The 115343-nt window shown below is 72.7% G+C and carries 92 protein-coding genes, 5 tRNA genes and 15 pseudogenes (1 of these 112 running past the window's edge); 40 read left to right on the forward strand and 72 right to left on the reverse strand.

Annotated features, from left to right (window positions below; all coding sequences use genetic code 11):
• Window positions 1-555: 555 nt before the first annotated feature.
• The 4 genes and pseudogenes from QUE40_RS19880 to ygfZ form a co-directional block, all read right to left on the reverse strand.
• Window positions 556-855: pseudogene (locus QUE40_RS19880) on the reverse strand (PRC-barrel domain-containing protein); the annotation flags it as partial.
• Window positions 856-946: 91 nt separating this feature from the next.
• Window positions 947-1660 (reverse strand): hypothetical protein, encoded by a 714-nt coding sequence (locus QUE40_RS15190; protein WP_289231476.1) that lies wholly within the window; start codon window positions 1658-1660, stop codon window positions 947-949.
• Between the two features lie 43 nt (window positions 1661-1703).
• Complete coding sequence (locus QUE40_RS15195) at window positions 1704-2060, reverse strand: helix-turn-helix domain-containing protein (protein WP_142006696.1); 357 nt, start codon at window positions 2058-2060, stop codon at window positions 1704-1706.
• Window positions 2061-2154: 94 nt separating this feature from the next.
• A pseudogene (gene ygfZ, locus QUE40_RS15200) lies at window positions 2155-3203 on the reverse strand (CAF17-like 4Fe-4S cluster assembly/insertion protein YgfZ).
• 244 nt (window positions 3204-3447) lie between these two features.
• Between ygfZ and QUE40_RS15205 the strand changes: the two are divergent.
• Both QUE40_RS15205 and QUE40_RS15210 read left to right on the forward strand, forming a co-directional pair.
• Entirely contained in the window at window positions 3448-3624 is a 177-nt protein-coding gene (locus QUE40_RS15205; RefSeq protein ID WP_289231477.1) for a hypothetical protein, read from the forward strand.
• 2 nt (window positions 3625-3626) lie between these two features.
• Window positions 3627-4543, forward strand: a pseudogene (locus tag QUE40_RS15210) (LCP family protein).
• Here the strand turns inward: QUE40_RS15210 and QUE40_RS19450 are convergent.
• Window positions 4527-5504 carry a YbaK/EbsC family protein gene (locus tag QUE40_RS19450; protein WP_338070568.1) on the reverse strand — a complete coding sequence of 326 codons (978 nt, stop codon included), beginning with the start codon at window positions 5502-5504 and terminating at the stop codon, window positions 4527-4529. The pseudogene QUE40_RS15210 and the gene QUE40_RS19450 sit on opposite strands and share 17 nt — an antisense overlap.
• Before the next feature lie 135 nt (window positions 5505-5639).
• Between QUE40_RS19450 and QUE40_RS15225 the strand changes: the two genes are divergently transcribed.
• On the forward strand, window positions 5640-6056 hold the full coding sequence (locus tag QUE40_RS15225; RefSeq protein WP_350226993.1) for a heme-binding beta-barrel domain-containing protein: 417 nt from the start codon (window positions 5640-5642) through the stop codon (window positions 6054-6056).
• A gap of 119 nt (window positions 6057-6175) precedes the next feature.
• Here QUE40_RS15225 and QUE40_RS15230 read toward each other — a convergent pair whose 3' ends face one another.
• Both QUE40_RS15230 and QUE40_RS15235 read right to left on the reverse strand, forming a co-directional pair.
• Complete coding sequence (locus QUE40_RS15230; protein ID WP_289231478.1) at window positions 6176-6937, reverse strand: hypothetical protein; 762 nt, start codon at window positions 6935-6937, stop codon at window positions 6176-6178.
• A complete protein-coding gene (locus QUE40_RS15235; RefSeq protein WP_289231479.1) occupies window positions 6930-7238 on the reverse strand; it encodes a ubiquitin family protein in 309 nt (102 codons plus the stop codon). Before QUE40_RS15235 ends, QUE40_RS15230 begins: the two co-directional genes overlap by 8 nt.
• A gap of 97 nt (window positions 7239-7335) precedes the next feature.
• On the opposite strand from QUE40_RS15235, the gene QUE40_RS15240 reads away from it, so the two are divergent.
• The 5 genes and pseudogenes from QUE40_RS15240 (at window position 7336) to QUE40_RS15260 (ending at window position 12238) form a co-directional block, all read left to right on the forward strand.
• Entirely contained in the window at window positions 7336-8067 is a 732-nt protein-coding gene (locus QUE40_RS15240; protein ID WP_142006704.1) for a response regulator transcription factor, read from the forward strand.
• 183 nt (window positions 8068-8250) lie between these two features.
• Window positions 8251-8628, forward strand: a complete 378-nt coding sequence (locus QUE40_RS15245; protein WP_289233134.1) for a GNAT family N-acetyltransferase — start codon at window positions 8251-8253, stop codon at window positions 8626-8628.
• Window positions 8520-9005, forward strand: coding sequence for a mycothiol synthase (mshD, locus tag QUE40_RS15250; RefSeq protein ID WP_289233103.1), 486 nt, complete (start codon window positions 8520-8522; stop codon window positions 9003-9005). Before QUE40_RS15245 ends, mshD begins: the two co-directional genes overlap by 109 nt.
• 4 nt (window positions 9006-9009) lie before the next feature.
• Window positions 9010-11306 (forward strand): annotated as a pseudogene (locus QUE40_RS15255) (RNA degradosome polyphosphate kinase).
• Window positions 11303-12238, forward strand: a complete 936-nt coding sequence (locus QUE40_RS15260; RefSeq protein WP_289231480.1) for an NUDIX hydrolase — start codon at window positions 11303-11305, stop codon at window positions 12236-12238. Before QUE40_RS15255 ends, QUE40_RS15260 begins: the two are co-directional and overlap by 4 nt.
• A gap of 3 nt (window positions 12239-12241) precedes the next feature.
• Here QUE40_RS15260 and QUE40_RS15265 read toward each other — a convergent pair whose 3' ends face one another.
• The 10 genes from QUE40_RS15265 to QUE40_RS15310 all read right to left on the reverse strand — a co-directional run bounded on the left by QUE40_RS15265 (window position 12242) and on the right by QUE40_RS15310 (window position 24764).
• A complete protein-coding gene (locus tag QUE40_RS15265; RefSeq protein ID WP_211344602.1) occupies window positions 12242-12502 on the reverse strand; it encodes a hypothetical protein in 261 nt (86 codons plus the stop codon).
• Window positions 12503-12581: 79 nt separating this feature from the next.
• Window positions 12582-12758 (reverse strand): hypothetical protein, encoded by a 177-nt coding sequence (locus QUE40_RS15270; RefSeq protein WP_170206879.1) that lies wholly within the window; start codon window positions 12756-12758, stop codon window positions 12582-12584.
• Between the two features lie 49 nt (window positions 12759-12807).
• Complete coding sequence (pstB, locus tag QUE40_RS15275; RefSeq protein ID WP_142006711.1) at window positions 12808-13584, reverse strand: phosphate ABC transporter ATP-binding protein PstB; 777 nt, start codon at window positions 13582-13584, stop codon at window positions 12808-12810.
• Between the two features lie 46 nt (window positions 13585-13630).
• Window positions 13631-14569: a phosphate ABC transporter permease PstA gene (pstA, locus tag QUE40_RS15280; protein WP_289231481.1), complete on the reverse strand. Its 939-nt coding sequence runs from the start codon at window positions 14567-14569 to the stop codon at window positions 13631-13633.
• 58 nt (window positions 14570-14627) lie between these two features.
• Entirely contained in the window at window positions 14628-15578 is a 951-nt protein-coding gene (gene pstC / locus QUE40_RS15285; RefSeq protein ID WP_350226994.1) for a phosphate ABC transporter permease subunit PstC, read from the reverse strand.
• Between the two features lie 80 nt (window positions 15579-15658).
• Window positions 15659-16801 carry a phosphate ABC transporter substrate-binding protein PstS gene (gene pstS / locus QUE40_RS15290; RefSeq protein WP_289231482.1) on the reverse strand — a complete coding sequence of 381 codons (1143 nt, stop codon included), beginning with the start codon at window positions 16799-16801 and terminating at the stop codon, window positions 15659-15661.
• Window positions 16802-17206: 405 nt separating this feature from the next.
• Window positions 17207-17842, reverse strand: coding sequence for a hypothetical protein (locus tag QUE40_RS15295; RefSeq protein ID WP_142006719.1), 636 nt, complete (start codon window positions 17840-17842; stop codon window positions 17207-17209).
• A complete protein-coding gene (treZ, locus tag QUE40_RS15300) occupies window positions 17835-19607 on the reverse strand; it encodes a malto-oligosyltrehalose trehalohydrolase (protein ID WP_289231483.1) in 1773 nt (590 codons plus the stop codon). The genes QUE40_RS15295 and treZ overlap by 8 nt, the downstream gene beginning before the upstream one ends.
• Window positions 19604-22198, reverse strand: coding sequence for a malto-oligosyltrehalose synthase (gene treY / locus QUE40_RS15305; RefSeq protein WP_289231484.1), 2595 nt, complete (start codon window positions 22196-22198; stop codon window positions 19604-19606). Before treY ends, treZ begins: the two co-directional genes overlap by 4 nt.
• A 4-nt stretch (window positions 22199-22202) precedes the next feature.
• Window positions 22203-24764, reverse strand: coding sequence for a DEAD/DEAH box helicase (locus QUE40_RS15310; RefSeq protein ID WP_142006723.1), 2562 nt, complete (start codon window positions 24762-24764; stop codon window positions 22203-22205).
• Between the two features lie 161 nt (window positions 24765-24925).
• Between QUE40_RS15310 and QUE40_RS15315 the strand changes: the two genes are divergently transcribed.
• The 4 genes from QUE40_RS15315 (at window position 24926) to QUE40_RS15330 (ending at window position 27982) form a co-directional block, all read left to right on the forward strand.
• Window positions 24926-24999, forward strand: a tRNA-Lys gene (locus QUE40_RS15315).
• Between the two features lie 244 nt (window positions 25000-25243).
• Window positions 25244-25591: a hypothetical protein gene (locus QUE40_RS15320; RefSeq protein WP_289231485.1), complete on the forward strand. Its 348-nt coding sequence runs from the start codon at window positions 25244-25246 to the stop codon at window positions 25589-25591.
• Complete coding sequence (locus QUE40_RS15325) at window positions 25582-26250, forward strand: ABC transporter ATP-binding protein (RefSeq protein ID WP_289233104.1); 669 nt, start codon at window positions 25582-25584, stop codon at window positions 26248-26250. Before QUE40_RS15320 ends, QUE40_RS15325 begins: the two co-directional genes overlap by 10 nt.
• A 331-nt stretch (window positions 26251-26581) precedes the next feature.
• Window positions 26582-27982 carry a hypothetical protein gene (locus QUE40_RS15330; protein ID WP_289231486.1) on the forward strand — a complete coding sequence of 467 codons (1401 nt, stop codon included), beginning with the start codon at window positions 26582-26584 and terminating at the stop codon, window positions 27980-27982.
• A 449-nt stretch (window positions 27983-28431) separates the two neighbouring features.
• Here the strand turns inward: QUE40_RS15330 and QUE40_RS15335 are convergent.
• The 7 genes and pseudogenes from QUE40_RS15335 to QUE40_RS15365 all read right to left on the reverse strand — a co-directional run.
• Window positions 28432-28836: pseudogene (locus QUE40_RS15335) on the reverse strand (family 20 glycosylhydrolase); the annotation flags it as partial.
• 11 nt (window positions 28837-28847) lie between these two features.
• Window positions 28848-29282, reverse strand: coding sequence for a glycoside hydrolase family 20 zincin-like fold domain-containing protein (locus tag QUE40_RS15340; RefSeq protein WP_289231487.1), 435 nt, complete (start codon window positions 29280-29282; stop codon window positions 28848-28850).
• 88 nt (window positions 29283-29370) lie between these two features.
• The gene (locus QUE40_RS15345; RefSeq protein ID WP_289231488.1) at window positions 29371-30036 is read right to left on the reverse strand and encodes an SPFH domain-containing protein; all 666 of its coding nucleotides are present in this window, start codon (window positions 30034-30036) and stop codon (window positions 29371-29373) included.
• A gap of 742 nt (window positions 30037-30778) precedes the next feature.
• Window positions 30779-31078, reverse strand: coding sequence for a TOBE domain-containing protein (locus QUE40_RS15350; protein ID WP_289231489.1), 300 nt, complete (start codon window positions 31076-31078; stop codon window positions 30779-30781).
• On the reverse strand, window positions 31075-31827 hold the full coding sequence (locus tag QUE40_RS15355; protein WP_289231490.1) for an ABC transporter ATP-binding protein: 753 nt from the start codon (window positions 31825-31827) through the stop codon (window positions 31075-31077). Before QUE40_RS15355 ends, QUE40_RS15350 begins: the two co-directional genes overlap by 4 nt.
• A gap of 1 nt (window position 31828) precedes the next feature.
• A complete protein-coding gene (locus QUE40_RS15360; RefSeq protein WP_289231491.1) occupies window positions 31829-33379 on the reverse strand; it encodes an ABC transporter permease in 1551 nt (516 codons plus the stop codon).
• A complete protein-coding gene (locus tag QUE40_RS15365) occupies window positions 33363-37013 on the reverse strand; it encodes an extracellular solute-binding protein (protein ID WP_289231492.1) in 3651 nt (1216 codons plus the stop codon). Before QUE40_RS15365 ends, QUE40_RS15360 begins: the two co-directional genes overlap by 17 nt.
• Window positions 37014-37041: 28 nt before the next feature.
• Here QUE40_RS15365 and QUE40_RS15370 point away from each other — a divergent pair, with 28 nt between their 5' ends.
• On the forward strand, window positions 37042-37641 hold the full coding sequence (locus QUE40_RS15370) for a 4'-phosphopantetheinyl transferase family protein (RefSeq protein WP_289231493.1): 600 nt from the start codon (window positions 37042-37044) through the stop codon (window positions 37639-37641).
• Here the strand turns inward: QUE40_RS15370 and QUE40_RS15375 are convergent.
• The 5 genes from QUE40_RS15375 to QUE40_RS15395 form a co-directional block, all read right to left on the reverse strand.
• Window positions 37610-38779, reverse strand: a complete 1170-nt coding sequence (locus tag QUE40_RS15375; RefSeq protein WP_289231494.1) for a WD40 repeat domain-containing protein — start codon at window positions 38777-38779, stop codon at window positions 37610-37612. The genes QUE40_RS15370 and QUE40_RS15375 overlap by 32 nt on opposite strands.
• A 167-nt stretch (window positions 38780-38946) precedes the next feature.
• Window positions 38947-39333 (reverse strand): fluoride efflux transporter CrcB, encoded by a 387-nt coding sequence (gene crcB, locus QUE40_RS15380; RefSeq protein WP_289231495.1) that lies wholly within the window; start codon window positions 39331-39333, stop codon window positions 38947-38949.
• Complete coding sequence (locus QUE40_RS15385; RefSeq protein ID WP_433997013.1) at window positions 39326-39781, reverse strand: fluoride efflux transporter FluC; 456 nt, start codon at window positions 39779-39781, stop codon at window positions 39326-39328. The genes crcB and QUE40_RS15385 overlap by 8 nt, the downstream gene beginning before the upstream one ends.
• A 45-nt stretch (window positions 39782-39826) precedes the next feature.
• Window positions 39827-41626: an ABC transporter ATP-binding protein gene (locus QUE40_RS15390; protein ID WP_289231497.1), complete on the reverse strand. Its 1800-nt coding sequence runs from the start codon at window positions 41624-41626 to the stop codon at window positions 39827-39829.
• Entirely contained in the window at window positions 41623-43416 is a 1794-nt protein-coding gene (locus QUE40_RS15395) for an ABC transporter ATP-binding protein (RefSeq protein WP_289231498.1), read from the reverse strand. Before QUE40_RS15395 ends, QUE40_RS15390 begins: the two co-directional genes overlap by 4 nt.
• A gap of 75 nt (window positions 43417-43491) precedes the next feature.
• Here QUE40_RS15395 and QUE40_RS15400 point away from each other — a divergent pair, with 75 nt between their 5' ends.
• Window positions 43492-44127 (forward strand): hypothetical protein, encoded by a 636-nt coding sequence (locus QUE40_RS15400; RefSeq protein ID WP_289231499.1) that lies wholly within the window; start codon window positions 43492-43494, stop codon window positions 44125-44127.
• Between the two features lie 3 nt (window positions 44128-44130).
• Here QUE40_RS15400 and QUE40_RS15405 read toward each other — a convergent pair whose 3' ends face one another.
• Together QUE40_RS15405 and QUE40_RS15410 are read right to left on the reverse strand one after the other, a co-directional pair.
• Complete coding sequence (locus QUE40_RS15405; protein ID WP_289231500.1) at window positions 44131-45924, reverse strand: alpha-amylase family glycosyl hydrolase; 1794 nt, start codon at window positions 45922-45924, stop codon at window positions 44131-44133.
• A 21-nt stretch (window positions 45925-45945) separates the two neighbouring features.
• On the reverse strand, window positions 45946-47157 hold the full coding sequence (locus tag QUE40_RS15410; RefSeq protein WP_289231501.1) for a polysaccharide deacetylase family protein: 1212 nt from the start codon (window positions 47155-47157) through the stop codon (window positions 45946-45948).
• Between the two features lie 472 nt (window positions 47158-47629).
• On the opposite strand from QUE40_RS15410, the gene QUE40_RS15415 reads away from it, so the two are divergent.
• Both QUE40_RS15415 and QUE40_RS15420 read left to right on the forward strand, forming a co-directional pair.
• The gene (locus tag QUE40_RS15415) at window positions 47630-49423 is read left to right on the forward strand and encodes an SPFH domain-containing protein (RefSeq protein ID WP_289231502.1); all 1794 of its coding nucleotides are present in this window, start codon (window positions 47630-47632) and stop codon (window positions 49421-49423) included.
• Window positions 49341-50723 (forward strand): SPFH domain-containing protein, encoded by a 1383-nt coding sequence (locus tag QUE40_RS15420; protein ID WP_289231503.1) that lies wholly within the window; start codon window positions 49341-49343, stop codon window positions 50721-50723. Before QUE40_RS15415 ends, QUE40_RS15420 begins: the two co-directional genes overlap by 83 nt.
• A 96-nt stretch (window positions 50724-50819) precedes the next feature.
• On the opposite strand, the gene QUE40_RS15425 is transcribed toward QUE40_RS15420, so the two are convergent.
• The gene (locus QUE40_RS15425; protein ID WP_289231504.1) at window positions 50820-52277 is read right to left on the reverse strand and encodes an LVIVD repeat-containing protein; all 1458 of its coding nucleotides are present in this window, start codon (window positions 52275-52277) and stop codon (window positions 50820-50822) included.
• Between the two features lie 162 nt (window positions 52278-52439).
• Here QUE40_RS15425 and QUE40_RS15430 point away from each other — a divergent pair, with 162 nt between their 5' ends.
• The 3 genes from QUE40_RS15430 (at window position 52440) to QUE40_RS15440 (ending at window position 55201) form a co-directional block, all read left to right on the forward strand.
• Window positions 52440-53120, forward strand: coding sequence for a DUF305 domain-containing protein (locus tag QUE40_RS15430; protein WP_289231505.1), 681 nt, complete (start codon window positions 52440-52442; stop codon window positions 53118-53120).
• A gap of 131 nt (window positions 53121-53251) precedes the next feature.
• On the forward strand, window positions 53252-54469 hold the full coding sequence (locus tag QUE40_RS15435) for an MFS transporter (protein ID WP_289231506.1): 1218 nt from the start codon (window positions 53252-53254) through the stop codon (window positions 54467-54469).
• 240 nt (window positions 54470-54709) lie between these two features.
• Window positions 54710-55201, forward strand: a complete 492-nt coding sequence (locus QUE40_RS15440) for a hypothetical protein (RefSeq protein WP_289231507.1) — start codon at window positions 54710-54712, stop codon at window positions 55199-55201.
• Window positions 55202-55206: 5 nt separating this feature from the next.
• Here QUE40_RS15440 and QUE40_RS15445 read toward each other — a convergent pair whose 3' ends face one another.
• Window positions 55207-55683, reverse strand: coding sequence for a hypothetical protein (locus tag QUE40_RS15445; RefSeq protein ID WP_142006759.1), 477 nt, complete (start codon window positions 55681-55683; stop codon window positions 55207-55209).
• Window positions 55684-55719: 36 nt separating this feature from the next.
• Between QUE40_RS15445 and QUE40_RS15450 the strand changes: the two are divergent.
• The 6 genes and pseudogenes from QUE40_RS15450 to QUE40_RS15475 all read left to right on the forward strand — a co-directional run bounded on the left by QUE40_RS15450 (window position 55720) and on the right by QUE40_RS15475 (window position 58302).
• Window positions 55720-56735, forward strand: a pseudogene (locus QUE40_RS15450) (PHP domain-containing protein).
• A gap of 106 nt (window positions 56736-56841) precedes the next feature.
• Window positions 56842-56914: transfer RNA gene (locus QUE40_RS15455), tRNA-Glu, on the forward strand.
• 24 nt (window positions 56915-56938) lie between these two features.
• Window positions 56939-57015 (forward strand) — tRNA-Asp (locus tag QUE40_RS15460).
• Window positions 57016-57024: 9 nt separating this feature from the next.
• Window positions 57025-57100: transfer RNA gene (locus QUE40_RS15465), tRNA-Phe, on the forward strand.
• 93 nt (window positions 57101-57193) lie between these two features.
• On the forward strand, window positions 57194-57847 hold the full coding sequence (locus tag QUE40_RS15470; protein ID WP_289231508.1) for a copper resistance CopC family protein: 654 nt from the start codon (window positions 57194-57196) through the stop codon (window positions 57845-57847).
• Between the two features lie 248 nt (window positions 57848-58095).
• On the forward strand, window positions 58096-58302 hold the full coding sequence (locus QUE40_RS15475) for a DUF3073 domain-containing protein (RefSeq protein ID WP_142007609.1): 207 nt from the start codon (window positions 58096-58098) through the stop codon (window positions 58300-58302).
• A 21-nt stretch (window positions 58303-58323) separates the two neighbouring features.
• Here the strand turns inward: QUE40_RS15475 and purM are convergent, their stop codons facing one another.
• The 3 genes and pseudogenes from purM to QUE40_RS15495 all read right to left on the reverse strand — a co-directional run bounded on the left by purM (window position 58324) and on the right by QUE40_RS15495 (window position 61462).
• Window positions 58324-59439: a phosphoribosylformylglycinamidine cyclo-ligase gene (gene purM / locus QUE40_RS15480; protein WP_289231509.1), complete on the reverse strand. Its 1116-nt coding sequence runs from the start codon at window positions 59437-59439 to the stop codon at window positions 58324-58326.
• A 23-nt stretch (window positions 59440-59462) separates the two neighbouring features.
• Window positions 59463-61021: pseudogene (purF, locus tag QUE40_RS15490) on the reverse strand (amidophosphoribosyltransferase).
• Window positions 61022-61210: 189 nt separating this feature from the next.
• Entirely contained in the window at window positions 61211-61462 is a 252-nt protein-coding gene (locus QUE40_RS15495; RefSeq protein WP_142006764.1) for a hypothetical protein, read from the reverse strand.
• A gap of 2055 nt (window positions 61463-63517) precedes the next feature.
• On the opposite strand from QUE40_RS15495, the gene QUE40_RS15500 reads away from it, so the two are divergent.
• Complete coding sequence (locus QUE40_RS15500; RefSeq protein ID WP_289231510.1) at window positions 63518-63805, forward strand: sunset domain-containing protein; 288 nt, start codon at window positions 63518-63520, stop codon at window positions 63803-63805.
• 172 nt (window positions 63806-63977) lie between these two features.
• On the opposite strand, the gene QUE40_RS15505 is transcribed toward QUE40_RS15500, so the two are convergent.
• Both QUE40_RS15505 and QUE40_RS15510 read right to left on the reverse strand, forming a co-directional pair.
• Entirely contained in the window at window positions 63978-64844 is an 867-nt protein-coding gene (locus QUE40_RS15505; RefSeq protein WP_289231511.1) for an LLM class flavin-dependent oxidoreductase, read from the reverse strand.
• Window positions 64845-64854: 10 nt separating this feature from the next.
• Window positions 64855-65238 (reverse strand): sterol carrier family protein, encoded by a 384-nt coding sequence (locus tag QUE40_RS15510; RefSeq protein WP_289231512.1) that lies wholly within the window; start codon window positions 65236-65238, stop codon window positions 64855-64857.
• 103 nt (window positions 65239-65341) lie between these two features.
• Between QUE40_RS15510 and QUE40_RS15515 the strand changes: the two genes are divergently transcribed.
• Window positions 65342-66148: a spermidine synthase gene (locus tag QUE40_RS15515; RefSeq protein WP_289231513.1), complete on the forward strand. Its 807-nt coding sequence runs from the start codon at window positions 65342-65344 to the stop codon at window positions 66146-66148.
• Here the strand turns inward: QUE40_RS15515 and QUE40_RS15520 are convergent.
• Complete coding sequence (locus QUE40_RS15520) at window positions 66107-66655, reverse strand: histidine phosphatase family protein (protein WP_289231514.1); 549 nt, start codon at window positions 66653-66655, stop codon at window positions 66107-66109. The two genes, QUE40_RS15515 and QUE40_RS15520, sit on opposite strands and share 42 nt — an antisense overlap.
• Window positions 66656-66702: 47 nt before the next feature.
• Between QUE40_RS15520 and QUE40_RS15525 the strand changes: the two genes are divergently transcribed.
• Window positions 66703-67125, forward strand: coding sequence for a PPOX class F420-dependent oxidoreductase (locus QUE40_RS15525; RefSeq protein ID WP_289231515.1), 423 nt, complete (start codon window positions 66703-66705; stop codon window positions 67123-67125).
• Here the strand turns inward: QUE40_RS15525 and QUE40_RS15530 are convergent.
• Window positions 67122-67313, reverse strand: coding sequence for a hypothetical protein (locus tag QUE40_RS15530; RefSeq protein WP_289231516.1), 192 nt, complete (start codon window positions 67311-67313; stop codon window positions 67122-67124). The genes QUE40_RS15525 and QUE40_RS15530 overlap by 4 nt on opposite strands.
• A gap of 287 nt (window positions 67314-67600) precedes the next feature.
• Between QUE40_RS15530 and purL the strand changes: the two are divergent.
• Window positions 67601-71547: pseudogene (purL, locus tag QUE40_RS15535) on the forward strand (phosphoribosylformylglycinamidine synthase).
• A gap of 29 nt (window positions 71548-71576) precedes the next feature.
• On the opposite strand, the gene QUE40_RS15540 reads toward purL, so the two are convergent.
• Entirely contained in the window at window positions 71577-72698 is a 1122-nt protein-coding gene (locus QUE40_RS15540; RefSeq protein WP_289231517.1) for a carbohydrate kinase family protein, read from the reverse strand.
• An 84-nt stretch (window positions 72699-72782) separates the two neighbouring features.
• Between QUE40_RS15540 and QUE40_RS15545 the strand changes: the two genes are divergently transcribed.
• Complete coding sequence (locus QUE40_RS15545) at window positions 72783-74108, forward strand: family 4 glycosyl hydrolase (protein ID WP_289231518.1); 1326 nt, start codon at window positions 72783-72785, stop codon at window positions 74106-74108.
• 23 nt (window positions 74109-74131) lie between these two features.
• Here QUE40_RS15545 and QUE40_RS15550 read toward each other — a convergent pair whose 3' ends face one another.
• From QUE40_RS15550 to purD, 3 genes and pseudogenes are all read right to left on the reverse strand, one after another.
• Window positions 74132-74347 (reverse strand): hypothetical protein, encoded by a 216-nt coding sequence (locus tag QUE40_RS15550; RefSeq protein WP_289231519.1) that lies wholly within the window; start codon window positions 74345-74347, stop codon window positions 74132-74134.
• A gap of 118 nt (window positions 74348-74465) precedes the next feature.
• Window positions 74466-75373, reverse strand: a pseudogene (locus QUE40_RS15555) (phosphoribosylaminoimidazolesuccinocarboxamide synthase).
• A pseudogene (purD, locus tag QUE40_RS15560) lies at window positions 75370-76664 on the reverse strand (phosphoribosylamine--glycine ligase). The pseudogenes QUE40_RS15555 and purD overlap by 4 nt, the downstream one beginning before the upstream one ends.
• A 782-nt stretch (window positions 76665-77446) precedes the next feature.
• Between purD and QUE40_RS15565 the strand changes: the two are divergent.
• The 3 genes from QUE40_RS15565 (at window position 77447) to QUE40_RS15575 (ending at window position 81232) form a co-directional block, all read left to right on the forward strand.
• The gene (locus tag QUE40_RS15565; RefSeq protein WP_289231520.1) at window positions 77447-78499 is read left to right on the forward strand and encodes a helix-turn-helix transcriptional regulator; all 1053 of its coding nucleotides are present in this window, start codon (window positions 77447-77449) and stop codon (window positions 78497-78499) included.
• A gap of 175 nt (window positions 78500-78674) precedes the next feature.
• Window positions 78675-80909, forward strand: coding sequence for a HelD family protein (locus tag QUE40_RS15570; RefSeq protein WP_289231521.1), 2235 nt, complete (start codon window positions 78675-78677; stop codon window positions 80907-80909).
• Entirely contained in the window at window positions 80906-81232 is a 327-nt protein-coding gene (locus QUE40_RS15575; protein ID WP_289231522.1) for a chorismate mutase, read from the forward strand. The genes QUE40_RS15570 and QUE40_RS15575 overlap by 4 nt, the downstream gene beginning before the upstream one ends.
• 123 nt (window positions 81233-81355) lie before the next feature.
• On the opposite strand, the gene QUE40_RS15580 is transcribed toward QUE40_RS15575, so the two are convergent.
• The 12 genes and pseudogenes from QUE40_RS15580 to QUE40_RS15635 all read right to left on the reverse strand — a co-directional run bounded on the left by QUE40_RS15580 (window position 81356) and on the right by QUE40_RS15635 (window position 92982).
• Window positions 81356-83092: a selenocysteine-specific translation elongation factor gene (locus QUE40_RS15580; RefSeq protein ID WP_289231523.1), complete on the reverse strand. Its 1737-nt coding sequence runs from the start codon at window positions 83090-83092 to the stop codon at window positions 81356-81358.
• Entirely contained in the window at window positions 83092-84480 is a 1389-nt protein-coding gene (gene selA, locus QUE40_RS15585) for an L-seryl-tRNA(Sec) selenium transferase (protein ID WP_289231524.1), read from the reverse strand. The genes QUE40_RS15580 and selA overlap by 1 nt, the downstream gene beginning before the upstream one ends.
• A gap of 59 nt (window positions 84481-84539) precedes the next feature.
• Window positions 84540-84634, reverse strand: a tRNA-Sec gene (locus QUE40_RS15590).
• 80 nt (window positions 84635-84714) lie between these two features.
• Window positions 84715-85706: pseudogene (selD, locus tag QUE40_RS15595) on the reverse strand (selenide, water dikinase SelD).
• 10 nt (window positions 85707-85716) lie between these two features.
• Window positions 85717-87486, reverse strand: coding sequence for a lysine--tRNA ligase (locus QUE40_RS15600; protein WP_289231525.1), 1770 nt, complete (start codon window positions 87484-87486; stop codon window positions 85717-85719).
• 100 nt (window positions 87487-87586) lie between these two features.
• Window positions 87587-88852, reverse strand: coding sequence for a choice-of-anchor P family protein (locus QUE40_RS15605; protein WP_289231526.1), 1266 nt, complete (start codon window positions 88850-88852; stop codon window positions 87587-87589).
• 204 nt (window positions 88853-89056) lie between these two features.
• Window positions 89057-89227, reverse strand: coding sequence for a hypothetical protein (locus QUE40_RS15610; RefSeq protein ID WP_170206883.1), 171 nt, complete (start codon window positions 89225-89227; stop codon window positions 89057-89059).
• A 113-nt stretch (window positions 89228-89340) separates the two neighbouring features.
• Complete coding sequence (locus tag QUE40_RS15615) at window positions 89341-89769, reverse strand: DUF3592 domain-containing protein (protein ID WP_289231527.1); 429 nt, start codon at window positions 89767-89769, stop codon at window positions 89341-89343.
• Window positions 89766-90209, reverse strand: a complete 444-nt coding sequence (locus QUE40_RS15620; RefSeq protein ID WP_289231528.1) for a DUF3592 domain-containing protein — start codon at window positions 90207-90209, stop codon at window positions 89766-89768. The genes QUE40_RS15615 and QUE40_RS15620 overlap by 4 nt, the downstream gene beginning before the upstream one ends.
• A 15-nt stretch (window positions 90210-90224) precedes the next feature.
• Window positions 90225-91526 (reverse strand): adenylosuccinate synthase, encoded by a 1302-nt coding sequence (locus tag QUE40_RS15625; protein ID WP_142006798.1) that lies wholly within the window; start codon window positions 91524-91526, stop codon window positions 90225-90227.
• 44 nt (window positions 91527-91570) lie between these two features.
• Window positions 91571-92536 (reverse strand): helix-turn-helix domain-containing protein, encoded by a 966-nt coding sequence (locus QUE40_RS15630; RefSeq protein WP_142006800.1) that lies wholly within the window; start codon window positions 92534-92536, stop codon window positions 91571-91573.
• Between the two features lie 38 nt (window positions 92537-92574).
• A complete protein-coding gene (locus QUE40_RS15635) occupies window positions 92575-92982 on the reverse strand; it encodes a DUF3151 domain-containing protein (RefSeq protein ID WP_289231529.1) in 408 nt (135 codons plus the stop codon).
• Between the two features lie 165 nt (window positions 92983-93147).
• On the opposite strand from QUE40_RS15635, the gene QUE40_RS15640 reads away from it, so the two are divergent.
• The 5 genes from QUE40_RS15640 (at window position 93148) to QUE40_RS15660 (ending at window position 97701) form a co-directional block, all read left to right on the forward strand.
• Complete coding sequence (locus QUE40_RS15640) at window positions 93148-94545, forward strand: ABC transporter substrate-binding protein (protein WP_142006804.1); 1398 nt, start codon at window positions 93148-93150, stop codon at window positions 94543-94545.
• Window positions 94542-95498, forward strand: a complete 957-nt coding sequence (locus QUE40_RS15645; protein WP_211344606.1) for a carbohydrate ABC transporter permease — start codon at window positions 94542-94544, stop codon at window positions 95496-95498. The genes QUE40_RS15640 and QUE40_RS15645 overlap by 4 nt, the downstream gene beginning before the upstream one ends.
• 11 nt (window positions 95499-95509) lie before the next feature.
• On the forward strand, window positions 95510-96337 hold the full coding sequence (locus tag QUE40_RS15650) for a carbohydrate ABC transporter permease (RefSeq protein WP_142006806.1): 828 nt from the start codon (window positions 95510-95512) through the stop codon (window positions 96335-96337).
• Between the two features lie 64 nt (window positions 96338-96401).
• A complete protein-coding gene (locus QUE40_RS15655; protein ID WP_289231530.1) occupies window positions 96402-96902 on the forward strand; it encodes a glycoside hydrolase family 32 protein in 501 nt (166 codons plus the stop codon).
• Entirely contained in the window at window positions 96871-97701 is an 831-nt protein-coding gene (locus tag QUE40_RS15660; protein WP_289231531.1) for a glycoside hydrolase family protein, read from the forward strand. Before QUE40_RS15655 ends, QUE40_RS15660 begins: the two co-directional genes overlap by 32 nt.
• On the opposite strand, the pseudogene QUE40_RS15665 reads toward QUE40_RS15660, so the two are convergent.
• The 13 genes and pseudogenes from QUE40_RS15665 to QUE40_RS15720 form a co-directional block, all read right to left on the reverse strand.
• Window positions 97625-97993: pseudogene (locus QUE40_RS15665) on the reverse strand (substrate-binding domain-containing protein); the annotation flags it as partial. The gene QUE40_RS15660 and the pseudogene QUE40_RS15665 overlap by 77 nt on opposite strands.
• 29 nt (window positions 97994-98022) lie before the next feature.
• Window positions 98023-98643: pseudogene (locus QUE40_RS19455) on the reverse strand (LacI family DNA-binding transcriptional regulator); the annotation flags it as partial.
• 3 nt (window positions 98644-98646) lie between these two features.
• Window positions 98647-99675, reverse strand: a complete 1029-nt coding sequence (fbaA, locus tag QUE40_RS15670; RefSeq protein ID WP_289231532.1) for a class II fructose-bisphosphate aldolase — start codon at window positions 99673-99675, stop codon at window positions 98647-98649.
• A 141-nt stretch (window positions 99676-99816) separates the two neighbouring features.
• Complete coding sequence (locus tag QUE40_RS15675; protein WP_289231533.1) at window positions 99817-100722, reverse strand: SDR family oxidoreductase; 906 nt, start codon at window positions 100720-100722, stop codon at window positions 99817-99819.
• Between the two features lie 82 nt (window positions 100723-100804).
• Window positions 100805-102274, reverse strand: coding sequence for an alanine/glycine:cation symporter family protein (locus QUE40_RS15680; protein ID WP_289231534.1), 1470 nt, complete (start codon window positions 102272-102274; stop codon window positions 100805-100807).
• Between the two features lie 11 nt (window positions 102275-102285).
• Window positions 102286-102968 (reverse strand): annotated as a pseudogene (locus QUE40_RS15685) (TrmH family RNA methyltransferase).
• 170 nt (window positions 102969-103138) lie between these two features.
• A complete protein-coding gene (locus QUE40_RS15690) occupies window positions 103139-103789 on the reverse strand; it encodes a 4a-hydroxytetrahydrobiopterin dehydratase (protein ID WP_289231536.1) in 651 nt (216 codons plus the stop codon).
• A 65-nt stretch (window positions 103790-103854) separates the two neighbouring features.
• Complete coding sequence (locus QUE40_RS15695; RefSeq protein WP_289233105.1) at window positions 103855-104490, reverse strand: helix-turn-helix transcriptional regulator; 636 nt, start codon at window positions 104488-104490, stop codon at window positions 103855-103857.
• Entirely contained in the window at window positions 104418-104801 is a 384-nt protein-coding gene (locus QUE40_RS15700) for a helix-turn-helix transcriptional regulator (protein WP_289231537.1), read from the reverse strand. Before QUE40_RS15700 ends, QUE40_RS15695 begins: the two co-directional genes overlap by 73 nt.
• A 173-nt stretch (window positions 104802-104974) precedes the next feature.
• Complete coding sequence (locus QUE40_RS15705) at window positions 104975-105892, reverse strand: transporter substrate-binding domain-containing protein (RefSeq protein ID WP_289231538.1); 918 nt, start codon at window positions 105890-105892, stop codon at window positions 104975-104977.
• A 408-nt stretch (window positions 105893-106300) separates the two neighbouring features.
• On the reverse strand, window positions 106301-106924 hold the full coding sequence (locus QUE40_RS15710; RefSeq protein WP_289231539.1) for a hypothetical protein: 624 nt from the start codon (window positions 106922-106924) through the stop codon (window positions 106301-106303).
• A gap of 138 nt (window positions 106925-107062) precedes the next feature.
• Window positions 107063-107605, reverse strand: coding sequence for an orotate phosphoribosyltransferase (gene pyrE / locus QUE40_RS15715; protein WP_142006828.1), 543 nt, complete (start codon window positions 107603-107605; stop codon window positions 107063-107065).
• Between the two features lie 13 nt (window positions 107606-107618).
• On the reverse strand, window positions 107619-108392 hold the full coding sequence (locus QUE40_RS15720) for an SDR family NAD(P)-dependent oxidoreductase (protein WP_289231540.1): 774 nt from the start codon (window positions 108390-108392) through the stop codon (window positions 107619-107621).
• Between the two features lie 73 nt (window positions 108393-108465).
• Between QUE40_RS15720 and QUE40_RS15725 the strand changes: the two genes are divergently transcribed.
• Both QUE40_RS15725 and QUE40_RS15730 read left to right on the forward strand, forming a co-directional pair.
• A complete protein-coding gene (locus QUE40_RS15725) occupies window positions 108466-109266 on the forward strand; it encodes an exodeoxyribonuclease III (protein WP_289231541.1) in 801 nt (266 codons plus the stop codon).
• 10 nt (window positions 109267-109276) lie between these two features.
• Entirely contained in the window at window positions 109277-110749 is a 1473-nt protein-coding gene (locus QUE40_RS15730) for a flavin-containing monooxygenase (protein WP_289231542.1), read from the forward strand.
• Between the two features lie 33 nt (window positions 110750-110782).
• Here the strand turns inward: QUE40_RS15730 and QUE40_RS15735 are convergent, their stop codons facing one another.
• From QUE40_RS15735 to clpB, 3 genes and pseudogenes are all read right to left on the reverse strand, one after another.
• Window positions 110783-112504, reverse strand: coding sequence for an MFS transporter (locus QUE40_RS15735; RefSeq protein WP_289231543.1), 1722 nt, complete (start codon window positions 112502-112504; stop codon window positions 110783-110785).
• Window positions 112482-113213, reverse strand: coding sequence for an LppX_LprAFG lipoprotein (locus QUE40_RS15740; RefSeq protein ID WP_289231544.1), 732 nt, complete (start codon window positions 113211-113213; stop codon window positions 112482-112484). The genes QUE40_RS15735 and QUE40_RS15740 overlap by 23 nt, the downstream gene beginning before the upstream one ends.
• Window positions 113214-113357: 144 nt before the next feature.
• Window positions 113358-115343, reverse strand: a pseudogene (gene clpB / locus QUE40_RS15745) (ATP-dependent chaperone ClpB); it runs 665 nt beyond the window's last position.

The following is a 115343-nucleotide window of genomic DNA, read 5'->3' on the forward strand; positions in this document are numbered from 1 at the left end:
CGTCGCGGTCTCACCGCGGCCGGTGCCGGCGGCGGTGGTGAAGCCCGTGTCGCCCTCACGGCCACCGGTCAGGCCGGTGTCGCGGTCGCCGCCGAGGCCGGTGACGCCGCCACCGACACCCGCGTCGCGGTCACGGTCACCGAAGCCGCCCTCGCGGTCACCGGTCAGGCCGGTGTCGCGGTCGCGCTCGGCGCTCAGGCCACCGTCACGGTCACGGTCGCCGAAGCCACCGTCGCGGTCACGGTCGTTGTCCCGACCCAGGCCGGTGCCGGCGGCACCGGCAGCGCCGGCCACACCCGTACCGGCTGCCCCGGCCACACCGGCGTCGCGCACGTTGTCGTCGCGCACGCCGTCGCCGCGCAGACCGGCGTCGCGGCCGGTGCCGTCGCCGAGCTGCCCGTCACCGCGCTGGCCGTCGCCACGCTGGCCGACACCGCCACCCGCGGCGGGCGGCTGCAGGCCGTAGTGGGAGTAGAGCTGCTGCTCCTGCTCGACGTCGAGGTGCTGGTCGGCGTCGACGCGCGGCGCGTCCTTGACCTGATCCTTGGTGAACGACAGCTGCACGTCCGTGCCGGAGAGCTCGGCGCCCTGCAGCGGCACGAACGACTCGGACGTGCCGAACAGGCCGGTGTTGACGGTGATCCAGGCGGGCTGCCCGGTCTGGTCGTCGAGGTAGACCTCGCCGATGGTGCCGATCCGGTCGCCGTTGCGGTCGACAGCGGTGCCGCCGCGGATGGCTTGGACGTTCTCGTTCGTGATCACGGTGTAGTCCCTTCGATCGTCGGATTCACGGTCGGGAGGAAGACCTCCGTCCTGCTTTCCACCCGACCATCGCGGCCTTGCTGGCCTGTTCACCCTAAGGGATATCAATCCGCGAAATCTGGGGACGCGAACGACGACGGCGCGCCCCCTTCGCGGGGACGCGCCGTCATCGGGGTGAAGCGGGTCAGGCCTTCTTGGCCGTGCTCGCCGTGGTCTTGCTGGCCGAGCTCTTGCGCGCGGGGGCCTTCTTGGCGGTGCGCTTGGCCGGCGACTTCTTCGCGGTGCGCTTGGCCGGAGCCTTCTTGGCGGGCTTGGCGGGCTTGGCGTCGACCGCGCCGTAGCGGGCGGCCGACGAGCGCACCTCGGTGCGGGCCTCGTCGCCGAGCTTGCCGGCCTCGGCGCCGAACTTGCCGGCCGCGGACTGCGCGGAGTCGGCGACGGCCTCGACCTGCTTGGCGGCCTCCTTGCGACCGGCCAGCACGGCCTTGGTCGCGAGGTCCTGACCGTCCTCGGCGGCCTTGCGGACGCCGGCGACGGTGGCCTTGCCCTGACCGACGACCTGCTGGGTCTGCTCCTGGTTCCACAGCGCGGCCACGACGTCGGCGCCGCGCTTGCTGAGGCCGACGTAGGACTCCTCGGCCTGGGCGACGGTCGCCTTGCGCTGGGTCTCCAGCTGCTTCGGCAGCGCCTGGACCTGCTCGACGGTCTCGTTGGCAGCCTGCTGGGCCTTGCCGGCCAGCGCCTGCGGCTTGAGCTGGGCGCGCAGCTCGGCGGCGCGCTTGCCGGCCTCGTCGGAGGCGGCGACGACGCGGGCGACGGCCAGGTCGGCTGCGCCGACGGCGGCGTAGAACGGGGTCGGGTCGGTCAGGGACTTCTTGAGGTTCTGCAGGGCGTTCATCGCCTGTTCCTTTCGGTGGTGAACCAAGGGTCGTGGACTTCGGTTACTCGCCGACGAACGACGCGTACACGTCGAGCAACGCCTTGCGCTGCTGTGCCGTCAGGCGGGGGTCTGCGTGGATGGCCGCGCGCACGTCGAGGGTGGACCCCTTGTCGTGGTCGGGCTCGAGGATGCCGGCGTGGACGTACAGCTGCTCGGCGGAGATCTGCAGGCCCTTGGCGATGGACTGCAGGATCTCGGCGCTGGGCTTCTTCAGGCCACGCTCGATCTGCGACAGGTACGGGTTGCTGATCCCGGTGCGCTCGGCCAGCTGCCGCAGGGACAGCTCGGCGGCCTGACGCTGCTCGCGCAGATAGCCGCCCAGGTCGGGCAGCTCCGGCACGGGGAGTCGCGAACTCATGCCCCCATTGTGCTTGCTGCAGTTAGCACTTTGCAAGCCGGAGGCAGCGTGAGCCGGGTCACACGACCCGGCGAGGGCGTACGTCGGGGTCGGGTCAGGGCTCGACGATCACCGTCTGCGCGGCGGCCACGTCGCCCACCTGCAGGTCGACGTCGGCCGGGGTGCTGCGCTTGACGAGCGCGAGGGCGATCGGACCGTCCTCGTGGTGGCGGGCGACCGAGGTGAGCTGACCGACCGGGCGCGGGTTGCCCGGCGCCATGACGTCGGTGCCGGGTTCGGGCAGCACGTGCCCCGAGCCGTCCAGGTGCAGGAAGACCAGGCGGCGCGGCGGGCGGCCGAGGTTGTGCACCCGCGCGACAGTCTCCTGCCCGCGGTAGCAGCCCTTGTGCAGGTGCACCGCCGTGCGCAGCAGGTCGAGCTCGTGCGGGATGGTGCGGTGGTCGGTGTCGACGCCCTGCCGGGGCCGCCACGCGGCGACCCGCTCGGCCTCGGCGGCCCAGGTGCCGGCGAGCCCCCGCTCCCCGACGTACGCCTGCAGCGCCTCGCGCGGCACGATCACCTCGCGCCAGCGCCGGCCCTGCGCCGGGTGCGGTCCCTCGCCGCTGTAGGAGGCGGTGTCGTCTCCGAGCTCGGGCCAGCGGTCGACCCAGACCGCGACGGCGGGCGCGTCGGCCTCGGTCCACTCGCGGTCGTCGACCTCGCCGACGACGGCGAACTCGGCGGTCACGTCACGCACCTCGACGCGCAGCATGAAGCGCATCGAGTCCAGCCACGCGGCCGCCGCCTCGGCCGTGCCGGGCTCGACGGTGATCCACACGGTCTCGCCGTCGTCGACCAGGTGCAGGTCGTGCTCGACGTGCCCCTTGGGGCTGAGGATCAGCGTCTCGGCCGAGCGCCGCGGCGGCAGGTCGGTGAGCCGGGCGGTGGTCAGCGAGTGCAGCCAGCTCAGCCGGTCGGGGCCGCTGACCTGCAGCACCCCGCGGTGCGACAGGTCGACCACGGCCTCGCCCGCGACCAGCCGGCGCTGCTCGCGCATCGGGTCGCCGTAGTGCGCCGCGACCGCCGCTTCGAGCCCCTCCCCGCGACCGCGCCGGGGCGGTCGAGCAGAGGCGAGCGAAGGTCGGGCACCGCTGGGGAAGTCACGACTCCAGCGTACGTCCGGCGGCGAAGACACGTTGCCGCCGCAGGTTCAACAGGGTCACCGCCGATCCGTGTCGTCGCCAACCCCCGACAACGCGGTGGGCACATCCGACTTCACAATCGCGAAACAGCGGCTCGAGGGGCTCGACCGGCGTGATGGCGCGACCTCGTCGACGGGCTCGGCGGCGGCCGACGCCTGGTCGCCGCTCCCGGGTCCCGCGCAGGCTGCGCACCTACACTGACCGCCATGCCCGATGACGACGCCGATGACCGCAGGCTGCGGCTGACCGACGACGCCGACGAGCCGACCGACGGGCGTGACGACGCCGAGGCGGACGAGCAAGGAGAGGGTCGCGCCGCTCGCGCCGGCGACGCGAGGGCAAGCGCCGCAACCCGCTGGTCGTCGCGCTGCTGGTGCTGTTGACCATGGCGCTCATCGTGGCCGTGGCGCTGGGCGGGTTCGCGCTCTACCTGACCAACAAGTTCGACAACAACGTCACCCGCAGCAGCCTGCTGCCCGACGGCGACCGCGCCACCCGCGCCGCGAGCGCCGGCAACGCGCAGAACATCCTGCTGCTCGGCTCCGACAGCCGCACCCAGGAGCTGCGCTCGGGCGCCCGCGCCGACGTCATCCAGCTGGTGCACGTGCCCAACGACCGCAAGTCGCTGCAGGTCATCCACTTCCCGCGCGACCTCTACGTCGACATCCCCGGCCGCGGGAAGAACAAGATCAACGCGGCGTACGCCTTCGGCGGCGCCCCCTGCTCGTCCAGACCCTCGAGCAGCTGCTCGGCGTGCGCATCGACAACGTCGCGGCCATCGGCTTCGACGGCTTCAAGGAGCTGACCAACACGGTCGGCGGCGTGCAGGTCAACGTCGACCAGCCCTCGACCAGCCAGGGCTACACCTTCACGCCCGGCACCATGCAGATGAACGGCGACCAGGCGCTGGCGTTCGTGCGCGAGCGCAAGCAGCTGGCCGGCGGCGACATCGACCGCGGCAAGCGGCAGCAGGCGTGGATGAAGGGTCTGATGAGCAAGACCCTCAACACCGGAACGCTCACCAACCCGGTCAAGCTGTCCGGGATGGTCGACGACGTGTCGCAGAACCTCGTGGTCGACGAGAGCTTCAGCACCGGCGACATGCGCAGCCTGGCGTTCAGCATGCGCGGGGTGCGGCAGGCCGACATCACGTTCATGACCGCGCCCTACTCCGGCTTCAGCTCGGTGCGCGGCATCGGCTCGATCGACGTCGTCGACGAGCCGCGCATGAAGCAGCTGGGTCAGGCGCTGCAGGAGGACACGATGACGACCCTGCCGGGGCAGATCACGAACCCGGGCTGACCGGCTCGGCCACGTCGACCACCAGCGGGTCGAGCGCGGCGACCAGGTCGTCGCGCTCGACGGTGATGCCGACGCCGTGCGCACCGCCGCCGAGCGAGATCGGCCCGCTCACCGACGCGTCGAGCACGACCGGCAGCGGGGTGCGGGTGCCGAACGGCGTGATCGTGCCGCGCACGAAGCCGGTCACCTCGCGCGCCTCGTCGGCCGACGGCATGGTCAGCCGGTTCACGCCGAGCGCGGATCGCAAACGGGGCCAAGCGATCTCGCGGTCGCCGGGCACCAGCACCAGCCGGTGGTCGTCGGCCGACAGGCGCACCACCATCGTCTTGAGCAGCTGCCGCGGCTCGACCCCGCGCGCGGCGGCGGCCTCCTCCAGCGAGCGCACCCGCCCGTGCCGGGTGACGGTGAACGGCAGCCCCGCCCGACGCGCTCCGGCGAACGCGCGCAGCTGCGCGTAGTCGCCCGCCCCCTCGGCGGCCAGCTGCTCCAGCGCCGCGGCGGTGTCGGGCACGAACGGACCGGTCTCGACGAGCGGGCCCAGCTCCTCGGGGAGCACCCAGCGCCCGTCGACGACCTCCTCGTCGGGCCAACGGATCTCGCCGTCCCAGACCACCTCGAAGAGGTGCTCGAACAGGCGGGTGGTGCCGTCGGCGTACGCGTGCGTCCCCAGCCCACGCAGCTCGGCTCCGGCGATGCCGAGCTCCTCCTCGAGCTCGCGTCGGGCGTTGTCGGCCGGATCCTCGCCGGCGCGCAGCACGCCGCCCGCGGCGGCGTCCCAGTGGCCGGGCGCCCAGTCCTTGGTGCGTGCGCGCTGGTGGACGTAGATCGCGCCGTCCGGCCGGCGTACGAACACCCCGGTGCCCGCGTGCGGCAGGTTGTCGGCGCGCATCACCGACCGGGGCGCGCTGCCCGCCGGTTCTCCCGCCTCGTCGACCAGCTGGACGGACTCCTCGGCGCTCATGGCGACCAGCCTACGAAGCAGCGGCGGCCGCCCCGGCCGTGGATACCATCGGGTCGTGCCGTTCGAACTGGACCCAGACCTGCCCCCGCACTCGCCCCGCTCGCCTGGCTCGTCGGGCGGTGGGAGGGCCGAGGTGTGCTCGGCTATCCCGGCGTCGACTCGGTGAACTTCGTGCAGGAGATCGAGTGCCGGCACGACAAGCAGCCGTTCCTGTCGTGGAGCGCGCGCATGTGGGAGGTCGGCGACGACGGCGAGCGGGGCAAGCCGCTCGCGACCGAGCTGGGCTTCTGGCGGCCGCTGCCCGACAACGAGGTCGAGCTGCTGCTCGCGCACCCGACCGGCGTGGTCGAGATGTACGTCGGCACCACCGAGCCGGCGAAGGCCCAGCTGCAGACCGACGCCGTCGTGCGCAGCCCGCAGGCCGAGGAGTACACCGCCGCCACCCGGCTCTACGGCTACGTGCACTCCAACCTGATGTGGGCGATGGACATGGCGGCCAAGGGCCAGCCGCTGCAGACGTACGCCTCCGCGGAGCTGCAGCGCGCCCAGTGAGCCGAGCACATGCTGGTCGAGTAGGCGCGAGGCGCCATGCTGGTCGAGTAGGCGCGAGGCGCTAGCCGAGCGACGTATCGAGACCGGAGCCCCGCACCGCTCGACTCGACCGGCTTCGCTCAGCGCTGCAGGGCCCAGGCCGCGACGTAGGGCAGCGCGCCGAGGAGCAGCAGCGCGGCGGCACCGACCGACACCTGGGCACTGGCCCAGCGGGCGCTGGAGAGCATCGTCAGCACCCGGCGTACGGCGTGCGAGACACCCGCCGACGCGACACCGAGCGCGAAGGCCGGCACCGCGTCGACGCTCCCCTGCGCCACCCCGACGACCGCGCCGCCGGCGGCGCCCAGCGCCATCGACAGCGGCAGCGCCCACTCGGCGTGCTGGGTGCGGTGCATCAGCAGGTCGACGAGGCCGGAGAGCACGGCGGCCAGCACGGTGATCGCCACCAGGACCGGACCGTCGGGGGCGTCGGCCACACCGACGTAGCACGCACCGGCTGCCAGCACCCCCGCGCCGAGCGCGGTGCCGCCGAGGGTCGCGACCAGGCGCGCGCGGCCGTCGCGGCGCAGCAGCTGGTGCAGGAAGCTGCCGACGAGGGTGACCGCGAGCGCGACCGGCAGCCAGCGCAGGTCGGGGCCTGGCTCGGCGAGCGCGGCCAGCACGCACGCGGCCGCGGCGGCGGTCAGCACCGCCCGCACGCCCTTGGGGCTCGGGAGGCCGAGCAGCGTCGGCCAGCCGAACGCGACCAGCACCCCGGTCAGCAGGACGGCCGCGGCGGTGAGGCCGCGCCCGGCATACGTCGAGAGCACGAGCAGCGCCCCCAGCACGAGCGTCGTCGCCGGGGAGGCCAGGGTCAGGACCCGTCGCTCGTGGTCAGGCACGCCCGGAATCCTGCCAGAGAAGACGGGGTCGCCGTAGGACGGTCCGCGACCCGTCAGCCCCCGGCGAACGGCGGCAGCACCTCGACGGTGACCCCTCGGAGAGCGGCTCGTCGCCGCGCACCGCACGCCCGTCGAGCAGCAGCGAGGCGACCTCGAGCACCGGCTCGAGCGCCGGGTGCGCGGTCGCGAGGGTCGAGCGCAGCTCGCGCGTGTCGGACGCCCGCACGGTCTCCTGCTCGAGCCCGGCAGCGGCACGCGCGCCGGCCCAGTAACGGACGGTCACGTCGACGGGGGTGCTCACGGGGAACCGGTCTCCTGCGGGGTGCGGGGCGTGTGGCTCTGGCCACGGTACGTCCGAGGGACGGTCACCGAGAGGGGGTCCACCTATTCTTCGGTGGATGGCCCGGCTGCTGCTGCTCACCGACTCGCCCGGTGCGAGCGTCGATGTGCTGCCCGCGCTGGGTCTGCTCGCGCACCGGGTGCGCATCCTGCCGCCGGAGGCGCAGGCGCTGGTCGACCCGCCCGACTGCGAGGTGGTGCTGCTGGACTGCACGCGCGACCTGGCCGGAGCCAAGGGGCTCTCGCGGATGCTGCGCTCGACGGGTCTGTCCGTGCCGCTCATCGCGATCTTCGCCGAGGGCGGGCTGGTCGCGCTCAACGGCGAGTGGCAGGTCGACGACGTCGTGCTCACCACCGCGGGCCCGGCCGAGGTGCAGGCGCGCATCACCCTGGCCGCCCACCGCGGCGGTCAGACCGAGGATGACGACGAGCCCAGCAAGATCACCGCGGGCGGCCTCGTGATCGACGAGGGGGCCTACGCCGCCAAGCTGCACGGCAGCGCGCTCGACCTGACCTACAAGGAGTTCGAGCTGCTGAAGTACCTCGCGCAGCACCCGGGCCGGGTCTTCACCCGCGCCCAGCTGCTGCAGGAGGTCTGGGGGTACGACTACTTCGGCGGCACCCGCACCGTCGACGTGCACGTGCGTCGGCTGCGGGCCAAGCTCGGGCCCGAGCACGAGTCGCTCATCGGCACGGTGCGCAACGTGGGATACCGGTTCGTCGGCACGCCGCAGCGGCCGGCCGAGGACGCCGATGCCGCCGAGGCCCGCGACCCGGCCGCGCAGGACTGAGCCGGACCCGACGCCTCCCGCCGGGTGCGAAACACTGGGCGGCATGAGCGATCTCGTGCAGCAGGTCGATGAGCTGGCCGCGGCGGCCACCGAGGTCGACGGGGTGGCGCCGTTCTCCGAGCAGCCCTGCTCGACCTGCGCAGCCACGCCGGCTCGTCCGAGGTGCCGGCGAGCCTGCGGCCGGTGGTCGTGGAGGGCCGGCTGGTCGCCGCCGCGCTGCACCCCGACGACGACCCGGACAGCGTCGAGGTCGTCGTGCACCCCGACCACCGGCGGCGCGGGCTCGGCGGCGAGCTGGTGCGGGCGGTGCTCGCCGACCGGCCCGCGGCCCGCTTCTGGGCGCACGGCAACCTCCCGGCCGCCCGCGCCACCGCCCGCGCGGCCGGGCTGGAGCTGGTGCGCGAGCTGCTCCGGATGGAGCGGGAGCTGGGCCCGACCAGCGTGGGGGCGTTCTGCCCGAAGGGTTCTCGGCGCGGGCGTTCGAGCCGGGGCGCGACGAGGAGGCCTGGCTCGAGGTCAACGCGGCGGCGTTCGCGCACCACCCCGAGCAGGGTCGGATGACCCGCACCGACCTCGACCGGCGGATGGCCGAGCCGTGGTTCGACCCGGCCGGGCTGATCCTCGTCCACGACGACACCACGGGTGCGCTCGCCGGCTCGCACTGGACCAAGGTGCCGACCGACCAGACCGAGGGCGAGCCGCGCCGCGGCGAGGTCTACGTCGTGGCGGTGGCACCGGCGTACCAGGGTCGTGGGCTGGCCCGACCCGTCACCGAGCTCGGGCTCGCGCACCTCGCGAGCGTGGGTGTCGACGTCGTCGAGCTCTACGTGGAGGGTGACAACACCCCGGCCCTGAGGACGTACGAGCGCCAGGGCTTCACCCGTGCGGCTACCGATGCGATGTATGCGCGCGCCGTTCATGGGGCAGTGCCAAAATAGGGTCATGAGCGCCCCCTCGGACGTGCGACCGCAGGTGCCACCGCAGCCCAGCGACGAGGAGGTCGAGGCTGCCATCCAGACGGTCGCCGAGGGCGGCTCGGTCGTCAAGCTCAAGGCGCGTCAGCCGCGACCCCGCGGCGCCAACGGCCGGTTCATCCGCGTCACGCCCGACACCCCGCCGCCCGCGGCCCCGCCCGGCGAGCTGCCGGCCGACCGGTTCCTCGACCGCGAGATGTCGTGGCTGCAGTTCAACGAGCGCGTGCTGCAGCTGGCCTCCGACGACAACATTCCGCTGCTCGAGCGGGCCCGCTTCCTCGCGATCTTCGCCAGCAACCTCGACGAGTTCTTCATGGTGCGCGTCGCCGGCCTCAAGCGGCGCATCGCCGCCGGCATCGCCGTGCGCTCCGCGTCGGGGCTCGAGCCGCGCGAGGTGCTCGACGAGATCTCCCAGGGCGCGCACGAGCTGATGAGCGTGCACGCCCGGGTCTTCCAGAACCACATCCGCCCGCAGCTGGAGGAGGAGGGCGTCACCATCGTGCGGGCGAGCGAGCTCACCGACGACGACCGCGAGCACCTCGGCCGGCTGTTCCGCGAGTCGATCTATCCCGTGCTCACGCCGCTCGCCGTCGACCCGGCCCACCCCTTCCCGTACATCTCCGGGCTCTCGCTCAACCTCGCGGTGCTGCTGGTCAACCCCAAGACCGGCCGCGAGCACTTCGCCCGGGTCAAGGTGCCGCCGTCGCTGCCGCGGCTGGTGCGCCTGCCCGACCACCCCGACGCCGACGAGCTCTACGACGCCCGCTTCGTCGCGCTCGAGGACGTCATCGCCGAGCACCTGGAGTTCCTCTTCCCCGGCATGGACGTGCGCGAGCACTTCACCTTCCGGGTCACCCGCAACGAGGACCTCGAGGTCGAGGAGGACGACGCCGAGAACCTGCTGACCGCGCTCGAGAAGGAGCTGACCCGGCGCCGGTTCGGCCCCCGGTGCGGCTCGAGGTCGCCGAGGACATGGACGAGCACGTGCTCGACATGCTGATGCGCGAGCTGCGGGTGCGCCGCGACGAGGTCTATCCGCTGCCCGAGCCGCTCGACCTGCGCGCGCTCAACATCGTGGCCGACCTGGACCGTTCCGAGCTGCGCTGGCCGCCGCACACCTCGCTCACCCACCCCGACCTGGCCCCGGTCGAGCGGGCCGCGGCGCCCGACGTGATGGGCGCGATGCGCGAGCACGACATCCTGCTGCACCACCCGTACGACTCGTTCTCCACCTCGTTCGTGTCGTTCATCGAGCAGGCCGCCGACGACCCCAACGTGCTGGCGATCAAGCAGACGCTCTATCGCACCAGCGGTGACTCGCCGATCATCGACGCCCTCATCGAGGCCGCCGAGGCCGGCAAGCAGGTGCTGGCCGTCGTCGAGATCAAGGCCCGGTTCGACGAGGAGAACAACATCACCTGGGCGCGCAAGCTCGAGCGCGCCGGCGTGCACGTCGTCTACGGCATGGTCGGCCTGAAGACGCACGCCAAGCTGTGCCTCGTCGTGCGCGAGGAGGACGGCAAGATGCGCCGCTACTGCCACGTCGGCACCGGCAACTACAACCCCAAGACCGCGCGGCTCTACGAGGACTTCGGCCTGCTCACCACCGACCCGGCCGTCGGGGAAGACCTGACCCGGCTGTTCAACCAGCTGTCCGGCATGGCGCCGCGCTCGAAGTTCAAGCGGCTGCTCGTCGCGCCGCGCACCGTGCGCACCGGCCTGCTGGAGCAGATCGAACGGTGCGCCGAGGCCGCGGCCGACGGCAAGAAGGCCCGCATCGGCATCAAGGTCAACTCCCTGGTCGACGAGGCCTCGATCGACGCGCTCTACCGCGCCTCGCAGGCGGGGGTCCAGGTCGACGTGTGGGTGCGCGGCATCTGCGCGCTGCGCCCGGGCGTGCCGGGCCTGTCCGAGAACATCCGGGTGCGCTCGATTCTCGGCCGATACCTGGAGCACTCGCGGGTGTTCCTGTTCGAGATCGAGGGCCAGGATCCGGTCTGCTACATCGGCAGCGCCGACCTGATGCACCGCAACCTCGACCGCCGGGTCGAGGCGCTGGTGCGGCTGAAGGACCCCCGCCACGTGCAGACCATGCACGACCTGATGAAGCTCGGGATGAGCGAGGGCACCTCGTCGTGGCACCTGCAGTCCGACGGCAGCTGGGTGCGCCACCACCTCGACGACGAGGGCGAGCCGCTCACCGACGTGCAGTCCGAGCTCATCGAGAGCTACGCCCGCCGACGGCGCAAGGCACGCCGGCGGTGATCGACCCTCGTCCACGTGCCGTCGCCGCCGCCGGCACGCTGCTGTGGCGACGCCGTCGGGGGCGCCTCGAGGTGGCGCTGGTGCACCGCCCGCGCTACGACGACTGGTCGTGGCCCAAGGGCAAGCTCGACCCCGGCGAGATGTGGGCCGTCGCCGCGGGCCGCGAGACCGAGGAGGAGACCGGTCTGGTCGCCCGGCTCGGCATCCCGCTCCCGCGCGCGCTCTACGTCACGCCCCGCGACGAGCTCAAGGAGGTCCGCTACTGGGCGGCCACCCCCACCGGGGGCCACGGCGAGCTGCTCAACGAGATCGACCGCGTCGAGTGGCTCGCGCCCGACCCGGCCCGGCTGCGGCTGAGCTACGCGCGCGACGTGCTGCAGCTGCGCGCCCTGCTCGAGGCCGAGCGGGCCGGCCACCTCGACACCTGGCCGCTGCTGGTCGTGCGGCACGCGCAGAGCATGCCGCGCTCGCAGTGGAGCGGCGAGGACGGGCTGCGTCCGCTCGACCCCGACGGGCTCGCCCGGGCGCACGCGCTGGTCCCGCTGCTGCAGACGTACGGCCTGGACCGGCTGGTCAGCTCGCCGTCGGTGCGCTGCGTCGACACCGTCAGCCCGTTCGCCGAGTCGGCGCAGGTGCGGGTGCGCACGAAGAAGGGACTCTCCGAGGAGGGTTACGAGGCGCGGCCGGAAAAGGCTGTGCGGCATACGGATTCGGCGTTGCAGCGCGGGGCCGCGGCGCTGTGCACGCACCGCCCGCTGCTGCCCGACGTGCTCGGTCACCTGGCCGAGCGAGCGGTCGCGGGGTCGGCCGCGCGGCGGACGCTCTCGGCGCTGGCCACGGCCGGCATCGACAAGGGCGAGGTGCTGGTCTGCCAGGTCAGCGGCGCCGGCGACGAGGCGGTCGTGGTGACCGTCGAGCGGCACCGGCCCTGACGCTCACTTCTTCGTGTCGGTGGTGGCGATGCGCGGCTTGTGCCGGCCCGAGCACAGCTCGGCGTGCTCGAGGGCGTCGCGGCGGGCCTTCTCGCGGGCGCGCCGCCCGCTGCCCTGCCAGTCGCACGACTTGCAGTAGCCGTACGCGAACGAGCCCTTCTCGCGGGTGTCGCCCGGGCGCTGCTCCTCGCGCGGAACCTGCGCCTTGAGCTCCTTGCGGCTCATCTCCGCGAGGCGCTCCCGCACCCGTCTGCGCTTGCCCACGACTGACATTGTGCGCCCGAAACCTGTGCTCGGTGCCCGATTCGGGCGTGAGATGTACCACCCTTTCGGGTGCACGGGCTTAGGGCAGCAGGATCTCGTCGAGCTCGGCGTCGGTGAGCGGGCGGGCGAGCATCGCGACCGCCGCGACCAGTCTGGCCACCAGCTCCAGCTCTCCGTCGACCGTCGCGTCATGCACCGCGGCGGCACCGCCGACCGCGCCGCGGGGCGGCTCGGGCGCGACCGGGAGGTTGCTCATGGTCGCGAGCGTAGGGCCGGGGCCGGGCGCGCGGGGCGCTGCCGACCGATCAGCCGAACCGGCCCGAGATGTAGTCCTCGGTCGCCTTCTCGGTGGGGTTGTTGAAGATCTTCTGCGTGTCGTCCATCTCGATCAGCCGGCCGGGCTTGCCGGTCGCCGCGAGGTTGAAGAACGCGGTGCGGTCGGAGACGCGGGCCGCCTGCTGCATGTTGTGCGTCACGATGACGATCGTGTAGCGGTCCTTCAGCTCGGTGATCAGGTCCTCGATCGCGAGCGTCGAGATCGGGTCGAGCGCCGAGCACGGCTCGTCCATGAGCAGCACCTGCGGCTCGACGGCGATCGCGCGGGCGATGCACAGCCGCTGCTGCTGACCGCCGGAGAGGCCGGCGCCCGGCTTGTCGAGGCGGTCCTTGACCTCGTTCCACAGGTTGGCGCCCTTGAGCGAGCGCTCGACGACCTCGTCGAGCTTGCCCTTGTTCTTGACGCCGTTGAGCTTCAGGCCGGCCACGACGTTGTCGCGCACGGTCATCGTCGGGAACGGGTTGGGCCGCTGGAAGACCATGCCGACGGTGCGGCGCACGCCGACCGGGTCGACGCCGGGGGCGTACAGGTCCTGGTCGTCGAGCATGACCTGACCCTCGACGCGACCGCCGGGGATGACCTCGTGCATCCGGTTCAGGGTGCGCAGGAAGGTCGACTTGCCGCAGCCCGACGGGCCGATGAACGCCGTCACCGACCGGGGCTCGACGGTCATCGACACGCCCTCGACCGCCTTGAAGTCGCCGTAGTAGACGTTCAGGTCGCTGACGTCGATCCGCTTAGCCATGGGGTTTCGTTTCCTCAGTCTCAGAAAGGGTTGTCGAGTCGGTGGGTCAGCTCTTGACCTTGCTGAACCGACTGATCAGGCGACCGGCGATGTTGAGCACCAGGATGATCAGGATCAGCGTGCAGGCCGCGCCCCAGACGCGCGCCTCGGTCTGCGGCAGGCCCATGTTGTCGCGGCCGCTGTTCATCATCGTCGGCAGCGTCCCCATCAGCCCGGAGAACAGGTTGCTGGAGATGCCGAAGAAGTACGGCCCGAGGATGATCAGCGGCGCCGTCTCACCCATGACCCGGGCCAGGCCGAGCAGGATGCCGGTGACGATGCCCGAGAAGGCGGTCGGCAGGACGACCTTCATGATCGTCTTCCACTTGGGCACGCCCAGGGCGTAGGACGCCTCGCGCAGCTCGTTGGGGACCAGCTTGAGCATCTCCTCGGTGGAGCGCACGACGACCGGGACCATCAGGAGCACCAGCGCGAGACACACCGCGAACGGGACGCGCTGGAAGCCGAACGTGGTGACCCAGACGGCGTAGATGAACAGCGCCGCGACGATCGAGGGGACACCGGTGAGGATGTCGACCATGAAGCTCACCGCGCGGGCGAGCTTGCCGCGGCCGTACTCGACGAGGTAGATCGCGGTCAGCACACCGATCGGCACCGCGATGAGCGAGGTGACGGCGCCCTGGATCAGGGTGCCCTGGATCGCGTGGGTCGCGCCGCCGCCCGCGTTGCGGGCGGTGATGCCCAGCTGGGAGTTGGTCCACCACTGCGCCTCGAGCAGCATCGAGCCGCCCTTGACGACGACGGTGCCGAGGATCCAGATCAGCGGCACGAGAGCGACCAGGAACGCGCCCCACATGACGATCTGGGCGATCCGGTCCTTGATCGCGCGCCCGGAGGACTTGGGGCCGAGCCCGGAGCTGACGTTGCCCCGCTCGGCGGTCGCCGTCACGTCTCCGGCGGGATAGGTCGAGTCGAGGGTGCTCATTCGGTGAAGGCCTTCCGACGCTCGATGACGACACGGGCGATGGCGTTGACGACGAAGGTCAGCAGGAACAGCACCAGACCAGCGGCGATGTACGCGCCCGTCTTGGTCGGGCTGTCGAACTCGCCGTAGTTGTTGGCGATCTTGGAGGCGAAGGTCTCACCGCCGTTGAAGATCGACCACGACCAGGGGCGCCCTCGGGCAGCGAGGACACGATGATCATCACCGCGACAGTCTCACCGAGCGCGCGGCCGAGGCCGAGCATCGAGGCCGAGATGACGCCGGGCTTGCCGAACGGCAGCACCGCGGTGCGGATCATCTCCCACTTGGTCGCGCCGAGCGCGAGCGCGGCCTCCTTGTGCGTGCCGGGCGTCTGCGCGAAGACCTCGCGCGACAGTGCCGTGATGATCGGCAGGATCATCACGGCTAGGACGATCGAGACGAACGCGATCGTGCTCGCGGCGCTGGCGCCCTCGTCGGCGAACAGCGGGATCCAGCCGAAGACGCTCGTGACGAAGTCCTGGATCGGCCGGAAGTACTGGCCGACGACGTACGCACCCCACAGGCCGTAGACGATCGAGGGGACCGCGGCGAGCAGGTCGATGAGCGAGGCGGCCGGACGGGCCAGCCAGGTCGGGGCGTACTGCGTGATGAACAGGGCGATGCACACCCCCAGCGGGACCGCGAGGATCAGCGCCAGGATCGAGGAGATCACCGTCACCCAGAGCATCCGCGCGATGCCGAACGACATGCTGTCGGGGTTGGCGACGTTCCACTCCGTCGACGTGAGGAAGTTCGCGTTGTTGCGGCTCAGCGCGGGGATCGCCTGCGCGATGAGGAAGACACCGATCAGGGTGACCAGCGCCACCACGAGGATGCCGGAGCCCTTGGCGAGGCCGCCGAAGATCTTGTCCCCGAGGCGCCCGGTGTCGGCCTTGTCGGACTCGAGCGGAGCTCGACCGTCGGGGTCAGGGGCCTGGTCGGAGACCGAGACCCCGGTGATGGAGGACATGCGCTACCTGTTCTGCCGAGGGAGACGTACGTCGTGCGGTGGGGCCGGGCGCGACGCCACGACCCCACCGCACGAGTGAATCACTGGATGGCGTTGACGGCCGTCTCGACCTTGCCCTGGATCTCGGACGGCAGCGGTGCGTAGCCGACCTCCTCCAGGCTCTTCTGGGTCTCGCTGCTGCCGAAGTGGTTCAGGAACGCCTTGACGCCCTTGCCGATCTCCGGGTCGGAGTACTTCGAGCAGACGATCTCGTAGGTCACCAGGATGATCGGGTAGGCCCCGGCCTCCTTGGTGGCGTAGTCGAGCTTGAGCTTGAGGTTGTTGCCCGAGCCGTCCTGGGTGGCGGCGGCGACGGCCTTTCCGGCGCTCTCACCGGTCAGGGCGACGGGGCCCGCACCGTTGTCGACCTGGGCCATGCCGAGCTGGTTGTCCTTCGCCGAGGACCACTCGGCGTAGGTGATGCCGCCCGGGGTGGACTTGACGGCGTTGGTGACGCCGGCGGTCTTGGCCTTGCCCTCACCCTTGCCCGACCACTTCTTGGCCGGCTCGGCGGTCCAGTTCTCCTTGGCCGAGGCCGCGAGGTACTTGGTGAAGTTCTCGGTGGTGCCCGACTCGTCGGAGCGGAAGAAGACCTTGATGTCGACGTTGGGGAGCGTGGTGCCCTTGTTGACCGCGGCGATCTTCGGGTCGTTCCACTTGGTGATCTTGCCGTTGAAGATGTCGGCGATCAGCGCCGGCGTGAGCACCAGCTTGTCGACGCCCTCGAGGTTGTAGGCCACGGCGATCGGGCCGGTCACCATCGGGAGGTTCCACGCGGGCGAGCCGCAGGCCTTGTCGGCGTCGGCCTGCTCGGTCTTGCCGTCGCTGCTCTTCAGCGCGGAGTCGGACCCGGCGAAGTTGACCTGCTTGGCGGTGAACTGGTTGATGCCGTTGCCGGAGCCGGTGCCGTTGTAGGTGACCGACTGCTCGGGGCAGACCGACTGGAAGCTGGCGATCGCTTCCTGGATGGCGTTGTCCTGGGCGGTGGAGCCCTCGGCCTTGATGGCCTTGGTGCCGCAGTCGACGTTGCCGGCGCCGGCCTGGTCGCCGCCGGACTTGGCGGCCGACGACGAGCCGTCGCCGCTGCCGCCGGAGCCAGTGTTGTTGTCCGAACCGCACGCCGAGAGCGCGAGCGCTCCGACCAGGGCGATGCTGGAGACACGGCCGATGCGCGTGATCTTCACGTCAGGGACCTCTCGAGGTTGGGGAGTTCGTGGGCGGCACGGGAACACCGCCTCCGTGAAGGTAGGGAGCGCGGGTGACGCGAGGTCCTTGGGTGGGTGAACTCGGGGTGAACGCGGATCGAGAGTGTGTAAAGCGTGTGGCGGCGGTCACGTGAGCATCAGGTGAACGACCCTGTCGGAGCGCCCGTGGCGACGGGCGTGTGCCAGCCGAGCCCGGCGTACGTCCTCGGGCGGCGCGCGCAGACCGGCGCGGCTCGCGCCCGAGAGAAGTGGGTCGCGTCGGGCCGGGAAGCGCCTCACGGCGCATGGCCGCTCGTAGCGGCAAATATTGGGACCCGGGGCTACCGCGGCCCGACGCGCACCCAGCCTAACTACCGATCGGGCCGGGATGTTCCACGGGCGCCGTCAGGTCAGTCGTGAGTCACGCCACAGGGCGGCCGCGCGCTCGAGGTCGTGCGCCGTGGTGACCAGCGAGCCGGCGGTGCGCGTGGCGCGGGCGGCGCCCTCCTCGTCGAGCCCGTCGCGATCATCGGCGCGGTGCGCCCGGCCGACGGCGATGACCCGGCAGAACGCGGCGGCCCGGTCGAGCGCCACGGCCAGGTCACCCTCGTAGACCCCGCGCACGATCGCGTCGCCGAGGTCGCGCACCTCGTCCGGGCCGGGCGGCTCGGCGGCGCCGGCGACCACGTGCGCGACGTCGGCGTGCTTCATGCCCTCGGTGTAGTCGGCGGAGGCCCCTGCGGGGTCGCGCTGCACCCACTCGCGCAGCATGTAGAGGCGCCACAGCGCCCCGGGGAGGCTGACGGCCGGCCGCTGGGCCCACAGCTCGGCGACGGTGGCGACCCCCAGCTCGTCGACCAGGTGCACCAGCCGCTCGCGCAGCGCGGGGTCCTGCGAGGCGCGCCCCTGGCCGACGAGCGCCGCGGCGGTCTCGTGCGCGACCTCGCTCACCTCGGCGGGGTCGAGGGCCTCTCCCCCGGCCGCCTCGAGCTCGGCGGGCGTGCGGAACTCGGGCCGGCGCGGTCGTCTCTGGTCAGCCACGGGTGGCCTCCTCCGTCGTGCCGGTCGAGGTGACCGGCCCCAGCAGCAGGGTGGCGTCGGGGCCGAGGCGGGCGGCGCCGGGGTGCAGCAGGTCGGCGTGCCACGCCGCGAGCACCTCGTGCTCGCCGCCGGTGGGCAGGTCGAGCGTCTCGTCGCCGAGGTTGACCAGGAGCAGGTGCTCGCCGCGGCGCACCCGCAGCACCCCGCCCTCCCGACGTACGTCCTCGCGGCCGAGCGCAGGGTCGCGCAGCTCGGGCCGTTCGCGCCGCAGCCGGATCAGCGTGGCGTACCACTCCAGCAGCCGGGCGTGCTCGGGCTCGCGCAGCTCCTCCCAGCGCAGCGTCGAGGCGTCGGCGGTGCCGCGCTCCTGCGGGTCGGGCACCTGGTCGGCCCAGCCGTGCTCGGCGAACTCGGCGCGCCGGCCCTGCGAGACCGCCCGGGCGAGCTCGGGGTCCTCGTGGTCGGTGAAGTACTGCCACGGCGTGCTGGCGCCCCACTCCTCCCCCATGAACAGCATCGGCGTGTAGGGCGAGGTCAGCAGCAGCGCCGCCCCCGCGGCGAGCCGGCCCGGCGGGACGAGCTGGGAGAGCCGGTCGCCGGTGGCGCGGTTGCCGACCTGGTCGTGGGTCTGCAGCGAGGCGACGAAGCGCCAGCCCGGCGTCTCGTCCGGGTCGACGGGCCGGCCGTGCCGGCGACCGCGGAAGGTGGACGTCGTGCCGTCGTGGAAGAAGGGCGTACGTCCGAGCACCTTCGCGGGCGCGTCGGCTGCCGCGAAGTCGGCGTAGTAGCCCTGCGTCTCGCCGGTGAGCAGCACGTGCAGCGCGTGGTGCACGTCGTCGGCCCACTGCGCGTGCAGGCCGAGACCGCCCGAGCCGCCGTCGCGACGCGGCGTGACGGTCGCCGGGTCGTTGCGGTCGGACTCGGCGATCAACCAGAGCGGACGCCCCAGTTCCGTTGCGAGAGAGTCGGTCTCGGCCGCAAGCTCCTCGAGGAAGTGCACGGCGCGGTCGTCGATGAGCGCGTGCACGGCGTCGAGGCGCAGCGCGTCGACGTGCACGTCGCGGAACCAGAAGCGGGCGTTGTCGAGCAGGAAGCGACGCACCTCGTCGCTGTCCGGACCGTCGAGGTTGACCGCCCAGCCCCACGGCGTGTGGTGGGCGTCGGTGAAGTAGGGGCCGAACGTCGCGAGGTAGTTGCCGCTGGGGCCGAGGTGGTTGTAGACGACGTCGAGGCAGACGCCGAGCCCGCGCTGGTGGCACGCGTCGACGAACCGCTGGAACGCCTCGACCCCGCCGTAGGCCTCGTGCACCGCGAACAGGTCGACCCCGTCGTAGCCCCAGCCGCGGCGGCCGGGGAACGCCGCGACCGGCATGACCTCGACGATCGTGACGCCGAGGTCGGCCAGGTGGTCGAGGTGCTCGACGGCGGCGTCGAAGGTGCCTTCGGGGGTGAAGGTGCCGATGTGCAGCTCGTAGACGATCGCGCCCTCCAGCGGAGCGCCCGCCCAGTCACCGTCGCCCCACTCGTGCGCCGTCAGGTCGACGACCTCGCTGGGCTCGTGCGGCCCGTCGGGCTGGGAGAGCGAGCGCGGGTCCGGGCGGGGGTCGCCGCCGTCGACGGAGAAGGCGTAGCGCTCGCCCGGCCGCGGTGCGCGGTCGGTCTGCCACCAGCCGTCGTCGCCCCGCTCGAGGGCGACCCGCTCGTCACCGAGCACGAGATCGACCCCCTGCTCGGCCGCGGGGGCCCACACGCGATATCCGGTCACGAGTCCCTCCTCTCCAGCAGCGCCACCGGGCGGTCCGCGAAGAGGTCGCGCGCCCGGATCTGCCCGTCACTGTTGATGATTCGCCCGTCGAGGGCGTCTCGCCAATCACCCTCGGGGAGGGTGAGCAGCCGCTCGCCCCAGCCGCCGTCGCGCTCCAGCCGGGCCGGGGCCCTGGTGACCGCGACGAGCACGTCCGGCTCGGGCATGCGTCCGAGGACGCCGGCAAGCAGGCCCGCAGCCGGGCCGCGCAGGAACCCGGCGGCGTGCTCCTCGCCCGACTCCCACGGCAGGTACGTCCCGCCCGGCCCGAGCGACTCGGCGCGGCTCTGCCGCAGCTGCAGCACGGTGCTCGTGAGGTGCAGCTTCTCCTCCCCCAGGCCGTCCAAGCCGGTCGAGGAGGCCGAGCCGCCCACGCTGGTCGAGTCGCCCGAGCCGCCCACGCTGGTCGAGTCGCCCGAGCCGCCCACGCCGGTCGAATCGCCCGAGCCGCCCACGCCGGTCGAGTAGGCCGAGCCGCTGGGCGAGGCCGTATCGAGACCACCCTGACCATGGCCCCGGTCCAGAGCCGTCGACAGCGCGGCGTAGTCGACAGGTCGCCGGTTGTCGGGGTCGACCAGCGACAGGCTCACCGTCTCGCACCCCTGGTAGGTGTCGGGCACCCCCGGCAGGGTCAGCTGCAGCAGCTTGGCCGCGAGGGTGGTCGCGCGAATCGCGTTGGCGTTGCTCGTGATCAGCTCCTCGACCGCGTCGTGCAGCGGGCCCTCGGTCGAGGCGGCGACGGCGAAGTCGATGACGCGGCGCTCGTAGTCCTCGTCGCCGTCGACCCATGCCGTGCGCTGCTTGCCCTCACGCAGCGCCTTCTGCAGGTAGTCGCGCAGCCGCTCCTCGCCGATCTCGCCGACGCCGAGGAGCGTCTGCCAGACGAGGTGGCCGGTGGGCAGGTCGACGCCGGCCCGCTCGGCCTCGGCGCTCGCGACGGCGGAGACCTGCTGCCAGCCCTCGGTGTCGCCCGCGACGGCGAGCAGCCGGGCGCGCACGTCCTCGCTGCGCTTGGTGTCGTGGGTCGTGAGGGTCGTCATCGTGCGCGGCCAGTGCTCGACCTGCGCCTGCGCCCACTCGTGCATGAGGCCGGGCGAGGCCGACGCGACGACGGTGGGGTCGCTGCCGACCTCGTTGAGCGCGATCAGCCGGTGCCAGCGATAGAAGCTGGTGTCCTCGATGCCCTTGGCCATGACGGGGCCCCAGGTCTGCTGCAGCCGGACGCCGAAATCCGTTGCGGCGTCGCTGTCCTCGGCCATCACGGTGACGGGCAGGAGCGCGTCGAGCTCGGGCTGCAGGGCGGGCCGCGCGGTGAGCGCGGCGCTGAACGCGTCGGTGAGCCGGCGCCGCGCGACCTGACCGATCTGGTGCTCGGGCCGGACGTACGCCCGATAGACCTCTCCCGCGACGAGCAGCTCGACGACCGCCTCGCGCAGCCGCTCGGGGTCGAGCTCGGGCAGCGCCTCGCGCGCGCGCCGGGTCAGCCGCTCGACCTCGGGGGCCAGCGACTGCTCGACGACCTGCCGCTTGGCCTGCTCGACGACCACGTCGAAGTCGGGCTCGCCGCCGGTGGCGCGCCAGGTCGCGTCGAGCGTGTCGGCGGCCTCGGGGTCGGTGAGCGCGGCCTGCACGACCCGCAGCGCGTCGTACCCGGTCGTCCCGGCGGTCTGCCAGCGTCGGGGCAGCCGCTCCTCGCCCTCGAGGATCTTCTCCACCCACACCGGGGTGTCCGGGCGGCAGGCCGCGGCCAGCCGCTCGAGGTAGTCGGTCGGGTCGGCCAGGCCGTCGGGGTGGTCGATGCGGAAGCCGTCGATCAGCCCCTCGTGGTGCAGCTCGAGCAGCAGCCGGTGGGTGGCGTCGAAGACCTCGGGCAGCTCGACCCGCACGGCGATGAGCCCGTCGACCTCGAAGAACCGGCGGTAGTTGAGCACGTCGTCCTTGTCGCGCCACGAGGCGAGCCGGTAGTGCTGGCGCTCCAGGATCTCGGCGACGTCGCCGGAGGTCTCGGTGCCGAGCGCGACGGGGTAGACGTGGTCGTAGTAGCGCAGCACCGGGGCGGGCTGGCCGGTGCCGGGGTCGGCGTCGATCTCGTCGAGGGTGAGCTGGCCGGCCGCGAGCACGTCGGCCAGCGGCTCGCCGAGCACCGGGAGCCCGATGCGCCCGCCGCCGGCCTTCCAGTCGATGTCGAACCAGTCGGCGGTGGCGGCGTCGCGCCCGTCGCGCAGCACCTCCCACACCTCGCGGTTCAGCGACTCGGGCGCGACGAAGGCCATGTGGTTGGGCACGACGTCGACCACGACGCCGAGGTCGTGCTCGTGCGCGGCCGCAACGAGCCGACGGAAGCCGTCCTCCCCGCCCAGCTCGTCGCTGACCCGGCTGTGGTCGACCACGTCGTAGCCGTGCTGCGAGCCGGGCACGGCCTGCAGGATCGGCGACAGGTACAGGTGCGTGACGCCGAGGTCGGCGAGGTAGGGCACCTGCCGGGCGGCGTCGTCGAAGGTGAACTCGCCGTGCAGCTGCAGACGGTAGGTGCTGGAGAACGCGGCGCTCATGCCTTCACCCCACCACGTCGAGTCTGTTCAGGCCCAGCACGACGATCACCGGCGCCCCGGCCTCGTCGGAGGCGGCCAGCGGGATCTGCGCGTCGATGCCCCAGTCGCCGTCGTCCTCGGGGTCCTCGATCACCTGACGCACCTCCCACATGTCGGACTTCTGCGTGATCCGCAGGTACGCCGGCCCCCGCGCGCTCGCGCCCGCCCCCATCTCGTCGTGGTCGGCGAAGTAGGCGGCCAGGTCGTCGTGCCAGGCGCCCTCGTCCATGACGATCTCGGTGGGCGGGTCGGTCGACTCGGCGGCGGCCCGGTCGAGCGCGGCCAGCGCGACGACGTCACGCCGCGCCGCGAGCTGCACGCGGCGGAACATCGCGTTGCGCACCGAGACCCGAAAAGCCCTGGGGTTGCTGGTGATCGGCCTGGGCGCGACGGTGGTCGCGGAGGGCGCGCCGCCCTCGAGGGCCGCCTCCTCCGGGTGACTCAGCGCCTCCCACTCGTCCAGCAGGCTGGAGTCGGTCTGCCGGACGGTCTCCCCCAGCCACTCGACCAGGTCGTCAAGCTCCTCGTCGCGGTAGCGGTCGGGCACCGTCTGGCGCAGGGTGCGATAGGCGTCGGTCAGGTAGCGCAGGACGATCCCCTCGGAGCGGGAGAGGTCGTACTGCTTGACGAGATCGCCGAAGCTCCAGGCGTTCTCGTACATCTCGCGCACGACGGTCTTGGGCGACAACGCGCTCTCGGCGACCCACGGCTGGCCGCTGCGATAGGTCTCGAACGTCGCGTCGAGCAGCTCGGCGAGCGGCTGGGGCCAGCTGATGTCCTCGAGCAGCTCCATGCGCTCGTCGTACTCGATGCCGTCGGCCTTCATCTCGGCGATGGCCTCGCCGCGCACCTTGCGCCGCTGGGCGAGCAGCACCGGGCGTGGGTCCTCCAGGATCGCCTCGATGACCGAGACGACGTCTCGGGCGTACGTCTCGGACTCGGGGTCGAGCACGTCGAGCACCGCGAGCGCGAACGGCGCGAGCGGCTGGTTGAGGGCGAAGTTGTCCTGCAGGTCGACGGTCAGACGCACCTGTCGACCGTCGGCCTCGGGCACCGACAGCTTCTCCACGACCCCGGCGGCGAGCAGCTCGCGGTAGAGCGTGATCGCCCCCTTCGCGAGGCGCGCCTGCCGGCGCGGGTCCTCGTGGTTCTCACGCACGAGCGAGCGCATCGCGGGGAACGGATCCCCTTCTCGCGCAATGACGTTCAGCAGCATCGAGTGGGTGACGCGCATGCGTGACTGGAGCGCCTCGGGCTGGGCGGCAACGAGCTTGTCGAAGGTCTCCTCCGACCAGCTCACGAAGCCCTCGGGCGGCTTCTTGCGCTGCACCTTGCGCTGCTTCTTGGGGTCGTCGCCCGCCTTGGCGAGCGCGCGGGCGTTCTCGATCGCGTGCTCGGGCGCCTGCACCACGACCGAGCCGCTGGTGTCGTACCCCGCACGCCCGGCCCGCCCCGCGATCTGGTGGAACTCGCGCGCCTTGAGCAGCCGGTTGCGTGACCCGTCGAACTTGGTGAGCCCGGTGAACACGACGGTGCGGATCGGCACGTTGATGCCGACGCCGAGGGTGTCGGTGCCGCAGATGACCTTGAGCAGGCCGGCCTGCGCGAGAGTCTCGACCAGCCGGCGGTACTTCGGGAGCATCCCGGCGTGGTGCACGCCGATCCCGTGGCGCACCAACCGGTTCAGCGTCTTGCCGAAGCCGGCGGAGAAGCGAAAACCGCCGATCAGCTCGGCGATCCGGGCGCGCTCCTCCTTGCTCGCGACCGACAGGCTCATCAGCGCCTGGGCCCGCTCGAGCGCGGCGGCCTGGGTGAAGTGCACGACGTAGACCGGCGCCTGGTGCGTGGTCAGCAGCTCCTCGAGCGTCTCGTGGAGCGGGGTCATGGCGTACGAGAAGCTCAGCGGCACCGGCCGCTCGGCGGTCGCGACCGTGGCGGTGGGGCGGCCGGTGCGACGGGTGAGGTCCTCCTCGAACCGAGCGACGTCGCCGAGGGTGGCCGACATGAGCAGGAACTGCGCCTGCGGGAGCTCCAGCAGCGGCACCTGCCAGGCCCAGCCGCGGTCGGGCTCGGAGTAGAAGTGGAACTCGTCCATGATGACCATGCCGACATCGGCGCTGCGCCCCTCGCGCAGCGCGATGTTGGCGAGCACCTCGGCGGTGCAGCAGATGATCGGGGCGTCGGCGTTGACCGCCGCGTCGCCGGTGAGCATCCCGACGTTGTCGGCGCCGAACTGCTCGATGAGCGCGAAGAACTTCTCCGAGACCAGCGCCTTGATGGGTGCGGTGTAGAACGAGACCTTGTCCTGCGCGAGCGCGGTGAAGTGCGCCGCGGTCGCGACGAGCGACTTCCCGGAGCCGGTGGGGGTGGCGAGGATGACGTTGGCGCCGCCGACCAGCTCGATGATCGCCTCGTCCTGGTGCGGGTAGAGGTCGATCCCCCGGTCGCCGGCCCAGCCCTGGAACGCTTCGTAGATCGCATCGGGCTCGGCGGGTGACGGGGTGCGGTCGGTGAGACGAGGAGTCATGGCGTGCCCATTCTCTCCAAGCCGGTCGAGCAGCCGCGCGAGGGACGAGCCCGGCGCACCGAGACCCCGCCCAAGCCGGTCGAGTAGCCGCGCGAGGGACGAGCGCGGCGTATCGAGACCCGCCCGCCCCACTACAGTTGCCCCGGCGGCGTCGCCGCCCCGGGCCTCTAGCTCAATCGGTTAGAGCTGCGGACTTTTAATCCGTAGGTTGTGGGTTCGAGTCCCACGGGGCCCACCGTTGCAGGCGCTCGCCTACTGTCCGAGGTGAGTTTGGCCAGATGCCAACGCAATTCGGCTCCGGTCTGACCGTTGAGCCACGCTGCCCGCGAGCACCCGGCGGGCAGCTCACGCATCCGACGCGACATCGCGCGCAAGAAATCTGCGCGTGTAGACCCCGTGGGGTCGTCGCCTGGCCTAGCGTTGCGGGCACGCGGGCACGCGGGCACGCGGGGTGCCCGTCGTGACAGGAGGGGCATCTCATGTTCAAGAGATCTGTGTCCGCGGCGGCTCTCGGGCTGCTGGCGAGCGCAGCCGTCGCAGCACCAGCATCGGCGGCGGTGTACAAGATCGCGACGGCGGACAACGGAGCCGTCTACGTCTGGAACTCGTCGTCGGCTACCGACTACCGCACGCTCGTCGTCAAGGATAATAAGGCCGACAATGCTTCGGTCTACGGCAACTGGTCCAACTCTCGGGGTACCGGTCGGGTGCTGAACTCTTCCGGCGCCGGAACGACCGCGTATCGGGACACCGGTGCCGGCATCACCGCCCTGCAAGCGTGCGTGGATTACAACAACTGGCCGGACCCGTGCTCTGCATGGAAGTAGACCGGCCCGCGCCGAGCCCCTCCGTCACGGCGGAGGGGCTCGGTGTTGTCCTGGGCAGGCGGCAGGTCTTCCAAGGCCTCAGCTTCAGCCTGAGCCCCGGCACCATCATGGCCGTCACCGGGGCTAGCGGGAGTGGGAAGTCGACACTCGTCTCCATCCTCGTGGGGCTTCTCCGCCCGACCTCGGGCGACCTTCACCTGTTCGGTAAAGACGCCGGAGGACTGTCTTCCCGAGAGTGGCAGGAGTTGCGCCGACGCCGGATTGGGGTCGTATTCCAGTCCGGTGAGCTACTTCCCGACCTGACTCCTTGCGACAACGTGCTGATTGCGTCCCTGCTGAGCGGCGCCAGCATCGACGATGCACGGGAGGATGCGCACCAACGCCTGGCCGATTTCGGGGTGCCGCTCGACGTCACCACCACGGCCCAGCTGTCCGGCGGCGAGCAACAACGGGTCGCCCTGGCGCGCGGCCTGGTCTCGGACCCCCAGCTCCTATTGGCCGACGAGCCGACTGCCGCCTTGGACCGCAAGAACCGGCGATCTATAGCGGACCTCCTCGTATCGCAAGCGCATGACTCCGGGAAAGCAGTCCTCGCAGTGACGCATGACGAAGAACTCGCTGACCGAGCTGACACGACCCTGGTCCTTGGCCCGTCGTGAGGTGGAAAGAACGATCCATCTGGCTCTCGCTCGTAGGACAGAGCGATACCTGGAGGTGGGCACGAGCACTCGGGGCGGCCCTCGGGGTCACACTGATAGCGCTTGGGCTGTCGCTCCCCGCGATCCACTCGTCTGTGCAGGAAAACATCCGCCAGAAGGCTCCGTCCCTGTCACCGTCCGCGGCCGCCGACCCCCGCGCGCCGGCGTTTCTGACATACGTCGATCTCCCGATCATCGACCATCGTTCGGTCCAAGAGATATCTATCGTTCCCCGGCGGGGAGGCTCCCCGCCACCGGGTATTTCTCGCTACCCCGGACCGGGGAAGCCTTCGTGTCGCCGGCCGTGGCGAAACTGCCCGACGGCGGGAGGAGCTTCGGTCGGGTGGTGGGGATCATCGGCGACGCCGGGCTCGCAACGGGAAACGAGTACAAAGCGTATTCGGCACCACCGGTTGGCGCCGACCTCCGGCACTTGGTCCCGGCTGATGGCTTCGGCACCGGGACCGAAGCGATCGGGCCACCCTCGCTCGACCTTTTGCAGAGCGAGTCCGTCACGACCGTCTGGGCCCTTGGGGCAGGGACCCTCGCTGTCCCAGGCTTTGCCATCCTGATCGGGGCAAGCACTATCGATCTCCGTCGACGCAGTCTTCGCTACAGGCGTGCGGTAACGATGGGCGCGTCGAAGCGGGACCTGGCGTTGGTGAGCCTCAAAGACATGTTTCCAGGCATCATCCTAGGCTGTTTCCTGGCCAGCGGAGCTCTCACTTTTGTGACGCTGAACGGAGTCACTCTTCGCGTTACGGAAGCACGCTACACCGCTGCAGAAATATCGCCCGGGATGGCGCCACTGATGACTGCGATCCTCATCGCAGCCGGAACGGCCTGCGCGGTAGGTGCACTACCCGGGGTTCTGTCACTCTCTCGACGCTCGCGGGGCAGAGATATCGAGCTCGCTGAAACGCCGGCGAAATGGGGACTAGTGCTATTCGTGCTGGCATTCTGGGTCGCGGTCGGAGGGCCCATGCTCCTGCCGCCCGGGCAACAACCGATGATCGCCTACCTCGTGGGCGTCTTTGGCGTTGGTTTCGGGATGTCCTCAGTCTTGTCCGGACTTCTCTATCTTGGCGGGGGCGCACTCCGATGGTTCGGTCGCCGCCACGGCCGGGCAGGACTCATCGCCGGTGGCAGCAGCCTCGTCGCGCGCCCGAATCGCTTGAGCCGGCTCCTCTTTCCCGCGGGACTGGCGATCCTACTCCTGGGACAGGGCCAGCTGTGGACTTCCTTGTTGGGCGAGCAGTACTACCAAGGCGTCCAGGCGCAAGAGGCCGCGGAAGGCCGCGTTGCCGTGTCCGCCCCACTGCGCTCCTTGCCGAGTTCGGGAGAAGTCTCAGCGCTGCGGCGCCCGGGGGTCTCGATGGTGTGGCTGGTCACTGAGCAGAACGGCGACGCACCCTCGACGACATGGATGACCACATGCGCGGATCTGGCCGCACTCTCCCTACCTTGCACCTCAGGGGCACTACCACGCACGACGGGCTCCCCTGCCCTGCACGGCCTGATGTCCGAGTCATTCGGACGACCCAAGATCGACGTGGCCACGGCACCAAAAAGTCTGTCGGAGAAAGAAGTATCGATCGCGATCATCGGCCAGGATGGACCCGTCGACATCGCCGCCCTCAATAGGCGATCGGCCGCCGCCCTGCCAGGGGGCGCGCTTCTCAGAGGCCGGTGAGAACTGGGTCGCGGGAGGACAAGCCGCCCTCGTTCACGGTAAGTGGGTATCGCTCCTTGCCACGCTGAGCATCTCCTGCCTCGTGCTTGTCTCAGCGCTACACATCCTGGTGGACCTCCGTCGGCAAGCTCGGGTACTAACTGCACTGTCAGCATTTACGTCTCGCCGCTCGTGGCTGCTGGGATATTCAGTGTGCGCGGTCACTTTTCCGATCGCACTGACCGGAGTCATCGCTGCACTCTGCTATCTTTTGTTGCCGATGGGCATGATGGAAGGGGACGCCCGCATCCAACCGTCCCCCTCACTCGGCACAGCCCTTGTGGTCTCGACAACCATGATCTCTCTGCTGGCGGGGATCGCTCTGGCCACTATTCTCGATCGAGAGTCAAAGGCCGGAGGGCTAGCCGATGGAGGCCGGGCTCGCAATTGAGCAAAGCCTCCGAGATAAGTCACTGTCGCCCCGATGATGCGGGCCGGTGGGCAGCGTCATAGGGCGACGACGGGGGCCTCGCCCACCGCGGCGGCTTGGCGGGCGTATGAGTCGGGCGTCGCCGGCGTCCGGCAGCGCTGCGCCATGGCCCACAGCGGCAGCCGGACGCCGGTCGCAACCTCGTCAGCACCTGCCGCAGGTGCCCGGGCATGTCGATGTCCGAGATAACCGTCACGTGGTAGCGGTCGGCGTAGGCCACCAGGTCGCGCACCTCGTCCTGGGTGAGGTGCCGCGCGGACACGATCTGCGGGAAGCGCTCGCTCTCGATCCGGAAACCCTCGTTCTCCGAGAAGTGCAGCTGCAGCGTGTTCATCCGGCGCCAGGCCAGCATCCGGATCTGCCGCTTGATCCAGCCGAGTGAGTAGTACTTGCGCCCTAGTCGAGCAGCAGCGCGCGCTCGCCGACCGCCGGGTGGTCCACGACCTCGCCCGCGGGGAAGTGCCGTTCGGCCTGCAGCGACTGCAGCAGGGTGCGGGTCCCCAGGAAGACCGCGGCCGGGGTGCGGCCGGTGATCGTCAGGGCCGGTCCGGCGGAGCGGGCGTATGCCTCCGCCGACTCGTCGAGGGCTGCCACCTCGCCGACGAGCAGGCGGACGTCGCCCGCTCGGGTTGCCTCGTCGGTCACCACCGGCGGCGCAAGCAGGCCGGTGATCTCGGCCCACTCCTGCGCCACCCGCTGGGCGTCCTGGTCCACCCTCGCACGGTCGCCCGGGACGAGGATCCGGGCCCCGGCGCTCGGCGTGAAGTCCTCCCGCGCTGCGGGGGTGAACGAGGCGGCGGGGGGCACGACGCCCGGGCCGGACGGGCTCATGCCCGCGAGGCTAGGGCGCCCGCGCGTGGTGGGCGATCTGCGCGAACCGCCGGCGTGGAGGCGCCCGAAGGAACCTCCACACCGCCGGTCACTCCTCGCGGCCGGTGTCTCCCACGCGGACGACGACCTGCGACCCCTGCGGCACCGACTGCACCATGCGCAGCTGGGCCAGCGCCGGGTGGGCGTCCAGCAGCTTGGCGCCGTTGGCCAGCGAGCGCAGCGCCGCCGTCTCGGCACGGGCCTGCTCCAGCAGAGCCGCACCTCGCTGCCGCGCCGTGACCAGCTCGGTGGCGGCACGGCGTACCTCTGCCGGGACGACCACGTCCTTGACGACGACCTCGAGCACCCCGACGCCGACCGCCCGGGTAGCCGTGTCGACGGCCTCGGTCAGCGCGTCCCCCGGCAGCGCGGCACGCGTGGCGATCTGCTCCAGGTCGCGCTGCGCAACCGCGTCGCGGATCGCGACCTGCGCGGCCAGGTAGACCACGCCCGTCGGGTCGGCGGTCAGCTCGACGTAGGCCACCGGGTCGACCACGGCGAACCGCACGACCGCGGACACCTTGACGACCAGGCCGTCGGCCGTCGCGACCTCCTGCGACGCGATCGGCAGCAGGCTCTCGCGCAGGTCGACCCAGACGTAGTCGGCGCCGAACGTGCGCGGATGCCGCCCGGCCGTCAGCACCTTCAGGAGGCGGCCGTGCTTGTAGGCCAGCGCGCACTGGCGCGGCGGGACGGTGATGTGGAACAGGGACATGGCGACCTCCTTCGTGGCGCCTCGTGGTCGTGCGGCCGTATTCGTTTGTCGGACAGCGCGATCCATGGAACGTGCCGGCTCCGACCCGCGACGGCGAACGCGGGGCGCGAGCGGGTGCTCACGCCGCAGGGCGCTCGTCGAGCGTGTCGGGTCGGAGCCGGCACCGAGGAGTTGAACCTCTGGGGTTGAAAGCCCGTTGCCACTGGATCCACACCGGCGGAGCCGACGCGCAGGACCACCGCGTGATACCTCACCGTGACTGCTTGCTCCGCCTTGTCCGCCGTACAGCGTGACGGCTCGGCGCCCCTCCGCGCCATCGATTTTCGCCGCCCCCGACCCCGGCGTACGCCCTCGCGGTCCACCGCCGGGGCGTGATCGCCGCCGCGCGTGCAGATGGACAGGAGGAACGCGGGCCGGCCCCTGGAATGCCGCGGTTCTCGGGGGTGCGGGAGGCCTTTGTCCTGTCCAGATGTCCGCGCGCGCCCCATCACCGACCACCACCTCGCGGACCACCGCTCAACCGTGCGCCCGGGCGCACCCGTCGGCGGACCACCGCCAGAGCGTGATCGGGCCCGGGCGCACCCGTCGGCGGACCACCGCCAGAGCGTGATCGGGCCGGGGCGCACCCCATCACCGACCACCACCTCGCGGACCACCGCCCAACCGTGCGCCCGGGCGCACCCGTCGGCGGACCACCGCCAGAGCGTGACCGGGCCGGGGCGCACCCCGGCGCGGACCTCCGCTACAGCGGGAAGGCGCGCACCGGGCCGAGCACGCGGACCGACACCCGCTCGCCCCGGGTGAGCGAGGCGCCGGAGCCGAGCACCCGGGCGCGCACGCGGACGAGGATCTGGGTGCGCGGGTCGAGGTGGTCCAGCTCGACGAGGGCGTCGTGGCCGAAGTAGACGACCCGGCCGACCTCGGCGTCGAACATCCCCGCACCGGCCGGCCCGACCGCGAGCTGCTCGGGGCGGAAGAGCACCTGGCAGCCCCCGGCGCGCACCTCCTCGGCGAGCGGGAACTCGCCCAGCGGGCTGTTCACCGAGCGGCCCGAGGACTCCCCGGCAGCAGCACCGCGTCGCCGAGCGACCCGGCGACGTGGGCGTCGGCCGGCGACTCGTAGGCGACGCGGGGCGGCGCGACCTGCCGGAACCGGCCGTCGCGCAGGATCGCCACCTCGTCGGCGAACGACAGCGCCTCCTGCTGGTCGTGCGTCACCAGCAGCGCGGTCGCCCCCGCGGCGCGCAGGGCCTGGCCGGTGGCCTCGCGGGTCGCCTCGCGCAGGGCGGTGTCGAGCGCCGAGAACGGCTCGTCCAGCAGCACCACCGACGGCTCCAGCGCGAGCGCCCGGGCCAGCGCGACCCGCTGCTGCTGCCCGCCCGAGAGCTGGTCGGGCGTGCGGTCGGCCATCTCGGCCGGCAGCCCGACGAGGTCGAGCAGCTCGAGCACCTTGGGCCGGTGCCGGCGGCGCGGGAAGGGCAGACCGAAGGCGACGTTGCCCGCGACGGTCAGGTGCGGGAACAGGCCGCCGTCCTGGCGGACGTACCCCACCCCGCGCCGCTCGGGCGCGACGTGCACGCCGGGGCCGACGACGGTGCGCCCGCCGATCGCCACCGACCCACCGATCGGAGCGACGAAACCGGCAATCACCTTGAGCAGCGTGGATTTTCCCGACCCGGAGTCGCCGAGCACGGCGGTCGTCGTGCCCGTCGGCACGCGCAGGTCGATCTCGTGCAGCACGGGTTGCCGGCCGTAGCCCGCGGTCACGCCGCTGACCTCGACGTCGCTCATCTCACGCCCTCCCGGATGTGCGGATCTGCTGGCGCAGCACCAGGGTGAGCGGGGCCGACAGCACGATCATCATCGCCGCGTAGGGAGCCGCCGCGGCGTAGTCGAGCTCGTCGCTCGACGCCCAGAACGCCAGCGCGAGCGTGTCGGTGCCGGTCGGGGCGAGCAGCAGGGTAGCCGTGAGCTCGGTGACGATCGCGAGCGCCACCAGCACGAAGCCGGTGAGGAACGACGGCAGCGCGAGCGGCAGCACGACGCGCCAGAAGGTCGCCGCGCCACCCTGCCCGAGCGAGCGCGAGGCCTCCGACAGCTCCGGCGGTGCCGCCGCCAGCCCCGCCCGCAGCGAGACCATCGCGCGCGGCAGGAACAGGATGACGTACGCCAGCAGCAGCAGCCCGACGGTCTGGTACGTCGGCCGCGCCCACCGGATCGACAGCGTGATCAGCGCCAGGGCCACCACCACCCCAGGTAGCGCCGAGGCGATGAACGTGACGCGCTCGAGCACCATCGGCGCGGCGCCGCGGCGCCGGCTCAGCAGCCAGGCGCCGGGCAGCGCGGCCAGCACCGCGGCGAGACCGCCGGCGGCGGCGAGCCCGAGGCTGCTCAGCGTCACCCGCGCGAGCCGGCCCGCGTCGACCACCGAGTCGTCGATGCCGGCCCACACCCACCGCGCGACCAGCGCGACCGGCACGACCAGGGCCAGCGCCACCACCGCGGCGAGGGCGAGCAGGGCGGGGACGGTCCACCGCCCGAGGGGTACGCGAGCGGGGGCCTGGGCGGTCCCGCTCCCCACGCGCGCGACCCGGCGCCGGCCGCGCGCCAGCACCTCGAGCAGCAGCACGCCCACGCACAGCACGGCCAGCACGAGCGCGAGCAGGCTGCCCTGGGCGTCGCTGTAGCCGACGGCGTACTGCTGCAGGATCGCGGTGGTGAAGGTCTGGAAGCGCATCATCTCCAGCACGCCGAACTCGGCCAGCAGGTGCAGCGCCACGAGCAGCGCGCCGCCGCAGATCGCCGGCCGCAGCCGCGGCAGCACGGTGCGCACCACCGCCCGCCCGCGGCTCAGACCGAGCGAGCGGGCGACGTCCTCGTCGGCGCCGTCGAGCGCGCGCAGCATGGCGGCGACGGGCAGGAAGACGAACGGGTAGTACGCCAGCGTCGTCACCAGCGCGGCCGCCCACAGCCCGGTGAAACCGGGCCGCACCGAGATCCAGGCGTAGGCGCTGACGAACGCCGGCACCGCGAGCGGCGCGAGCAGCAGCAGCCGCCACACCCCCGCGAACGGCAGCGAGGTGCGCTCGACCAGCCACGCGGCGGTGACCCCCACGACCAGCGCGGCCGGCACGGTGATCGCGACCAGGGCGCCCGTGTTGCCGAGCAGCTCCAGAACCCTTGGGCGCACGAGGTATTCGGCGGCAGCGCCGAACCCGATCGAGAGCCCGCGGACGCCGACCACCACGATCGGCAGGATCGTGACGAGCGCGACCAGCGCCGCCGCGGGGACGGCGACGCCGGTGCGCGAGGCGGGTGAGTGGGTCCTAGAGGATGCCGGCATCGGTCATCAGCTTGCTCACCCGGTCGGAGTTGAGCGTGAACGGGTCGACCGGCGGAGCCTGCAGCGTGCCGAGCGCCGGCAGCGCCGGCGCCGACGTGGCGCCCTTGCCGACGGCGTACTCCATCGACCCGGAGTCGACGAGCACCTTCTGGCCCTCGGGGCTGAGGACGTACTGCAGGAACTGCTGGGCCTGCTTGGCCTTCTTCGAGCTCTTCAGCACCCCGCCCGCCGACAGGCTGACGAACGCGCCGGGGTCCTGGTTCTTGAAGTAGTGCAGCTTGGTGTTCTTGGTGCCGGCCTTGTCGCCGGCCTGGTCGCGGTACCAGTAGTAGTGGAAGATCACGCCGGCCGGGACCTCGCCCGCGTTGACGGCCTTCATCGTCGCGATGTTGTTCTGGTACGTCTTGGAGTTGGTCTTCAGGCCCTTCAGCCAGGCGGCGGTCGCCGGCTCGCCCTTCTGCGCGAGCATCCCGGCCACGATCGCCTGGAAGTCGGCGCCGCCGGACGCCGCGCCCCACCGGTCCTTCCACGCCGGCTGCTGCAGGTCCATCAGCGACTTCGGCAGCTGGCCGGCCGGCAGCTTGCTCGGGTTGTAGACCAGCACGGTGGAGCGGGCCGCGATGGCGGTCCAGTCCTTGCTCGTCGGGACCAGCTTGGGGTCGATGCTGCTCAGCGTGCCGGCCTCGACCGGGGCGAGCAGCTTCGCGCGCTCGACGACGGTCATGGCCGGGGAGTTCTCGGTGAGGAACACGTCGGCGGGCGAGGCCGCGCCCTCCTCGACGATCTGCTGCCCCATCGAGGAGTCCTGGCCGCGGCGGATCTGGGTCTTGATGCCGGTCTTGGCGCTGAACGCCTTGGCCCAGCTCTCGGTGACCTCCTTGTGCTGGGAGGAGTAGATGATCAGCGCGTTGGGGTCGGCCGCGAACTCCTCCTCACCCCCGCAGGCTGCCAGCAGGGGAAGGTGACGCCCACGGCCAGCAGGCCGGACAGGAGGGTGCGACGACGCACGGTGGTTCCTTTCGACGGGAAGGGGGATCAGCTGTTGGAGGCGGCGGACGAGCGGGTCCGCCAGGCGCCAGACGAGGCAGCCGACGACGAGCGCGGCGGCGACCCGCAGCGCCGCGGACGGCAACCGACCGCCCACGTCGGGCACCAGGTCGAACACCTGGAACTGCACGAGGTAGAGGTACAGCGAGGCCGCGCCCACGGTGCCGGCGACGGACGCGAGGCGGCGCGGTAGGCGTACGGCGGGGACGAGGGCGAGCAGCACGATGCCGGCGAGCACGGTGGCGTTGCGGATGGGGTCGTCGAAGAAGGTGACGATCCCGATCGTGGCCAGCGCCAACGTGATTCGGCGTCGGCGGGCCGTGCCGGCGTGCGCCAGCGCGACCCCGGTCGCGAACAGCCAGAAGACGGTCGGAGCGATGCCGCGGATGGTGCCGTCGGCGACCGCGAGGATGACGAACCGCGGCACCAGGGCGATCGCCGCGACGGCGATGCTGACCCGCCACGGGTCGCGGGCGTACGCCCGGGAGACCGGCGGCAGGCTCAGCGCGGCGACCATGATCGCGACCGACGCGAGCAGCGCGTCGACGAACCAGAGCTCGTTGCGGCTGCCGTACGTCACGTCGCCGGCGATCCAGTTGACCGCGCCGACGTTGGCCCAGCCGTAGCGGCCGGTGGTGACCAGGCCGACCAGCGCGACGACCGCGGCGGGCACCAGGATGCCGAGGCCGGTGCGGGCCGAGGCGAGCGCTCGGCGCACCGGGTCGACGCGGGAGAGGCTGAACCGGCCGGCGTTGTAACCGGCGACGACGAGCAGCACGTGCGCCCCGCCGACGATCCAGAACAGGTCGGCGTGGGTGCCGAGGATGATCAAGGCGGCCACCGCGCGCAGCACGACGGAGGTCTCCAGCGGCGTGCGGCCCTGCTCGTCACCGCCCGCGGTGAGGTCGCGCAGCGGCCGGTGGTGCCAGTCGCGGGGCAGCTCGCCGAGCAGCTCGGCCAGGCGCGTCGCGGCCTGCACGTGGCTGAGCGAGTCGCCGCCCAGCTCGACGAAAGACCTTGCGGTGTCGACGGACTCGGGGTCGAGACCCAGCACACGGGCGACCGTGCCGGCCACCTGCACCTCGAGCGGCGGCCCGTCGCCGGGGCGCTCCGGCGCGGGGTCGGCGCCCTCGGTCTCGAGCGCGGCTCGCACCAGCGCGTCGCAGCCGGGCCGGTCGACCTTGCCGTTGTCGCGACGGGCCAGCGGGGCGACGGCCACCGCGACCGCGGCGGGGCCGAGCCCGGTGAGCTCCGCGACGAGCGCCCGGAACCGGCGGGCGGTGGCGGCCGCGTCGTGGCGGCCACGTGCGGCGCTCGACCGGTCGCCGCCGACGGTCGGCGGCTCGACCAGCACCCGCAGCTGCGCGTCGCCGCCGGTCACGCAGGTCTCGAATCCCGTTGCCTGCAGGGCGTTCTCGACCTGGGCGACGTCGATGCGGTGGCCCATGACCTTCACGAACCCGCTGCGCCGGCCGACGATGCGCACCAGCCCGTCGGCGTCGACGGTCGCGAGGTCGCCGGTGCGCAGCTCGTGCTGCATCCGGCCCACGGCAAGGTCGTCGGGATGCTCGGCGTAGCCGAGCATCACGCCCGGCCCGGTGACGACCAGCTCGCCCACGCCCCCGGTGGCCTGCGGGACCGACCGGTCCAGGCGTACGCCCGTGCCCGGCACCGCGCGCCCGACGGCATCGGGGGCGGTGGCCACCTCCGCCGGCGGGAGCACGGCGATGCGGGCGGTGGCCTCGGTCTGGCCGTACATCACCGCGAGGTCCCAGCCGCGGCGCGCGCCGAGGTCGGCCAGGTCGAGCACCGCCCCAGGCTCGAGGCGGCCGCCGGCCTGGGTCACCAGGCGCAGCGACGGGTGCGGGTCGGCCAGGCCGCCCGCGAGCGCGAGGCGCGCGGAGTGCGGGACGACGGCGAGCGTGGTCACGCCGTGCCGGTCCACGGCGTCCCAGAAGCCGGGCTCGTGGACCGAGCCGTCGTGCAGCACCACCGAGGCGCCGGCGCGCAGGTGGGAGTGCAGCACCGACAGGCCGTAGCAGTAGGTCAGCGGCAGCGACGTGATCGCCCGGTCGGCCGCGGTGAGCGACAGCGCCTGGGCGATGGCGTCGGCGTTGGCGCGCAGGTTGTCGTGCGACAGGCGCACCAGCTTGGGCGAGCCGGTGCTGCCGGAGGTGCTGAGCAGCAGGGCCAGGTCGGGGTGCAGCAGGTGGCGCGGACCCGTCCACGGCTCCTCGCCCAGCACCTCGACCGTGTCGCCGAGGAAGGCGAGGTCGGGGCGGTATCGGGTCAGGATCGGTGCGGCTGCAGGCCCGGGCGCGGCAACCAGCGCGACGTGACCCGCGTGCAGCGTCGCGAGATAGGCGACGAGCGCGTCGAGGTCGGGGCGCGGAAAGACCTGCACCAGGCAGCGCCCGTCGGCGGCGTCGGGCAGGCGCGCCGCCGCCCGGTCGACCAGCTCGCGCAGCTGCGCGTGGGTGACCGCGCGGTCGCCGACCACCAGCGCGGGGGCGTCACCGACGGCCGTCGCCCCCGCGAGCACCGACGTCGCCGCGGCGCGCGGCGACGGCAGTAGGGTCCCTGTCATGAAGGTGAGGCTAACTTAAGTGCCGGCTGTGACTCTGCGCGGTTCCGAAGTCTGGTGGGCGCGGCTCGCCCTGGCCGACATCGCGCTGGTCCGCACGCTCAGCCCGGTCGAGCGCGCGCGCCTGGACGCCCTCGCCCGCCCCGCCGACCGCGCCCGCTCGTTGCTCGCCGCCGCGCTGGTGCGCGCGGTCGCCGGTCGGCTGCTCGACCTCCCGCCCGGCGACGTGCCGGTCGAGCGCGCCTGCCCCGACTGCGGCCGACCGCACGGCCGCCCGCGGCTCGACCTCCCCGGAGCGCCCCAGCTGTCGGTGTCGCACTCCGGGCTGCTCGTGGTGGTCGCCGCGCACGACGGCCCCGTCGGCGTCGACGTGCAGCGGATCGCGGACGTGCCGGCCGGGACCGACGCCGGCACCTGGGTGCGCGACGAGGCCGTGGTCAAGGCGGGGCTGGTCGCCGGCGCCGCGCAGGTGCTCGGGCTCTCTCCGCCGCTGCCCGGTTACGCGTCCGCGCTCGCGCTGCCGATGGCGTACGCCGGGGGTCGGGTGGCACAGCACGACGCCGCCGCGCTGCTCACCCCTGACCCCCGGCGCCCGACGGTCAGGTGCCGTCGACCGTCTTGGCCGAGGTGACGAAGCCACCGATCGGGGTGCCCTTGCCCGCCACCTTGGCGCCCTTCAGGTTGGCCAGGTCGAAACGCACCAGGTCGCCGTCGCCGCACTGACCGCCCCAGCTCGTGAGGTAGGCCGTGTCGCCGTACGCCCCCGCCACCTGGCGGGTGTCGCTGTCGTCGACCTTGAGCGGCTCGTAGCTCGCGCCGCGCGAGATCCAGGCGGATCCACAGACACCCGGCACCTCGTAGACCAACCCCGGGTTGACCCGACGCGCCTGCGACGCCTGGTCCCCGTGGTCGACCAGCCGCTGCGGAGCGGCCGTCCCGTAGAACTGCGCCATGTACGCGGTGGAGCCGCTCGGGTCCGCGTCTCCCGGTGCGGAGCAGTCCATCGTGAAGTCCTCGTACGACAGCTGCGGACCGGGCGAGCAGGACGCACGTCCAGACGGCACCTCGATCTGCCGCAGCTCGGTGCCCGACCTGAGGTCGAACAGGCGAATCCGACCTCCGTCGTCGGCGATCCAGAACCGCTTTCCGTCGGCGGAAGCGACGACCTCGGCTGACGGCGAGAAGCTCCCTTCGTACGTGCGGACCGGCTTGCCGGAGCGGTCGAACAGCTGCGGCGACTGCTTCGGGCGGGCGACGAGCAGCCCGTCCTGCACGAGCACGGCGTCGCCGCCGTCCTTGACCCGGACGTACGTCGGCTTGCCGGTCGCGGTGTCCCAGATGGTGTAGCGCGACTCCCCGCCGCCCTTGGCCCGGATCGCGGTCACGACCGTGCGGGCGTTGCTGCTGATGTCGGCGACCTCGGCGCCGTCGGACACCTCGCCGACGGTGGCGTGCCGGCCGTCGGGCGCGCGCAGCACGAGCGTGCCCTTGCCGTCCTGGGGTCCGGTCTCGTGCCGGACCATCGCGGTGAATCCGAGGGCGGTCTTGGAGCCAGCCGCCGGGACGATGCTGCCCGCGCCGCGCCCGGACCCGTTCCCCGAGCCGCCCTCGGACCCGCTCCCCTGGCTCGGCGACGAGGTCGCCGCCCCGCCGGGTGCCGTCGCGCCCTGGTTGGTGGTCTGGCAGCCGAGGCTGCCGATGGACCCCAGACCCAGCAGCGCCAGCGTGGCGCCGGTCGTGAGCGTGTGCCGAATTCCCTTGCGTGCCATGACTTCCCCTCGAGTCGAGTACGGATCGTGCCCCTGGCACGAGATCCCTCACCGGGTGCGACCGGTCAGCGGCGTGTGCCGATGCTCCGACTGCCAGCCTGGCGATGCCGTTCCCCCGATCGGCACCAGACTTGGACCGATCTTTCGCCCACCCTGGTCCTAGGACCTCAGACGAGAGCGCCGATCCACCACCCGAGCCCCGCCGCCGCGGTGGCGCCCACGACGACGCCCAGCCCGGTGACCAGCCCGGCCGCCCACCGGCGCTCCTGCAGCAGCCGCACCGTCTCGAGGCTCGCGGTCGAGAAGGTGGTGTAGCCGCCGAGGAAGCCGGTGCCCGCCACCAGCTGCCACTCGGCCGGCAGCGCCCGGGCGGCGACCAGGCCGGTGAGCAGCCCGAGGAGGAACGAGCCGCTGAGGTTGATCGCGATCGTGCCCCACGGCAGCGCGCCGGAGGTGCGCTCGCGCACGAACCCGTCGATCACGAAGCGCGCGACGGCGCCGAGTCCGCCTGCGACACAGAGCAACCCGAAGACCACGGGCGTGACGTCACCCACCGCGCGCCTCCCGCGATCGGTGCGTGACGGCGGCGAGCGCGATGCCGGCGAAGGTCGCGGCGGCGCCGACGACCACGGTGAGGAGGGCGTACGTCAGGCCGGCGGTGGTGCGCCCGTCACCGAGCAGCCGGGCCGCGTCGGTCGCGAGCGTGCTGTAGGTCGTGAAGCCGCCGAGCAGCCCGGTGCCGAGCAGCAGCCGCACCGGGCGGCGGCGGCCACCGTCGGGGCCGCGCCGGGCGAGCCCGTCGAGCAGCCAGCCGAGCAGGAAGGCGCCGACGACGTTGATCACGAGGACGGCCACCGGGATGCCGTCGACGGGCGGGAAGGCGAGGCTCAGCCCCTCGCGCGCACCGGTGCCCAGCGCGCCGCCGACCAGCACCAGCAACAGGTACGCCGGGCGCAGGTGCGGCGGTCGATGCCTGGCCTCCGGTGTCACGCAGGACAGCATGGCGAGGCCGGGCGCGCGAGTCGAGCAGCAGCGACCTCGTGCTGGTCAGCGGTATCCCGCCGCCTGCAGCGCGTAGAGGTCGGCGTAGCGACCTCCCGCCGCCATCAGGTCGGCGTGCGTGCCGACCTCGGCGACGCCGCCGTCGGCGAGCACGATCACCAGGTCGGCCGCCGCGACGGTGGAGAAGCGGTGGGTGATGAGCAGCGTGACGCCGCCACGCCCGCCGGTCGCACGAGCCGCCTCGGCGTAGCGGTCGAAGAGCGCGTGCTCGGTCGCGGGGTCCAGCGCCGACGTCGGCTCGTCGAGCACCAGCAGCAACGGGTCGAGCCGCACCATCGCGCGGGCGACCGCGAGCCGCTGCCACTGCCCGCCGGAGATGTCGACCCCGCCCGGCCAGGCGGCGCCGAGCTGGGTGTCCAGCCCGTCGGGGAGCGCCCGCAGCACGTCGCTCGCCGAGGAGTCCTCGAGCGCGCGCAGCACCCGCGAGTCGATCTCTGCCCGCCCTGCGTCGAGGACCTCCACCGACCCGGCGCCGACCGCCTCGCGGGCGGTGAGCTCGAGCCGGGCGTGGTCCTGGAAGGCGCCGGAGCACCGGGCGCGCCAGGCCGGCAGGTCGAGCGCGCGCAGGTCGACGCCGTCGACGAGGATGCGGCCGGAGGACAGGTCGTGCATGCCGGTGAGCAGCTTGACCAGCGTCGACTTGCCGGCGCCGTTCTCGCCCACGACCGCGACCACCGCGCCGGCCGGCAGGTGCAGGTCGATGTCGCTCAGCGACTCCCGGTCGGCACCCGGATAGCGAAAACCCACGCCCTGCAACCGGATTCCGTCGGTCAGCCGCGCCGGCGGAGCGGCCGTCCCGGCGTGCTCCTCGTCGACCGTCCGCGCGTAGTCCTCCAGCCACCGATAGCGACTGACCGCGCGCAGCGCGCCCGACAGCCCGCTGATCACCCACTGCAGATCGGTGACCGACTCGCGCAGCTGACCGACGACCAGGACGCCCGTGACGAGCCGCCCCGGGTCGATCCGGCCGTCCAGCGCGTCGCGCACCATCCAGGCCAGGATCGCCGCGGCCGCGCCGAGGTAGCCCACCGCGAGCACGATCGACCACCCGGCGGTGCGCACCTCGGCGGTGCGGTGCGGGTGACGCCACCGGGCGGCCTCGCGCGACAGCAGGTCCAGCGCCCACCTGCGAGCGCCGAGCACGCGCAGCTCGGACGAGGCGACCGGTGCCGTCGCCGCTCCCAGCAGGTGCGCGCTGCGGCGACCGGCCTCCGCGCCCGCCTTCTCGGCCTCCGCCTCCCACTGGATCGACCGGCGCCCGAGCCAGGTGGCCGGCAGCGCGACCGCGAGCAGCAGGAGCAGCCGCCAGTCGGCGGTGGCCGCGACGACGATCGTGATGACCGGTCCGGCCAGGTTGTTGAGCACGTTGACCAGCAGGTTGTACGCCATCCCCACCGTCCCCAGCCGCTCGGCCAGCGCCTGGGTCTGGTCCTGGTGGGCCGGGTCCTCGAGGTGGTCGAGCGTGGCCGCCTCGCCGGACAGCTGTCCGACGCGCAGGTCGATGGCGTGACCGACCCGCTCCATCAGGACCAGCCGCGACTCCACCCCGACGATCACCAGGAGGAAGTTAAGCGCCCGGGAGAGCACGAGCCCTCCAGCGCCGAGCAGCACGAGCGTCAGGTCGCGGGCCGCCAGGCCGCCCACGACGAGTCCGGCGAAGAGCGGGAAGAGCGCCGTCAGCACCCGGGAGACGACCTCGAGCAGCGCGGCCACCGCGTGCCCGCGGCCCTGCTCCCACGCGATGCGCGTGACGAGGCGCAGCGAGGTCCACCAGCCGCCGTTCATGCCTGCACCTGCCCACCGGCCGAGGCGAACCGCGCCGCCTGCAGGCGGAACATGCGGGCGTAGTCGCCGTCGCGGGCGAGCAGCTCCTCGTGCGAACCGTCCTCGACGATGCCGTCGGGGCCGAGCACGACGATGCGCTCGGCGTGCCGCACGCTGGACAGCCGGTGGCTGACCAGGATCGTCGTGACGCCGCGGGTGACCTGCAGGAACCGGTCGAAGATCTGCGCCTCGGCCCGCACGTCGAGGGCCGCGGTCGGCTCGTCGAGCACCAGCACCCCGGCGCCGCGGCGCACGGCGAGCAGCGCCCGCGCGAGGGCGACCCGTTGCCACTGACCGCCGGAAAGGTCTGTGCCACCGGCATATCCGGGGTCGAGCACGGTGTCCCAGTCGCCGCCGACGCGCCCCAGCACGTCCTCGCCCGCGGCGTCGGCGAGCGCCTCCTCGAACGCGCCGGGCTCGCGGCCTTCGGACATCGTCACGTTGTCGCGCAGCGACAGGTGGTAGCGCACGAACTCCTGGAAGATCACCGCCACCCGACGGCGTACGTCGTCGGCGGCGGCCGGGTCGAGCCCGTCGATGCGCACGGTCCCCGCGTCGGGTGGGTAGAGCCCGCACAGGAGCTTGATCAGCGTCGACTTGCCGACGCCGTTGACGCCGACGATCGCGACGGACTGCCCCGCCGGGACGTGCAGGTCGAGCCCGCGCAGGGTGGGCTCGGTGCGCGAGGGGTAGGTGAACGTCACGTCGTCGAGGTCGACGCGCGCGGCACCGCGTCCGGCGGCGCTCGCCGCGGTCGTGAGGGCCGGCAGGCTGGCTGCGCCCCCGACGAGCTCTGCCAGCCGCAGCTCGGTCTCGCGGGCCCGCCCGCTGCGCACGCTCTGGTCGCCCAGGGCGCCGAAGGAGGCCAGCCCGTCGATGCCCTGGACGATCGTCACGACCGCGCCGACGCCGACGGCCCCGACCCAGGCGTCGCGCACCAACCACGCCAGCGCGGCAGCGATGCCCGCCGAGAGCAGCACGGCCCCCGCGAGGGACCGCCGCATCGCACCGCGTCGGGCGCGAATGCTGTTGTCGTTCACCGCTTCCCAGGTGCGGGCGTACTCCCCCAGCAGCCACGGGGTGAGCCCGAACAGGCGCACCTCCTTGGCCGCGTCACGGACCGTCAACCGCTGGAACAGATAGCGGGCGCGGCGTCGCTCGACCGAGCTCTCGGTGAGCAGCTCTCGGTTGACGACGTCGATGTAGCTGGTGAACAGGTGCCCCTGCACCAGCTGCGCCAGCAGCACCCCGAGGGCGATCCACCACGACCACGAGGCGACGACCACCAGGGCGGCCACGCCCGTCGCGCGGATGGCGAGCACCCGCCAGACCGAGCCGATCTCCTGCAGCCCCACCGCGGAGCGCACGTGCTCGGTGAGCGCGGCCACCCGGCCGGCCTGCTGCGGGTCCTCCAGGTGGCCGATGCCGTGCGGCGCCAGCGCGGCCTCGGCGATCATCCGGTGCCGCTGCTCGGTGAGCCTCACCTGGTGCACCGCCCCGACCGCGTCGAGCGCGGCCATCGCGACGGGCTGGGTGATCATCCCGGCGACGACCAGCGCGAGCCAGGTCCAGACCGGGTCGCCGTCGACCACCGCGGTGACCAGCCGACCGGTCGCGACCATCGTGGCGAACGACGCCACCGCTGCGAGCACGACCAGCCCCGGGCCCACCACCGTGCCGAGCGGGTACGCCCGCCGCGCGTGCCGCCAGAACGTCACCTCGCGCTGCCACCGCTGAGTCGTCTGCGTCATCTGCCTCCCCTTCGTCGCCGTCGCGGCGACACTAGAAGTCGAGCTACTTCGACGACAAGACAATATGCTGAGTAGGTGACGACGCACCCCGAACCGCCTGACGAGCAGGTCATCACCGACCCCGAGGTCGCCCGCCTGCTGTCCCGCCGACAGGCCGCGCTGCACGTGAGCTCCTTTCTGGATCAAGACCGGTCGATCGCCGAGTCGGCCGCGCGGCTCGAGCGGCCCATCGGCCAGGTGCACCACTGGGTGCACCGGCTGGTCGCGGCCGGCGTGCTGCGCGTCGTCGAGGTGGTGCCCCGGGCCGGGCGTCCGATCAAGCGCTACCGCGCGGTCGCCCGCTCGTTCCGGCTCCCGGCCGCGCTGGTGCCGCCCGAGCACTACGAGCAGCAGATGGCCTTGATCAACCGTGAGGTCGTCGACGCCGTCGCATCGGTCGCCGACATGCCCAACCAGGACCTCACGATCCGCCTTGGCGAGAGCGGACAGGTGTCGTTCAACCGTCTCTCCGACCGCGGGGTGGCGTCGTCGCTGCACTCGCTGCAGACCTCGATGGGCGGTCTGTTCCTCACGGAGGAGCAGGCCGACGAGCTGTGGTCCGAGCTCGACGCGCTGCGGCAGCGGTGGGCCGAGGCCGGCCACGACCGCGGCACGCCCGGCGCGGTCCCCTACCTGGTCCAGCTCACGATGGTCCCGCGCCCCGAGCGCTGAGCCTCAGCCGGCGAGGCCGTAGACCAGCACCGAGTAGGGCGCGATGCTGACCCGCACCCGCGCCTGGCCGTTCTCCTCGAACGCGTCGGCGTCGCTGCCGAGGTCGCCGTAGTCGTCGCTGTAGATCTTCGCGTCGCTGTTGACGAGCAGCCGCCAGCGGCCGCCGGCGGGCACCGGCACGACGACGTCGCGCCGCTCCTGGGCCGAGGCGTTGACCACCACGAGCACGTCGTCGCCGGGTCCGCCCTGCGCGCGGCGGACGTACGCCATCAGCTTGGCCTGGTCGTCGAGCAGCGTCACTGCGGTCTGCTGGCCGCGCAGACCCGCGCTGGCGCCGGATGCGTTGCGGCGCAACCGGATCAGGTCGGCGTAGAGCCGCTCGATGCCGTGGTAGGTCTCCTTGAGCGACCACTCCAGCGGCACGTCGTCGCGGAACCACTCGTCCTCGAGGAACTCCTGTCCCTGGAAGAGCATCGGCACGCCCGGGCTGGTGAGGGCGAGCGCGGCGCCGAGGGTCGAGCGCTTGCGGGCGTGCCAGGCCCGCGGGTCGTTCCCGTCGATCTCCTCGGGGAGGCGCGCCTTGCCGTTGGCCACCTCGTCGTGCGACTCGGTGTAGACGACCCGCTGGAACGCGTCGTCGTTGTAGCGGGTCGTGACCGCCTCGGCCAGCGAGCCCATCGAGCGGCTGCCGTCGTCGAGCGCCTTCATCGCCGCCCGCACCGGGTGCACGAACGCGCCGTCCCACTGGGTGTGGAACCCGGCGCCGTCGCCGCGGGTGATCTCGGGCTTGCGCTGCATGTCCTCGGCGATGAACACCACGTCCGAGAACTGTTGCTGCAGAGCGGAGTTCACGTCGTGCATGAGCGACCAGCCCTCGGGCAGGTCGCGCCCGCCGCCGTCGACGCTGCGGATGTAGGGCGTCATGTCCCAGCGCAGCCCGTCGACGTGGAAGTCGCGCAGCCACGACTGGGCGTTGTCGAAGATGAACTGCCGCACCTCGGCGCGGCCGTAGTCGGGGCGGGTGTCGCCCCACGGCGTGCTGGACCGGTCGTCGTTGAAGAAGTAGATCCCGCCCTTGCCGTTCTCGCTCCACCCGTCGAACTGCCACAGGTCGAGGTCGCTCGGGCCGAGGTGGTTGTAGACGACGTCGAGGATCACCGCGATGCCGCGTCGGTGCGCTTCTCGCACAAAGGTTTTCAGCGCGTCCGGCCCGCCGTAGACCGACTCGACCGCGAAGATGTGCGCGGGGTTGTAGCCCCACGACCGGTCGCCGGCGAACTCCATGATCGGCATGACGTGCACCGCGCTCACGCCGAGCGCGACGAGGTGGTCGAACTTGCTGAAGGCCAGCGCGAACGTGCCGGGCCGGTTCGGGTCCTCGGTGAAGAACGAGCCGATGTGCAGCTCGTAGATCACCAGGTCGTCCATCGGCGGAGCCGCGAAATCGTCGCCCTGCCAGTCGAACTCGGCGTGGTCGTAGACGACACCGTTGCCGACGGAGGAGGTGACGCGGCGGGCGTACGGGTCGATCTTGCTGAGCTGCTGGCCGCCCGCGCCGGTCAGCCGGAACTTGTACTCCGCGCCGCTCGTGACGCCCGGCACGTCGACCGACCACCGTCCGCCGTCCTCGCGCTGCAGCGGCACCGGCCGCTCGTCCCAGCCGGTGAAGTCGCCGACGACCGAGACGTCCTGCGCGAACGGTGCCCAGACCCGGAAGGTCGTGCCCCCGTCGTACGTCGTCGCGCCCATCCCGGGACGCGTGCTCGCAGCGCTGGTCTCACCGGGGTCCTGGCTCATGGTCGGCCACGCTAGTGGCGCTCAGGCCAGGTAGGACGCCCAGCCCTCGCTCGGCGCGCTGCCGAGCTTGCGCAGCTTCTTCAGCACCTCCGGGTCCTGCAGGTCGAGCCAGTCGCACAGCTGCCGGAAGGACACCAGCCGGGTGTCGGGCTCGGCGGCCATCTGACCCATGACCTCCTCGACCGCCTCCATGTAGATGCCGCCGTTCCAGTTCTCGAAGTGGTTGCCGATGACCAGCGGCGACCGGTTGCCGTCGTAGGAGCGGCGGAACCCGGCCATGAACGAGTCGACCGTCTGCTTCTTCCACTTCGGGCGCTGCGCCTTGTCGCCGTTGACGTCGCCCGACTGGTTGGCGAGGAAGTTGTAGTCCATCGCGATCACCTCGCGGTCGGACCCCGGCATGGGCACGGCCTGCAGCGACAGGTCCCAGATGCCCTCGACCTTCTTCGGCCAGGTGGGGTAGCGCGCGCCGCTGGAGTCGTAGCGCCAGCCCAGCTCGGCCGCGGCCTTGCGCAGGTTGTCGACGCCCTCGAGGCAGGGCGCGCGCCCGCCGACGAGCTCCTTCTCGTAGTCGAACGGCAGCGCCGGCAGGTCGGTGATCCCGGTGTTCGTGCGCCAGGTCTTGACGAACTTCTTGGCCTGCTCGATCTCGGACTTCCAGTCCTCGACCGACCAGCTCGCCACGCCCTTCTCGCCGCAGAAGTGGCCGTTGAAGTGGGTGCCGATCTCGTGGCCCGCGAGCCAGGCCTTGCCGATCTGCTCGATCGTGCTGCGCACGAACCGGTCGGGGAAGTAGCCGATGTCGGACGCGCCCTGCTTCTTGCGCGGCGGGGAGTAGAGCATCTTCTTGCCGCCGGGGAGGAAGTAGATCCCGGTGAGGAAGTACGTCATCGACGCGCCGTGCCGCTTGGCCACCTGCTGGAAGTGGCTGTTGAGCTTCAGGGAGGTCTCGCCGCCGCCGTCCCAGGAGATCACGACGAACTGCGGCGGCTTCTCGCCCGGCTTCAGCCGGGTCCAGCGCGGCTGGTGCGGCTGCGGGCCGGTGTCGGACGTCGACCCGTCGCCGATCGGCTTGCCCGCCGGCCGGGTCGTCGTGGTGGTGCTCGGCGGCTTGCGGCCGCCGCCGGTCTCTCCGGCCGAGACCGGCTGCTCCTTCTCCGAGCTGCAGCCGGCCAGCAGCGCCGCGCCGGCCAGCCCGCCTCCGATCACGGTGCGACGTCGAACGTCGGTCATGGTGCTCTCCCCCGTTGTCCCTGCGTCCCCATCGGTGCCGGGGACGCACTCCAGGGTCACCCAGACCACCCGCGGCAGGGGTTAACCGTGTCGGCATGTCGGATGACGAGTCGGCAACGGGACCCGGCCGAGGACGTACGCCAGGGTCGGGTGGGAGCCGATCGGCGCCTTGGTGCGTCGCACGAGCAGCGGCGACCCCCGGTCCCGACGCCGCCACCCGTGAAAGACTCCCGGCGACGGGTGCCCGTGACGCCACGTCACGGGGGGACGCGAGCGAGGAGGGCCCTATGGGGCGAGCACAACAGATCCGCGAGGCCGCGCAACAGATCGCGCAGGGCGGCGGGGTGCAGCAGGCCGTGCAGCAGGCCGTGCAGGGGGTGACGCAGCAGGCAGCCGAGCGGCTGCCCGGGGGCTCGACCCCTCCGACTTCGCCACCGCGCGCACCCAGGGGTTCTCGACCGGCACGCGCATCGTGCAGCAGACGACCTCGCTGGAGAACGCCAGCGAGACGCTGAACCAGTCGAGCTACCAGCCCGGCCCGAACGGCGTGCTGCACGTCATCACGCCGATGGTCATCCCCAAGGGCCGCCGGTTCGTCGGGATGCTCCCGGTGCTGGTGCTCGCGATCGTCGGCATCTTCGGCTTCGTGGCGCTGATCCCCACCGACGGGCTCAACGTCGCGCTGTTCGGCCCGCACTACTGGGTCATCCTGCTGCTGCTCGCCGCGTTCCTGTGGTGGCGCCTCGGCATGGTGATGGTCCCCGAGGGGTGCCAGGCCCTGATCAGCCGCTTCGGCAAGGTCGAGAACCAGGTGGGCCCCGGTCTGGTGACGCTGTTCAACCCGTGGAAGCGGGTGTCGTACATCGTCAACACGACGCGTGAGTACCCCTACAACGCCCCGATCCACCAGGCGCCGACCAAGAGCGGCGTGCAGGCGAGCGTCGACCTGTTCCTGCAGTTCCGGATCGTCGACCCGCGGCAGTTCATCTTCTCCCTCGGCGCGGTCCAGGGCTTCCAGGACAAGCTGAACAACGCCATCTCGGAGACCACCCGCTCGCTGATCTACGAGCAGGAGGCCGCGGGCATCTACGACCTCGTCGGCGAGAGCACCCAGCGGCTGCTGGAGCAGCTCAACACCCAGTTCGCGCCGGCCGTGGAGTTCACCCACGCCAACATCACGCACGCGGAGCCCTCCAGCCAGGAGTACCGGATGGACCTCGCCGCGCCCGAGATGGTGCGGGTGGCCAAGGAGGCCTACACCTACGAGTACGAGCTGCAGCTGAAGAAGGAGCAGAACGAGGGTGACCTCAACCGCGACCTCGCCTCGCTCAACGAGACGCTGAGCTCGATCCAGGCCGACATCGCGAAGTACCAGGCGCAGATGGACACCGCGCTCGAGCGCGAGACCAACCGCGCGACGGCGATGGCGCGCCAGCGGTTCGTCGAGGCCGAGTCCGAGGCCAACGCCAACGCGGCGCTGCTCGAGGCGCAGGCGCTGGACATCCGCGCGATGAGCGCGGCCGAGGCGCCCGAGATCCTCGACTACCGATACCAGCAGGACCTGCTCGCCCGCCTCGAGCAGGTGCGCGACAGCCTCCCGCAGATGGTGCAGATCGGTGGTCAGGACGAGAGCGTCGACTACCTCAAGATCGCCCAGGGCCTCGTCGGTGGCGGCAGCGCCAACCTGTTCAGCGCCGAGGAGCTGGACCAGATCCGGCAGCGCCGCGACGAGATCTCCGCGCGCATCAGCTCGCGGGAGAGCTCGATCACCGAGCTGCTCAAGCCGCCGGAGACCCCGGAGATGGAGGAGCTGGCCGAACCCAGCAGCGACGAGGAGCTGCCGGGGGCCGAGCGGATGGAGGAGATCCGCCGCTCGGTGTCGGTCGACGAGCCGACCGGGGCCGGTACGCCCGAGCCGGCCGCCCAGCGTCCGGCACCTCGTGGACCGGGTGGCGCGAGCCCCGCACCGGCCGGGCCGGTCCCGGCCGACGCGGCACCAGGCGGACCCCGCCCGGGTGCGGACGGCGTACGGCAGGCTCCGGCCACCGACCCGACCGCGGTGCCGATGGCCCAGGCCGGGGACCCGAACGCCACGCAGGGGCTGCGGCTCGGCGAGACTCCCCGCCCCCGCCGCCGACCAACGACCGACACCGGCTTCCCGGCCAGGGTGAGGAGGGCCAGCGATGAGCGCCCCGATGCAGGAGGAGATGGCCTCGCGTCCGCGCGGGATGTCCTCGATCAAGGAGGCCCTGGGCAGCTGGGGTGACATCCGCCAGCTGCTGCGCGGCGGCGACCAGGGTGCGATCGTGCCGGTCGTCATCCCCAAGGACGGCCGCGGCCTGCGCTGGCTGACGCTGGTCTGGATCGCGCTGTGGGCGTTCCTCAGCGCGGGCATCGCGACCACGACCGACGCCGACTGGGCGATGGTCCCGCTGCTGCTGCTGGGTGTGCTGTCGCTCGCGGGCGCGGCGCTGTGGTGGTGGCGCTCCTCGATCATCGAGATCGAGGAGGGCACCGTCGGCGTGCTCACCAAGTTCGGCGCGATCTCGGGCCCGGGCCTCACGCCCGGTCGTCACTACCTGTGGCACCCGTGGGCGCGGGTGGCGTACGTCGTCGACGTCACCACCGAGATCCCTTACAACGCACCGGTGCTCGCGTGCCCGACGCACGAGAACGTCCCGCTGAAGTCGATCGAGTTCTTCCTGAAGTTCCGGATCGTCGACGCGCTGCAGTTCGTGCAGCGCATCGGTGCCGGCAACTTCGACCTGGTGCTGTCGAACTCGGTGCAGGACGCCATCCGGCAGCGCTCGCGGCAGGTGCGCACCGAGCAGGCCTACGACCTGCGCGGCTCCGACGTGCAGGACATGCAGGACCTGCTCAACCGGCAGCTGGCCCGCTACGGCGTGCAGATCATGGGGTGCAACATCCCCGACGTGCAGCTGCCGACGCAGTACCGCCAGCACATCTCCACGCGCGAGCGGGTGGCCAAGGAGCTGCAGGCCTACGAGAAGGAGTGGGACCTCACGCGCAAGCGCCGGGTCGACACCCTGCTCATGGACATCGAGCGCTCCAAGAAGGTCCGCGACGCCAAGGTCGTCGAGGTCAACGCCTCGCTGAACCAGGCCCGCAAGGACGTCGCCCAGATGCTCGAGGAGCAGGAGACCGAGGCGCGGAAGGTCAAGTACGAGATCGAGACCCGCGGCCGCACCAACCTGGTGGCCGCCCAGGGTGAGGCGCGGGCGCAGGAGCAGCTGGCGACGGCGTACCGCGACAACCGGGCCGTCCTCGGCTACGAGCTGGCCCGGCGTCGCCTCGACGTGGGCGCCCAGCTCGCGCAGCACGCGCCGCAGCCGGTCATCGTGCAGACCGACGGCGGCGGCTCGGACAGCTCGGCGCTGTCCACCCTGCTGCTGGCGCAGATGCTGCCGCGCCTCGGCGAGCAGCAGTCCTCGACCCGGCCGAAGCCGCGGCAGGTCTCCTCCGAGACCGTCGACACCGCGCAGCAGGCGCTGACCGACGCGGCCAAGCAGATGATCGGCAACCGGTCCGGCGGCAAGCAGGGCTGACCGCCGTACGTCCACGGCAACGACCCCCGTCCCTCACCGTGAGGGACGGGGGTCGTTCGTCGTTGCCCGGCGAAGGGCCGGGCGAGCCGTGCCGGGTCAGCCGCGCGGGACGTACGGCTGGGACTGGGGGTTGAACTCGTCCATCTTCACGCCGGCGGCGGGAGCGACGTCCTTGCCGGTGACGCGCAGCACGTCGAGCCCCTTGCCGAGGTCGGAGGAGTAGATGTGCCCGTTGTAGTAGTACGACGACCAGGTGCCGCCGCCGTCGTCGCCGGCGGCCGGGCCGCGCTCGAAGTAGGCGATCTCGCGCGGGTTGGCCGAGTCGGTGAAGTCCCACACGCTCGTGCCGCCCATGTACCACGACTGCACCATCAGGTCCTTGCCCTTGACCGGGATGAGCGAGCCGTTGTGCGCCACGCAGTTCTCGGAGTCGAACTGGTCGCGCGAGATCTTGAAGTAGGACTTGAACGACAGCCGGTTGTCCGAGCCCAGGTCGTAGATCGCGTCGGCGCCGCGGGTAGGGCCAACGGCGTCGTTGCAGGTCGCCGCGCCGCCGCCGCCGAGCTCGTCGGTGAAGACGACCTTGGTGCCGGAGTTGTTGAACGTCGCGGAGTGCCAGAACGCGAAGTTGGGGTCGGTGACCCGCTCGACGACCTTGGGGTTCACCGGGTCGCTGATGTCCATGATGATCCCGTCGCCCATGCACGCGCCCGCGGCGAGCTTGCGCGCCGGGTAGGCCGTGATGTCGTGGCAGCCGGAGGTGTTGGCGAGGCCGCCGTCGGGGAACAGGTTCGGCGTGCTGACCACCTTGGCCGCCGTCGGGTTCGCCTTGGGCACCTCGACGATCGAGATCGAGTCGTGCGGCGGCGCGCAGTCGGGGTAGGCCGCGTTGGGGGCGTAGCTCGAGACGTAGAGGTAGTCGGTGCCGGCGTCACCCGGGACCAGCGTCTGGGTGTGCGAGCCGCAGCTGGTCTCGACCGCCTTGAGGTAGCGGGGGTTGGTGGGGTCGCTGATGTCGAAGATCTTGATGCCCTCCCAGCTGTCCTTCTGGGTGGCCGGCTGCGAGGTCGAGGCGCACGAGTCGTCCGAGCGCGAGGAGTCGGTGCCGAGGTAGAGCAGGTTGCCCGAGACGCTCACGTCGTTCTGCGCACCGGGGCAGACCACCTGGGAGAGCATGCGCGGGTTCGCCGGCTTGGAGACGTCGTAGATCGTGAACCCGTCGTAGTTGCCGACGTAGGCGCGGTTGCCCTCGAACGCGATGTCGGTGCCGGTGCTGTCGGCCAGCGGCCCGGCCGGGTTCACGTTCTTCAGCAGCTCCATGTTGGCGCTGCGACCGATCTGGTCGGGCGCCAGCTGGGTGCCGGACAGGCCGATGCCCGCCGGCTTGCCCGTGCCGGCCTTGGACGAGGTGCTGGTCCGGACGCGGTCGTCGCCGTCCGGGCCGGAGCCGTCGCCGGGGTCGGCGCTGGCGGCGGAGATGCCCAGCCCGAACGTCCCTGCGAGCAGGGCGGCGGCGAGCGTGGACAGTCGGCGGTGCGGTCGCCGAGATCTCATGAGCGCTCCCATCTGAGAGTGACCGGCGCCTGCGCGCGCGGTCGGGGATTCGCTCAGCATCGCCTGGGGTCGCGTGCCCCGGGCCGGTCCGCACGTTCAAGAGATGGTCAAGAAATGCCAGCGGTCCCCCGCTCCGGTCCCGCCGCGGGTGAGGATCGGCGCATGCCTCTCGCCCCCGGCCTGCGCGTCGCCGCCGCCGTCGCCGTCTGCTGCGCGGTGCTCACCGGCTGCAGCGAGGACGCCGCGCCCCGGTCGAGCGCCACCTCCCCCGACGCCCCGGTGCTGCAACCCGGGCGGCCCGGGCAGGACAACCAGACGCTCACCGGCACCCGCGCCGTGCCGAGCCCGAGCGCCAAGGCCAGCCCCGCCGACGTGCGCTTCGTGCAGAACATGATCGTCCACCACGCGCAGGCGCTCACCATGGTGGACATCGCGTTCGGCGGGCTCACCGACGGCCAGGTGCGCTCGCTCGCGTCGCGCATCCGGGCCGAGCAGGGGCCGGAGATCGGCTACATGAAGCGCTGGCTGGAGAAGCAGGGCCAGCGGGTGCCACCGCAGGCGACCAACACCCGGATGGCCGGCGGCCACGACCCGTCGATGCCCGGGATGGCCTCCAAGCAGCAGCTGCTCACCCTGCAGAACGCCTCGGGCCCGGCCAAGGACCGCACGTTCCTCAACCTGATGATCACCCACCACCAGGGCGCGATCTCGATGGCGCTGCTGCGCGACAAGTCCGGCGGCACCGACGTCGACATCGAGAAGCTCGGCGGCGACATCCGCTCCAGCCAGGGCAGCCAGATCACCCGCATGGAGAAGCTGCGCGCGGGCCTTCCCGCCGCCTGACCAGGCCCGGCCCGCGCTCCCGGCGAGCGCGCTCGGGGCGGCGTGGAGGTCGTACACTCGAACACCGAACAGGGCTCCGCGTGGCTGTGAGGTGGGACAGCACGCACCGCCTCGTCCTCCCCGGAGAGCCCGTGTCGCAATATCGCTCCTTGTTCGGCCTGACCGGCCTGACGTACGTCGTCGTCGCCTTCCTCGGTCGCATCCCCCTGGCCATGAGCCAGCTCGGCGTCATGCTGCTGGTCGCCGACGACACCGGCAGCTACGGCGCGGGCGGCGCGTGCGCGGGTGCCCTCGCGGTCGCCAACGCGGTCGCGGCCCCGTGGTGGGGCAACCGGGCCGACCGGTTCGGGCAGCGCCCGGTCGTGCTGATCCAGTCGCTCGCCGCGGCGACCGGGCTGCTCGTGGTGCTGGCGCTGGTGCCGACCGACCTGGCCTGGGGCTGGGTCGCGGTGGCGGCGACGGTCGCCGGGTTCTTCCTGCCGCAGGTCGGTCCGCTCGCGCGGGTGCGCTGGCGCCCGGTCGCCGAGCGGGCTGGCGCCCCGAGCAAGCTCGTCGACACGGCGTTCTCCTACGAGGGCGCAGCCGACGAGGCGGCCTTCGTGCTCGGCCCGGCCCTGGTCGGGGTGCTCGCGCTGCTCGGGCCGTCGGTCGCGCTGTTCGTCGCGGCCGCGATGCTGGCGGTGTTCGGCACCTGGTTCGCGCTGCACGAGACGGCGCGCATCACCTTCCAGGCGCCCGAGGACGAGGGCACCAGCACCGCACGGCTGCTGACGCCCGCCCTGCAGGTGCTGTGCCTGGCGCAGCTGGCGATCGGCAGCGTCTTCGGCTCGGTGCAGAACGGCACGAGCGTGCTCGCCACCGCCGCCGGCCAGCCGGGGCTGACCGGCCTGTTCCACGCGCTGCTCGGCATCGGCAGCGTGATCGCCGGACTGTCGCTGACCGTGCTCCCGGCCCGCTGGAGCCTGCCGGCGCGGCTGCGCTGGTTCGCGCTGGCGTTCGTGCTGCTCGCCCTGCCGCTGCTGCTCGTCGACTCGCTCGCCCAGCTGGCCCCGGTCCTGCTGGTGCTGGGCCTCAGCGTCGCGCCGTACATGATCACCACGTTCACCCTCGGCGAGCGGGTGACGGCCCCGAGCCGCACCGGCGCGGCCATGACGCTGCTCGCGGGTGCCACCGGTCTCGGGTACGCCGTCGGCGCCGCCGTCGCCGGTCGTCTCGCCGACCACGGCGGCCACACCCCCGCCTTCGCCGTCACGATCTGCGCCGGCGCGCTGATGCTGCTGACCGCGTGGCTCGGCGGCCCGGTCCTGCAGCGCGGCCAGCGCCCCCGCACCCTCGTCGACGCGGACTGACCTCAACGGACTGAACGGACACGTCTCGGCGACGATGCCGGCGGGCCGGAGCGCAGCGACGGGCCGAACACGTCTCGGCGACGATGCCGACGGGCCGGAGCGCAGCGACGGGCCGAACACGTCTCGGCGACGATGCCGGCGGGCCGGAGCGCAGCGACAGGCCGCCGGAGGAGGAGCAGAGACAAAGGGGGCGAGAGCGGAGACCGACGGAGCAGAAGCCGAGACCAATACAGTGTCGATATGACTGCGCGCAGCTTCCTTCGCTCCCCCGCCGGCAAGAACCTCACCTCGGCCGCGATCGCCGGGGTCGTGACCTACCTGCGGCCGGCGCGGGTGCCGACGTGGGCGCGGCGCAGCCTGCTGGCGACCAACACCGCGGGCACGGGCACGGCGATGCTGCTCGGCACCGACGCCAAGGCAGGTTCGGCCGCGCCGCTCGCCGGGAAGCTCGGCTCCAAGGCCGGCCCGGTCGAGGGCGTCGCGGGCGCGCTCACCGCGGTGACCGCGGGCGTCGGGCTGCTCACGTCCAAGCCGGGCCTGAAGCTCGACGCGAAGGTCGAGCAGATGCTGCTGAACCGCGGCGTCCGCCGCCCGCGCCTGCTCATGGCCGTCGGCGCCGTGGGCGTGGTGTACGTCATCGGCGTGGTCACCGAGCGCGCCGCCCAGGCGGCCGAGAAGAAGGCGGCCGAGCTGCAGAACGACGAGCGCGCCCAGCTGCCGCGCACCTCCTGAGGCTCTCAGCCCCGCCAGACCAGCAGGAACGCCGCGACCAGGCCGAGCGCGAACGAGACGTAGGCGTACGGCTTGCTCGTGCGCACCACCACGTCGGCGACCTCGCCGCTGGCGCCCACGTCGGTGAGGCGCTGCTGCACGCTGCGGCGCACCTGCACCCGCCGCTGCCGGCCGGCCGACGCGTCGCGTCCGCTGGCGATGCTGCCGAGCGGCACGATCAGCGCGATCACGAGCAGCAGCAACGGGATCCGCACGGCGTCCAGACCCCACTGCGCCTGCGCGAGCGCCGCGGCGGCGATCAGCAGCACCCCGGTCAGCGCCACCGCCGTCTGCCAGGTCAGGGTCACGACCCGCGCCCGACGCGGGCTGCCCTTGGCGGCGACGACCAGCCGCTGGAGGTACTTCGCGCGCAGCGTGCGGCGCATCCACCAGACCCACAGGCCGGCGAGCACGAGCACGACGGGCACGAGCCAGGTCCGCATGCGGGGACCCTATCGAGACCGCTCTAGGCTCACGGGATGGAGCCGTTGGACGCCCTGCGCCGGATCGCCTTCCTGCTGGAGCGCTCCCGGGCCGGGACCTATCGCGTCAAGGCGTTCCGCACCGCTGCCGACACGGTCGTCAAGACACCGCGCGAGGAGCTCGAGTCTCGTTCTGCCGCAGGCACGCTCAGCGACCTGCCGGGCATCGGCAAGGCGACCGAGAAGGTCATCCGCGAGGCGCTCGCGGGCCAGACGCCGACGTACCTCGTCGAGCTCGAGGAGGCCGCGCCCGAGCACCTCACCGAGGGTGGTCTGGCCTATCGCGAGGCGCTGCGCGGCGACTGCCACTGCCACTCCGACTGGAGCGACGGCGGATCCCCGATCCAGGAGATGGTGGCGACCGCGATGGAGCTGGGCCACGAGTACCTCGTGCTCACCGACCACTCCCCCGGCTGCGCATCGCCAACGGCCTGTCCAAGGAGCGCCTCGGCAAGCAGCTGCAGGTGATCGACACGATCAACGCCCACGTCGACGGGTTCACCCTGCTCAAGGGCATCGAGGTCGACATCCTCGACGACGGCGCGCTCGACCAGACCGAGGCGATGCTGCAGCGGCTCGACCTGCGGGTCGCGTCGGTGCACTCCAAGCTCAAGATGGGCCCGCAGGCGATGACCCGCCGGATGGTGACGGCCGTGAGCAACCCGTTGGTCAACGTGCTCGGTCACTGCACCGGGCGGCTGATCGAGGGCGACCGCGGCAAGCGTCCGCAGTCGCAGTTCGACGCGCGGGCGGTCTTCGAGGCGTGCGCCGAGCACGGCACCGCCGTCGAGATCAACAGCCGGCCGGAGCGTACGGACCCGCCGGACGACCTGCTCACGCTCGCCCTGGAGATCGGTTGCCTGTTCTCGATCGACAGCGACGCGCACGCCCCCGGGCAGCTGGACTTCGTGCAGTACGGCTGCGCGCGGGCCGAGCGTCTGGGGGTCCCGATCGAGCGCATCGTCGACACCTGGGAGCGCGACAAGCTGCTGTCCTGGGCCGCCGGAGAGTGAGCCGCGCACCTCGTTTTGGTGGTTGCGCCGGGCACCCCCTATGCTTGCCGAGTCCTCGACGGATCCGAGTTTCGCTTGGCGGGTTGGGACCTTTCGAACAGGACAGGTCCCCATCGTCTAGCGGCCTAGGACCCCGCCCTTTCACGGCGGTAGCACGGGTTCGAATCCCGTTGGGGATACACGCAAGAAGGCCTTGCAACCAAGGCCCCGTAGCGCAGTTGGTTAGCGCGCCGCCCTGTCACGGCGGAGGTCGCGGGTTCGAGTCCCGTCGGGGTCGCCAGCACTACCTGGCCAGGTAGCTCAGTTGGTAGAGCGAGCGACTGAAAATCGCTAGGTCGGCGGTTCGACCCCGTCCCTGGCCACCACCCACGACGGGCCGCGACCACTCCGGTCGCGGCCCGTCGTCGCTCCCGCCCCCGGCCAGGGGGCACACAGGTTCACGCCCCACAATGACGCGCGTGAAAACAGCGGCACGCCCCCTCACAGTCTTCTTCGTCCTCCTCGGCCTGCTCGGTCTCGGGGTCGCGAACGCGCCCAGCGCGTCGGCCCACGACCGGTTGCTGCGGTCGACCCCCGCGGACGGTGCGACGGTCAGCGCCCCGGACACGGTCGGGCTGACGTTCAACGCCGAGATCGTCCCCGCGGGCTCGCGCATCCAGGTCACCGGCCCCGACGGGCAGCAGGTCACCTCCGGCGACGTCAGCATCGACGGCGTCTCGGCGAGCCAGGCGGTCGACATCAGCGCCCCCGGCCGCTACGCCGTGACCTGGCGGGTGACCTCCAGCGACGGGCACCCGATCTCGGGCAACTTCGCGTTCACCGTCGAGGGCGGCGCGTCGCAGACCGGCACCGAGACCGGCACCGCGCCGGCGACGGGCGGCTCGGGCACCGAGACCGGGACCGCCACCGAGGCCCCGACCAACGAGACGGCCGAGAGCCAGCCCGGCTTCGAGGCGAGCAGCAGCACCCCGCCCGCCACGCCGAGCGAGCAGGTCGACACCAACGCCACGAACAACCAGCCCTGGCTCATCGTCGGGCTCGGTGTGCTGGCGCTGCTCGTCATCCTCGGCGGCGGCTGGTACGCCCGCGGCCGGGTCCGCGACGACGCCTGAGCAAACACCCCTTCCCACCAGGGATGGCGCGGACTCCGCGCCATCCCTGGTGCCGTCTCCGGCACCGTTTCCGGCACGGTCGGCGGGGCGGCTCGCGGCATCCGGACCGATGCCCGAGCACGGCTCCGACTGAGGTACCGTTTGTCCCACGACAGAACTGAGGATCCCCGAGAGCCGTGGGTGACGACGACGCAGCACTTGCGCCGCCGTTGCTTGCCGTTCTGGGCAAACACAGAGGGGGTCACGCCATGGGGCGCGGCCGGGCGAAGGCAAAGCAGACCAAGGTGGCCCGGGAGCTGAAGTACTTCTCTCCCGACACCGACCTGAGCGCACTCGAGCGCGAGCTGCGCTCAGGCAACTCGTCGCACCAAGCCGACGAGCCGCGAGGCGGCGATCAGGGTGAGCCTGACGACGACTACGCCGACTACGAGAAGTGGGCCTCGGGCGACCGCTGAGCGGACTCCCCGGCCCGGCAGTCAGTCGGCGAGCGGGTGCTCACCCACCAGCTGACATCCGCCGCCGACGCTGCCCTTGGCACCGCTGACCACCTCGACGCCAGGCTCAGCCGCCGCCGGGTCGATCACCTCGCCGAGCACCCACGCCGGCAGGCCGAGACCAGCACAGACCTCCAGGGCCGTGTCCGCCTGCTCCGCGGGCAGCACGGCGCAGAAGCCCACGCCCATGTTGAGCGTGCGCTCCAGGTCGGTCACGGGCACCGACCCCACCTGGCGGATCACCTCGAAGATCGCCGGTGGCGTCCAGCTGGCGCGGTCGACCCGCGCGAGCGTCCCGGCCGGGAGCACCCGCGCGAGGTTGGCGGCGAGCCCGCCGCCGGTGACGTGCGACAGCGCGTGCACGTCGATGCCCTCGGTGCGGATCAGCTGCAGCAGGTCGGCGGTGTAGACGCGCGTCGGCGTGAGCAGCGCCTCGCCCAGCGTGCTGCCGAGCTCGGGCACGTCGCGGTCCAGCGCCCACCCGGCGCGGTCGAACACCGCACGGGCCAGCGAGTATCCGTTGGAGTGCAGGCCCGAGGCCGCGAGCCCCAGCACCACGTCACCGACCTGCACCCGCTCGGGCAGCAGCAGGTCCGTGCGCTCGACGACGCCCGTGGCGGCGCCCGCGACGTCGTACTCGTCCTCGGCGAGCAGCCCCGGGTGCTCGGCCGTCTCGCCGCCGATCAGCGCGACGCCGGCCTGCTCGCAGGCGGCGGCGATGCCGGAGACGATCGCGGCGACCCGCTCGGGCACGACCTTGCCGGTGGCGATGTAGTCGGTCATGAACAGCGGCTCGGCGCCGCAGCAGACGATGTCGTCGACGACCATGCCGACCAGGTCGAAACCGATCGTGTCGTGCCGGTCCATCGCCTGCGCGATGGCGACCTTGGTGCCGACGCCGTCGGTCGAGGTGGCCAGCACCGGGCTGCGCATCCCGGCCAGCAGCGAGGCGTCGAACAGCCCGGCGAACCCGCCGAGCCGGCCCATGACCTCGGGGCGCTGCGCCCGGCGGACGGACGCCTTCATCAGCTCGACGGCCTTGTCGCCGGCTTCGACGTCGACGCCCGCGGCGGCGTACGTCATCGGGGAGTCGCTCATCGGGCCTCGCTGTTCGGGGGTGGTCACGGGCGCAGAAGGGCGTTCTCGGCGCCGCCGGCGACGCCCAGCGACACGCCCTCGGCGTCGGGGCGGCGCGGGACCTCGTCCTCGGGACGGTGCCGGATCGAACGGTCGTGGCCGGTGCGGACCTCGACGGGCAGGGTCTCCAGCACGTGCTTGCCGAGGAGTCCTCGTCGGGCAGACCGATCGGGTAGACGCCGTCGAAGCAGGCCGTGCACAGCTGGCTGGGCGGCTGCTCGGTCGCGGCGACCATCCCCTCCTGGGAGATGTAGCCCAACGAGTCGGCCCCGATCGACGCCCGAATACCTTCGGTGTCAAGGCCGTTCGCGATCAGCTCGGCGCGGGTGGCGAAGTCGATGCCGTAGAAGCAGGGCCAGGTCACCGGCGGCGCCGAGATGCGCACGTGGACCTCCTTGGCGCCGGCCTCGCGCAGCATGCGCACCTGGGCACGCTGGGTGTTGCCGCGCACGATCGTGTCGTCGACGACCACCAGCCGCTTGCCGCGGATGGTGTGCTCGAGCGGGTTCAGCTTGAGCCGGATGCCCAGCTGGCGCAGGGTCTGGCTGGGCTGGATGAAGGTGCGCCCGACGTAGGCGTTCTTGACGAAGCCCTGGCCGAACGGGATGCCGCTCTCCTGGGCGTAACCGGTGGCGGCCGGCACGCCCGACTCGGGTACGCCGATCACCAGGTCGGCGTCGACCGGGTGCTCGCGCGCCAGCCGGCGGCCCATGTCGACCCGGGCCTCCTGGACCACCCGGCCGCGGATCACGGCGTCGGGCCGGGCGAGGTAGACGTACTCGAACACGCAGCCCTTGGGCCGCGGCTCGGCGAAGCGGTGGCTGCGCAGGCCGTCCTGGTCGATGGTGATGAGCTCGCCGGGCTCGACCTCGCGCACGACGCTCGCGCCGATGGTCTGCAGCGCGGCCGTCTCGGACGCGACGACCCAGCCGTTCTCGAGCCGGCCCAGCGCCAGCGGGCGCACGCCCTGGGGGTCGCGGGCGGCGTACAGCGTGTGCTCGTCCATGAACACGAAGCAGAAGGCGCCCTTGAGCAGCGGCAGCACCTCGCGCGCGGCGTTCTCGAGGCTGCGGTCGGGGTCGGCGGCGAGCAGCGCGGTGACCAGGGCGGTGTCGCTGGTGCTGCCGCGGCCGAGCTCGCCGGAGTAGCGGCCGTTGGTGCGCTGGTCGACGAGGTCGCGCAGCTCGACGGTGTTGACCAGGTTGCCGTTGTGCGCGAGCGCAACCGTGCCGCCGTCGTGCCCGCCGAGCGTCGGCTGGGCGTTCTCCCAGGTGCTGCCGCCGGTGGTCGAGTAGCGCGTGTGCCCGATCGCGAGGTGCCCGCGCAGCGAGCCCAGGCTCGACTCGTCGAACACCTGGCTGACCAGCCCCATGTCCTTGTAGACCAGGATGCTGCGCCCGTCGCTGGTCGCGATGCCAGCGGATTCTTGACCCCGGTGCTGCAGGGCGTAGAGCCCGAAGTAGGTGAGCTTCGCCACCTCTTCACCGGGGGCCCAGACCCCGAAGACCCCGCAGGCGTCCTGCGGGGACTTCTCGCCGGGCATGAGGTCGTGCGAGAGACGTCCGTCACCAGCCACGGGTCCAGTGTCCCACGTCGGGAGGGATGGTCGAGCCCAGGTGGTGGGGCGGCTGGGCCACGGGCCGCTGGGGCACGGGCCGCTGAAACGCGGTTAGAGCGCTCTGACCGGGTTGCAGCAGAGTCAGGGCGCTATAACCGCGTTTCAGCGCGTACGTCAGCGGCGGCGGGAGCGCTTGTCGAGCGCGAGCGCGATCGCCGTGGCGATCATGACGCCGATGGCCCCGAACAGCACGGCGAACAGACCCATGGCGGTGGCGTCGGAGTAGCTGCCGGACTCGCCGCGCTGGCCGACGTACAGCCCGAGCAGCACACCGATCAGCCCGCCGATGATCATGAACTGCGGGAAGTTGGGCGCGCGCCGCACCGGTCGACGGTTCGTCGGCGGCGGCTGCTCACGGTCTGACACGACGACAACGGTAAGTGGTGCCCGGTATCGCGCCACGCCTAGGGTTCGAGGCATGAAATGGCTCGTTCTGCTGCTGGTCCTGCTGGTGCTGTTCGGTGTGGCGTGGTGGTACGTCCGCGACCCGCGCAAGGGCGCCGGAGGCACGGTAGGGATCCAGGGTGTCGACCGGAAGGGTCGCGTCGAGGCTGCCGCTCCGGAGTCGGAGGCGCCAGCCGGTGAGGTCGAGGCCGGGGAGCCGGCTGCCGCGGGCACCGCTCAGAAGGGCACGTCCGCAGCGGCCGACGAGGCGAAGACGACCGAGACGGTCGAGTCGAAGCCGGCCGACCAGACCGCGGGTGCGAAGGCTGACGCGGCGAAGGCCGACGCGGCGAAGGCCGACGCGGCTGAGCCGGCCGAGGGGACGACGGGCGGCAAGGCGGCGGCTGCCGCGGCTGGTGCAGGTGCGGCCGGTGCAGGTGCGGCCGCGGTCGCGGGCGCCTCGGAGGGTGAGCCCACGCCGGCGAAGACCGACGAGCCGCAGGAGGCTGCGGCCGGAGGCGCTGACGACTGGGACGCCGCGCCGCCCGCGCTCGACGACAACAAGACCGCCGAGGCCAAGAGCGAGCCCAAGGGCGAACCCGCCCCCGCCGCTGGCGGCGACGACTGGGACGCCACCCCGCCCGCGCTCGACGACAACAAGGCGGCCGAGAGCAAGAGCGAGCCGGCCGCAGAAGCACGTCCGACTGAGACCGACACGACGGAAGCCCCGGCCGCAGCACCCGCCGCTGGCGGCGACGACTGGGACGCTCCCCGCCCGCGCTCGACGACAACAAGGCCGGCGAGACCAAGAGCGAGCCCAAGGGCGAGCCCGCCCCCGCCGCAGGCGGCGACGACTGGGACGCCGCGCCGCCCGCGCTGGACGACAACAAGGCCGGCGAGACCACGACCGAGCCGGCCACCGAGGCACGTCCGACTGAGACGGACCGCACTGACGCCGAGGCCGCCACGGGCACCGAGACCGCGCGTCCGACTCAGCCGGACACGACGGCTCCCGCCGCGGCACCGGCAGCGTCCGCTGGCGACGACTGGGGCACCCCGCCCCCGCCGCTGGACGACAGCACCCCGGCCAGCACCACGACCGAGCCGGCCACCGAGGCACGTCCGACTGAGACGGACAGCACCGACGCCGGGGCCGACACAGGCACCGAGACCGCGCGTCCGACTGAGACGGACACGACGGCTCCCGCCGCGGCACCCGCAGCCTCCGGGGGCGACGACTGGGGCACCCCGCCCCCGCCGCTGGACGACAGCACCCCCGCCGCCACCACGACCGAGCCGGCCACCGAAGCGCGTCCGAATCAGACGGACACGACCGACGCTGGCGCAGCTCCGGCAGAGCAGACCGAGCGTCCGACTGGTTCGGACGCCGGCGACGCTGAGGCCACCAGCACCAAGGCCGACACCGCGGCCGAGCGTCCGACTGAGACGGACACGACGGCTCCCGCCGCGGCACCGGCAGCGTCCGGGGGCGACGACTGGGGCACCCCGCCCCCGCCGCTGGACGACAGCACCACGACCGAGGCGCGTCCGACTGAGACGGACACCTCCGCCGAGGCGGGTGCTGCCACCGAGCCCGCGCGTCCGACCGAGTCGGACAGCACCGACGCGGCGGCCCCTCCGGCCGACCAGGCCGCACGTCCGACTGAGTCGGACAGCAGCGGCGGGGCGGCCTCGGCAGGTGCCGAGGGCGCGCGTCCGGCTGAGACGGACACCGGCGCCGAGGCGGCTGCTGGCACCGAGACCGCACGTCCGACCGATTCGGACAGGACGGCCGAGGCCACCGAGCCCACCGGGGTCGCGCGGGACGAGGCACCCGCAGCGCCCGCGGCCCCGGCGGCGAAGGGCGGCGACGACTGGTCCACGCCGCCGCTCCCGCTGGACGAGGCCGACGCGCAGCCCGCAGCTGCGTCGTCGCCCGCAGCTGCGTCGTCGCCCGCGGCTGAGTCCGCCGCAGCACCGACGACGGACCGGCAGAACACCGCCGGGACGGCCGAATCGGGCGCCTCCGAGGCCGCTGTGCCGGTCGGCCGCCAGGACGACGCCACGCCGGATTCCGCCTCGGCGCCGGCCGCCGCGCCCGCCGCCGCGCCGGAGGGCTTCACCGAGGGCCCGTTCGACGGGTCGGTGCTGCCTGCCGACGACGGCTCGGGGCCCGAGGGCTGGATCAAGGGCAACGCCGACTCGATGGTGTTCCACGGCCCCGGCTCCCCGGGTTACGAGGCCACCGAGGCCGAGGTCTGGTTCGCCAGCGAGGACGCGGCCAGGGGCGCGGGTTTCCAGCACTGGGACGCCGGCCGCCGCTGACCACCCCGCGCGGCCGACAGACCGGCCGCAGCAACCACAGCCAGCAGGCCCCCTGACCCGCCCGGGTCAGGGGGCCTGCTGGCGTCCCGCTCAGTTGGGTCGACGCGCGGGTGACCCGCCCAGACCCACGCTGCGCGCCCCGAGGCGCACCCGGCAGAACCTGCCGCGGCGCTCAGCGCCAGCGGGGCAGCACCTCGGACGCCACGCGCTCGAGCACGCCCTCGTCACCGGCGTACGGCTCGCTCGGCCGCGGCCAGTGCGCCACGAGGTCGGTGAAGCCGAGCTCGGCCGCGCGCCCGACGTGGTCCTCGAAGCGGTCGACGCTGCCGAGGGCGTACGACGCGATGTCGAGGTTGAGGTAGCGGCCGAAGCCCGCGGGGTCGCGCCCGGCGGCGGCGAGCGCTGCGTCCATCCGTTGGCCGAGGTCGCGCAGGCTCGCCCACCACTCGTCCTCGGTGTCGCCCTTGCGGCCGTACGTCATCCAGCCCTCGCCCTTGCTCGCCGCCAGGCGCAGGCCGCGCGGCCCGTTGGCGGCGACGACGAGCGGCACCCGATCGCCGACCGGCCCGGGCAGGGTGCGCGCGTCGACGGCCGAGAAATAGTCGCCGTCGGCGAAGACGTGGTCCTCGCGGCGCATCCGGTCGAACAGGTCGACCCACTCGACGAAGCGGTCCATCCGCTCGCGCATCGTGAGGTCGGGGCCGCCGAGCAGCCGCGCATCGAGGTCGCCGCCGGAGCCGACCCCGCAGACGAACCGGCCGCCGGAGACGTCGTCGAGCGACAGCACGTCCCGCATGAAGGTGACCGGGTGGCGGAAGTTCGGCGAGGTCACGAACGTGCCGAGTCCGATGCGCGAGGTGATCAGCGCCGCGGCGGTCAGCGTCGGGGTGGTGCCGAACCACGGCGAGTCGGGCAGCCCCGCCCACACGAGGTGGTCGTAGGTCCAGGCGTGGTCGAAGCCCAGGTCCTCGGCCCGGCGCCACAGCGGCGCGGCCTCGGCCCAGGGCATCTCGGGCAGGATCGCGATGCCGAAACGCATGCTGGCGACCCTAGGCCGAGCCGTCGGCGAGCGGCACCAGCGGCAGGTGGCGGCTGAGGTCGGCCCGTTGCCCGGAAGCACGCACGGCGCCGCTGTCCTCGGCGTCGACCCAGCGCGTCGCGCCCGTGGCGAGGCGCAGCCAGACCTGGGCGTCCATCTCGACGACGTTGGTCGGGGTGCCGCGGGTGTGGCGCGGTCCCTCGATCACCTGGACGGCGCCGTACGGCGGGACGCGCACCTCGACCGAGCGCCCCGGCGCGAGCAGCGACAGCTCCTCCAGCGTGTAGCGCACCGCGGTCGCGACCGTGCTCCGGTCGGCGGCGTCGGGATCGGCGTGCCAGGCCACGACGGCCTCGCGTCCGGCGACGGGATCGATGCGGCGGCGCGGTGGCATGCCGCCATCATTGCGCCCGCGCGGTCCGGGCGCAGCGGCGACCGGGCGCGGCCAGGGTCGGTCGCGGCGAAGGCTGCGCCGTGCGGCGCGCTACCGTCACGGCGTGCCGGACTCCACCAACCTCGAGGTGCGCTGGGACGAGCGCGGCGGGGCGACCGTGGTGCGCGACGGGCATCCGCAGTCGTACGTCGCGCCGGACGACCCGGAGCTGCTGGTCTTCGAGTACGTGCAGCACCTTGCGATCGGGCTTGATCTGTTGCCAGCGGGGCGGATCGGCGTCACCCACGTCGGCGGCGCGGGGCTGACCCTGGCGCGCTACGTCCAGCACGTGCGGCCGGGCTCGGCCCAGATCGTGCTGGAGCCGGACGAGGGACTGACCGAGCTCGTACGCCGGGAGCTGCCTCTCCCGCGCGGTCACCGGATCCGGGTGCGGCCCGTCGACGGCGCGACCGGGCTGGGCGCGCTGAAGGACGCGAGCGCCGACGCCGTGGTCGTGGACGCCTACGACCGGGGCCGGGTGCCCGCCGACCTCACCCACGCCGGCACCGCGGCGGCCTACGCCCGGGTGCTGCGGCCGGGCGGGCTGCTCCTGCTGAACCTCGCCGACGAGCCGGGCCTGCGCTACGTGCGCCGGGTGATCGCCACGCTGCTGGAGGTGCTGCCGCACATGGCGCTGGTCGCGACGCACGAGGTGCTCAAGGGCAAGCGGTTCGGGAATCTTGTTGTGCTGGGGTCGGATTCGCCGTTGGACGAAAACTCTTTGCGACGTCGCGCTGCTGCCGCCGACTTCCCGACCGGGGTGCGCGGGCTGGCCGAGACGCGGCGGCTCGCGCAGGGCGCCACGCCGCTGACGGCACCCGGCGAGGAGTCACCCCAGCCACCGGACGCGAGTCGCTGGCGGCTGCGCTGACCCGGGGTCGGCGGCGAGACGCAGCAGGGTCGGGAAGCCCAGCCCGGCCCAGAAGGCACCCGGGTCGTCGAGCAGCCCGACGCTCGTCAGCCACACGGTCAACGCCATGCCGTGGGTGCCGAGCACGAGCACGCCGTCCGGCTCGGCCGCCGCGAGCCCGTCGTCCACGGTGGCCTGCAGGCGCGCGGCGACCGCTGCGCGCGGCTCCCATCCCGGGTGGTCCACGCCGTCGACGTACGCCCGACGCCGCTCCCGGAACCCGGGGCCGAACGGCTCGTCCCGGTCGACCTCGCGCAGCCGCGCGTCGCGGGAGCAGGTGCGGCCGGCGTACGTCTCGAGGGTCTGCCAGGCCTTCGGCTCGGGGCTCGCGAGCAGCGTCGCGCCGGGCGGCGGCAGGGGGCGCAGCGCCGCGGCGGCGGCCAGCCCGTCGGCGGAGAGGGGCCAGTCGCTCGACGGCACGTCGGGGTCGACCGAGGGCATCGCGTGCCGGAGCCACCAGATCTCCACGCGCCGATCCTGTCGCAGCAGGCGGATCGGCGGGTCAGGATGGGGGCATGAGCTCCGACCCGCTCCGCGACCTGCTCGCCGACCGGCACCTCGCCGTGCTCGCGACGATCCGCCGTGACGGGCGACCGCAGCTGTCGACGGTCGTCTACGTCTACGACCGCGACCGTGACCTCGTGCAGGTCTCGATCACGGACGACCGCGCCAAGACCAAGAACCTGCGGCGCGACCCGCGCGCGACGCTGCACGTGAGCGGCGCCGACGGCTGGTCGTACGTCGTCGCCGAGTGCCGCGCCGAGGTCGGCCCGGTCGCGACCGAGCCCGACGACGAGGCCGTCGAGGAGCTGGTGGACATCTATCGCCGGGCCAGCGGCGAGCATCCGGACTGGGCGGACTACCGCCGCGCGATGGTGGCCGAGCGGCGCGTGCCGCTGCGGCTGTTCGTCGAGCGGCTGCTGGGCACCGCCGGCTAGGCCCGGCTGCCGGAGGATGCTCGGCTGCGGCGCTGCTTGTCCTCGGGCAGCGGCAGCGCCGCGATCGCGCGGATGCGCTCGCTCTCGGTGATGCCATCGCGTGCCGAGGATCGGACGAGGGCGCGCGCCAACCGGATCTTGGAATCCGGCACGGCGTCGAGGGTGTCTCGCGAACAGATCTGACTCATGTCGCCCTCCTTCTACGTCCAGTGTCGCCGATCTGCCGCACGTTCTCCTGCGGCGCCGTGATGAGGTCGATCGCTCGGTCCAATCGCGTCCGCCACTCCACTCGCCCGCTCTGTCGCTGCCCACGCCACACGAAGTACGACGGGACGCCCGCGCCGAGCAACGCACCGATGAAGCTGACCAGCGCCGTCATCACCTCACCCCCTGGAGCGGAAGGCTAGGAGCGAGCACCGACAGCGGCTCGGTAACCTGGAGGCTCACCGCCGCCCGCCCCGTGGAGACCCCAGAGATGGCATCGCCGCACGACCTCGTGCTGACCACGTTCGAGGGCGGCGCCGCGCTCTCCGACTTCCGCGCCGCGGGCCTGCTGGCCCGCATCACCGCCGTCGCCCCGCAGGTGACCGGCCTGAGCGCGCGGTACGTCCACCTCGTCGCGACCGAGCAGCCGCTCGACGACGACGCGCGCGGACGGGTGGAGCAGCTGCTGACGTACGGGCCAGCGGCGGTCGAGTCCGTGGGCGCGGGTCTCGACTCGGCGGGCTCCGCGGCCGACGCGGGCGAGGTGGTCGTCGTGGGGCCGCGGCTGGGCACGGTCTCGCCGTGGGCGTCCAAGGCCACCGACATCCTGCGCAACTGTGGGGTCGAGCTGCGCCGGGTCGAGCGGGTCGTCGAGCATGCCCTCACGCACCCGGCCGGGCAGCCGCTCAGCGCCGATCAGCACGCCGCGGTCGTGTCGCTGCTGCACGACCGGATGACCGAGTCGGTGCTGGCCTCGCGCGACGACGCACGCCACCTGTTCGACGAGCGCGACCCCGAGCCGATGGAGCACGTCGATGTGCTCGCGCGCGGCCGGGCTGCGCTCGAACAGGCCGACCGCGCATACGGATTGGCGCTCTCGGACGACGAGATCGACTACCTCGTCGACGCGTTCACCGGGCTCGGCCGCAACCCGACCGACGTCGAGCTGATGATGTTCGCCCAGGCGAACTCCGAGCACTGCCGGCACAAGATCTTCAACGCCGACTTCGTGCTCGACGGCGAGCCGCAGACGGCGAGCCTGTTCGGGATGATCCGGCACACGGAGAAGGTCGCCGGTCAGGGCACGGTCGTCGCCTACAAGGACAACGCCTCGATCATGGAGGGCGGCACGATCACCCGGTTCGCGCCCGAATCCCCTGACGGGCCAACGCGATACGCCCCGCGCGAGACTCCGGCGCACGTGCTGATGAAGGTCGAGACGCACAACCACCCGACCGCGATCAGCCCCTTCCCCGGCGCCGCGACGGGCGCCGGCGGCGAGATCCGCGACGAGGGCGCGACCGGCCGTGGCTCGCAGCCCAAGGCCGGACTCACCGCCTTCGCCGTGTCCAACCTGCACCTGCCCGGCACCGACGAGCCGTGGGAGCGGGAGACGTACGGCCGGCCCGACCACATCGCCGCCCCGCTCGACATCATGGTCGAGGGGCCGATCGGCGCCGCCGCGTTCAACAACGAGTTCGGCCGCCCGGGCCTCGGCGGGTTCTTCCGCGTCTACGAGCAGACCGTCGACGGCGTGCGCCGCGGCTTCCACAAGCCGATCATGAGCGCCGGCGGGCTCGGCTCGATCGACGCCGACCAGACCGAGAAGGTCCGCTTCCCCGACGGCACGCTGCTCGTCCAGCTCGGCGGCCCGGGCATGCGCATCGGCATGGGTGGCGGCGCCGCCTCGTCGATGGCCTCCGGCGCCAACGCGGCCGACCTCGACTTCGACTCGGTGCAGCGCGGCAACCCCGAGATCGAGCGGCGCGCGCAGGAGGTCATCAACCACTGCTGGGGCCTCGGCGCCGACAACCCCATCCTCGCGATCCACGACGTCGGCGCGGGCGGCCTGTCCAACGCCTTCCCCGAGCTGGTCGACGACACCGGCCTCGGCGCGCGTTTCGACCTGTCGGCGGTGCCGCTGGAGGAGACCGGGCTCGCGCCGAAGGAGATCTGGTGCAACGAGAGCCAGGAGCGTTACGTCCTGGCGATCGCGCCGGAGTCGCTCGACCGGTTCGCCGCGCTCGCCCGGCGCGAGCGCTGCCCCTACGCCGTCGTCGGCGTCGCGCGCGGCGACGGGCGGCTGCTGCTCGACGAGGCGGGTCTCGACTCGCCCTCCGCCGGCGCTCCGGCCTCCTCGACCAGCGTGGACGCCGCGGTCGACATGCCGATGGAGGTGCTGCTCGGCAAGCCGCCGCGGATGACGCGCGACGACCAGCACGTACGCCGGTCGACCCCGAGCTCGACACGTCGGCTCTCGACGTGCGGGCTGCCGCCCTGGACGTGCTGCGCCACCCGACCGTGGCGTCGAAGCGATTCCTGGTGACCATCGCCGACCGCACGGTCGGCGGCCTGACCCACCGCGACCAGATGGTCGGGCCGTGGCAGGTGCCGGTGGCCGACGTCGCGGTCACCCTCTCCGACCTGCACGGCCTCGCCGGGCAGGCGATGGCGACCGGTGAGCGGATGCCGCTGGCGGCGGTCGACGCCCCCGCCTCGGGCCGGATGGCGGTCGCCGAGGCGATCACCAACCTGCTGGCCGCGCCGATCGACCTGCCGCGCGTGAAGCTGTCGTGCAACTGGATGGCCGCGGCCGGGGAGCCGGGTGAGGACGCCGCGCTCTACGACACGGTGCAGGCGGTCGCGATGGAGCTGTGCCCGGCGCTCGGCGTCAGCGTGCCCGTCGGCAAGGACTCGCTGTCGATGCGCACCCGCTGGGGCTCGGGCGACCAGCAGCGACAGGTGATCTCGCCGGTCTCGCTCGTGGTCACGGCGTTCGCGTCGCTGCCCGACGTGACCGGCACGCTCACGCCGCAGCTGCGCGGCGACAGCGCCCTGGTGCTGGTCGACCTCGGCGCCGGGGCCGACCGGCTGGGCGGCTCGGTGCTCGCCCAGACGCGGGAGGAGTTCGGAGGGGCCGTGCCCGACCTCGACGACCCCGCGCGCCTCGTCGCCCTGGTCGACGCCGTCAACACCCTGCGCGACCAGGACCTGGTCACCGCCTTCCACGACCGCTCCGACGGTGGGCTGTGGGCCGCGGCGTGCGAGATGGCGTTCGCCGGCGGCGCCGGCCTCGACCTCGAGACGCCCACTCCCGCAAGCCTTTTCGCCGAAGAGCTGGGGGTGCTGCTCGAGGTCCCGCGAGAGCGTCTCGACGCCGCGACGTCAGTCCTCGCCGACGCCGGGCTCGGCGACCTCACGCGCGTGGTCGGCAGTCCCAACGAGGACCGTCGCATCCGGGTCTCGGTCGACGGCGAGCAGGTGGTCGACGAGGCGCTGCCCGACCTCATGCAGGTCTGGGACGAGGTGTCGTGGCGGATCAGCCGGCTGCGCGACAACCCCGCGACCGCCGACGAGGAGCACGCCTCGGTGGGCGCCGAGGCGCCGGCCCTGGTCGTCTCCCCCACGTTCGACCCCACCGACGACGTCGCCGCTGCGTTCCTCAACGTCGGCGCCCGACCGCGGGTCGCCGTGCTGCGCGAGCAGGGCGTCAACTCCCACGTCGAGACGGCGTACGCCTTCCACCGGGCCGGTTTCGACGCGTTCGACGTGCACATGACCGACCTGCAGTCGGGGCGCACCCGGCTCGACGACTTCGCCGGGCTCGTCGCGGCCGGCGGGTTCTCCTACGGCGACACCCTGGGCGCGGGCGAGGGCTGGGCCCGGTCGGTGCTGTTCGACGACCGACTCACCGACCAGTTCGCCGAGTTCTTCGCTCGCCCAGGCACGTTCGGGCTCGGCATCTGCAACGGCTGCCAGATGTTCGCGGCGCTGGCCGACCTCATCCCGGGGGCCGACGCGTGGCCGCGGTTCACCCGCAACACCTCGGAGCAGTACGAAGCTCGCCTGTCCCTCGTCGAGGTGCTGGACAGCCCGTCGCTGTTCACCAGCGGCATGGCCGGCAGCCTGCTGCCGATCGCGGTCGCGCACGGCGAGGGGTTCGCCGACTTCTCGCGGCGGGGCGACCTCGCGACGGTGCAGCGCGTCGCGCGGTTCGTCACGCCCGACGGCCAGGTCGCGACCACCTACCCCGCCAACCCCAACGGCTCCCCCGACGGGCTCACCGCCGTCACGACCCCCGACGGCCGATTCACCGCGATGATGCCGCACCCCGAGCGGGTGCAGCGCAACGCGCAGCTGTCGTGGACCGACGCGCCGATCGGCGACGAGAGCCCGTGGCTGCGGATGTTCCGCAACGCGCGCGCCTTCGTCGGCTGACCGGGGCGCCCCGGAGTGGGGCCTGAGCGTCAGGCCTGCGGGTGGTGCCCGACGTCGGCGCGGCGCGCGATCGTGGCCTGCGCGCGGTGTACCGCGCCGACCGGCACCGTCGGGACGATGTCCTCCAGGAAGCCGTAGCGGCGCCGGACGGCCAGGTCGTACGACGTGCGCCCCTCTCCGTCGCGCACCCGGTGCCACCAGTCGGCGATGTCACCCCAGCCGGGCGCCGCGAGCGACCCGCCGAACTGCTGCACCGCGAGCCCGGCGCACAGCGCGGCGAACGCGACCCGGTCGGGCAGCCGCCACCCGGCGAGCGTCCCGGTCGCGAGCGCCGCCCCGAACACGTCGCCGCTGCCGGTGGCGTCGAGCGCCGACACCCGCAGCGACGGCACGCTGACCTCCTCGCCCGTGGCGGAATCGATCGCGAGCGCACCGTGCGGACCGTTGGTGACGACGGCGAGCGGCACCCGGTCGGCGAGGGCGTACAGCGCGTCCTGCGGGGTGTCGGTCCTGGTGTACGCCATCGCCTCGTCGGCGTTGGGCAGGAACGCGTAGCACAGCTCGAGCGGCTCGATCATCTCGCGCGACCACGCGCCGGTGGAGTCCCAGCCGAGGTCGGCGAAGATGAGCGACCCCTGGTCGCGCGCGCCGCGCAACCACTCGAGGCCGGCCGGGTCGCGCACCTCGGGACTGCCGAGGTCGGCGATCACCGCGCGGGCCGCGGGCGGCGGCGGCACCGGGTCGTCGGCGTAGCCCGGCGGGCGGTGGGCGTGGGTGACCATGCTGCGGTCGCCGGAGTAGGCGTACGACACGGTGAGCGGCGAGTGCCACTGGCCGTAGCGGCGCGAGCTGGCCAGCCGCACCCCCTCCTCGCCGAGCGTCTCCCAGCAGAAGTCGCCGTAGTAGTCCTCGGCGAACGCGGCGCTCAGCGCGGTGCGCAGGCCGAGTCGGCTGGTCGCGACCGCGAGGTTGGCGATGCCGCCGGGGCAGGAGCCCATGCCGCTGGCCATGACCTCGGTGCCGTCGGTCGGCCGGGAGTCGAGCCCGGTGAAGATGATGTCGAGGAAGACGGTGCCCCACAGGGCGACGTCGACCCGCTCATCGCCCGGGTCGCGGATCCCGCGCAGCGGGTCGTAGGCCGGCTCCTCCACCTGACGCTCCTTCGCTCGATGCTCCCCCATCCTCGCCTGCGAGACTGCGGAGGCAAAGTGGACGACATCGCGAGCGAGGGACCCATGCGGCTGACGATCCTCGGGGGCGGCGGATTCCGCACTCCCCTGGTCTATTCGGCGCTCCTGGACGACCAGCACGAGCAGCGCGTCACCGAGGTGGTGCTGCACGACACCTCCGCCGCGCGGCTGTCGGCGATCGAGGCCGTGCTGCGCCAGCAGCGTTCTGCCGCAGGCAGTTTCGGCCCGGCCGTACGCACGTCGACCGTCCTCGACGAGGCGCTCGCCGGGGCGGACTTCGTGTTCTGCGCGATGCGGGTGGGCGGGCTGCAGGGGCGCGTCGCCGACGAACGGGTCGCGCTGGACCGGGGCCTGCTCGGCCAGGAGACGATCGGGGCGGGCGGCATCTCCTACGGCCTGCGCACGGTGCCTGTGGCGGTCGAGGTGGCCGAGGCGGTGGCGCGGGTCGCGCCCGGCGCGTGGGTCATCAACTTCACGAACCCCGCCGGGATGGTCACCGAGGCGATGCAGGGCGTGCTCGGCGAGCGCGTCGTGGGCATCTGCGACTCCCCGCTCGGGCTGGCCCGCCGCGTCGCGCGTGCGCTGGACGTGCCGCTCGACGTGGGCACCCTCGACTACGCCGGGCTGAACCATCTCGGCTGGCTGCGCGGACCCGGGGCCGAGCAGCTGCTCGCCGACCCCGCGAGGCTCGAGTCCTTCGAGGAGGGAAGGCTTTTCGGCGCCGACTGGCTGCAGCAGCTGGGGGCGATCCCGAACGAGTACCTGCACTACTTCTACTTCACCCGCGACGCGGTGGCGGGCATCCTCGCCGAGCCCCAGACCCGGGGCGAGTTCCTCGTCGGGCAGCAGGACGACTTCTACGCCGACGTGGCCCGCGAACCCGGCGCGGCCCTGACCACGTGGCGCGCGGTGCGGGCGGCGCGCGACGCGACGTACATGAAGGAGTCGCGGGCCGAGGGCGAGGAGCGCGACGAGCAGGACGTCGCCGGCGGTGGCTACGAGGGGGTCGCCCTGGCGCTGATGGCGGCGATCGCCCGCGGCGAGCAGACCGCGCTGATCCTCAACGTCGGCAACGGATCCACGCTGCCCGGCCTGCCCGCGGAGGCCGTGGTCGAGGTGCCGTGCCGGGTCGGCGGCCAGGGCCCCGCGCCGCTGCCGGTGTCACCGCTGACCGGTCACGCGGCCGGCCTCGTGCAGCAGGTCAAGGAGGTCGAGCAGCGCACCATCCGGGCGGCGATCGAGGGCGACCCCGACCTCGCCCGCAGCGCGTTCGCGTTGCACCCGCTCGTTGACTCGGTGACGGTCGCGGGAGAGCTGCTGCAGGCGTACCGCGGGCGGATTCCTAGCCTTGACAGGGTTTTTCGTCGCTGACGATCACTGCCAAGGTCCACACTTCACTGGCCAGGTAGCGACGGCCCCGTCCCGTCGGAGGACCACGGCGCCCACAACCCCAGCCACGCCAGACCCAGCGCAAGGCCCACCAGAGGCACGGCCCAGCGAGCAGTCCTGTGGCTGCGCAGCACGGTGAACGAGAAGACCAGGCCGAGCACCAAACCGCCGAACGGAATCAGGAACCCTGCCACGACAACGGCCAGCGTGCATGCCAGCACGAGCCAGCGCGCACCTGCGGACCGGCGAGGGCGGGATGCTGCTTGCACCATCGCGTCGTCCCCCTTGTCGGTGCTTCGGAAGAACTACTTACTCCCCCACCTGCGTGAGGGACCGGGGTCAGCCGAAGCGCTGGCCGGTGAGGCGCTCGTAGACCTCGACGTACTTCGCGCGCGTGCGCTCGATGACCTCGTCGGGCAGGGCGGGGGCTCCTCGCCGGAGTCCTTGCTCCAACCGCTCGCGGGAGAGGTCAGCCAGTCGCGCACGAACTGCTTGTCGTAGGACGGCTGGGCGCGGCCCGGCTCCCACTCGTCGGCCGGCCAGAATCGGGACGAGTCGGGGGTCAGCACCTCGTCGGCCAGCACCAGCTCGCCGCCCGGGCGCACGCCGAACTCGACCTTGGTGTCGGCGATGATCACGCCGCGGTCGACGGCGATCTCGTTGCCACGGGCCAGGATTCGCCGGGTGAGGTCGTCGAGCTGGGCCGCGCGCTCGGCGCCCACCATGTCGACCACCGTCGAGAACGGGATCGGCTCGTCGTGCTCGCCCATCGGGGCCTTGGTGGAGGGGGTGAAGACGGGGTCCGCGAGACGTGAGCCGTCGACCAGTCCGTCCGGCAGACGTACGCCCGAGACCTCGCCCGTGCGCCGGTAGTCGGCCAGTCCGCTGCCGGTGAGGTAGGCGCGGGCGACGCACTCGACCGGCACCATGTCGAGCCGCTCGACCAGCACCGCGCGGCCCGCGACCTGCGGCGGGACGTCGGTCGAGACCACGTGGTGCGGCAGCAGGTCGGCCAGTCGCTCGAACCACCACAGGGACAGCTGCGTCAGCACCGCACCCTTGTCGGGGATCTCGCTGCGCAGCACGAAGTCGAACGCGGAGATGCGGTCGCTCGCGACGAGCAACAGCTGGTCGTCGCGCGGCTGGCCCGACGCGTCGAGCGGGGCGTAGAGGTCGCGCACCTTGCCGGAGTAGGCGTGCGCGAACCCGGGCAGCTCGGGGGCAGCGGTGGTGGGGTCGTTGCTCATCGGGAACCTTCCGGGGACGGCACGGCGACAGCGCCCCGCTCGGCGGCGAGACCGATGTCGGTGCGGTGGTGCGAGCCGGGCAGATCGACGAGATCGACTGCGGCGTAAGCGTTTTCGCGTGCCTCGGCCAGGTCGGAGCCGAGCGCGACGACCGACAGCACCCGGCCCCCGGCCGACTGCAGCGTGCCGTCGTCGCCGATCGCGGTGCCCGCGTGCAGCACGTAGGCGGCGTCGTCGTCGATCTGGTCGAGCCCGCTGATCGGGTCGCCGGTGCGCGGCTGCGCGGGATAGCCGTCGGAGGCGATCACCACGGTAACCGCCGTCTCGGGCCGCCACGCGAGAGGCTCCAGCTGGTCGAGGCGCTCGCGGGCCGCGGCCTGCAGCAGCGCGCCGAGCGGGGTGCGCAGGCGCGCCAGCACCACCTGGGTCTCGGGGTCGCCGAAGCGGGCGTTGAACTCCACGACCCGGGGGCCGCGCGAGGTCAGGGCGAGGCCGACGTACAGGACGCCGGAGAAGGGGTGCCGCGGCGGCGCATGACGTCGACGGTCGGCTGCGCGATGCGCTCGACGACCTCGTCGGTGAGCGACTCGGGAGCCCAAGTGAGCGGCGAATACGCCCCCATGCCACCGGTGTTGGGTCCCTGGTCGTCGTCGCCGACGCGCTTGAAGTCCTGTGCCTGGGCGAGCGGGAGCACGGTGGTGCCGTCGGTGACGCAGAAGATGGACACCTCGGGGCCGTCGAGGAACTCCTCGACCACCACGGGCGAGCCGCCGTCGATGCACGCGCGCCCGTGGGCCAGCGCGGCGTCGAGGTCGTCGGTCACGACGACGCCCTTGCCGGCAGCGAGCCCGTCCTCCTTGACGACGTACGGCGCCCCGGTCGCGTCGAGCGCGTCGCGCAGCTGGGTCTCGTCGTCGCAGACGTACGCCCGCGCGGTCGGCACGTCGGCCTCGGCCATGACCTCCTTGGCGAAGGCCTTGGAGCCCTCGAGCCGGGCGGCGTCGGCGGACGGCCCGAAGCAGTCGATGCCGCGAGCGCGCACGGCGTCGGCCACGCCCGCGACCAGCGGAACCTCGGGCCCGATCACGACCAGGTCGGCGCCGAGCTCCTCGGCCAGGTCGGCCACGCCGGCGCCGTCGGTCAGCCCGCCGGGCAGCGGACGGCAGTCGGCGACGAGCGCGATGCCCGGGTTGCCGGGGGCGGCGAAGACCGCCTCGACGTCGGGGTCGGCGAGCAGGGCGCGGACGAGGGCGTGCTCACGCGCGCCGGATCCCACGACGAGAGGCTTCACGCCCGTCAGGGTAGTGGCCGCCTCCCCACCCCGCCGCGACGGTCCACCGCCGAACCGTGCGCCCCACCGCACCCCCTCGCGGACCACCGCGACAGCGGGAGGCAAGCGAGGGAGCAACGGCGAGCCACGCGTACGTGGACCACCGCCGAACCGTGCGCCCCGCCGCACCCTCCGGCGGACCACCGCGACAGCGGGAGGCAAGCCACGGGAGCAACGGCGCGCCACGCGTACGCGGACCACCGCGCAACCGTGCGCCCCACCGCACCCCCTCGCGGACCACCGCGACAGCGGGAGGCAAGCGAGGGAGCAACGGCGAGCCACGCGTACGCGGACCACCGCCGAACCGTGCGCCCCACCGCACCCTCCGGCGGACCACCGCGACAGCGAGAGCGGTGAACAAGACCGGAAGCAACCGCCGGCGACGACCGGGCACCGAAGGCGGGGACTACGGCCGCCGTGCCGACGATGCCGGCGGGCCGGAGCTTGCGACGGGCCGGCGGAGGAGCAGACGCGGCCAAGGAAGACAGGAGACGCGGCAAAAAGAAAAGGCCGCGGGCCCTCCCGAGAGTCAGGGGGAGGGTCTCCCGGGAGGGCCCGCAGCGTGAGCATTGGGGTCAGCCACTAGGGGGGTCGGCGACTCGTCCAAGTGCTCGCATCAGCCCGTGGGCTGACAGGTTCAGTATTGCACCATCTCCCCTCGGGTGCCGCATTGTTCAATGTCGGAATAGGGTCAATGTCGGGACTCCGCCAAAGGAGGTCCTAGGACGAAGGGGAACCACACCATGAGCGCGACCGGGCAGGACCGCGAGCGAGCCGCGATGCAAGCGATCGGGAGGGGCGGTCTGGAGTCGCTGCTGGACCTGCTGAACCAGGACGTCATGACGACGGTCTACGTGCAGATGGTGCAGAACCCGCGGTTCCGGCCGGAGCAGCTCGACACGCACGGCGCCTCGCCGGAGGAGGTCGAGCTGTGCCTGCGCATCTTCGAGTCGCGCGGGCTGCTGCACCGGGTCGACGACGGCAGCTGGGTGACCAACGCCCCGGAGAACGCGCTGGCCGACCACGCCTCGCGGTTGGAGGAGCGGGCGCGCACCCTGCGGGCGGCGACGCCCGGCCTGTCGCGCATCTACTACGACGCGATGGCGCGCAGCCCGCGCAGCCTCGAGGCCGTGGGCGTCGAGCTGCTGGAGAGCCTGGAAGACGTCAACGCCGCGATGAGCGAGCTGTTCGCCGCGACCCGGCGCCAGGTCGTGTCGATGCGCACCCGCTCGCCGCGCGTGCTGATGATCATGAACCGCACTCCCGAGCGGATCGCCGAGCCGGTCTTCAACAGCCACGGCGAGACGCTGCGCCTGCGGGTCAGCTTCGACTCGGGGCTGCTGGAGGAGCCGGCGATGCCCGCCGCGGTGGCGGCGCGCACCCAGGCCGGCGACGAGATCCGGTTCGCCAACGCCATCCCGTTCACCGCGACGACCTCCGACAACGGGGTCACGGTGATGGACATCGACGACCCCAGCGGCACCTCGGTCGGGATGCGCATCACTCACCCCGGCGTGAGCGCGGCGATCAAGCGGGTCATCGACGACACGTGGGTGCGCGGGGTGCGCTGGACCGGCCGCGGCACCGTGACCCGGGCCGACGCCGAACCCCTCGACGACCGCGACCGCGACATCCTGGCGCTCATGCTGGGCGGCGTCGCCGACGCCACGATCGCCCGCCAGCTGGGCGTCTCCCAGCGCACCGTCGAGCGCCGCGTCCGCCGGCTGCTGGAGCTGCTCGGGGCCACCACCCGCTTCCAGGCCGGGGCGCAGGCGGTGAAGCGGGGGTGGATCTGAGCGGGCCAGGAGGTGTCCGGGAGACGTCCGGCCGGGGGCCGGCAGGTGGCTGCCCGGGCCCACCTCCGCCAGGGGGCGGACCCCGCAGCGGCGCGGACGTACGTCAGTAGACTGGTCGACTTGCAGCCGCTCGGCACCGCACCGCTCCAGCACGCCTCGTGGGGGACCTGACCACGTGACCGCACCCAACGCCAGCGCCACCGCGCCCGCCCCCGAGGTGGCCGAGGAGATCGAGCGCGAGCAGGCCCATGTCACCCGTGTGCACGAAGAGCTGGTCAAGGCCGGCGAGCGGGTCGCGCTGGTCGAGGCCGAGGGCCTCGCGCGGGGTCGCACCGACCGCACCGGCGAGGCCCGCGACGAGGAGCTGTCGGGTCTGTTCGAGCGCGACGCGCTGATGTTCAGCGCCGGTCGCCGGCGGGTGTCGCTGGAGCAGCAGTACGAAGGGCTCGTCTTCGGCCGGCTCGACCTCGACCACTCCGGCGAGGAGGGCAACGGGCCGCAGGACCAGCACGAGGTGCGCTACATCGGCCGCATCGGGGTGCGCGACGACGACTACGAGCCGCTGGTCATCGACTGGCGCGCCCCGGCCGCCTCCCCGTTCTACCGCGCGACCCCGGTCGAGCCGATGAACGTCGTGCGCCGCCGGGTGCTGCGAAGCCGCGACGCGCTGGTGCTCGGCATCGAGGACGACCTGATGGTCGCCGAGGCGCCCGAGGGGATGGTCGTCGTCGGTGACGGCGCTCTGATGGCGGCGCTCACCCGCAGCCGCGGCGCGCAGATGCGCGACATCGTCGCCACCATCCAGCGCCACCAGGACGAGGCGATCCGCGCCGACTCGCGCGGCATCACCGAGATCACCGGCGGCCCCGGCACCGGCAAGACGGTGGTCGCGCTGCACCGCGCGGCCTACCTGCTCTACAGCGACCGGCGGCGGTACGAGAGCGGCGGCATCCTCGTCGTCGGCCCCTCGTCGGCGTACACGGCCTACATCGAGCGGGTGCTGCCCTCGCTCGGCGAGGACACGGTCACCCTGCGTTCGCTCGGCGACGTCGTCGACGGCGTCACCGGTGAGCGGCTCGACTCTCCCGCGGCCGCCGCGATCAAGGGCTCGCTGCGCGTCCGACAGGTGCTCGCGCGGGCTGCTCGCGACACGCCCCCCGAGGCTCCGACGCGGCTGCGGGTCATGGTCGCCGGGCACGCGGTCAACCTGGATTCCGCTGCGCTGCAAGCGATTCGGCGACGCGTGCTGCGCAACCACAACCACAACTCGGCGGCCGAGTCGGCCACCGACGCACTCGCCGAGGCGGCCTGGCAGCAGGTGCGCAGCCACGTCGGCAGCATGGAGAAGCCCGAGTTCCTCGACCGGTTCCGCGACCATCTCGACGTCGAGACGTTCGTACGTCAGTGGTGGCGTCCGCTCGACCCGCGCGAGGTGCTGCTGTGGCTGGCCGACGAGGAGCGAGCCCGGGCGTACACCGCCGGCGTGCTGCCGCCCGAGGACGCCGCCGAGCTGCGGGCCTCGATGGACGAGGCGCTGCGCGCCGGCACCTGGAGCGTGGCCGACGCGGCGCTCGTCGACGACCTGTCGGCACGGCTGGGCCTGGTGCCCGAGCAGGTCAAGGAGAGCAGCTTCTACGACGTCGAGGAGCTGGACAACCTCAGCGACTACGGCGTGACCGAGGTCGAGGTCACCGGGTCGCGGCGGCAGCCCGGCGAGGTCACGGCCGAGCGCAGCCCGACCGAGGCGCGCGAGCGGCTGCTCACCGGGCGCATCGAGAGGCGCGCGGAGTTCTCCCACGTGCTCGTCGACGAGGCGCAGGACCTGTCTCCGATGCAGTGGCGGATGGTCGGCCGGCGCGGTCGCTACGCGTCGTGGACGGTCGTCGGCGACGCCGCGCAGTCGTCGTGGCCCGATGCCGAGGAGTCGCTGGCCGCGCGCGACGAGGCGTTCGGCAGCAAGAAGCGCCAGCGCTTCCACATGCAGACCAACTATCGGAACGCGCGCGAGATCTTCGACTACGCCGCCGAGGTCGTCCGCCGCGAGGTGCCCGACGCCGACATCCCCGACGCCGTGCGCGAGACCGGGCACACCCCGAGCGTGCGACGGGTGACGCGCGAGTCGATGGTCGACGCCGCGCTCGACGCCACCAAGGCGCTGCTCGACGAGGTCGAGGGGTCCGTCGCGATCGTCGCACCGGCCGCGTGGGCCGGTGAGCTCGCGCACCTCGGCGACCTCGCGCCCGGCCGCACCCTGGTCGTCGACCCGATGTCGACCAAGGGTCTGGAGTACGACGCGACCGTCATCGTCGACCCCGCCGAGATCGTGCGCGAGTCGCCCGGCGGCGTCCGCGTGCTGTACGTCGCGCTCACCCGAGCCGCCCACCGGATGACCGTCCTGGAGATGGCATGAGCGAGGACCTGCACGCCAGCCCCGAGACCGGGGCGAGCGGCGTCGACCCGCGGCTGACGGCGTACCGCCAGTCGATCGACAACATCGACGCCGCGCTGATCCACCTGCTCGCCGAGCGGTTCAAGATCACCCAGGCGGTGGGCGAGTACAAGGCCGCCCACGACCTGCCGCCCGCCGACCCCTCGCGCGAGGACCGGCAGATCGCGCGGCTGCGGGCGCTCGCGAGCGCCGCTCAGCTCGACCCGGAGTTCAGCGAGAAGTTCCTGCGGTTCGTGATCGACGAGGTCATCCACCACCACGAGCAGATTCGCGACGACGCCTGAGCGGGCGGGGGCGGCGAGGCGTGCGTACGCCATCGCGGTCCACCGCCGAACCGTGCGGCCCAGCGCACTCCTTGCCGGAGGACCGCCGGGGCGGAAGCGGGCGTCAGCGGGTGCGGGCGGGCGTCACGTCAGCGAGCGGGTGTCGTCGGGGTGGCGGACCGTGCGGCCCTGGCGGTCGAGCAGGGCGAGCAGCGGCAGGGCTACGCGGCGGCTGGTGCCGAGGTGGGCCCGGGCCTCGCTGGTGGTGAACGGCTGCGGCAGCTCGGCGAGCCGCTGCGCCGCCTCGTCGTCGGCCCCGGCGAGCAGCACGACCCCCGGCTCGAGCACGAGGAGGAGACCGGCCTTGTCGGCCGCTGCGATCGTACGTCGGTCGAGCCCGAGCTCGGGCAGTCGCCCGGCCGCGGGGGCGGCGAACGGGGCGTCGGCCAGCTCCGCCCGCAGCGCCTCGACCGCGCGCAGCACGGCCGGCGGCACCCCGGCGTCCGCGCGGACGATGCGCCCGTCGCGCACCTGCCACGGGTCGCGCACCAGCGGCGGGACCAGCTGCGCCGACGGCAGGCCGAGCGCCCGGGCAGCGCCCTCGAGCGTCAGCCCCGGCTCGACCGGACGGTCCCGCTCGTGCGCCTCGCACAGCCCGGTGAGCCGCGCGGCCTGAGCCGCGGCCCATTCGCGAGGAACCCACCAATCCCCTTGCTGCGTGGCAGTTTCCGCGCCCTCGGGCAGCGCCAGCCCCAGGCGCCGCAGGTCGTCCGCACGCATCGGGCCGTGCCACGCCAGCAGGTCCGAGGCCGTCGGCACCCCCACCCCGCTCAGCTGCTTGCCGCGCTGCGCGGCCGCCCCGCGACGCCGCAGCGGCGAGGGCGCCGGGTCGAGCACCTGCGCGCCCCACACCTCACGACGTCCGGGGTCGCGCAGCAGCACCCGGTCCCCCACGTGCCACGGCAGCGGGTGCGGCAGCCGGAGCCGCGCGTGCCGCTCCCCCAGCGGCCGCGCGTGCACCTCGAGGTGGGTCGCGCCGACGTGCAGCACCGGCCGTTCGGGCATCCGGTCGCCGGGACTGCTGAGCGCCACGTCGACCTCGGCCGAGAAGGTGAACGAGCCCGGGACGACGAGCACGTCGCCCCGGCGCAGACGTACGTCCCCGCCGGCGCGCACCGCCACGCGGGCCGTGCCAGTCACCTCGGTGCGGTCGGTCTCGAGCGACTGGAGACTGCGCACGCGGACGCGCCGCTCGCCCACCGCCAGCTCGTCGCCGACCCGGAGCGTGCCGGCGGGCAGGGTGCCGGTGACGACGGTGCCGGCGCCGCGGAGGCTGAACACGCGGTCGCACCAGAGCCGGGCGGGCGCGTCGGGGTCGGGCTCCGGCAGCTCGGCGCACATCGCGGCAAGCGCCTGCTGCAGCGCCGGAATGCCTTCTCGCGTCTGCGAGCTCACGGGCACGACCGCGGCGGACAGCCCGCGCGCGCCGAGCCTTCGATGCACCTCTTCGACCATCGGCGCGGGGTCGGCCAGGTCGCTGCGCGTGACGGCCACGACCCAGTGCCGCACGCCGAGCGCGTCGAGCGCCGCCACGTGCTCCTCGGCCTGCGGCATCCACGGGTCGTCGGCAGCCACCACCAGCAACACCGCAGGCACCGGGCCGACGCCGGCCAGCATCGTGGTGACGAACCGCTGGTGCCCCGGCACGTCGACGAAGGCGACCTCGCCCACCCCCGGCAGCGTCGTCCAGGCGTAGCCGAGCTCGATGGTCAGGCCCCGCTCGCGCTCCTCGTCGAGCCGATCGGGGTCCTGGCCGGTCAGCACCTCGACCAGGCTCGACTTGCCGTGGTCGACGTGGCCCGCGGTGGCGACGACGTGCACTAGACCGCACCCGTGCGAGACGTGCTGCCCTCGAGAACCGTTGCAGCAGAGAAGATCTCGTTGATCGACGCCAAGAGCTGGTCGTCGTCATCGGGCGCGACCGCGAGCAGGTCGACGAGCGTCTGACCGTCGACCACCCGCGCCACCACGGGCACTGTCGCCCCCCGCAGCGCCTCGGCGAACGCCGCGGGCAGCGCGAGCGCCACGCTCGGCACCGGCACCTCGGGCGCGCCGCCGCCGCCCACCGCACCGGTCGTCTCCACGACCCGAACCGTGCCCGCACCGCCCGCACCCGCATCACCGGCGTCACCGGCACCCGCGCCCAACCGGCCAGCCAGCGCCACCGCCCGCGACCGCAGCTGCTCCCGCGGGGTCGCGAGCGCCGCCAGCACCGGCGGCTCGGGGCCGCGCAGCGTGGCCTCGAGCGCGGCGAGGGTGAGCTTGTCGACGCGCATCGCGCGGGCCAGCGGGAAGCGACGCACCCGCTCGACCTGCTCCGCCCGGCCGAGCAGCAGACCCGCCTGCGGGCCGCCCAGCAGCTTGTCGCCGGAGGCGGTGACCAGCCCCGCGCCCGCCCGCAGCGTGCTCGCCGCGTCGGGCTCGTCGGGCAGCCGCGGGTGCGGCGCGAGCAGCCCCGACCCGATGTCGGCGACCAGCGGCACGGCCGCACCGTCGTGGCGCAGGCCGGCCAGCTCGCGCACGGGCACCGAGGAGGTGAAGCCGCGCACCACGAAGTTGGACGGGTGCACCTTCAGCACGAACGCGGTGCGCTCGTTCACCGCGGCGGTGTAGTCGGCGAGCCTCACCCGGTTGGTCGTCCCGACCTCGCGCAGCCGCGCGCCCGTCGACTCCAGCAGCTCGGGGATGCGGAAGCCGTCGCCGATCTCGACCAGCTCGCCGCGGGCGACGAGGATCTCGCGGCCGTCGCCCGCGAGGCAGGCGGCGGCCAGCGCGAGCGCCGCAGCGCCGTTGTTGACCACGTGCACGGCCTCCGCGTCGGGCACCCGCTCGGCGAGCGCCGCGAGCGCACCCGCGCCGCGCCGGCCTCGCCGGCCGGTCGCCAGGTCGAGCTCGACGTCGGTGGTGCCGGCGGCGTCGACGACCGCCTCGCGCGCGAGCGCCGACAGCGGCGCGCGCCCGAGGTTGGTGTGCACGACGACGCCGGTGGCGTTGATGACCGGACGCAACGACGAGGCGTACGTCGGCAGCGCCTCGAGCGCCGCCGGCACCACCTCGTCGGGCGACAGCTCGCCCGCGCGGCACCGGTCGAGCACGTCGCGCACCACCGCCCGCACTCCGTCGCGGCCGAGCCGTGCGGTGGCCGGCGCGAGGGCCGGGTCGGCCAGCACGGTGTCGGTGCGCGGGGTCGCGCGGCGGGGGTCGGTCACGGCGCTCCTGTCAGTGCGCTCCTGCGGTCGAGGTCGCCGCACCAGCGGCCCGGTGCGGGTGGCGGAGGCGGACGGGAATCGAACCCGCCTGACCGAGATGCTCGATCACCACGGTGTTGAAGACCGGGCCCGTCACCAGACGAGGAACGCCTCCACGCCGAACTCTACGACCCCGCGCGGCGCCCCGGCCGATCCATCCCCACGGGTGCCCGGGGAACCGTCGTGGGCGACCGCTCAGCGCACCTCGACCAGGGCGTCGGCCCGCGGCACCAGCTCGCCGACCACCGGATATCCCGGCACCTCGCCGACCACGAGCAGGCCGCCCGAGGTCTGGGCGTCGGCGAGCAGCACGAGCTCGTCCTCGCCCACGGCGGAGGTGAGGTGCGGGCGCACCCAGTCGAGGTTGCGGCGCGACCCGCCGGGGACGAACCCCTCGGCGAGCGCCTCGCGCGCGCCACCGACGTACGGCACCGCGGACGCGTCGACGACCGCGCTCACCCCCGAGGCGCGCACCAGCTTCAGCAGATGTCCGAGCAGCCCGAATCCCGTGATGTCCGTAGCGGTCTCGGCCCCCGCCGCGAGCGCTGCCCGCGACGCCGCCTGGTTGAGCGTGGTCATCACCTCGACCGCCTCGGGGAACACCTCGCCGGTGGCCTTGTGCCGGTTGTTGAGCACGCCGAGCCCGAGCGGCTTCGTGAGCGTGAGCGGCAGGCCGGCGCGCCCGGTGTCGTTGCGCAGCAGCCGCTGCGGGTCGGCGAGGCCGGTGACCGCGACGCCGTACTTCGGCTCGGGGTCGTCGATCGAGTGCCCGCCGGCCAGGTGCGCCCCGGCCTCCTCGAACGCAGCGGCTCCCCCGCGCAGCACCTCGGCCGCGAGCTCGAACGGCACCCGATCGCGCGGCCAGGCAAGCAGATTCACGCCGACCAGCGGCTCGCCGCCCATCGCCCAGACGTCGGACATCGCGTTGGTCGCGGCGATCCGGCCGAACGTGAACGGGTCGTCGACGACCGGCGTGAAGAAGTCGGCCGTCGCGATGACCGCCCGGCCGCCCTCGATGCGCACGGCGGCCGCGTCGTCACCGCTGTCGATGCCGACGAGCAGGTCGCCGCCGGCCCGCGAGGTCGGCAGGTCACCGAGCACCCGCTCCAGCTCCCCCGGCGGCACCTTGCACGCGCAGCGCCGCCGGCGGCCAGCTGGGTCAGACGTACGGCGTCGGTCGCGGTCATGCGACCCAGACTAGGCAGCGAGCAGCGCGCGCAGCCGCTCCGGCCCGATGGCCAGCAGCAGCGTGGGCAGCCGCGGGCCGGCGTCGCGCCCGATCAGCAGCTGGTAGAGCAGCCGGAAGAACTCCCGCTGCGCCTGGCCGAGCGCCGCGGCGGTCTCGGGGTCGGCCTTCCTGTCGGGGCGGAAGTCGGCGCTCTTGCCCTGCATCACCTTGGGCACGCCGTAGACCTGGTGGGTCAGCCCGTCGATGCTCCAGTCGGCGTCGATCGCGCCGAGTTCGGCCCCGTCGCCGTCGAGCAGCAGGTCGAGGCTGCGCCGCTCCTCGGCCGAAAGCCGTTGCAGCGCCTCACGATCCGGCTGCTCGCGCACGATGGTGCGGTCTTCGGCCGGCACCTGCTCGGCGACCCACTGGCTCGCGCGGTCGAGCCGCGGCCGCAGCACGTCGAGACCGGTCACCCGCTGCTCGGGGTCGAGCGCCGACAGGATGCGCAGCGTCTGGTCGTCGTCGCCGGTGGTGATGTCGACGACCGACGCGATGGTGCGGTACGCCAGCGGCACCGGCGTCTGGGGCAGCTCACCGGCGGCCGTCGTGCGGGCCCGCGCGAGCACCGCCACGTCACCGGCCTGCGCCTTGCCGGTGGCGACCTTGCGCGCCAGCCCGTCCCACTCGTCGTAGGTGCGCTGGATCTCCGCGTCGAGCGCGACGTCGAACGCCTGGTTCGGCCGCTTACGGGCGTACAGCCAGCGCAGCACCGACGGCTCGAGATAGCGCAGCGCCTGCGCGGGCGTGGGAACACCGCCCTTGGACGAGGACATCTTGGCCATGCCGCGGATGCCGACGAAGGCGTACATCGGGCCGAGGGGGCGATCCCACCCGAACAGCGGCGCCAGCTCCAGCCCGACCGCGAACGAGGACCCGGGCGACTGGTGGTCGACGCCGGACGGCTCGAACACGACCCGCTCGTAGGCCCAGCGCATCGGCCAGTCGACCTTCCAGACCAGCTTGCCGCGGCGGAAGTCGCGCAGCACGACCCGCTCGGTGTGGCCGCAGCGGCAGGTGTAGGTCAGCTCGGTGGTGGCGTCGTCGTAGTCGGTGACCGTGGTGAAGTCGGTGCCGCAGACGGTGCAGTAGGGCTTGTAGGGGTAGTAGTCGCCCGCCCCCGACCCGTCGTCCTCGCTCGCGGCGCCCGACCCCTCGGCGGCCTCGGCCGCGGCGAGCGCGTCGTCTTCGCTGAGCTCGCCCTGCTGCGGCTGCTCCTTCTGCTGGGCGGCACGCGCGAGCGTGCGGTACTGGTCGAGCACCTTGTCGATGTCGGTGCGGTGCCCCATCGCGAACAGGATCTGCTCGGTGTAGGCGCCGGCGAGATACATCTCGGTCTGGCTGATCCCGCGGTAGTCGACGCCGAGCTCGGCGAGCGCGCCCTCCAGCTCGGAGCGGTAGTGCGCCGCCCACGACTCGTGCGGCGAGCCGGCCGGCGGCGGGACGGAGGTCAGCGGCTTGCCGATGTGCTCGGCCCACGACTCGTCGACGCCCTCGACGTTCGGCACCTTGCGGAACCGGTCGAAGTCGTCCCAGCTGATGATGTGCTCGGCCTCGATGCCGCGGCGGCGGATCTCGTCGCGCACCAGGTGCGGCACCATCACCTCGCGCAGGTTGCCGAGGTGGATGGGGCCGGAGGGCGAGATGCCCGAGGCGCACACGACGGGGGTCTCCCGCCGCTTCGCCTCGGCCACGACCTCGTCGGCGAGGCGGGACACCCAGTCGTCAAGCTGCTCGGTCACGAGCGCCGATTCTACGGGCCCGGCGAGGGCGTACGTCATCGCGCGCCGCGCGCCCCACGGTCACCCGTGGGACGCGCGGCAAAGACCCGCGAGGGTCGGGTCACACGACGTAGCTGCGGGCCTGGGCCACCTCGACGAGCGACCCGGTGGGCAGCGCGCCGAACAGCTTCTCCAGCTTCACCTCGATCATCGTGACGGTGAGGCCGGTGCTGGTGCGCACGACCTTGTGCAGGGTCACCGTGGCGACCCCGGGGATGCGCACGACGGTGTTGGGGGCGACCGCGCCGTTGATGACCGGCACCCCGGCCACCCGCAGGTTGGCGACCGTCGAGCCGTCGGTGCTCACCGGGGTGGCACCCGGCGCCGACCGCGTGGTCGTCGCGCTGGCCGTCACCGCGTCGGCGGTGATGAGCCCGCCGAGCAGCGACAGGTCGGTCACCTTGGTCACGACGCTGCTGCGCAGCGAGCTGCCGACGGTGCCGTTGGTGTCGGTGCGGGTGACGCCGGCCGTGAGCACGCCCGGCTGCGACAGCGAGGCCGCCGAGGCGCTCGCCGTCCCGCCCAGGCACGGCACGGTCATGTACGACAGCGGCCCGTTCTTCACGGTGCCGTCGGCGAGCGTGCTGCGCGCCGCGAAGCCGGCGCCGCCCAGCTGGCCGGCGGGCGAGGCCTTCGCCGCCACCCCCGCGTGGCCGACGATGATCCGCGTGCCGATCGGCAGGCCCAGCGGGTTGCTGGTCGTGATGTAGACCGACAGCACGCGGGTCGTGGCGCCGCCCGCCCAGGCGCTGGCCTGCCGCGACTGCTCGTTGACCACGACCTTGCCGATGACCGTGCTGCCCGACCTCAGCGCGAGCGTGGTGTTGGGCGCCGGGTTGGCCGCGACGGCCACGCCGCTCACCCGCAGGCTCGCGAGCGAGACCGACTGGCGGTTGGTCGTGACGCCGGTCGAGCTGATCGTGGTGGCGGCGGTCGACCTCAGCGTCGACCCGGTGATCAGCCCGCCGAGCAGGTTCACGCTGGCCGTCGTGCTGTCGGCCTGCGCGGTCTTGGCGGTGGTCGTCTGCGACGAGCGCACCGAGGTGCTGACGGCACCGACCTGCCCGACGACCGGGACGGTGACGGTGGCCGCCGAGTTGGTGCGGGTGAGCGGCGTCGCGCGGGTGCAGCCGAGCGTCGAGTACGACGTCGGCCCGGAACGGACCGACGCCAGGTTGGACAGCACATAGCTGCCGTAACCGGTGCCGCTCGCGATGACGTCGGTCAGCTTGGGGGTGACGGCCGCGGCGCGTGCGGCGCCGAGGGTGGACGGGGCGAAGAACGCCAGCACCGCGATGAGGACGAGCGTCCAGGGTGTGCGTCTCATGGTGGACTCCAGAGGGGGTGAGAACCACTGCGCCAGGCGCATCGCTGCGACTGTGCGCAGGCGGGTCAGCTAGGCCCGTGGCCGCAGCGTAGAGCCGGCGAGACCCTCCGGCGGCTTCGCCGGACGAATTCTTGGCGCGGTCGCGCGGCCGCGGCCGGCCGGCGTCACCGGAGGGTACGTCCGCCCTCCCGCGGGCTGGGCGACTCACCCGTCGAGCAGCGCGAGACCCACCAGCGACAGCAGCCCGCCCACGGCGAGCAGCGCGAGCAGCAGGCCCCGCCACGGGCGTACCCGCCCGGTCTGCGCTGCCCGCAGCAGCGGCACCGGCGCGACCAGCACGAGCAACGCACCCACGACCAGCAAGACGGCCCCCATCCCCCGCGACCCCTCCGCCACGTTCTCCCCCGGACGGCGCACGCTAACCCGCGGCGGGCGGTCGTGAACGCTGTTCGCCGACCTCGTTCAGCACCTCCCTGCGGGTGAAAGAATCAGCGGGTCAGCAGCAGCCAGAGGCCGAGCCCGAGCAGGGCGACCCCGCCCACCGCGAACACCGCCCCGCCCCAGAAGATCGCCCCCACCGCCACCGTCGGGGCGTAGGTGCGCGAGCGGCGCGGGTCGGTCGGGTCGACCTCGATCTCGATCGGGTCGCCCGCGGCCAGCGACTGGTTGGTCGCCAGGGCGTCGCGGCCCTCGTGCTCGACCCCGGCCGCGTCGCGGTAGCGATAGGTCACCGTGGGGAGCCGCTTGGCCCGGCCGGGCCGCTCGGGGTCCTCCTCCTGGGCCAGCGCCAGCACCAGCCCGGTGACGCGCGGCCACCGCTCGCGGGCGCGGTAGGGCGCCGTGCGGCGCGCCGCGGCCGTCCCCATCCCGGCCCACCCCAGGCCGAAGAGGATCAGCAGCACGGCGACGACGGTCATACGCCGAGCAGCATCCAGCCGATGCCGGCCAGCCCGAGCCCCAGCACGAGCAGGAACAGCAGCATGACGACGCCGCAGCCGTAGGACACGGCGCTCGGCCGGCCGAACTGGCTGCGCGACGGGTCGTCGGGGTCGACGAAGATCTGCACCGGCCGGCCCGGCTCGACGATGTCGTCGTCGTCGATCTGGGTCTCCTCGGTGAAGCGCCGACCGCTCGCGTCGGCCCAGGCGTACGTCATGAGCCGGACGGTGTGGCTCGAGGACCCGCCGTCGGTGCCGGACGTGCTGCGCCGCTCCTGGCGCACGCCCTCCACCAGCGCCTGCGCCGGCTGCCAGGTGGCGGCGCGGCGGCTGCGCCGCAGGTCGCGCACGAGGGTGTGCGGCGCGAGCACGACGAAGATCAGACCGACCACGAGGAAGGCCACGCCGACGACTGTCACGGGGTGCCTCCCCGGTCAGCGCGGGTCGTCGGAGCCGAGCAGGTCGTGCCGCACGATGACCTCGTCACGGCCCGGCCCGACGCCGATCACCGAGACGCGTGCGCCGATCTGCTCCTCGACGAACTCGACGTATCGGCGGGCGTTCTCGGGCAGCTCGTCGTAGCTGCGGCACTCGGAGATGTCCTCCCACCAGCCGTCGAGCTCCTCGTAGATCGGCTGCGCGTGGTGGAAGTCGCTCTGGTTGACCGGCATCTCGTCGTGCCGGACCCCGTCGACGTCGTACGCCACGCACACCGGCACCTTCTCGAGGCCGCCGAGGATGTCGAGCTTGGTGAGCACGAAGTCGGTGGTGCCGTTGATCCGCGTGGCGTAGCGGCCGACGACGGTGTCGAGCCAGCCCGTACGTCGGGGTCGCCCGGTCGTCACGCCGTACTCGCCGCCGGTCTTGCGCAGGAACTCGCCCAGGTCGTCGTGCAGCTCGGTCGGGAACGGACCCTCGCCGACGCGGGTGGAGTAGGCCTTGAGGATCGCGATGACCCGGTCGATGCGGGTGGGCGGCACGCCCGAGCCGGTGCACGCGCCGCCGGAGGTGGCGCTGGAGGAGGTGACGTAGGGGTAGGTGCCGTGGTCGACGTCGAGCAGCGTCGCCTGGCCGGCCTCGAACAGCACGACCTTGTCGGCGTCCAGCGCCTCGCCGAGCTCCAGCGAGGTGTCGGCGACCATCGGGCGCAGCCGCTCGGCATAGCCGCGCAGCTCGGCGACGATCTCGTCGGCGGCGATGGCGCGGCGGTTGTACATCTTGACCAGCATCTGGTTCTTGACGTCGAGCGCGGCCTCGACCTTCTGCCGCAGGATCGACTCGTCGTAGAGGTCCTGCACGCGGATGCCGACGCGGTTCATCTTGTCGGCGTAGGCCGGGCCGATGCCGCGCCCGGTGGTGCCGATCTTGCGCTTGCCGAGGAAGCGCTCGGTCACCTTGTCCATCGTCGTGTGGTAGCTGGTGATCACGTGCGCGCTGGCGCTGACCCGCAGCCGGGAGGTGTCGACGCCGCGCGCCTCGAGACCGTCGAGCTCCTCGAACAGCACGCCGATGTCGACCACCACGCCGTTGCCGATGACCGGCACGACGTCGGGGCTGAGGATGCCGCTGGGCAGCAGGTGCAGGGCGTACTTCTCGCCGTCGACCACCACGGTGTGACCGGCGTTGTTGCCGCCGTTGAACTTCACGACGTAGTCGACGCGGTCACCGAGCAGGTCGGTCGCCTTGCCCTTGCCCTCGTCGCCCCACTGGGCGCCCACGAGCACGATCGCTGGCATTCGGTTGTCCTTAGGTCTCCGGTCGGTGGCCGTGCTGCATCCTCTCAGACCGGGGAAGCAGGGCCACCGTCACGGCGCTCGGCGAGGCGCAGCGCGAGCTGGAACCGGGTGGAGACCTGGTGGTCGTCCATGAGCGAGGCGACGCGCCGGCGCACGGTCCGCAGCGAGATGCCGAGCAGCCGCGCGATGGCCTCGTCCTTGAGTCCCTGGCGCATCAGCTCGACGAGCTGCTGGTCGGCGCCGGAGACCGGCTGCACCGGCGCGGCGGCGCCCCACAGCCGGTCGAAGAGCTCGACGAACGCGCTGACCACCATCGGGTCGCGCAGCACGACGTGGTCGCCGCCGGAGCGACCCCACTCGGTGCTCGCGAGCGCCACCTCGCCGCCGAAGCAGACGAACGCCGACGGCAGCGTCGCGGTGAGTCGCTGCTGCTCGCCGAGGCGCGCCCAGGCGTCGACCACCGCGGCCTGCTCGGGCAGCACGTCGGTGCGGTAGAGCGCGCGCTGCTCGCGCCCCGCCTCGAGCAGCTGGCGCACGGCGGGCAGCTCGTCGGGGCCGGGGCCGACCTGCTCGTGGGCGATGCGGATCGGGCCGTCGGTGCTCGCGGCCAGGTGCTCGTGCACCGAGGTGAGCGCGTCGTCGTCGACCCGTTCGCGCGCGGGGGCGTGCAGGTCGCCGGTGGACTGCCCGACCCGGTGGTCGGCGGCGAACTGGTCGATGGCGTCACGCAGCCGGGCCAGGTCCTGCCGCCGGGTCGCGAGCTTGGCCTCCTCGGCGCTCAGCACCCGCTCGAGCGAGGCGCGCGGGTGGTCGGCCTGCAGCTCGCCGAGGTCGTTGCTGCGCACGAGCCGCCGGGCGCGCAGCTGCTCCAGCGCCCGCTCGGCCTCGTAGTCGGCGAAGCCGAGCCGGCTGGCGTACGTCGTCAGCGGCAGCCCCGGCGCGCGCAGCACCTGGCGGTAGAGCGCCTCACTCTCGGGCCCGATCCCGAGCACCTGCAAGCGTCCGGACACGGGGCCCAGGGTAGGCGCCGAAGGAGGGGGCTGGCGCGTCAGTCGATGCCGAGCTCGCGGGCGGCGGTCGCCGACGACGAGCGCAGGAAGTCGGCGCAGCGCTGCTGCTCGTCGGTCTCGCCGATCTCGCCGGCGGCCTTCGACAGCACGGCGAGCGCGCGCAGGAAGCCGCGGTTGGGCTCGTGCTCCCACGGCACCGGACCCTGGCCCTTCCAGCCGGCGCGGCGGAGCGCGTCGAGCCCGCGGTGGTAGCCGGTGCGGGCGAAGGCGTACGCCTCGATGGTGAGTCCGTCGGCGAGCGCGTCCTCGGCGAGCTGCGCCCAGGCGAGCGAGGAGGTGGGCGCGGCGGCGGCGACGGAGCGCGGGTCGCGACCCTCGGCGAGCGCGGCGGCGGCCGGGTCCTCGGGCAGCTCGGTGGGCGGGATCCCCAGCAGGTTCTGGTCCATGGGCCCATCCTCCCCCGCCCCGCCCGCACCCTCGCGCCCGGGCCGGGCGGCCCGATCTTCGGCGAACCCGTTGACAGCCGACCGGCGCGGCGGTTCACTACCTAACACGATTTACGTGATGGGGCTCACCCGCATGGCCCCGTCCCCGAACTCCTCGGAGCGGACATGTCCGAACTCACCCGCCGCACGATGCTCGGCGTCACCGGAGCCGGCACCCTCGCCGCGCTCACCGCCGGCTGGCCACGGCTCACCGGCAGCGACATCCCCGGCCGCGGCGACGACGAGCTGCGCGTCGCGATGCTCGGCACCGCGCAGGACGCCGAGGCCCGCACCGGTCTCGTCCAGGCCTTCCGGCGCCGTCACCCCGACATCCCGGTGAGCGTGCAGGCGATCCAGGGCGCCGACTGGAGCGACTTCTTCGCCAAGATCCTCACGCTGGTCGCCGCCGGCACCCCGCCCGACGTCGTGGTCGTCGCGACCGAGGGCACCCAGCTGTTCGCCGACCGGCTGGCCGAGCCGCTGGACCGCTACGTCCAGCGCGACGCGGCCGAGATGGCCGACTACTTCTCCGACGTGCACCCCTCGCTCATCGAGGCGTTCATGTACGACGGCCACCTGTTCCAGCTGCCGGTCGACTTCAACGCGGCGAACATGTACCTCAACGTCGCCGCCATGCGTCGCGCCGGGCTGGAGCGGCCGCCGGACGACTGGACCCACGAGGACTTCCTGCGGATGCTGCGCGCGATGCGCGCCCGCGGGGGCCGCGGCTTCGTGCCGTACTACTGGACCAACCGGCTGTGGGGCGGGGTCGTGCCGTGGCTGTACGCCAACGGCACCAGCTTCCTCACCGAGGAGAAGGCGCCGGGCGGCGACTGGCTGTGGTCCCGCTTCTACGCCGGCTCCCCCGGCGTCGCGCAGCGCTCCGGCGGCTACCTGTGGCGCGGGTCGAACGCCCTCGACCCCAAGGTCGCCGAGGTCTACGAGTTCCTGCGCCGGGTCGTCGCCGAGGGCTTGGGGTCGAGCCCGGCCCAGGGCGGCGGCAACCAGCTGGTCGGCCAGTTCGCTTCTGGCGGAGTGGGATTCACGCCTGCCGGCGGATTCTGGGTGGAGGGTCTCGCCGAGGCCAAGATGCCCGGCAGCGCCTACGACGTGCAGTTCTTCCCGCGCTGGCGCACCCAGCGCCACCAGTTCGGCGCCGCCGGCTACGCGATGATGAAGACCTCCCAGCGCAAGGACCAGGCGTGGGAGTGGATCAAGTTCTGCGCCTCCCGCGAAGGCATGCGCCTGGCCTTCCCGGTGCCCAACACCACGCCCGTACGCCGGTCGATGGTCGACGAGGCGCTCTACCGCGGCAAGGGGCCGGCCCACTGGCAGGTCTTCTACGACACCCTCGACCGCTTCCCCACCACCGGACCGATCCCGGCGCCGCCGCAGCAGGCCGCCGTCGAGACCGCGCTCATCAAGCACACGGTCGGCGCGGTCACCGGCTCGGCCCGCAACGTCGAGCCGACCCTGCGCCGGCTCGACGCCGACCTCGAGCGCGCCCTGAGGAGCACCCCGTGACCACCATCGCCCCGCCCCCGCCCACCGAGGACGTCGTCGCGGCCGAGACCTCGGCCGGCGCCCCGACCGACGACCGCACCCGCCGGCAGACGCGGTGGCTCACCGCGCTCTTCCTCGCGCCCACGGTCATCGGCCTGACCCTGTTCACCCTGGTCCCGATCGTCGCGTCGCTGCTGCTGGCGTTCTTCCGCTGGGACATCATCAGCGACCCCGAGTTCGTCGGCCTCGACAACTTCACCTCGCTCGCCTCCGACCCCACGCTGCGCATCGCCTTCGGCAACACGCTGCTGTTCGTCGTGGTCGCCGTCGCGCTGCAGCTGGCCGTCGCGCTGGTGCTCGCCGTGGCGGTGATGTCGCGGATGCCGGGCTGGCTGCGCTCGGTCTTCCGGTCGGCCTTCTTCTTCCCGCTGATCCTGTCGGCCTCGTCGGTCTCGATCGTCATGGCCTACCTGTTCAACCAGGACTTCGGACTCGTCAACCGCACCCTGAACAGCCTGGGCATCGCGTCGGTGCCGTGGCTGACCTCCGACTGGGCCGCCCCGATCGTCGTGGTCCTGGTCTACGTCTGGCAGAACTTCGGCTTCTCGTTCCTGCTGTTCCTCGGCGGCCTCGCGGCCATCCCGCGCGACGTCTACGAGGCGGCCGCGATCGACGGCGCGACCGGCTGGCGGCAGTTCCGCCAGATCACCCTGCCGCTGCTGTCGCCGACGATGCTCGTCGCGTCGGTCATGGCGATCATCGCGGCGCTGCAGATCTTCGACCAGCCGTACGTCCTCACCCGCGGCGGTCCCGGCGACTCCACCCGCACCGTCGTGATGGTGATCTACGAGAACGCCTTCCAGCAGCTGCAGTTCGGCCGCGCCAGCGCCATCGGCGTCGTGCTGACCGTGCTGATCATGGCGGTCACCGCGCTGCAGTTCCGCCTCTCCCGCCGATTCGTCTTCTACTCCTGAGAGGCACCGCGATGACCACCGCCGCGACCGCCCGCCTGCGGGCCGTCCCCAAGCTCGCCTTCCTGCTCGTCGCCCTGGCCCTCACCCTCGGCCCGGTCGTCTGGACCGTGCTCACCTCGCTGCGCCCGCCCGACCAGGCCCTCGGCAGCAGCTTCAGCCTCTCCGGTCTGAGCCTGGACTCCTACCGCGCCGTCTTCGAGCAGATCGACATGTGGCTGCTCATCCTCAACAGCGTGCTGGTCACCGGCCTCATCGCGCTGGGCCAGATGGTCAGCGCCGGCCTCGCGGGGTACGTCTTCGCGCGGATGCCCTTCCGCGGTCGCGGGGCGCTGTTCTCGGTCATCCTCGCGACGATGATGGTGCCGATGCAGGTCACGATCGTGCCGGTCTTCATGCTGATCCGCGGGATGAACCTGTCCGACACCCTGCTCGCGCTGATCCTGCCGGCGCTGCCGACGGCGTTCGGCACCTTCCTCATGCGCCAGCACTTCATGACGCTGCCGCACGAGCTCGGCGAGGCGGCAGCGATCGACGGCGCGTCGCCGTGGCGCACGTTCCGCTCGATCTACGCCCCGCTCGCCGCGCCCGGGCTCGCGATCGTCGGGATCCTGGCGTTCAACTTCCACTGGAACGAGTTCTTCCGGCCGCTGATCATGACCGTGAGCGAGGAGAACTTCACCCTGCCGCTCGGGCTGGTCTCGCTGCAGGGCAACAAGGGCACCGGGTCGGTCGCGACCGTGCTCGCCGGCGTCGTGCTGTCGATGATCCCCGCCCTGCTCGTCTTCGTCTTCGGGCAGCGGTCGCTGCGCGAGGGCCTCACCACCGGCAGCAACCGGTGACCGACCGCGCCACCGCACCGCACCCCTTTCCGAGAGGACCCCGCACACCGTGCCCCGAAACCCCTTGCCAGCACTGCACATCCGCCCCGACCACGGCTGGCTGAACGACCCGAACGGAATGGTGCACCACGGCGGCCGGTGGCACGTGTTCTTCCAGCACAACCCGCAGCGGCCGGTGCACGAGCGCATCGCGTGGGGGCACGTCAGCTCCGCCGACCTCGTCGGCTGGGACCCGCACCCGGTGGCGTTCGCGCCCGAACCGGGAGGGCCGGACCGGGCCGGGTGCTGGAGCGGGGTGTTCCTGCCGTGGCTCGATCGGCCCGCGATGGCGTACAGCGGGGTGGTCGACGACACGCACGCCAGCACGGTCGTCGTGCGCGAGGCGCTCGACGACGACCTCGACACCTGGGCCCCGCCGTACGTCGTCGCCACCACTCCCCCGACGTCACCCAGATGCGTGACCCGTTCTGCTTCGAGCGGGCGGGGCGACGGTTCGCGCTGCTGGGTGCGCGCGTCGGCCGCGCGACCCCGCGGTGCTGCTGTTCAGCTGCGACGACCCGCGTGACTGGCACTACGAAGGCGTCTGGCTGACCGGCGAGAACCCTGTGGCCGCAACGCTTCCCGAGTCCGACTTCTGGGAGTGCCCGCAGCTGGTCGAGCTCGGCGGACGGTCGGTGCTGGTGCTGTCGCTGCAGCTCGAGGGGCGGCTGTCCACCGTCGGCCTCCTCGTCGGCGACCTGACCGACGCCGCGAACGGCGACGGGCTGCCGCGGTTCGAGCCGGCCGTCGCCGGGCTGCTCGACGAGGGTCCGAGCTGCTACGCGCCGCAGGTCGCGCTCGACCCGGACGGCCCGTGGCTGCACGGCTGGGTGCTCGACGTCGGCCGGCCCGACGCCCCGGCGCCCGCGGTGAGCGGCTGCCTCACGCTGCCGCGGCGGCTGCACCTGGTGGGCGACGCGGTGGTGAGCCGGGTCGACGACCGGCTCCGGGCATACGTCGGTGGGCAGCCGAGCACCCCCGTCACCGGCGCGCAGCTCGCGGCCGGGGTCGACCTGCCGCTCGTGGCGCGGGTGACCGGCGCGGGCACCGAACCGACCGCTGCGCTGACCCTGCGCGGCGCCGAGGGCGACGTCGAGATCCATGTGGGCGCAACGGGATTCGAGGTCTGGGTCGACGCCGACGTGGTGGAGGTCTATCGCGAGACGCTGCCCCCGGTGACGGTCCGGCAGCCGGGCACCGCCGGCTGGCGGCTCCGCGCCACGGGCATCACCGGCGCCGGCGCAACGATCACCGAGGTGGTCCCACCGACTCCCGCTGCACCAGCGGCGACTCCAGGAGCAGCCGGCGCGGCCCGGGGTCGCTGATCCCCTCGACGGCGTCGAGCAGCCGGTCCATCGCGACCTCGCCCATCGCGCGGTGCGGCAGCGCCATCGTGGTGAGGCCGGGCACGAAGTTGGCGGCCAGCTCCTCCTGGTCGTCGAAGCCCATGACCGACAGGTCGCCGGGCACGTCGAGCCCGAGCCGGGTGGCGGCCAGCACCGCCCCGGCCGCGACGCGGTCGTTGACGCAGAACAGCGCGGTCGGGGGTCCTCGCCCTGCAGGACGCGCATCGTCGCCGCATATCCCGCGTCGATGGTCCAGCCGTCGTCGAGGTGCTCGATCACCTTGGGCTGCAACGACTCTCGCGCCAGGCCCGCCCGCAGCCCCTGCAGCCGCAGGGTGCCGGCGACCACCAGGTCGCTGATCAGCACGCCGACGTCACGGTGCCCCATCCCGACCAGGAAGTCGGCCACCGTCTCGCCCGCGCGCACCTCGTCGGGAGCCACCGACGGGTGCGCGTCGTCGGCGTCGTAGCAGTTGGCCAGCACGGTCGGCAGCCCGACGCCGGGCACCTCGCCGACCTCGCGCAGCGACATCGCCGCGTAGAGGAGCCCGTCGACCCGGCGGTAGCGCAGCTCCTCGGCGGCCTGCGCCTCGAGGGCCGGCCGCTCCTGGCTGTCGAAGACCGCCACCAGGTGGCCGCGCTCGCGCGCCCGGTCGGCCGCCCCGCCGAGCAGCTGTCCGGCGAACGGGCTGGTCGCGATGGCGTCGGTGATCAGGCCGACCATCTGGGTGCGCTGGGTGCGCAGGCTGCGCGCGACCGGGTGCGGGACGTAGCCGAGCTCCTGCGCCGCCGCGAGGATGCGCTCGCGCGTGGCCGGCGCGATGTTGCCGGCGTCCTTGTCGTTGAGGACGAAGGACACGGCGGTGCGGGAGACGCCCGCCTTCTTCGCGACGTCAGCCGCGGTCGCCTCCCGCCTCGCCACGCGTCAGATCTTGGTGCCGGCCGAGCCGAGGTGCTGGCACGCCTCCACGACGCGGGCCGCCATGCCGGCCTCGGCCTCCTTGCCCCAGGTGCGCGGGTCGTACTGCTTCTTGTTGCCGACCTCGCCGTCGACCTTGAGCACGCCCTCGTAGTTGGTGAGCATGAAGCCGGCGACCGGGCGGGTGAAGGCGTACTGGGTGTCGGTGTCGACGTTCATCTTCACGACGCCGTAGGACACCGCCTCCTTGATCTCCTCGGCGGTCGAGCCCGACCCGCCGTGGAAGACCAGGTCGAACGGGCGGTCGCTCGCGCCCTGGCCGAGCTCCTTGGCCGCGGCCTCCTGGGCGGCCTTGAGGATCTCCGGGCGCAGCTTGACGTTGCCCGGCTTGTAGACGCCGTGCACGTTGCCGAAGGTCAGCGCCGTGAGGTAGCGGCCGTCCTCGCCCGAGCCGAGCGCCTTGATCGTGGCGATCGCGTCCTCGGGGGTGGTGTAGAGCTGGTCGTTGATCTCGTTGGCGACGCCGTCCTCCTCGCCGCCGACGACACCCACCTCGATCTCCAGGATCACGTTCGCGGCCTTCGCGAGGCCGAGCAGCTCCTCGGCGATCTGCAGGTTCTCCTCCAGCGGCACCGCGGAGCCGTCCCACATGTGCGACTGGAAGTAGGGCAGCCCGCCGTTCTTCACCCGCTCGGTCGAGGCGGCCAGCAGCGGCCGGACGAAGCCGTCGAGCTTGTCCTTGGGGCAGTGGTCGGTGTGCAGCGCGATGTTGATGTCGTAGCTCTTCGCGACCTGCTCGGCGAACGCGGCCAGCCCGAGCGAGCCCGCCACCATGTCCTTGACCGTCGGGCCGGACCAGTACTCCGCGCCGCCGGTCGACACCTGGATGATGCCGTCGCTCTCGGCCTCGGCGAACCCGCGGATCGCGGCGTTGAGCGTCTGGCTGCTGCTGACGTTGATGGCCGGGTAGGCGAAGCCGTCCTTCTTGGCACGGTCGAGCATCTCGGCGTACGCCTCGGGCGTGGCGATCGGCATGGCACCTTCCTCAGGGGTCGTGACGGTCGGTCGTCGGGCTCAGTCTTCCACGCGCGCGGGCAGGACCCGCGCGACACCCGACAAAGCGCGGGGCGGACAGGAATCCCTGTCCGCCCCGCGCATTCGGGAGGTCGTCGGCGATCAGAAGATCGGCTTGCCGCCGGTCACGCCCAGCACCGTGCCCGAGACGTAGCTCGCGTCGGCGGGCGAGGCGAGGAAGACGTACGCCGGGGCGCACTCCGCGGGCTGGCCCGCCCGGCCGAGGGGCGTGTCCCCGCCGAACTGCTCCAGCTTCTCGGCCTCCTGGGTCGCCGGCTGCAGCGGCGTCCAGATGGGGCCGGGGCAGACGGCGTTGACGCGGATGCCGCGCTCGCCGAGGTGGGCCGCCATGTTGACCGTGAAGTTGTTGATCGCGGCCTTGGTCGCGGCGTAGTCGATGAGCGTGTCGGACGGCTCGAACGCCTGGATCGAGCTGGTGTTGATGATGCTCGAGCGCTCGCCGAGGTGCGGCAGCGACTCCTGGGTGATCCAGAACATCGCCGTGAGGTTGGTGGTGAACGTGCGGTCGATGCGGTCGGTGGCGACCTGCTCGAACTCCTCGTCGCGGGCGTACTGGAACGCCGCGTTGTTGACGACGACGTCGAGCCCGCCGAGCTCGTCGACGGTCCGCTGCGGCAGCGAGCGGGCGTACTTCTCCTCGCGCAGGTCGCCGGGCAGCAGCAGCACGCGACGGCCGGCCTTCTCGACCCAGCCGGCGGTGTCCTCGGCGTCGTCCTGCTCCTCCGGCATGTACGACAGCGCCACGTCGGCGCCCTCGCGGGCGTACGCGATCGCGACCGCGCGGCCGATGCCGCTGTCGCCGCCGGTGATCAGGGCGACCATGCCCTCGAGCTTGCCGTGGCCCTCGTAGGACGACTCGCCGTGGTCGGGCACCGGGTCCATCGCGGTCGTGCTGCCGGGCGGCTCCTGCTGCTGGGCGGGGAAACCGCCCTCGCTGTTGACCCGCTCCTCGGCGTTCTTGACGACATCGGGCTTGCGGACGGACATGGGTGGACTCGCTCCTTCGCGATCAGACGGGTAGGTCTTGCGTCGTCACGCTAGGTCGGGTCCGGCCGCGGGCGGTACCCACTCAGGGGCGGGAGATCGCCTCGTCCTCCGGCTTGCCCGGGCCGACGACCTCGGCTCGGTTGCGCCAGGTCTCGACGTAGCCCGGCACCGGCACGTCGCCCTGCACGAACACCGGGTCGACGCCCGAGGAGCGCTGCTGCTGGTAGTGCTTGAGCAGCCGGAAGGCCACCGCCGACAGCAACGCGATCGAGATCAGGTTGACCAGCGCCATCGCGCCCATGATCGCGTCGGCGAACGCCCACACGACGTCGGCCGAGAGCACCGCGCCGACGAGCACCGCGAGGCACGCGACCGCCCGGAACGCCGCGAGCAGCGTGCGGTCGTTCTTGATGAACTCCAGGTTCGACTCGCCGTAGTAGTAGTTGCCGATGATCGAGCTGAACGCGAGCAGGAAGACGATCATCGCGAGCAGCCAGCCGGCCCAGTCGCCGAGACCCTGGGTGACCGCGCCGTACGTCAGGTCGATGCCCGCGCTCGCGGCGCCGTAGTCCTGCTCGGAGGACAGGATGATGAAGGCGGTGATCGAGCAGACGATGAGCGTGTCGAAGTAGACGCCCAGGGTCTGCACCAGACCCTGCTTCACCGGGTGGGTCACGGCGGCGCTCGCGCCGGCGTTGGGCGCCGAGCCCAGACCCGCCTCGTTGGAGAACATGCCGCGCTTGACGCCGGCGAGGATGACCGTGCCGACCGCCGCGCCGGTCACCGAGTTGGCGGTGAAGGCGTCGCTGACGATGTCGCTGATCATCTGCGGGACGTTGCCGATGTTCTGGATCACGATGACCAGGCCGACGGCCAGGTAGAGCAGCGCCATGACGGGCACGACCGCCTGGGTCACGTGGGCGATGCGGCGGATGCCGCCGAAGACGACGAGGCCGGTGAGCACCGCGAGCGCGATGCCGACGCCCCAACCGAGGCCGGACCCCTCGTAGCCGGAGGTCGAGCTCAGCGTGCCGGAGATGGTGTTGGCCTGCAGCGAGGAGAACGCCAGCGGGAAGCAGATCAGCAGGATGATCGCGAACAGGATGCCCACCCAGCGCCGGCCGAGGCCGTACTGCATGTAGTAGGCCGGGCCACCGCGGTAGCCGTCCTTGTCACGCACCTTGTAGAGCTGCCCGAGGGTCGACTCCACGAAGCTGGACGCGCCACCGATCGTGGCCATCAGCCACATCCAGAAGACCGCGCCCGGGCCGCCGAGGGTGATGGCGGTGCCGACGCCGGCGATGTTGCCGACGCCGACGCGCGAGGCGGCCGAGACGGTGAACGCCTGGAACGCCGAGATCGACTGGGCCTCGCCCTGCGCGTTGCGCGGGGTGGGGTCGCGCAGGGTGCGCAGCATCGCCGGCAGCAGGCGCACCTGCACCACGCTGGTGCGGATCGTGAAGTAGAGACCGAGCACCACCACGACGGGCAGCACGATCCAGCTCCAGAAGAGGTCGCCGTTGTCGGCGATGAATGTCTGGACGTCGTCCATGCCGCGAGACGCTACAAGCGATCGGTCGGCCGCGGAGCGCCGGGGCCGAAACCTTCTCGATCCGGCACCTGGCCGAACACGTGCCGACGCACCCACGCGTGCATCGCGATCGCCCCCGCGGCGCCGGCGTTGATCGACCGGGTCGAGCCGAACTGCCCGATGTGCAGCACCACCTCGCACGCCTCGCGCATCGGCTCGCTCAGGCCAGGCCCCTCCTGGCCGAGCACGAGCACGCACGCGGCGGGCAGGTCATACGTCTCCAGCGGCTTCGAGCCCGGAAGGTTGTCGATGCCGACGAGCGGCAGCGAGCCCTCGCGGGCGGCCCAGTCGGCGAGGTCGGCGGCGGTCGAGTGGTGGTGCTCGTGCTGGTAGCGGTCGGTCACCATCGCGCCGCGGCGGTTCCACCGGCGGCGGCCGACGATGTGGAAAGCCTTGGCGTTGAACGCGTTCGCGGTGCGGATGATCGAGCCGATGTTGAAGTCGTGCTGCCAGTTCTCGACCGCGACGTGGAACGGGTGCCGCCGCGAGTCAAGGTCGGCGACGATCGCCTCGTGGGTCCAGTACCGGTAGTGGTCGGCCACGTTGCGCCGGTCGCCGGCGCGCAGCAGCTCGGGGTCGAAGCGCGGGTCGGGCGACCCGTCGGGCAGCCGGGGCGCCTCCCCTCCCACGGCCCCACGCCCACCTCCTGTTCCATGGCAGTCGAGGGTAGGGGAGGGCGGGCACGCGTCTCGTCGACGATGCCGGCCGGGTGAGCCTGCGAGCCCGGCCGGAGGAGGAGACGGGACAGAGGTCGTCGGCGTCTCGTCGACGATGCCGGCCGGGTGAGCCTGCGAGCCCGGCCGGAGGAGGAGACGGGACAAAGGGTTAACGCGCCAGCGGGAGGTCCTGGGCGAGGGGCGGGATGCCGTCGGTGGCGTCGCAGACCCGCGCCTGGTTGCCGGCGCCGTCGCCGAGCAGCCACCAGTCGGGGGCGCGGCTGTCGTCGAGCAGCGAGCCGCCGGCGTCGAGGGCGGCGCGCACGCGGTCGCCGGAGGGGGTGTCGCCGGTGGGCACGTTCACGCGGTACCGGGTCTGGCCCGCGTCGTCGGTGAAGGTGACGGTCTCGTGGTCGGTGGACAGGTCGACCGAGGCGCCGGGCTCGATGCCGGCGACCGCGGTCCAGAACTGCACCGACCCGGGCGGCACCGGGGCGTCGTCGGCGAAGCGCAGGTCGGCCGCGCCCTGGGCGGACAGGCCCTGCTCGCGCGCGAGGCCGCTGATCGTGCGGGCGAGGTCGAGGTCTCGGTCGGTGACCTTGCCGACGTCGTGACTGACCGAGCGCACCGTCACGTGGTCGAAGCGCAGGTCGACGTCGGGGTGGTGGTTCGCCCGGTCGGCCGCCTCGCCGATGGCCTGCACGAACCGCACGCCCGCGGCGAAGTCGTCGGTGGAGAAGGTCGCCACGATCGCGGTGCCGGCCCGGTTCCAGTCGGGCAGGTCGAGCGCCGGACGGTCGTCGCTGCTCTGGGAGCTCATGCTCCGACCCTAGGGCTCGCGCGCCCGGCTGCGGCAGGTCTTCACCGACCGTTCACCGGTCCGGCTCAGCCACCCGCCGCGAGGCGGGTGGCGCGGGCGGCGAGATCGGCGTACGCCCGGCGCAGCTCGTCGGGTCCCTCCACCTCGAACTCCACGGGCAGGCGCAGCAGCCACCACGCGACGTCCTCGATGCGCTCGCTGCCGGCGCGCAGCCGCGTGGTCTGGGCGTCGACCTCCTCCAGGTCGGCCCAGGAGCCGATGTCGGTGCGGGCCTGCTCGAGCGGCAGGCGCACGAGCACGCTCGCGCTGGCCGGCCAGGCCGAGCCGACCGAGCGCAGGATGTAGTCCTCGGGGTCGGGGCACTCGCGCGGGCTGAAGGTGAAGGTGCTGGTGCGCGCCGCGCCGATGCGGTCGATGCGGAACGAGCGCCAGTCGTCGCGGTCGAGGTCGAACGCCATGAGGTACCACCGGCGGCCGGTGGCGACGAGGTGATAGGGCTCGATGCGCCGCTCGCTCGCGGTGCCGTCGCGCGCGACGTAGTCGAGCCGGGCCTGCACCGACTCGCGGATGGCGCGGGCCAGGACGAGCAGCACCTCGGGGTCGACCTCGACGGGGTGAAGCTCCAGCGTCACCGTGGCGTCCTGCACCGCCGCGACCTGGGCGCGCAGCGGCGCGGGCAGGACCTGGTCGAGCTTGGCCATGGTGCGCACGGCGGCCTCCCCACCCCGGCGACCGTGCCGCCGGCGGCCAGGCGCAGGCACACGGCCACCGCGACGGCCTCCTCGGTGTCGAGCAGCAGCGGCGGGAGCGCCTTGCCGGCGCCGAGCTGATATCCGCCGCCGACGCCGTGCGAGGCGTGCACGGGGTAGCCCAGCTGGCGCAGGCGCTCGACGTCGCGGCGCACGCTGCGAGTCGTCACCCCGAGGCGGGCGGCGAGCTCCGGGCCGCTCCATACCGGGCGGGCCTGCAACAGGCCGAGGAGCTGCAGCACGCGCGCGGTGGTGTCGGGCATGACGCCATTGTGCGCCCGCGTGCGGACAGCCGCTGTCCGCTAGGAGGACTCCGACTCGGCGGTGGCCGACCCGGCCGGCGGCGCGTCGCTGGGTGCGGGGCCGGACGGGGATGAGCCGGGCGCGTCACCCGGCGCGGAGCCGGACGGAGAGTCGGTCGGGGCCGGCGCCGGGGTCATCGACTCGGTCTCGGTCGACCCGGGGACCGGCATCGACGGCTGCGCGGGCGGCGGCACCACCGGCACGGCGTCGCGCTGTGGCAGCCACTGGGTGTGCAGCCGGCCGAGGGTGCCGTTGTCCTGCAGCTTGCCGATGGCCTGGTTGACGCAGCTGGTGAGCGACGAGCCCTTGGGCAGCACCGCGCCGATGCGCTCGGGGGCCGGTCGAGCCGGCCGACCAGCACGCCGTTGTCGAGCACGGTGTTGGCGAGGAACGTCGCGGTCGGCAGGTCGGCGACGACCCCGTCGATCTGCTTGGCGCCGAGCGCCTCGCCCGCCTTGGCGATGCTCGGGTAGGCGACGGCCGGGGTCGTGGGCTTCAGCACCTGCTGGATCGCGGCGAGCGAGGTCGTCTGCTCCGACGCGCCGAGCCTGGCCGAGCGCAGCTCGGCCTCGGTGGTGCCCCCGTCGATCGGGCTGCCTTCGTACGTCAGCAGCGCGTGGCGTACTTCGGCGTAGCTGACCGACATGTCGACGACCTGGGTGCGCTGGGGCGTGATCGACACCTCCGCGAGCGCCAGGTCGAACGGCTTCTCGCCGCTGCCGACGATCTGCCCGAACGGCACCCGCTTCCAGCGCACGTCGCGCGGGTCGAAGCCGAGCTGCTGACCGATGCGGAAGGCGAGCGCGGACTCGAACCCCTGGCCGTTGCCGGGCTCGTTGCCGACGAACCACGGGGCGTACGCCGGGTCGAAGGTCGCGACCGTGAGCGTGCCCGGGTTGATGGTCTTCAGCTGCTGCCCTCCGCAGACGGCAGCCGTGCGGGTGCTGGAGGAGCTGGTGCCGGTGCTGCTCGAGGTGGTCGTGCAGGCCGCCAGCAGCAGGGCCACCGATCCGGCCGCGAGAGTGCGCACCGCGCGGCCTGCCGTCGTCATGGGTGCGACCTTAGCCCGCGTGGCTCGACGTCTCGTGATGCACACGCTCGGGTGGGCTCGTCGAACCCGGCCGGCGGCGCGAGCCCGGCCGGCAGCCGCGAGCTGGGCGTGGCTCCGGGCCGGCGGTGACTACCCGTCCGACAGGTCTCCCCGGTGGACCTGGCGAACGGGTAGTCCTCCCGCGGGTCGTGGCGGTGCGGGAACCCGGCGGCGCGAGGAACGCCCGGACGAAGCGACGCCCGGACGAGCGGCGGGGACGTGGCGAGGGGCTGGGCCCCCTCCAGTCGCCCAGCCCCTCGCGCCGACCCCCTGGGCCGTGCTGGTGTTGCACCCGTAGAGACGCACTGACCCCGCCAGGGGTTGCACCGGCTGCCGGAAATATCTCCGGCGTCTCGGTCAGTGGTCGCCTCAGGCGGCCGGCGGGTAGTTCAGCACCACCCGGCCGGTGACCTTGGCGGCCTCGCCCAGCGCCACCCGCTTGTTGGCGGCCGGGCTGCCCTGGTCGCCGGCGACCACGGCGACGAGGACGTTGTTCACCCGGGTGACGACGGCGTACTCCGTGCCGTTGGTCAGCGTCCGGCTGAACCGGGTCGAGTCGACCTGGCGCCACCCTTCCTGCAGGGTGCACTGCGTGCCGTCGGTGGTGATCGCGTTGAGCGCCTTGGCGCCGCTCGTCCAGCCGGTCACGGTGACGCTGGCGTTGCGCGAGCCGAGCGAGCCGTCGCCGGAGTAGTACGCCCACTGCCGGCCGGCCACCGGGCTGATGCCGTCCGGGTTGCCCGGGTCGCAGGCCATCGCGCCGGTGACGGCGGGCATGTTGGCGTACTGGCCGCTGTCGTACTGCTGCGGCATGCCCGCCACCCTCGCCGAGGCGTAGTTCGGGATGGTGTAGGCGTTCTCGGTGCTGCCGCCGTCGGAGCTGCCGTCGGCCGAGGCGCTGGTGGCGACGACGCCGCCGGCGAGGACGGCTGCCGTGGCGGTCGCCGCTGCGCCGCGGACGAGTCGGGTCCTGGTGCTGGTTCGAGCCTTCATCGTGGTTCCCCTTGTCAGTGGTCGCGCGCCCCTGACGCGCTGACCTCAGGCTGGCGCGCCGGCCGCGCGCAGGGGAACCCCGGAGAGAGTTCTCTCGCCGAGCCAACCGGCGGGGGCGGGCGCCGACCGGTGGGGGCGTCAGGCCAGGCCGAGGTCGGCGAGGCCGTACGCCGCGAGGTAGGTCGGCACCTGCTCCTCGACCTTCTCGCGTGCGCCGGTGGCGCGGTCGGCGATCACGGCGACCCCGACGACCTCGGCCCCGTCCTCGCGGCACGCGGCGACGGCCTCCAGCGCCGACCCACCCGTGGTGCTCGTGTCCTCGACGACCAGCACGCGCCGGCCGGAGATCGACGGGCCCTCGATGCGCCGCTGCAGACCGTGCGCCTTGCCGGCCTTGCGCACGACGAACGCGTCGAGCGCCTGCCCGTCGGCCGCCGCGGCGTGCAGCATCGCGGTGGCCACGGGGTCGGCGCCCATGGTGAGCCCGCCCACGGCGTCGTACTCCAGGTCGGCGGTCAGCTCGCGCATCACCCGGCCGACCAGCGGGGCCGCCGCCCCGGAGAGCGTGACGCGCCGCAGGTCGACGTAGACGTCGGCCTTCGCGCCCGAGGACAGCGTCACCTCGCCCCGCACGATCGCGTCGTCCTTGATGATCTGCAGCAGCGTGTCGCGGTCGGTCACGCCGGCCAGTGTCTCAGGTCCGGTTCGGCCGGTGCCGGGCGACGATGCCCTGGCGGCGCAGCAGCGAGCGCGGCGCGATCCGCAGCAGCGGCACGATGACCTTGTACTGCGCGCCCGGCACGGACAGGGTGCGCCCCTTGTCGACGTCGGTGAGCGCGTCGCGCACGAGCTTGTCGGCGCTCAGCCACATCGCCTTCGGGATCGCCGCGCCGTCGATGCCGGCGCGGTCGTGGAACTCGGTGCGGGTGAAGCCCGGCAGCAGCGCGGTCACCTGCACCCCGCTCCCCTGCAGCTCCGAGGCCAGCCCCTGGGAGAAGGACGTGAGATAGGACTTGGCGGCGGCGTACGTCCCCGACGACAGCCCGCCCGCGACCGACGAGACGTTGATGATCGTGCCGCGCCCGCGGTCGCGCATCGCGCGGGCGGCCGCGTGGCTGAGCACCACCGGCGCGCGCACGAGCAGGTCGAGCATCCGCTCCTCGTCGCCGATCTCGTTGCGCAGGAACGACTTCCGCAGACCGAAGCCCGCGTTGTTGACGAGCACGTCGATCGGCCGGGAGGGGTCGGAGAGCCGCTCGGCGACCCGGCCGAGCTGCTCGCGGTCGATGAGGTCGGCGGCCAGCACCTCCACCGTGATGCCGTACGCCGTCTGCAGCTCGTCGCGCAGCGCACCCAGGCGCGCCTCGTCGCGGGCGACCACCACGAGGTCGTCACCCCGCGCCGCCAGCTGCTCGCAGAAGGTCTTGCCGATGCCGGAGCTCGCGCCGGTCACCATCGCCGTCGTCATGGCCGCGAGTCTCGCACATGGACCTACCGCCCGGTAAGGATGCGTGTCAGACGACCCGCCTATGGTGCACCCCGTGCGCATCGCGACCTGGAACGTCAACTCCATCCGCAGCCGCATCGACCGCGTCGTGGGGGTGCTCGAGCGGCACGACCTCGACGTGCTGCTGGTGCAGGAGACCAAGTGCCGCGACGACCAGCTGCCGACCCAGCCGCTGGCCGACGCCGGTTACGACATCGCCCACTACGGCCTGAACCAGTGGAACGGCGTGGCGATCGTCTCCCGGGTCGGCATCGACGACGTCGAGCGCGGTTTCGCCGGCATGCCCGACTGGGGCGACCCGGCGGCGGCCGAGGCGCGGGCGATCGGCGCGACCTGCGGCGGGGTGCGCGTCTGGTCGCTCTACGTCCCCAACGGGCGCGAGCTGGACCACCCGCACTACGCGTACAAGCTCGACTGGCTGACCCACCTGCGCGACACCGCCGCGGGCTGGCTGGCCGACGACCCGCAGGCGCAGATCATGCTGGCCGGCGACTGGAACATCGCGCCGCTGGACGAGGACGTCTGGAGCGTGGCCCATTTCGCCGACAAGACCCACACCAGCGAGCCCGAGCGCGCGGCGTTCCGCGCGGTGGTCGACGCCGGGTTCGCCGACCTGACGAGGGCGCACACACCGGGGCCGGGGGTCTACACCTACTGGGACTACACCCAGCTGTCGTTCCAGAAGCGGCGCGGCATGCGCATCGACTTCGCCCTCGGCAGCCCCGCGCTGGCGGCCCGGGTCACCGGCGCGCAGATCGACCGCGAAGAGCGCAAGGGCAAGGGCGCGTCCGACCACGCGCCGGTCCTCGTCGATCTGGCCGACGCCGCGAGCTAGCCTCGCGTCCATGACCGAAGGCGATGAGCTGCACGACGTCGTCGTCGTCGGCGCCGGGTTCGCGGGCATCGCGATGGGGGTGGCGCTGAAGGCGTCCGGACGTGACTTCCTGATCCTCGAGAAGGCCGACGAGATCGGCGGCACCTGGCGGGAGAACCGCTACCCCGGCTGCGCGTGCGACGTGCCCGCGCACCTCTACTCGTTCTCGTTCGAGCCGAATCCCTACTGGTCCAAGACTTTTGCCGACGCCGACGAGATCCAGGACTACCTGCTCTACTGCGTCGAGAAGTACGCCCTCCGCCCCCACGTGCGCACCGACGCCACCGTGCAGCACGCGCGGTACGACGCCGCCACCGGCGTCTGGACCGTCACCGTCGCGTCCGCCTGGGGCGAGCTGCGTCAGCTGCGGGCCAGGGCGCTGGTGCTCGGGGTCGGGGCGCTGCACGAGCCGGTCGTCCCCGACCTGCCCGGCCTGGAGACCTTCGAGGGCGAGCTGCGGCACACCGCGACCTGGGACCGCGGGCTCAGCGTGCAGGGGCGCCGCGTCGGCGTGATCGGCACCGGCTCCAGCGGCGTGCAGATCATCCCGCCGCTCGCCGAGGACGCCGCGCACCTCACCGTCTTCCAGCGCACCCCGGCGTGGGTGCTGCCCCGCGACAACACCGACTACTCCGAGGCAACCATCGACCGCTTCGAGCGGCACCCGATGGTCATGCGGGCCCACCGCACCCAGCTGCGGGCCACGCACGACGCCCGCGGCCGCGCGTTCACCGACCACCCCGGCCTGCTCAGGGCCATGCAGCTGCGCGCCCGCCGCCACCTCGCCGCGGCCGTCTCCGACCCGACGCTGCGCGAGCGCCTCACCCCCGGATACACGATGGGCTGCAAGCGCATCCTGCTGTCCGACGACTACTACCCCGCGATGGCCCGGCCCGACGTCACGCTGGCCACCGACGCCATCGAGCGCGTCGAGCCGCGGGCGGTCGTCACCGCCGACGGCACCCGGCACGAGGTCGACTTCCTCGTGCTGGCAACAGGTTTCGACCCGATCGGCTCCTACCGCTACCTCGGCGTGACGGGCCTCGACGGGCGGGTGCTCGGGCAGGAGTTCGCGCACGACGCGCAGACCTACCTCGGCGTGACGGTGCCGGCCTTCCCCAACCTGTTCGTGCTGCTCGGCCCGAACACCCTGCTCGGACACACCTCCGTGCTGCTGATGCTCGAGGCCCAGGTCGCGCTCACGATGCGGCTGCTCGACGAGCGCGACCGGCGCGGCGCCCGCGCGGTGCAGGTGCGCCCCGAGGTCGTGCCGGGCTTCATGGCCGAGATCGACCGCCGCAGCGAGGGTTCGGTGTGGGAGTCCGGCTGCCACAGCTGGTATCTCGACGACGCCGGCCGCAACCGTACGCTCTGGCCCGGCTCGGTCCGGGAGTACGAGCGCCGACTGACCCGCCCCGAGCTGGTCGACTACACCTTCGGCTGACCAGGGGCGCCGCTCCTCTCCGGGGGCGGCGGGTCAGTCGAGGGCGGTGTGGTGGGCGACGCGCTGGCGGCCCAGCAGCAGCGACGCGGCGGCCGCGACGAGCGCGGCGATCGCCGCCCCGAGGAACACCGTCTGCACCTGCACGACGCCGGCGTCCTTGACCTGCTGCACCGTGGGGTTCTCCAGCGCCTGCACGGTGGCGTAGAACCGGTTGAGCCCGATCGCGGTGAGCAGCCCGAGGCCGACGACCATCCCGACCATCCGCGAGACGACGACCAGCGCGGCGGCGATGCCGTGGGCGTCGGCGGGGGCGTCGTCGAGCGCGGCGTCGTTGATCGGGGCGATCGAGAGCCCGATGCCGAGGCCGACCGCGGCCAGCACCACCGTCGCCCAGACCTGCGCGAGCGAGCCGGGCCCCCACGTCGACATCACCAGCATGCCCACGCCGGCGAGCGCCAGCCCGGGAGCGGCGACCAGACCCGGCCCGACCCGGCGCAGCAGCCAGCCGCCGGCCAGCGCACCGATCGGCACGGCGACCAGGAAGCGCACCAGGATCAGCGCCGCCTGCGTCTGGTCCTCTGTGACGGTCAGCCGCGCGAGGATCGGCACGTCGACGACGACGGCCACCAGCGCGACCCCGACCAGCGCCGAGGCGACCAGCGCGGGGCGCACCCGGCGCCGCACGACGCCGCGCGCGATCAGCGGCTGCGCGGCCGCACGGTGGCGCACCAGGTAGAGCCCGGCCGCGACGGCAGCCACCGGCAGCAGGGTCCAGCCGAGCGGGCCGATCACCTGCTTCTCCGGGTCGGCGGAGGCGAACGTCAGCACCAGGCACCCCAGCGCGACCGTCACGAGCAGCGCGCCGACGAGGTCGATGCGCCGCAGCACCGGCCAGACGAGCGGCGCGGCGAGCAGCACGGTCACCACCAGCGCGATGGCCCCCCACAGACCGATCTGGGTGAACAGGCGGGAGGTGTGGCCGGCGTACGGCACGAACGGCTCGCCCAGCGTGATGTCCTGCGTCAGCCGCTCCGGCGCCCACAGCGCCAGGCCGAGCAGCAGCAGCGTCGCGACGCCCGCGACCGCCGTGGCGGCCTTCCACAGCCGCGGCCGCGGCAGACGTACGCCCTCGCCGGACTCACCCGGAACCCTGGACTCGGCGTCGGCCGCGGAGCCGGGGTGCCCCGCCCCGCGACCCAGCACCAGCACCATCGCGCCGAGCACGATGCCCGCGATCGCGTTGAGCCAGAAGATCATTCGCCAGTCCCACACGGCCAGGACGGCTGCGCCGAGCAGCGGGCCGAGCACGCTGCCGATCTCCTGCACCGCCCCGACGACGCCGAGCGGCGTGCCGCGCTCGCCCGCCGGCCACAGCTGTGCCACGAGGGCCAGCGTGGCCGGCACGAGCCCGCCGCCGCCGATGCCCTGCAGCACCCGGCCGCCGACGAGCACGGGCAGCTCGACCGCGAGCGCCGTCGCGGCGGAGCCGATGACGAAGATCGCGAGGCAGCCGAGCAGCACCCGCTGGCGCGACACCAGGTCGGAGAGCCGACCGATGAGCGGCAGCACGGCGATGTAGCCGAGGAGGAAGCCGGAGATGATCGGCGTGGCCCGCTGCAGCGCGTCGATGCCGAGCCCGACCCCGGACATCATCTGCTCCAGCGCGAGCACGACGACATAGGTGTCGGCGGCCGCGAGGGCCACCGCCACCGACGCCGTGCCGAGCAGCGCCTTAGGCCGGGGGCTGGACGTCAACCTTCTTGCCGTACTGGTCGAGGCGCAGGATGTAGCTGGAGGTCGCGTCGTTGTAGAACGCGCCGGTGATCTTGGCCACGCGCAGCTCGTTCTTGTCGGTCAGGAGGTACTCGACCTGGTAGACGCGGCTCGGGTCGCCGATGGTGAGCACACTGGTCACGTCGGCGCCGAGCAGCTGGCCGGTGATGGGCGTGACGACCTCGCTGCCGTCGCGCCGCTCCTTGCCGAACGCGGCCTTGCGCGTCTTGGGCATCAGCGACGACAGACCCTTGTCGGGGGTGAACAGGGTGGCCGGGTTGGGCGCGCCGTAGGTCTTCGGGTCGATCTTGCGCATGTCGGGCCAGATCGGCAGCTTGGCCCACACGTCGTCGCCGATCGCGCGGATCGGCACGTTGGCCTCGATGCTGCCGACCTTCGCGGCGAAGGTGCCGCTGAAGTTGGGCTTGTTGCTGCCGTTGCCCTGGCCGCGCAGCAGTCCGCTGGCGTTCTGCGGGATGCCCTCCGAGGTCAGCGCGATGCGCATCCCCGACGTCTTGTCGACGACCGACTTGGCGGCGGCCAGCCGCGACATCGGCGACGCGGAGCTGCTCTCGGACTTGTCCCCACCACCCCCGCGCGAGTCGGCGCCCGAGCTGCAGGCGGTGATCGAGGAGAGGCACAGCAGCGCGGCGGCACCGGCCACCGCGCGCCTCGAGTGACGCATCGGCATGAAGCGAACCTATCTGGACGGACGGCGGGTCGCGGCTCGGACGTACCGGCGAGTCACTTCGGTTCCACCGACTGAGAAACGCACGCAGAAAGAGCGGCTGCCGTACGTCCTCGCACGGCAGCCGCTCCCTCGCCCGGTCCGGGGTCAGCCCTGTTGGCTCGACCCCTGGTCGGAGGTGTCCGACCCGTGGTCGGGCTGCTGGCCCTGCTGCTCCGACTCCCGGAACTCCTGCGGCGTGCGCAGCACCAGGCCGCCCTCGCCGACGTCGACGACGACCTTCTGGCCGTCCTTGACCTCGCCGGACAGCAGCTTGCGGGCCAGCCGGTCGCCGATCTCCTTCTGCACCAGGCGGCGCAGCGGCCGCGCGCCGTAGGCCGGGTCGAAGCCGACGTCGGCCAGCCAGTCGCGGGCGCCGGGCGTGAGCTCGAGGGTGATCCGGCGGTCGTCGACGCGCTTGCCGAGCTCATCGACCTGCAGGCCCACGATGTTGCCCAGCTCGTCCTTGGACAGCGGGTCGAAGATGACGATCTCGTCGAGCCGGTTGAGGAACTCCGGCTTGAACGCCTGCCGCACGGTGTCCATCACGGCCTTGCGCTTGGCCTCGTCGCTCATGTTGGGGTCGACGAGGTAGGAGCTGCCGAGGTTGGAGGTCATCACCAGGATCACGTTGCGGAAGTCGACCGTGCGGCCCTGGCCGTCGGTGAGCCGACCGTCGTCGAGCACCTGCAGCAGGATGTCGAAGGTCTCCGGGTGGGCCTTCTCGACCTCGTCGAGCAGCACCACGCAGTACGGCCGCCGGCGCACCGCCTCGGTGAGCTGACCGCCCTCCTCGTAGCCGACGTACCCCGGGGCGAGCCGATCAGCCGCGCCACGGCGTGCCGCTCGGAGTACTCCGACATGTCGATGCGCACCATCGCGCGCTCGTCGTCGAACAGGAAGTCGGCGAGCGACTTGGCCAGCTCGGTCTTGCCGACGCCGGTCGGGCCGAGGAACAGGAACGAGCCGGTCGGCCGGTTGGGGTCGGCGACGCCCGCCCGCGCCCGGCGTACGGCGTCGGCGACGGCCTCGACCGCGCCCAGCTGGCCGATGAGCCGCTGCCCGATGACGTCCTCCATCTTGAGCAGCTTGGCGGTCTCGCCCTCGAGCAGGCGGCCCGCCGGGATGCCGGTCCAGGAGGAGATCACGTCGGCGATGTCGTCGGCGGTCACCTCGTCCTTGACCATCGGCGCCTCGCCGCCGGCCGTGGAGGCCGTGGCCTCGGCGGCCTGGGCGTCCTCGAGCTGCTTCTCCAGCCCCGGCAGGTCGCCGTAGAGCAGCTTCGACGCGCCGCCGTAGTCGCCCTCGCGCTGCAGCCGGTCGGCCTGGGTGCGCAGCTCGTCGATCTTGGCCTTGAGGTCACCGACCTTGTTCAGGCCGGCCTTCTCCTGCTCCCACCGGGCGTTGAGCGCCGACAGTTCCTCCTGCTTGTCCGCGAGGTCGCTGCGCAGCTTGGCGAGCCGGTCGCGCGAGGCGTCGTCGGTCTCGTTCTCCAGGTGCAGCTCCTCCATCTTGAGCCGGTCCACCTGGCGGCGCAGCTGGTCGATCTCGACGGGCGAGGAGTCGATCTCCATGCGCAGCCGGGAGGCCGCCTCGTCGACGAGGTCGATCGCCTTGTCGGGCAGCTGCCGGCTCGTGATGTAGCGGTCGGAAAGGCTCGCGGCCGCCACCAGCGCGGAGTCGGAGATGGCCACCTTGTGGTGGGCCTCGTAGCGCTCCTTGAGCCCGCGCAGGATCGCGATGGTGTCCTCGACGCTGGGCTCGCCGACGAACACCTGCTGGAAGCGGCGCTCCAGCGCCGGGTCCTTCTCGATGTACTCGCGGTACTCGTCCAGCGTGGTCGCGCCGACCATCCGCAGCTCGCCGCGGGCCAGCATCGGCTTGAGCATGTTGCCGGCGTCCATCGCGCCGTCGCCCCCGCCGCCGGCCCCGACCATCGTGTGCAGCTCGTCGATGAAGGTGATGACCTGGCCGTCGGAGCTCTTGATCTCCTCGAGCACGGCCTTGAGCCGCTCCTCGAACTCGCCGCGGTACTTCGCGCCGGCGACCATCGAGCTCAGGTCGAGCGCCACCAGGCGCTTGTCGCGCAGCGAC

It is taken from the genome of Barrientosiimonas endolithica (assembly GCF_030296655.1).
GTDB classification, from domain to species: Bacteria; Actinomycetota; Actinomycetes; order Actinomycetales; family Dermatophilaceae; genus Barrientosiimonas; species Barrientosiimonas humi.

Coding starts and splice junctions, on each gene's coding strand:
- QUE40_RS15375 (WP_289231494.1), bottom strand. CDS start 38,779: ATGGCACGCAAGGGAATTCGGCACACGCTCACGACCGGCGCCACGCTG.
- QUE40_RS15615 (WP_289231527.1), bottom strand. CDS start 89,769: ATGACCGTCGTCGCCGTGCTGCTGATCCTCTTCGGCCTGGGGTGGGCC.
- QUE40_RS15195 (WP_142006696.1), bottom strand. CDS start 2,060: ATGAGTTCGCGACTCCCCGTGCCGGAGCTGCCCGACCTGGGCGGCTAT.
- treY (WP_289231484.1), bottom strand. CDS start 22,198: ATGAGCGCCGCGTTCTCCAGCACCTACCGTCTGCAGCTGCACGGCGAG.
- QUE40_RS15390 (WP_289231497.1), bottom strand. CDS start 41,626: ATGAACGGCGGCTGGTGGACCTCGCTGCGCCTCGTCACGCGCATCGCG.
- QUE40_RS15635 (WP_289231529.1), bottom strand. CDS start 92,982: ATGGACCAGAACCTGCTGGGGATCCCGCCCACCGAGCTGCCCGAGGAC.
- QUE40_RS15320 (WP_289231485.1), top strand. CDS start 25,244: ATGTTCAAGAGATCTGTGTCCGCGGCGGCTCTCGGGCTGCTGGCGAGC.
- QUE40_RS15190 (WP_289231476.1), bottom strand. CDS start 1,660: ATGAACGCCCTGCAGAACCTCAAGAAGTCCCTGACCGACCCGACCCCG.
- QUE40_RS15720 (WP_289231540.1), bottom strand. CDS start 108,392: ATGACGACGGCGATGGTGACCGGCGCGAGCTCCGGCATCGGCAAGACC.
- QUE40_RS15505 (WP_289231511.1), bottom strand. CDS start 64,844: ATGCGTTTCGGCATCGCGATCCTGCCCGAGATGCCCTGGGCCGAGGCC.
- QUE40_RS15680 (WP_289231534.1), bottom strand. CDS start 102,274: ATGGACGACGTCCAGACATTCATCGCCGACAACGGCGACCTCTTCTGG.
- QUE40_RS15575 (WP_289231522.1), top strand. CDS start 80,906: ATGAGCGAGGACCTGCACGCCAGCCCCGAGACCGGGGCGAGCGGCGTC.
- QUE40_RS15425 (WP_289231504.1), bottom strand. CDS start 52,277: ATGAGATCTCGGCGACCGCACCGCCGACTGTCCACGCTCGCCGCCGCC.
- QUE40_RS15355 (WP_289231490.1), bottom strand. CDS start 31,827: ATGAGCGACGTCGAGGTCAGCGGCGTGACCGCGGGCTACGGCCGGCAA.
- QUE40_RS15270 (WP_170206879.1), bottom strand. CDS start 12,758: ATGAGCAACCTCCCGGTCGCGCCCGAGCCGCCCCGCGGCGCGGTCGGC.
- QUE40_RS15310 (WP_142006723.1), bottom strand. CDS start 24,764: ATGACTCCTCGTCTCACCGACCGCACCCCGTCACCCGCCGAGCCCGAT.
- QUE40_RS15445 (WP_142006759.1), bottom strand. CDS start 55,683: ATGCGGACCTGGCTCGTGCCCGTCGTGCTCGTGCTCGCCGGCCTGTGG.
- QUE40_RS19450 (WP_338070568.1), bottom strand. CDS start 5,504: ATGAGCGCCGAGGAGTCCGTCCAGCTGGTCGACGAGGCGGGAGAACCG.
- pstB (WP_142006711.1), bottom strand. CDS start 13,584: ATGGCTAAGCGGATCGACGTCAGCGACCTGAACGTCTACTACGGCGAC.
- QUE40_RS15420 (WP_289231503.1), top strand. CDS start 49,341: ATGAGCGCCCCGATGCAGGAGGAGATGGCCTCGCGTCCGCGCGGGATG.
- QUE40_RS15325 (WP_289233104.1), top strand. CDS start 25,582: ATGGAAGTAGACCGGCCCGCGCCGAGCCCCTCCGTCACGGCGGAGGGG.
- QUE40_RS15430 (WP_289231505.1), top strand. CDS start 52,440: ATGCCTCTCGCCCCCGGCCTGCGCGTCGCCGCCGCCGTCGCCGTCTGC.
- pstA (WP_289231481.1), bottom strand. CDS start 14,569: ATGAGCACCCTCGACTCGACCTATCCCGCCGGAGACGTGACGGCGACC.
- QUE40_RS15205 (WP_289231477.1), top strand. CDS start 3,448: ATGCCCGATGACGACGCCGATGACCGCAGGCTGCGGCTGACCGACGAC.
- QUE40_RS15545 (WP_289231518.1), top strand. CDS start 72,783: ATGCGGCTGACGATCCTCGGGGGCGGCGGATTCCGCACTCCCCTGGTC.
- QUE40_RS15690 (WP_289231536.1), bottom strand. CDS start 103,789: ATGAGCTCCCAGAGCAGCGACGACCGTCCGGCGCTCGACCTGCCCGAC.
- QUE40_RS15345 (WP_289231488.1), bottom strand. CDS start 30,036: ATGTCCCTGTTCCACATCACCGTCCCGCCGCGCCAGTGCGCGCTGGCC.
- fbaA (WP_289231532.1), bottom strand. CDS start 99,675: ATGCCGATCGCCACGCCCGAGGCGTACGCCGAGATGCTCGACCGTGCC.
- QUE40_RS15705 (WP_289231538.1), bottom strand. CDS start 105,892: ATGACGACGGCAGGCCGCGCGGTGCGCACTCTCGCGGCCGGATCGGTG.
- QUE40_RS15625 (WP_142006798.1), bottom strand. CDS start 91,526: ATGCCAGCGATCGTGCTCGTGGGCGCCCAGTGGGGCGACGAGGGCAAG.
- QUE40_RS15410 (WP_289231501.1), bottom strand. CDS start 47,157: ATGACCGACGTTCGACGTCGCACCGTGATCGGAGGCGGGCTGGCCGGC.
- QUE40_RS15385 (WP_433997013.1), bottom strand. CDS start 39,781: ATGCTGTCCTGCGTGACACCGGAGGCCAGGCATCGACCGCCGCACCTG.
- QUE40_RS15605 (WP_289231526.1), bottom strand. CDS start 88,852: ATGAGACGCACACCCTGGACGCTCGTCCTCATCGCGGTGCTGGCGTTC.
- QUE40_RS15240 (WP_142006704.1), top strand. CDS start 7,336: ATGGCCCGGCTGCTGCTGCTCACCGACTCGCCCGGTGCGAGCGTCGAT.
- QUE40_RS15365 (WP_289231492.1), bottom strand. CDS start 37,013: ATGACAGGGACCCTACTGCCGTCGCCGCGCGCCGCGGCGACGTCGGTG.
- QUE40_RS15695 (WP_289233105.1), bottom strand. CDS start 104,490: ATGGCCAAGCTCGACCAGGTCCTGCCCGCGCCGCTGCGCGCCCAGGTC.
- QUE40_RS15640 (WP_142006804.1), top strand. CDS start 93,148: ATGTCCGAACTCACCCGCCGCACGATGCTCGGCGTCACCGGAGCCGGC.
- QUE40_RS15710 (WP_289231539.1), bottom strand. CDS start 106,924: ATGAAGGCTCGAACCAGCACCAGGACCCGACTCGTCCGCGGCGCAGCG.
- QUE40_RS15650 (WP_142006806.1), top strand. CDS start 95,510: ATGACCACCGCCGCGACCGCCCGCCTGCGGGCCGTCCCCAAGCTCGCC.
- QUE40_RS15395 (WP_289231498.1), bottom strand. CDS start 43,416: ATGACGCAGACGACTCAGCGGTGGCAGCGCGAGGTGACGTTCTGGCGG.
- QUE40_RS15360 (WP_289231491.1), bottom strand. CDS start 33,379: ATGCCGGCATCCTCTAGGACCCACTCACCCGCCTCGCGCACCGGCGTC.
- QUE40_RS15440 (WP_289231507.1), top strand. CDS start 54,710: ATGACTGCGCGCAGCTTCCTTCGCTCCCCCGCCGGCAAGAACCTCACC.
- purM (WP_289231509.1), bottom strand. CDS start 59,439: ATGAGCGACTCCCCGATGACGTACGCCGCCGCGGGCGTCGACGTCGAA.
- QUE40_RS15610 (WP_170206883.1), bottom strand. CDS start 89,227: ATGGGGGCCGTCTTGCTGGTCGTGGGTGCGTTGCTCGTGCTGGTCGCG.
- QUE40_RS15740 (WP_289231544.1), bottom strand. CDS start 113,213: ATGCCGATGCGTCACTCGAGGCGCGCGGTGGCCGGTGCCGCCGCGCTG.
- QUE40_RS15730 (WP_289231542.1), top strand. CDS start 109,277: ATGACCGAAGGCGATGAGCTGCACGACGTCGTCGTCGTCGGCGCCGGG.
- QUE40_RS15525 (WP_289231515.1), top strand. CDS start 66,703: ATGAGCTCCGACCCGCTCCGCGACCTGCTCGCCGACCGGCACCTCGCC.
- QUE40_RS15530 (WP_289231516.1), bottom strand. CDS start 67,313: ATGAGTCAGATCTGTTCGCGAGACACCCTCGACGCCGTGCCGGATTCC.
- QUE40_RS15405 (WP_289231500.1), bottom strand. CDS start 45,924: ATGAGCCAGGACCCCGGTGAGACCAGCGCTGCGAGCACGCGTCCCGGG.
- QUE40_RS15565 (WP_289231520.1), top strand. CDS start 77,447: ATGAGCGCGACCGGGCAGGACCGCGAGCGAGCCGCGATGCAAGCGATC.
- QUE40_RS15700 (WP_289231537.1), bottom strand. CDS start 104,801: ATGCCCGACACCACCGCGCGCGTGCTGCAGCTCCTCGGCCTGTTGCAG.
- QUE40_RS15475 (WP_142007609.1), top strand. CDS start 58,096: ATGGGGCGCGGCCGGGCGAAGGCAAAGCAGACCAAGGTGGCCCGGGAG.
- QUE40_RS15510 (WP_289231512.1), bottom strand. CDS start 65,238: ATGCCACCGCGCCGCCGCATCGATCCCGTCGCCGGACGCGAGGCCGTC.
- QUE40_RS15340 (WP_289231487.1), bottom strand. CDS start 29,282: ATGAGCCCGTCCGGCCCGGGCGTCGTGCCCCCCGCCGCCTCGTTCACC.
- QUE40_RS15675 (WP_289231533.1), bottom strand. CDS start 100,722: ATGTCCGTCCGCAAGCCCGATGTCGTCAAGAACGCCGAGGAGCGGGTC.
- pstC (WP_350226994.1), bottom strand. CDS start 15,578: ATGTCCTCCATCACCGGGGTCTCGGTCTCCGACCAGGCCCCTGACCCC.